Raw genomic sequence first — 112,145 nt, 5'->3', positions numbered from 1 at the left:
CCACCAGGCGTCGTTGCGGGCGAGGCGGATGTAGCTGCCCGGCACGTTCTCCCGCAGGACGAAGGGGCCCGTGCCGATGGCGGCCGTGCCGTTATTGTAGTCGGAGGTGCCGGCCCCGGCGCGGCCCGCGGCGATCACGCGGACGCGGCTCAGCGAGTTGAGCAGCAGGGGATCGGGGCCGTCGGTCTTCACCAGCAGGCGCCTCGGCCCCGGCGCCGACATGGACTTCACGCTCCGCGTATAGGTGCGGAAGGAGGCGGTGCTCGGAATGTCGGTGGCGCGGCGGATGGAGGCGATGGCGTCCTCCGCCGTGAAGGGCGCGCCGTCGGTGAAGCGGGCCTCCCGCAGCGTGAATTCCCAATGCGTGTCGTCGGTCAGCCGCCAGGATTCCGCGAGCCCGGGCGTGGAGTGGGAGGCCGCGTCGTTCGTCACCAGCGTGTCGAAGATATGGCTGGCGACGGCGTTGTTCGGCGCGTTGTTCTGGAGGTGCGGATCGAGCGTGGTGTTCGGCGCCGCCATGCCGATGCGCAGGAGGCCGGAGGTCCCGGCGCCCTGCGCGAGGGCGGCCGCGATCCATCCATTCGTGGCGCCTGCGGCAAGGCCGGCGCGGGTCAGCCAGCGGCGGGTGACGGGCAGCTTCGGCATGTCACGCTCCTCGGATTTGACCGAAGAATGCGCTATGCCCCGCAAAATGCAATATGGCCGATCAGCCGGTTCGCGATCGCCAGGCGAGCTTCGCCGTGCCGGCCAGGTGGTGGCGCATCCGCTCGGCGGCTTCCGGCCGGTCGCCGACCTCTAGCGCTTCCAGGATGCCGAGATGATCGGCCGCGGAGGTGCGCACGCGCTCCATCCCGCGCTGCCAGTCGTAGTTGGAGAAGCGGCGGAGCTGGTTCTGCTGCTCGATGGCCTGGACCAGGAACCGGTTGCCGGAGCCTTCCGCCAGGCCGCGATGAAATGCGGCATTGGTCTCGAAGAAATGCACCGGGTCCGTGTCCTTCCAGGCGCGCCCGAGGAAACGCTCATGCGCGCGGCGCATCCCCGCGACCCAGCCGGAGGGCAGGGAGAAACCCGGCTCCAGCAGGCCGGTCGGCTCCAGCATCAGGCGAAAGCGATAGGAGGCGGCGCGGTCCTCGGCGGAGGAATAGGCCGGGCCGAAGCGCCAGCCATGGCCGCGGTTGCGCATGACGGCGCCTACGTCGGACAGCTGCCGCAGCGTGGCCGCCACGACCGCGCGCCCCACGGCGTAGCGCGACTGCAGCAGGCGCTCCGAGACCTCCTCGGGCAGCGCGCCGCTGCGGCGGTCGCGCGCCAGGGCGACGAGGAGCTCGGCCACGGCATCGCTCTCCTCCGCCGCGCGGGGCACGAGGTGCTCGGGATCGAAGGCGACGTGGCGCAGCCGCACCGCACGCCCCTCGGTCTCCACCACGCCCAGCGATTCCAGCAGGGCCACCGCGCCCTCGACAGGCGTGCGGGAGACGCCGAGCTCCTTCGCCAAGGCCAGGCGCGACAGCTTCTCGCCCGGCACGGCGCCGCGGGCACGCAGGCCCAGCAGGATGTCGCGCGCGAGTTCCCGGTGCAGGGCGGAGGTCTCAGCGAGAAGGGGAGCCGTCATGCGTGTGTTGTGTCAGCATCGCGTGGCCGGGAACAATGTCTTTCCGACGAGGACTGCCGGGCGATCGGCTGGAGGCATGTGCTTCAGGTGTAGGGCGTGCCCGCCATCGCGGCCTCGATGCCCAGGCTTCCCTTGTCGATCAGGGCGAGGAAGGCGGTTTTCGCTTCCGCCGAACTCCGCTTCTGCCGGAAGATCCGGTGCGCCTGGAGGAAGGCTACGCTCCACGTCGCCAGGAGCAGGCCGGCGGCGAGGCGGGCGTCGGGATCGCCGGGCGGGCGCCCGGCGCCGTCGGTCAGCGCCACGGACACGACCTCGGCGAGCTCGTCACGTATCGCCCTGGCGCGTGCCTTGAGGACCTCGCTGCCCTCGATCGTCCTGATGAAGCTCTGGCTTCGGGCCGAGAATTCCACATAGGGGCTCCGTTCCGCGATGAGCCGATGGGCGAGCCGGCGCAGCGTCTCGACGGGAGACACGCCCGGATCGCGCTGCCGCAGGGCGTCGCGCAGCACCTCGCGCCCTTCCTCGTCGCGATCGAAGAACATGTCCTCCTTGCGGGGGAAGTGATTGAACACGGTCATCCGCCCGACGTCGGCGGCCTCGGCGATCTCATCCACCGTCACACGATCGAAGCCGCGCTCGAAGAAGAGCTGGGTGGCGGCGTTGGAGATGCCTTGGCGCGTGGCCAGGCGCTTGCGGGATCGGCGGTCAGGCGGCGTTGACATGCGGCTGCTGGTAGCACATCTATTTATGTACTTAGTATATTTGTAGCTCTGGTACATACCGAGGTCGATCGCATTGACCCCGGCAGCCTTCCCTTCCTTCGGACGCTTCGATGAACAAGCCCCTCGTCGTCATCTATGCGGCCATCTGCCTCGACGCGGTGGGCATCGGCCTCATCTTTCCCATTCTCCCCCGGTTGCTGGAGGAGGTGACGCACACCCCGAACATCGCGCCCTATATCGGGATCATGACCGCGCTCTACGCGGTCATGCAGTTCGTCTTTGCACCGGTCCTGGGCGCGCTGAGCGACCATCTCGGCCGGCGGCCGGTGCTGCTGATCTCGCTCGCCGGGGCGTCCATCAACTACCTGGTGATGGCCTTCGCGCCGCAGCTCTGGATGCTGCTGCTGGGCCGCGCCATTGCCGGCCTGACCAGCGCCAATGTTTCCGTCGCCACGGCCTATATCACCGACATCTCGCGCGAGGAGGAGCGCGCCCGCCGCTTCGGTCTGAACAGCGCCATGTTCGGCATCGGCTTCATCATCGGGCCGGTCCTGGGCGGGCTGCTCGGTGACCACTGGCTGCGACTGCCCTTCATCGCCGCCGCCGTGCTGAACGCCTGCAATCTGCTGCTGGCCTTCTTCGTCCTGCCGGAATCCCGCACGCCGTCCCGCCAGAAGATCGAGCTGGCCGCGCTCAATCCGCTTCGGCCGCTGCGCTGGGTCTTCTCGCGGAAGGGGCTTCTGCCGATCGTCTTCGTGTACTTCCTCCTGGCCGGGGCCGGGGAATCCTATGGCACCTGCTGGGCGCTGTGGGGCTTCGACACTTTCCAGTGGAACGGCCTCTGGATCGGTCTGTCATTGGGTATGCTTGGCATCTGCCAGACGATGGTGCAGGCCTTCCTGCCCGGCCCCGCGACGAGGCTGCTGGGCGAGCGCTGGGCCGTGGTCGCCGGGATCGGCTTCGCCTGCCTCGCGCTGTCTGTCATGGCCTTCGCCAGCGAGGGCTGGGTGGTCTTCGCCATCATGCCGATTTTCGCGCTCGGCGGGATGGGCACGCCGGCCTTCCAGGCCCTGGCCACGCGGCAGGCCGATCCCGCCCAGCAGGGCCAGCTCCAGGGCGTCCTGGCCTCGGCGATCAGCCTGGCCTCCATCGTGGGGCCGCTCGCCTTCTCGACACTCTATCTCGCCACCCAGCAGGACTGGCCCGGGGCCGTCTGGCTCTCGGTGGTCGTCGTCTACGCCATCGCGATCCCACTGGTTTTCTGGGGCACCCCAACTTCCTGCCTTGCGCGTGGCGTCCACGCCTGGGCGCGGGCCCCGCAGACAACCGAAAGGAGAAACCCATGAAGGCAGTTCAGCTCAGCGGATATGGCGGGCCGGAGGTCGTGCAGGTGGTCGAGGTCGAGGAGCCTCATGCCGGCTCCGGCCAGGTGCGGATCGCCGTCAGGGCCGCGGGGGTCAATCCCTCGGACTGGAAGCGGCGGGACGGGCAGTATCGCAACTTCGAGGAGGTCACCTTTCCCGCGGGTATCGGCGTCGAGGCCTCAGGCATCGTGGATGAGGTCGGCGCCGGCGTTTCCGGCGTTTCGGTCGGCAATGCGGTCTTCGGCTTCGGTGAAGGCACGATGGCCGAATTTGCGGTCCTCACGCATTGGGCCCGCAAGCCGGAGGACCTTTCCTTCGAGGTCGCCGGTGGCCTCCCCGTGATCGTCGACACGGCGACGCGCGCCCTCGACGAAGTGGGCGTGACAGCCGGCCAGACGCTGCTGGCAAGTGGCGCCGCGGGTGGGATCGGCTCCGCCGTCCTGCAGCTTGCGCGGCTGCGCGGAATTGTCGTGATCGGCACGGCGAGTGCACCGAAGCACGACTATCTGCGCAGCCTCGGCGCCATCCCGACAACCTACGGGCCCGGCTTGGCGGCGCGGGTGAGGGAGCTCGCGCCCGGGGGAGTGGACGCGGCCCTCGATCTTGCCGGCTCCGGTATCATCCCAGAGCTGATCGATATCGTCGGCGAGGCGTCGCGCGTGCTTTCCGTTGCCGATTTCTCGGCGGAGCAATACGGCGCGAAGTTCTCCCACGGGCCGCCGAAGGATCCGGAGCGGATCTTCGCGAATGTGGCGCTGCTTTGTGTCGAAGGCCTCTTCGGGCTGCGCGTAGAGCGGAGCTTTCCGTTGGTGCAGACGGTGGAGGCGCTGGAGGTCAGTGCCAGGGGCCGCGTCACCGGCAAGCTCGTCATCTCTGTCGCCTGACGGTGACGCGCCGAAGCGCTCCGCGGCAACTTTGCTCGCCTGCACCACGTTCTGAATCCTGACAGCGAAGATGGAGAACGAGATGGCCCGCACCCTGACCGCCCGATTCGACACGCGTCGCCAAGCGGAACTGGCGATTGAACACCTCGTGCAGAAGCATGGCGTGAAGCGCGAAGGTGTTTCCGCTCACCCCGTGGGGGCCAGGAACACGGTGGGCACCCGGATCGCCGGTTCGGACGCGCCGGACGCCCAGGTGGGAACGCGGGAGCGCGACGACGCTGCCCTGCATGGCGCCGTGGAGGTTTCCGTCGAGCTCTCGGCGGCGGGCGGCGATGCCCTTCGGAAAGCCCTGACGGAGGTGGGTGCGCGGGACCTCGCGGAAGCGTAATTCCCGCCTGCCAGCGGCGCCTTTAGCCCCCGAATGTTAAGATTTGCGGGCGGCGAAACCGGTGCGATCTGCACGACGTTGTGTGATCGGAAACGGCGCGCAGCAAGCGCGCTCGAACGAAAATCGGTCGAGGGCGAGAGATGGCCAGGGGCATCTACACCATTGAATTTTACGCACGTGATCCCGGCGACCTCGGGCTTCCGCCGGTCATGTGGACCGAGGCCCAGCTTGAAGGGATGAGGTGGGCCGAACGCTGGCTGGCGGATTACGCCGACAGGCCCCTGCCGCCGGATTGCGTCCGGCCGTGCCGAGCGCGTCTCGTCGATTCATCGGGCACCGTGATCGCCTGGGTTGAGACGCCCGTTCTGCGCGGCGTGTATGGCGGAGCGGTTCCCTATACCCATGGCTTCGAGCCTCGCGACAAGCACTGAGCACGCAGGCCGAGGCCGTCATTTCGGCGCGAAGGCAGCCTATCCCTCCAGCGCGGTCGTGTCCCGATTAAGGCGGCAATAGACGATGAAGTCCGGCGCGCTGAGGGCCTTCGAAAACAGCCATCCCTGCCCGTATTCGATGTCGCGCTGCAGCAGGTCGTCGAGCTGCCGCTGCGTCTCGACACCTTCCGCGATGATCTTGAGATCCAGCGCCTTCGCCATGGCGATGATGTGCGGCGTGACGGAGCTCGTCACCGAATCCAGGCCGAGCGTATCGACGAAGGACTTGTCGATCTTCAGCACATCCAACGGAAAGCCCTGCAGGTAGGAGAGGCTGGAATACCCCGTGCCGAAGTCGTCGATGGCGACGGTGTGGCCGAGGTCCCGCGCCTTCCGGATCGTCTCGCGGGCCGCCTGGACGTCCACGAAGCCGCGCTCGGTCGCCTCGAGCCAGATCTGGGTGATGGCGATGCCGCTTCCCTCGATGGCGCGGTGGAGGATCGGAAGGAACCGGGCCGAGAGGATGTCGTCCGCCGACAGGTTGATGGAGATGTGCAGCGAGCGATCGGCCACGAGCAGCGAGGCTACCTCGGCGACCACGGCATCGATCACCTGGTCGGTGATCGGCAGGATCAATCCGCTCTCCTCGGCCAGGGGAATGAAGAAGTCCGGCCGCACCAGCGATCCATCCGGCCGCTGCCAGCGGACCAGGGCCTCGGCGCCGATGCAGCGGCCGGTCGCGAGCTCGATGATCGGCTGGTAGTGGACGATGAACTCGCGATTCTGGACCGCCACCGTCAGCTCGCCCAGCGGGGAAAGCCGCCGCCGCGACAGCCAGATGACGATGCCGACCATGAAGGCCGAAATGAAGCCACCGAGCGGCAGGAAGATCAGCTGCTCCCGCTGCACGCGGTGGAGCAATTGGTCGCGGGAGACCACGGCGACCGCGGTCCAGCCGGCCTGACGCACGGTGGCGAAGAGATAGTCCTCGTTGAGGCCGTGGTGAGGGTCGGCGATCAGGCGCGCGACCAGGGTCGGGTTGGGGGCGTTGAGGACGCCCAGAACGGCACCGGTGTTCGTCGCCAGGGCGAGCCGGATGCCCGGATCGGCCATGATGTCCACGACCCTCTCGGGGTCGACGACGACGCTGTACGAGCCCAGCATCATCGCGAGTTTCTCGACCTCGGGATTCGCCATTGGCCTGATTCGGTTCCAGATCTGGACGCCGTCCTCGGTCGTGAAGTCGCTCGGGGGCGGGCGGAATCCGGAATGATCGACGCCCCAGGAGGTGCATCTCTGCACGCCGCCCTGGTGATATCCGATCTGCTCGATCGAATGGGTGCGGAAGGTCGCCGCGCGCATGCGGGCGATGTGCTCGTCCGAGCAGGGCGTCTCCGTAAATTCCGCCGCGGCGCTGAGCGCGCTTCGCACCTCGGCGATCGACACGCCGGCGCGGGTGATCACGCGCTGGGCATAGGCCTCCAGAAGAGCCTGTTCTTTCCGGACGGCCCGCGTCCAGGAGTAGTAGACGGTGGCGGCCATGGGGATGATCACCCCGATGACGGCCAGCATGACGGCCAGGACAATGACGCGCGTTCGGTTCAAGGTCGTCTCCCGCGGTGGGAAAGCCCTTCTCCGCCCGCTTATGCCAACAGATTCCAGACCCTTATCGTCCGCAACTCAAATTTTCCGGATTGCGGCTTTGTGAGCGATCATGCCGTTCGGGACCCTGCGGTTCGCAAGGCCGTCGACCGCTCACATCGAGCGGAACGCACCTGCGACACGACGAAGAACAGCACCGGCCCGCGCACCGGCGACCTTCGAGTGCAGTATCGCCTCGCGCCCCGGCAAAGGCGGCAGGCCGATCCCTTGTCCGACTTCGATCGTTCCGGCCGGAGCGGCCCGGCGGGCGAGGGGAGCGACCGCCAGCCCTGCCGCCGCTGCGGCCCCCGCCGCCGCCGCGCCGATGCCGACGAACGCCTCCCGCCAGCGCACCCCCGCCGCGTCGAGCGAGCGGATCGCCATGGCTCGAAGGCTGCAGGGTTCGGGTTGAATCGCCAGCGGCAGGGGCGAGCCCGCGGGCAGGGCGAAGTCGGGGGCGGAGAACCAGCCGAAATCCTCGGTCAGCAGCACCTCGCCGTCCCGGCGGCTTTCGTCGTAGCGCATGACGACGACGGCATCCAATTCTCCCGCGTCGTAGAGGTCCAGCAGCCCCCTGGTGCTGCCCGTCCGGAGATGAAGCGTCACGCCCGCATCGTGCTCTCCGATGCGCCGGAGGAGTTTCGGCAGATCGGGACCCATGAGGTGATGCGTCACCCCGACGGACAAGCGCGTGGGCGCCTCCTCGAAAGCCTCGGCCGCGCGGCGTTGGGCGGCGACGAGGTCACGGGCCAGCACCAGGAACTGCTCTCCCGCGGCGGAGAGCCGCACCTGCCGCGGCGTTCTCTCCAGCAGGCGCTGGCCCAGTCTTTCTTCCAGCCGCCGCAGACGCAGGGAGACGGCGGCCTGAGTCGTGTTCAGCACGCCCGCGGCGCGGGTGAAGGAGCGAAGGTCGGCGACGAGAACGAAAGCCTCGACGGCATCGGGATCCAGCGGGCGCATGGCGATGATAACAGACGATAATCACTGAGATATCCATGGCCATGGTTTCTGTCCGGTTCGCCTGGGATTTCACTAGCGCGGCAACATCGGATCTCCCGCCATGGCTTCCGCCGATCCCCTCCCATCCCGCTCGCCGGTTTCGGCCGCGCGGGCCGATCCCTATATCTGGACGGTGCTGGCCGTGGCCGTCGCGACGCAGACGGCGGGGTCGGTCGCGGCGCAGGGGATCTACATCCTCGTGCCCTTCTGGCGGGAGGCCTTCGGCGTTTCGCTCGCCTCGGCCTCGCTCGCCGTCACCGTCATGAACGGCGCGCAGATCGTGACGATGTTCGCGCTCGGCCGCGCCATCGATCGGCATGGCGAGCGAACCGTCGTGGGGCTGGCGATGCTGGGCATGGCGCTGGCCCTGGCGGGCGCCGCGGCCTTCGCGGAAGGCCTTCCGGCGCTTCTCCTCTGCATGGCGTTCCTGGGCGGCACCTACGCGGCGGTGCAGCCGGGCGGCACGCGGGCCATCCTGCGCTGGTTCCCGCCCCGGCACCGCGGCCTCGCCACCGGGTTCCGGCAGGCCGCGGTGCCCTTCGGCACGATGATCGCCGCCGGCCTGCTGCCCTTCCTGGCGGTGCATCACGGCTGGCATGCGGCGGCGTGGGCGGGCGCCGGTGTCTCGCTGTTGGGCGCCGGGTTGTTCTGGTGCTTCTATCGGGAGGGCGGCGAGGTTGCGGCGAAGGCGGATCAGCCTCTTTCGCCGCGCGCCCTTGTCCGTGTCGTGGGCCGGGAGCCCACCTTCTGGCCGGTCCTGCGGCTTGGTATCGCCATGTGCGCGTTCCAGTTCACCTTCACGGCGCATGTCATCGGCTTCGTGGCGGAAGGGCTTGGCCTGGGGATGGTCCTCGCGGCCTCGCTCTTCGCGGGGGCACAACTTGCCGGCATCCCGGGGCGGGTGCTGCTGCCCTGGGCCAGCGACCGCTTCCTGTCGGGACGCAGGGTCCAGTCATTCGGCGTCGTCTCGCTGCTGAGCGCCGGTGCGGCCGTCGCTCTCGCGGCATTGCCCATCGGCACGCCCTTGCCCGCCATTGCCGCCATCCTCGTCGTGCTAGGGTTCTTCGGGATCGGATGGTTTCCGCTCTACCTGCTCCAGATCGCGGAATGCGCCCCAAAGGGATCGATCGCCGCGACCGTGGCCTTCGCGACGACGCTCTGCATGGTGGTGATGGCGCTGGGTCCCTTGCTCTTCGGCCTCGTCGTGGATCACGTCGGCTACTCGGCCGCCTGGGCGATGCTCGTGCTGCCGGTCGTCGCGATGTCGTTGCCGTTGCTGCGCTCGCGGCCGCGCATCATCGCCTGAAGAGCGATACACCCTCCGATCAACCCGGCAGGAGGCAACCCAGGCATCCCGGATCGGGCGGGGCGCCGCCTCCCGGTTGGCGTTAGCTTCGGCCAGGATTCGGGGCTCGCTGGAGCCCGCCCAGGAGAAGCTGAACGATGATCTCCCGACGGTCACTGCCCGTCCTGCCGATCGGGCTGGGGCTGTTCGACGCACGCGCGGCCGTAGCCGGCACCGGGGCGATGGCGGCGATCGAGCAGCGACGCGGCGGGCGTCTGGGGGTCTTTGCGCTCGACACGGGCACCGGGCGCGTTTGCGCGCATCGCGCCGAGGAGCGGTTCCTGATGTGCAGCACCTTCAAGGGGCTGCTCGCGGCGCAAGTGCTGGCCCGGATCGAGGGCGGCCTGGAACGGCCGGATCGCCTCCTCCCCTATGGGGCGCGGGACCTCATCTTCACCTCGCCGGTCACCAAGGCCCATCTCGGCCGAGGCGGCCTCTCCGTCGAGGATCTGTGCCGGGCGATGGTGGAGGTCAGCGACAACACCGCCTCCGTCCTGCTGATGCGCGCCAGCGGTGGGCCTGCCGCGCTCACCCGGTTCCTGCGCGGCCTGGGTGACGAGACGACGCGGATGGACCGCTATGAGCCCCAGGCCAACGAGCCCAGCGGCGACTTCGACACGACCTCGCCTCGTGCCGTCGTCACCTCCATCCGCGCCATCCTGCTGGGATCGGCGCTCGGTGCCGCAGCGCAGGCGAAGCTCGAAGGCTGGATGGTGGCCTGCACCCCGGGCCGTCGCCGCCTGCGTGCGGCCCTGCCGCCGGATTGGGTGGCAGGCGACCGGCCCGGTACCAGCCTGAGCCGCCAGACGAACGACTACGCCATCATCCGCCCGCCCGAACGCGCGCCGCTCCTGGTCGCGGCCTATTACGACGCGCCGGGCGTGGGGCTGGATGCGCGCGAGGCGGCCTTGCGCGAGGTGGGCGCGGCCATCGTGGAGTGGGCGCGCTGAAACCCGTTTCTCACCTGGCGCGGCCGGCGGCATTGCCGGCGCCAGTCACCGCCACAAGAAATCCGGCCATCGATACGCTGCGCGGGATCGCGATCTCGCTCGTGATGCTGCTGCACTTCCACCTGAGCTATTCCCTGGTCGACAGCCCGCTTGCGCTTCTGCTGCCCGAGGACGCGATCCAGGCGGTGGCGCGCAATGGCAACTACGGCGTGACGATGTTCTTCGTCATCTCGGGCTACCTGATCACGGGCACCACGATGCGCCGCCATGGCGAGCCCGGGAAAGTCGATCTGCGGAGCTTCTACGCCTTCCGCTTCGCCCGCATCATGCCGGGGCTGGTCCTCGCCCTGCTGATCATCCTAGGGCTGGGGCTGGCTGGCCAGCCGGCCTTCATGAACATCGCGAAGCCCGGATGGCCCGAGGTCGGCTTTCCGCTCGCGCTGCTCTCCGTCCTGACCTTCTGGCACAACGTGCTCATGCAGCATGCGTGGTACTTCAACTACGCGATGAACATCTACTGGTCGCTCTCGGTGGAGGAGATGTTCTATCTCCTCTTTCCGGTGCTTTGCGTCGCCTTGCGGCGAGCCTGGGCCCTGGCGGCGATCTGCCTGGTGGCCATCGTGATCGGTCCCCTCTATCGCAGCCATCACGCGGAGGACGAGATCCGCTTCCTGTATGCCTACCCGGCCTGCTTCGACGCGATCGCCTTCGGCTGCTGCGCCGCCCTCCTGGCCGAGCGGTGGCGCGTCGGCGGAAAGCCGGCACTGCTGCTCCGCCTGCTGGCCGCGCTGCTCGTGACCGTCACCTATCTTCGCGGCATTCGCGGGAATGAGACCTTCGGCTTCACCCTGATCGCCTTCGGCACCGCGGCGCTGCTGGTGGTCATCCATGGCGAGGCTCCTCGGCGTCCGGCACATCGGAACCCATTCCTTGCTGCGATCCGCTGGATGGGACGGCACAGCTACGAGCTCTACCTGTTCCACATCATCGTGCTCGGCCTCATGCGAGGCGCATGGCCTCGCGGCACGCTGGCCTATGGCGACAAGGGCATGGCCATGGCTGCCTTCGTCGGGCTTTCCGCCCTTGCGGCCTGGACCGTCGCGCGCTTCTACACGGAGCCTCTGAACGCCCGATTGCGGCAGGCTTTCCGGAGACCGGAAAAGTCGCCCCTCCGATCGGAAGCCTGAACCGAGATGCCGCTCAACGACGGAAGGGGATGCCTGTTGCCGGGCCGAAGCCGCTCGGCTACGGCGCTGCGAAAGCGGCATGAACGGAGGGATAAAACATGAAGCGACGTCATCTCATGGCAGCGATTACTGCCATGGCCGCGGGGACCGCCCCGGCTATCGCTGCCGGGCCCCTGCAGCTCCGGGTATGGCGGGATCCGAATTGCGGATGCTGCACCGCGTGGCAGGAGCATATGCTGGGTGCCGGCTTCCAGGTGGAAGACAACCTTGTCACCTCACTGGCGCCTACGCGTCGGATACTCGGCATTCCGTCGGATCTGGCCTCATGCCACGCGGGGTTGGTCAACGGCTACGCCCTGGAGGGTCACGTGCCCGCAGAGGCTGTCCTGCATCTGCTGAGCACACGCCCGGCCGGCGTGCGCGGGCTCGCCGTCCCGGCCATGCCGATCGGCTCCCCGGGAATGGAGGTGCCTGGCACGCCCGACGACACCTATGACGTCATCGCCTTCGGCAATGGCGGCGGGCGCGGCGTCTTCATGCGCTTCAGGGGGAATCAGCGGGTCTGAGCTTGATGGGGCCACCACCTCTTCGTGGTGGCCTCCCGCCTGTCCGGCGGTACCTCACGGTGATCGGGGCTTCGGCGTAAAACGACGCCCTCACTCACAAGGCTATCCCAGGCTCTCCCGCGCCTGCGTCGCCAGGACGTCCGCACGCTCGTTCATCGGGTGCCCCGAATGGCCCTTCACCCAGCGCCACTCGACCTCGTGCGGCTTGGCGGCCGCCAGCAGCCGCTGCCAGAGCTCATGGTTCTTCACCGGCTCCTTGGCGGCGTTGCGCCAGCTGTTGCGCACCCAGCCCTTGATCCAGCGCTCCATGCCGTTGCGGACGTATTCGCTGTCCGTGTGCAGGGTTACGCGGCAGGGGCGCTTGAGCGCCTCCAGAGCCTCGCAGGCGGCCGTCAGCTCCATGCGGTTGTTGGTCGTCGCACGGTCGGCGCCGGTGAGTTCCTTCTCCATGGAGCCGAAGCGCAGGATCGCGGCCCAGCCGCCCGGTCCCGGATTGGGCTTGCAGCCGCCATCCGTGTAGATCTCGACGAAATCGCGGCTGTCAGGCACCGATCGACTCCGGGCCCGTCGCCTGCGCGAAGAAGCGCAGCTTGTAGAGATATTCCAAAGGATCTTTCCGCGTCACCATGGCGCCTTTCGGCGTGTTCACCCAGTCGTAGAGCCGTGTCAGCAGGAAGCGGAGCGCCGCGCCCCGGCACAGCGCCGGCAGCGCCGCCCGCTCCTCCGCGGAGAGGGGACGCCGGGCCGAATACTCCCGCAGGAGCGACCGCGCCTTCGTCACGTTGAAGCTGCGATCCGGCTCGAAGCACCAGGCGTTCAGGCAGACCGCGACGTCGTAGGCCAGCAGATCCGTGCAGGCGAAATAGAAGTCGATCAGGCCCGAGACGCGCGGCGCGCCCCCATCCTCCAGAAAGAAGACATTGTCGGGAAACAGGTCCGCATGGATCTGGCCGGAGGGCAGCGTGCCCGCCTTCGGCCAGCCGGCGAGAATGCCTGCCAGCTCCGCGTCGAGCTCCGCGATGAGGCCGGCCTGAACGCTTTCGCCATCCGCGCGGCAGCGCTCCAGCAGCGGCGCCCAGGAGGCGACGCCCAGCCCGTTTGGCCGAACCGCGGTGTAGTCCGTGCCCGCCAGGTGCAGCTCGGCCAGCGCGGCGCCGAGCGGGCCGCAATGCTCCGGCCGCACGCGCCGCGGCCAGACGCCGGGAAGGAAGGTGCAGATCGCCGCCGGGCGGCCCGCAAGCTCGCGCAGCGCCACCCCGTCGCGCCCCGCGACCGGCATGGGCGCGGAAAGCCCGCGCGCCACCAGGTGCTGCATCAGGCCGAGGAACCAGGGCAGCTCCGTCGGGTCCACGCGCTTCTCGTAGAGGGTGAGGATGTAGTCCCCCTCCGTCGTCTTCAGCGCGTAGTTGGAATTCTCCACGCCCTCGGCGATGCCGCGGAAGGCCCGCAGCTCGCCCAGGGGGTAGTCCGCGAGGAACGCGCACAGCGCCTCGTCCGAAACCTCGGTATAGACGGCCAAGGGATCAGGCCGATGCTGACGCGGCCAGGGCGGCGGGCAGCTTGAAGATGACCTTCTCCTCCGCCACCACGATCTCCTCGATCTCGAGGGTGTAGCGCTCGCGCAGCCGTGCCAGCACCTCCTCGACGAGGACCTCCGGCGCGCTGGCGCCGGCGGTGATGCCGATGCGGCTGACGCCTTCCACCGTCGCGAGGTCGAGGTCGCGGCCCCGCTGCACCATCACCGCCTTGGCCGTGCTGGCCCGGCCCGCAACCTCGACCAGCCGCACCGAGTTGGAGGAGTTCGGCGCGCCCACCACGATCATCATCTCGACCTTGGGCGCGATCTCCTTCACCGCGGCCTGGCGGTTGGTGGTCGCGTAGCAGATGTCCTCCTTCGCCGGGGCGGCGATCTGGGGGAAGCGGCTCTGCAGGATGTTCACGATCCCCGCCGTGTCGTCGACCGACAGCGTGGTCTGCGTGATGAAGGCGAGCGGCCGGTCGGAAGGCGGCTCGACCGTGCGCGCCTGCTCCTCGTCCTCGACCAGCGTGACGGCGCCGGGGGGCAGCTGGCCCATGGTGCCGATCACCTCCGGGTGGCGGGCATGGCCGATGAGGATCAGGTGCCGGTCGCGGCTGAAGTGGTGCTCCGCCTCGCGATGGACCTTGCTGACCAGCGGGCAGGTGGCATCGAGGAAGAACATCTCGCGCCGCTCGGCCTCGGCCGGGATCGATTTCGGCACGCCATGCGCCGAGAAGACCACGGGCTGGCCGTCATTCGGGATCTCGTCGAGCTCCTCGACGAAGACGGCGCCCTGCCGCTCCAGCGCCTCGACGACGAAGCGGTTGTGGACGATCTCGTGGCGCACATAGACCGGAGCGCCGTAGCGCTTCAGCGCCTCCTCGACGATCTTGATGGCCCGGTCCACGCCGGCGCAGAAGCCGCGCGGTCCAGCGAGAAACACATGAAGAAGGGGCTTTTCGGCCATGCGGTGCAAAATCCCAGCGCGAGGTATCGGGCCCCAGACTATCCCTTTGGGCCGATCGGTGCCAGACGGAGCGCAGATGGAGGGGTGAGCATGCGTCTGGCTTTTGTTCCGCCGCTGGTCCTGGCGGCGATGGCGGTAACCGGGTGCCAGCCGACCCGGATAGAGGACCTTCTGGTGTCCTGTCCCAGCCTGACCCTCCCGGCGGACCTTGCCGACCTCACGCGCTACCGCCCGGGCTCGCCGCCCGACCTGTCCTCCGTGGCGCTGGACGCCCGGGTGACGGGGGTGGACGCCAGCTGCCGCCGTGGCCGTAGGGACCAGAGCGTCGACGCGACGATTTCCATGCGTTTCCAGATTGATCGCGGACCCGCGGCGCCCTCGCGCGCGGTCCAGCTGCCCTGGTTCATCGCCCTGCTCGACGCGGACAATAACGTCATCAATCGCCAGAGCTTCGTGCTGCCGGCCCAGTTCGGCGTGAACACGACGCGGGCGGCGGTGGGCTCCCGACCCGTGGAGATCAGCTTCCCGGTCAACCAGCAGCGCCGGGCGCAGGACTACCGGATCATGGTGGGCTTCCAGCTGACCGAAGAAGAGCTGGCGCAGAACCGCCGCCGCGGGCCGCGCTGATCGGCCTAAGGGCTGGTTATATTTTGCCCTCGGACGCTGGGCGCCGCCTCCGGCGGCTTGGCTTCGCCGCTCGACTGATGAGCCAAGCTTGTAGGTAGAGCGGGCGGCGCCGGCCGCTGTGCGGCCGGATTCCCGCGCGGTGCCGTTTGTCGGCGAGTTCGAGGGGCAGCGCCCCTCAACCCCATCCAGGCCTGATCAGCCCCGCGCCGCCGCCGTCAACCGCTGCAGCTCGGCCAGGCTCACGGCGCCGGGGACCAGCGTCGTCCCGATGACAAGCGCCGGCGTGCCCTGGATGTCCAGCGCGCGCGCCAGATCCAGGTTGCGGGCGATACGCGCCGTGATCGCGGGGTCGTCCATCTCCCGGCGCAGCCGCGCCCAGTCGATCCGCGCGCGCTCCGCCTCGCGGCGTAGCACGGGCTCCGTCGGCTCCTCGCGCAGTCGCATCAGCGCCTCGTAGAGCGGTACGTAGAGGTTCTGCCGGTGCGCGGCGAGCAGCGCGCGGGAGGCCAGCACCGAGTTCGGGCCCAGGATCGGCAGGTCCTTCAGCACCACGCGGACGTCGCTCTCGCGCTGGAGCAGCTGGTTCATGGTCGGGTGCAGCTGCTTGCAATAGCCGCAGCGGGCGTCGAAGAACTCGACGAAGGTGACGGCGCCCTGCGGATTGCCCTTCACCGGATCCGCCGGATCGCGGAACAGCTGCTCGGCCCGCGCGGCGATGGCTCGGGTCTGGGCGGAGCTGCGATTGGCCTCTTCGGCCTCCTCCACGGCGGTCAGGGCATCGCGCAGGATGCTGGGATCCTCCCGCAATGCCTGGCGCAGCAGCTGCAGCACCTCGGCCCGCTGCTCGGGGGAAAGGGCCTGGGCCATGGCGGCCCCGGGCACCAGGGCGGCGCCCAGCGCCACCAGTCCACGTCGCTTCATCATCGGGCCAACATCCTCCTTCGCGCCGGCCGAGGCAAATTCCGGCCCGGCAAGGCGCTTCGGTTGCCCGGTGGAGCGAACGCGTCTAATCCCCCTCGATCGGCCGGAATGCCGCCATCGAGGGAATCGAGCGCCACCCGCATGAATACGCCCGCCAGGACCACGAAGCCCCGCCGCCTGACCTCCCCTCGGGCCCTTGCATTGGTCGTCGCCGGACTTTCCCTGGCCGGCTGCGAGACGGCCTCGAACATCACCTCCGGCATCCTCGGGAACAGCATCCAGGCGGGAACGCCGGGTTTCGTCTCGGGCTTCCTGGGCGGCGTCGCGGCCGAGGAGCCGGTGGCGGCCGCCACGGCCCGCGAGGTCCTCTCCGCCGGCGGCAACGCGGCCGATGCGGCTGTCGCGGCCGGCTTCGTCATGTCGGTGACCCTGCCGTCCCGCGCCGGTCTCGGCGGCGGCGGCGCCTGCCTCGTCTACAATCGCCTCCGCAACGAGACCGAGGCCGTCGTCTTCCTGCCCGGCGCGCGCGCCGGTGGCCTGGCCAATGCCGACCGCCCGGCCGCCGTGCCCCTCATGGCCCGCGGCCTCTTCGCGCTCCACACGCGCCTGCCCAATGGCCGGCCTTTCGAGGAGCTCATGGGCCCGGCCGAGCAGGCCGCGCGCTTCGGCACGCCCATGTCCCGGGCGCTGCACAACGACCTCGTGGCCGTGCAGGGGCCGCTCTTCGCCGATCCCGAGGCGCGCTCCATCTTCAGCCGCAACGGCACCCCGGTTGCCGTGGGCGACACCTTCCAGAACCCGCCGCTCGGCGGCACGCTGGCCGCGCTGCGCGTCTCCGGCGTGGGCGACCTGCACCAGGGCAACCTGGCGCGCCGCCTCGAAGAGGCGTCCGGCCTCGTCGGCGCGGGTGCGATCTCGTTGGCCGAAGTGCGCGCGGCCCTGCCGCAGCTCATGCGCCCCGTCGTGGTGAATGGCCGCGGCGGTGACCGCATCGCCTTCCTGCCGCCGCCGGCCGATGGCGGCCTGGCCGCCGCCGCCGCCTTCCAGGCGCTGCAGGCTGGCCAGTCGCCCGAGGCCGCGCAGGCACGGGCAATGGCCGTGGCCGCGGCCTCCCGCGCCCGTGGTGGCGATCCCACCGCCCTCCTGGCTGCGAACGACCTGCCCGGCGCCGGCCTGGGCGACCTGCCGGCCAGCGCGGGCCTCATGGTCTATGACCGCAACGGCAATGCCGTGACCTGCGCCTTCACCATGAACAACCTCTTCGGCACGGGCCGCATCATGCCGGGGATGGGCTTCCTCGGCGCCGCGGCGCCGAACACCGGCCGTGTCCAGCCCCCGCTGCTCTCCGCGGCGATCGGCTGGAGCCCCAACCTGCGCGCCTTCCGCATGGCCGTGGCCGGTTCCGGTCAGCAGGCCGCGGCGATGGCGGTGGCGGGCCCCGTGGCCGCCCAGATGCTGAGCAATGCCGGCCCCGACACGGCGATGCAGACCGTGCCCGAGCCCGGCCGCGCCCAGCTCGGCATGTGCCCGCGCTACCTGCCCGGCTACCAGGGCCTATGCACCACCGTGACCGATCCCCGTGGCGCCGGCGTCGCGCTGGGCGCGACCGACCGGTGAGCCTGAAGACGGGACGGGGCGCCGAGGCCCCGCCCTTCATCGTCATGGACGTGATCGCGGCCGCCAATGCGCGGGCCGCGAGCCTTCCGCCCTCGGCTCCCGGCATCCTGCGCATGGAGGTGGGGCAGCCCGCGACCGGCGCGCCGGCCGGCGCCGTCGCTGCCGTGGAGGCCGCGCTGCGGAGCGGCCATCCGCTCGGCTATACCGAGGCCTTCGGCCTGCCTTCGCTCCGCGCTCGCATCGCCCGCTACTACCTCGACCATTACGGCGTGGCCGTCTCTCCCGCGCGCATCGCCGTGACGGTGGGCGCCTCCGGGGCTTTTCCGCTCGCCTTCCTGGCCGCCTTCGACCGGGGGGACCGCGTGGCGATGGCCGCGCCCTTCTACCCGCCCTACGCCAATATCCTGACGGCCCTGGGCATGGAGCCGGTCCTGTTGGAATGCGGCCCGGAGACGCGGTTCCAGCCCAGCCTCGCGATGCTCGAGAAGCTCGACCCGCTTCCCGACGGGCTGGTGATCGCGAGCCCCTGCAATCCCGCCGGCACCATGCTGACGCCCGACGAGCTCGCGGCCATCGCGCGCTGGTGCCACGAGAAGGGCGTCCGGCTGGTCTCGGACGAGATCTATCACGGCCTCTCCTGGGGCACCGTCGCCGAGAGCACGGCCGCCGCCTCCAGCCCGAGCGCCATCGTCGTCAACAGTTTCAGCAAGTACTGGTGCATGACGGGCTGGCGCATCGGCTGGCTGGTCCTGCCGGAGGATCTGCTGCGCCCCGTCGAATGCCTGGCCCAGAACATGTTCATCTCCACGCCCTACCTGTCCCAGGTGGCGGCCGAGGCGGCGATGGATTGCGGGGAGGAGCTGGAGGCGAAGAAGGCCGGCTATGCCCGCAGCCGCGCGCTGCTGCTGGAAGGGCTGCCGAAGGCGGGGTTCGACCGCATCGCGGCGGCGGACGGCGCCTTCTACCTCTGGTGCGACGTGTCTCACCTGACGAATGACAGCGTGCAGTTCACGGGCCGGATGCTGGAAGGCGCCGGAATCGCGGCGACGCCGGGCGTCGATTTCGACCGGACGCGCGGCGGCCGGTACCTGCGCTTCAGCTATTGCGGGGCCGAGGCCGCCATGGCCGAGGCGCCGGGGCGCCTCGCGGAGTGGCTGAAGAGGTAGCCTGGAGCCCCGGTCGGGGCTCGACTGTCACGGCAAAAGGGGGCCGAAGCCCCCGCCGCGATCAGGAACGCTGCTGAAGCTGGTGCAGCTGGTTCCGCATGGCCGTCAGCAGGGCGGAGACCTGGTTGCCGCCGCGCTGGATCACCGCGCTGTACTCGCTGCGCTGGGTGAGCCGGAGCGACGTGCCCTCGGCCACCAGATCCACGATGCGGGGCTGGCCGCCCACTTCCGCCACGCGCCAATCGAGGTTCAGCGGGCCGCTGTTCGGCCGCTCGACGATCGTGGTCACGAGGGCGTCGTCCTCGGTCCGCTGCTGGCTGCGGCCCAGCGAGAAGCGCACGCCCTGGAACTCGCCGAAGCGGCTGGCGAGGTTGCGGATCAGCGTCTCCTCGAAGAGGCGCAGGTATTCCTGCTGCTCGGCCGCCGAGGCCACGCGCCACCAGCGGCCCAGGATGAAGCGGCCCGTCCCCTCGATGTCCACCGCCCGGCTCAGGATATTGGCAACATGCTCCCGGCGCTGGGCGACCGGCGCGCTGCTGTTCAGCGCGGCCACGAGTGCGTCACCCGTGCTCTTGATGAAGTTGGCGGCGCGGCTCGGATCCATCTGCGCCTGCGCCGCGCTGGGCACGACGAAGGGCAGGCTGGCCGTGAGGAGAAGGAATGCGCGGCGCGCGAGACGCGCCTCGGCGAAGGTCATGGTCGTTTCTTCCTAGCCTGTGGTCGTCAGGGCGATGCGGGCACAGGGTCCCGGCGAACACCGCGTCCGGCGCCGCCGGCCTCGACACCCCGTCCTTCGGCCCCGGTATTGGCGATCTCCGAGGCGCGGTTCTGACGATAGAGACTGCGCAGCGTCGAGTAGGGGTCCAGCGAGGTTTCGAGGATGCGGTCGAGCGTGTCGAGGGCCGACTCGCGTGCGTCGATGGCGGTGATGCCGGCATAGGCCCAGCGCAGCGCGTCCACCACATCGCCCTGGCCGAACCAGAACCAGGGGCTGGCCACGACATCGACGCCGTAGCCGAGCAGGTCGCGCGGATTGGAGGGGCCGAGGATCGGCAGGTAGAGGTAGGGTCCCTCGCCGACGCCCCAGACGGCCAGCGTCTGGCCGAAATCCTCGCTGTGGCCGGGGACGCCGAACTGCCAGTCGGCCACGTCGATCAGACCGCCGATGCCCAGGGTGGAGTTGATCAGGAAGCGCGCGGCGGTGCGGCCGGCGCGATCGACCTCGCCCTGCAGGACGTCGTTCATCAGGATGGTCGGGCCGCGCAGATTACCCAGCGCGTTGCGCACGCCCTGGCGCACCGGCCTCGGCAGCACGAAGCGGTAGGCCTGCGCGGCGGGGCGCAGCGCCACCGTGTCGATGGCGTTGTTCACCGAGAACATCGTGCGGTTCAGGGGCTCGAGCGGGTCGTTATTGGCGCGGAATTCCTCCAGCGCCTCGGGGTCGCTGGCGGGCGGACGGGTCGCGCAGCCAGCGAGGCCGACGAGAAGAATCGCTGAAGCCAAAAGGGGAGCGAGGCGCATGAGGGCTAACGGACCTTTCAGAGCGAACTTCCAACCTGATCGAGGCGAGGCCGTTGCAACTACATGCACATTTTCCGCTACGGCAGCAAGTTGTCAGGTGCTGCGAACCGTGCGGATGGACAGCTCTGGGACGCTTCGCCAAGGGGCGTGGCAACTCGGCCAGGGCCCCTTGAAAGGTCCCGGAACGATCCAAGGAGGCGGCTCTTGCATAATGGCAGGTGGAACGCCAAACCATCGCCCCATGGACGTCTCGCCGAACAACACCCTTCAACGCTGGCTGACCGGGCCGCGCGTCGGGACCCTCCCGTCGCCCTCGAGCCTGCCGGCGCCGAAGCTCTCCTTCGAGTTCTTCCCGCCGAAGAACGAGAAGCTGGAGGCCGATCTCTGGAGCTGCATCCGCCGGCTGGAGCCGCTGGCCCCGCGCTTCGTTTCCGTCACCTACGGCGCGGGCGGCTCCACGCGTTCCCGCACGCATGAGACGGTGGCGCGCCTGGCGAAGGAAACCTCGCTGACCCCGGCCGCGCACCTTACCTGCGTAGGCGCGACGCGTGAGGAGGTGGACGAGGTGGCCCGGGCCTATTGGGATGCCGGGGTGCGCCACATCGTGGCGCTGCGCGGCGATCCGCCGGCCGGTGCCGCGAAGTACGAGCCCCATCCGGGCGGCTATGCCCAGGCCGAGGATCTCGTCCGCGGGCTGAAGCGGATCGGCGACTTCGACATCAGCGTGGGCGCCTATCCGGAGATCCACCCGGCCGCGATCTCGGCCGATGCCGATCTCGACTTCCTCAAGCGCAAGATCGACGCCGGCGCCAACCGGGCGGTGACGCAGTACTTCTTCGACACGGGCGTCTACCTGCGCTTCCTGGATCGCTGCCACGCGGCGGGCATCACGGCCTCGATCGTCCCGGGCATCATGCCGGTGACGAACTTCGCCAGCCTGAAGCGCTTCTCGGCCATGTGCGGCGCCTCGGTGCCCGAATGGCTGGCCAAGCTCTTCGAGGGGCTGGACGAGGACGAGGGCACGCGGCGCCTGGTGGCCGCGACGGTGGCTGCCGAGCAGGTGCGCATCCTGCAGGCCAATGGCGTGGACGAGTTCCACTTCTACACGCTGAACCGCCCCGACCTGACCTATGCCATCGCGCATATCCTCGGCGCCCGGCCCCCGGCCGCCTGAGGTTTTTGGGGGCGCGGGGATGACCCGCGCCTGGCGAAGGCCGCCAGGGCCGCACCCGGCTTCAACCTTCTGCCGGCCCCTGAGGGCCGCGCGTCAGGCGGCGTAGGGCGGCTTCTTCAGGCCGGCGGGCGAGAGGGTGAAGATCTCGCAGCCCGTCTCGGTGATGCCGATCATGTGCTCGAACTGGGCGGAGAGGCTGCGATCCCGCGTCACGGCGGTCCAGCCGTCGTCGAGGATCTTCACCTCCGGCCGGCCGGCGTTCACCATCGGCTCGATGGTGAAGAACATGCCGGGCGCCAGCTTCGGGCCTTCGCCCGGGCGGCCGAAATGCAGCACGTTCGGCGGCTCGTGGAACTTCCGCCCGATGCCGTGGCCGCAGAAGTCGCGCACGATCGTGAAGCGGTGCTTCTCGGCATAGGTCTGGATGGCGTGGCCGATGTCGCCGAAGGTGTTGCCCGGCTTGGCGACGGCGATGCCGCGCATCATCGCCTCATAGGTCACGTCCATCAGCAGCCGTGCCTTGGTGTTGGCGGTGCCGGACACGTACATGCGGCTGGAATCGCCGTGCCAGCCGTCGAGCAGCGGGGTCACGTCGATGTTCAGGATGTCGCCGTCCAGCAGCACCCGTTCGCCCGGGATGCCGTGGCAGACGACGTGGTTGATCGAGATGCAGGAGGACTTGGTGTAGCCGCGATAGCCCAGCGTGGCCGGGACGGCGCCGTTCTCCAGCATGAAGTCGTGGCAGATCTGGTCGAGCTCGCCCGTCGTCACGCCCGGCCGCACATGGGGGGTGATCATGTCGAGACAGGCGGCCGCCAGCGCGCCGGCACGGCGGGCGCCCTCGAAATCCTCGGGGGCGTGGCGGGTGATTCGGCGCGATTCGCCGCCCTGGTTGTCCATCTCGAACTTGTCCGCGTGCTACTGTGTGTGTGCCGCGAAGATGCGCCCCGGGGGCGCCCGGTTCAACCCGGTTTCTCGCCGGTCTTGATCTCGATGGTGCCGAGCGCCGCCGCGAGGCTGGCATTGGCGCTGCCCCGGCGGGCCGGCTGCTGCTGGCTTTCATGCGGGGACCAGCCGGTCATCACCAGGAGGCGGAGCTCCATTTCCAGGTCGAGGCGGGAGAAGGCGAGGGGGAAGAACCCGCGCGGCGGGGTGCGGGAATCCCTTGCGCGCACCGCATTGCTCTCTCCCGCCGCGCGCAGGTCGGCGACGAGGCCCATGGGGCTGCGATAGATCATCGGCAGCCGTTCCTGATCCGCGACGGGGATGGTGAACCCCGCGCGCTGGAGCAGGCCGGCCAGGTCCCTCAGCTCGGGAAAGGGCGAAACGCGGGGCGAGACGCCGCCGCGCGTCTCGGCCTCGGCGGCGTTCAGCGCCTCGCGCAGGCCCTGCAAGGTGCCGAGGCCGGGCAGGGAGGCCAGGAACAGCCCGTCCGGCGCCAGGGCCTGGCGGATCTGGATCAGCGCACCGGGCAGGTCGTTCACCCAATGCAGGCTGAGGCTGGCCACGATCAGGTCGAAGCTGCCGGGCGCGAAGGGCAGCCATTCCTCGTCGCCCGCGACGGCCAGGCTGCCGTTGTCCAACCCCTGGGCGCGGCGCGCCATGGCGGGGGAGAGGTCCATCGAAACGACGAAGGGGATGCCGCGGGCCCTGAGCGCAGGCGCCACGGCGCCCCGCCCGCCGAGGTCCAGCGCGCGGGAGAAGCGGTGCGTCGTGTCCTCCAGCCGGTCCAGCAGGCAGACGGCGGCGGCGTCCAGCACCGGCGCGACCTGGCCGATGGTGGCGGCCGCGCGCTCCCGGCGGCGGGCGACGAGGGCACGGTCGAAGATGTCGAGCGGATTTTCCACGGCCTCCATCTGCGACCGGTGGCGCGGCCGCGCAAGCGGGACTAACGTTCGACGGATCAGGAGGAGCCACAAATGAACACGATGGATGTGAAGGCGGCCCGCACCGCCGCCGTGGCCGCGACGATCGAACGAATTCGCGAGATCGAGGCCAGCATGGGCGTCACCCGCCCCGCCCTGGATCGCATGCGCGAGGAGCTCCTCGCGCTCGCCGCGCAGGATCACCTCTTTCCCAGCGGCGAATTTCCGCCCCCGCCGAATGGCGAGAAGGGCAGCAACCGCTACCTCCTGCAGGAGGACGGCAACAACCGCTTCGCGCTCTACATGAACGCGCTGAACCCGGGCAATGCCACCAAGCCGCACGACCACACCACCTGGGCCGTCGTCGTCGCCGTCGACGGGCAGGAGCTGAACAAGGTCTACGAGCGCCTGGACGACGGCAAGGATCCCGAGCGCTGCGAGATGCGCGTGAAGGAGGAGATCATGGTGGAGCCGGGCCGCGGCATCAGCCTGATGCCCGACGACATCCACTCCATCCACACCACCGGCACCCGCCCGACGCGGCACCTGCACATGTACGGGCTGGCGCTGGAGAAGCTGGATGGCCGCCGTGCCTTCGACGACAAGACGGGCGAGGTCTCCTACTACAACAAGAACTTCATGAAGCCGACCGCGGGCGCGAAGGCCTGATGTCGCTCGTCACGGCGGCCGATCTCAAGGCCTGGATCTCGCGCGGCGGTGAGCTCGCGATCCTCGATGCGCGGGAGGAAGGGGAGTTCGGCCACGGCCACCTCTTCTGGGCCGTGCCCTGCCCCCTCTCGAAGAAGGAGCTGCGCGCCCGCGCGCTGCTGCCGCGCAAGGCCACCCGCGTGGTCTGCGTGGATGGCGGCGAGGGGCATGCGCAGAAGCTCGCGGCCTACCTCACCTCCCTCGGCCATTCGGACGTTCACGTGCTGAAGGGCGGCACGCCGGCCTGGAAGGAGGCGGGCTACACCGTCTTCACCGGCGTCCACGTCCCGTCCAAGGCCTTCGGCGAGTGGGTCGAGCACCATTACGGCACCGAGAGCCTGGACCCGCCCGAGCTCCAGGCGCTGGTCGATTCCGGCAAGCCCCTGGTCATCCTCGATAGCCGTCCGATGGACGAATACGTGAAGATGACCATCCCCGGCAGCGTGAACGTGCCGGGCGGCGAGCTGGCCTACCGCATCGGGGACATGGTGCCGGACGCCGAGACCACCATCGTCGTGAACTGCGCGGGCCGCACCCGCAGCATCATGGGCGCGGAGAGCCTGCGGCGCGCGGGCGTTCCCAACCGCATCGTGGCGCTGCGCAACGGCACCATGGGCTGGGAGCTGGCCGGCTTCACCTGCGAGCGCGGCCAGACCCGGACCTACCCCGCCGGCACGCCGAAGAGCGCTGATCTGGCGCTGCAGCGTGCCACCGCCTTCGGCGACGAGAACGGCGTGAAGGTGATCAGCCGCGCCGCTGCCGAGGAACTGCTGTCCGATGAGAGCCGCACGACCTATGCGCTCGACGTCCGGGCGGCCGACGAATACGCCGCGGGGCACATCCCGGGCTTCCGCCATGCGCCGGGCGGCCAGCTCGTGCAGGCGACCGACCAGTGGATCGCGGTGCGCGGCGCGCGGGTGATCCTGGCCGACGACGACACCGTCCGTTCCCGCATGACCGGCGCCTGGCTGCGCCAGCTCGGCGGCTGGGAGGTCTATGTCGTGCAGGAAGCGTCGAAGGGCGCCACCGTCTCCGGGCCCTGGAAGCCCCAGGTGCCGGAGGTGAAGCCGGCGACGACGGTGACGGCCCAGGCCCTGGCAGCCGAAAAGGGCGTCACGGTCGTGGATCTGGCGCGCTCGATCGACTTCCGGGCTGGACATATCCCGGGCGCGGTCTGGGCGGTGCGCGGCCGTATCCCCAAGATCGAGGGCGCGGTGGTGGTCACGGCGCCCGACGCGACGCTGGCCCATCTCGCCGCCGCCGAGATTCCGGGCGCGCGCGTGCTGGAGGGCGGCGTCGCCGCCTGGAAGGCCGCGGGCCTGCCGGTCGCGGCCGATCGCCAGACCCCGCCGGACGAGGCCTGCGTGGACTGGTACCTCCGCCCCTACGACCGGAACTCCGGCATCGAGGAAGCGATGAAGGAATACCTCTCCTGGGAGATCGACCTCGTCCACGAGGTCGAGCGCGACGGCGATTCGCGCTTCGGCGCCTGGTAGGGGAAACGCCGCAGGCGCGGCCGGTGACCGGAGCGCGGCTTCGCGTGAGGGTCTGAATCGGCCGCCCCGCCCACCGCCCGATGATCGGAACCCGGTGGCGCTCGAAGGTCCGGGCCGGCTGCGGGGCCTGCTTCGAAGAATGGGCGTCGGGATTCTCGACGCCCTTCTGCCGCCCACCTGCCTGACCTGCGAGACCCCGGTGGGCGAGCAGGGAGGGCTCTGCCCCACCTGCTTCTCGCGCCTGGCCTTCGTGACCGCGCCGATGTGCGAGGTCTGTGGGGTGCCTTTCCCGCATGCCGCCACCGGAGCGCGCCAGCCCGAGGGCTCCTGTTGCGGGGCCTGCCTGGCGGCGCCGCCGGCCTTTTCCGTCGCCCGCGCCGCGCTGCGCTACGACGAGGGCGCGAAGGCGCTGATCCTGCCCTTCAAGCATCACGACCGCACCGAGCTGGCCCGGCCGCTCGCCCGCCAGATGGCCCGGGCCGGGGCGGAGCTGCTGCGCGCAGCCGACCTGCTGGTCCCGGTGCCGCTGCACCGATGGCGGCTCTTCCGGCGGCGGCACAACCAGGCGGCGCTATTGGCCGCGCAGCTGTCGCGGATCTCGGGCAAGGCTTTCGATCCGATGCTGCTGCGCCGGATCCGCGCCACCGTCCCGCTGGGCGAGCTGGGCGCCCTTCAGCGCGAGGCGGCGCTCCTGGGCGCGTTCGCCCTGGCGCGGGGCGCCGGGCGGAAGCTGGCGGGGCGCCGCGTGCTGCTCATCGACGACGTGCTGACCAGCGGCGCGACAGCCGATGCCTGCGCGCAGGCGCTGCTCCGCGGCGGGGCGGCCGCCGTGGGCGTCCTGGCGGCCGCGCGGGTGCCCGATCCCAGGATCGAGCGGTCCGGCTGACCGGCGGGGGCGCGGAAGGTGGCTAGCCTATCCACTTGGCGCCGCGCGTGCGCCCCATGTAGGAAAAAAGCTTGTTGGACAGCAGCATGCTGTAGAGATAGCCGGGGCTGTACTGCCAGGGTTCCTTGTCGAAGAATTCCTGCATGCGCATGTGCCTGAACTCAGGTCCTTTATTGACCATTGGCAAGTTTTTTTCTTCCTCGAGCGCGACGAGGTAGCAGAACACGACGTGTTCCGAGCAAAAGAGTTCCAGGCTCTTTTTATTGTCGATGTCATCCAGGGCCTTCTTCAGCCTTCCCTTCTTGCTGCTGTCGATGAGAGACGGCAACAGGGAGGAGACCGCGCCACTCTTGCTGTAGACCACCTTGCCTCGGCCCAGTCCGAGGAGCACCGAATTTGCTTCGTCGGCGCCCAGGGCGACCTGGCGATAGTTGCAGCGGAAGACCGCGTAGGTATAGCCGGCGTTCGAGCCGGTCAGGTTGTGGTGCTGCAGCCCCTCACCATTCATCTCGGCGATCATGGTGCTCGAGGTGGCGAGGCCGGCATGCGTCCACAGCGCATGGTCGCCATTCGCGGTGAAGACCTGTCCGTAGGTGATGAGGAAGTTGAGCCCGGTGGCGTCGTTCATCTTGACGAGGATATCGCCCGGCTCGAGCGGCCCGGTGGGTGCCTTCGCCGGCTTGGGCGGAGACATGACGTCTGCCACGTTGGAGACGATTTTATAGGCTGGGGTCAGCCTAGCGATACGGGTGAGATCGAAACCCATGCAGCAGCCTCCGGTCGTGACCTCCGCCCGGAGATCAACTCTAGGTTGCCGATGTTATCGATGGTTTTGCTGCGTGAAAATGGACCAGAGAGAGACAAAATAACGTTTAGAACTACCTTTTGCATGTATTGGATGCGGATGGATGTAACGCCGAGTAGAGGGCTGGGGCATTGCCGCAGAAGTCCTACATCTTCAAGGGGAAGGCTTGGCTCGGCGGATGTTCCGGGGTGTTCCGGTCCTTGAGCGCGACGCGATGGCAGAAGACCGCGTGCCCGGAGCCGAAGAGCCTGAAACTGCCGGCCCCGATCCCGCCGGAGGACGGGTTTCAACCGCCCTTATTCTGGCCGCCGGCCGTCATCGGCCAAGCCTCGGGGGTGCTTTCCGGCATGGCAGCCCGGAGCTGCGTGTCGGCTCCGACGGCTTGAAAACCGGCCAATTCGCTACTTTTATTGGTGCATGGCAAAAGTCGAAATCTACACCCAGCCCTTCTGCCCCTACTGCGCACGCGCGATGGCGCTGTTCAGCCGCAAGGGCGTCGCCTTCGAGGAGATCGACGCGCCGCGGGGCAGCCAGGCCCGCAAGGACGCGTCGGAGCGCGCGGGCGGCCAGACGACCGTCCCGATGATCTTCATCGATGGCCAGTCCATCGGCGGTTCGGACGACCTCGTGGCCCTGGACCGCGCCGGCAAGTTGGACGCCCTCCTGGCGGCGTGAAAAACGCCCATCTTGTCAACGGCCTCTCGGCCTCCCCATGTGACCTGGTATGGGCCGATTGCCATCCTGGCCGATCCGGCCGAGGTTCCAGGGAATGATCCGCTTTTCTCTCCGTTGTGAAAACGACCACCAGTTCGAGAGCTGGTTCAAGGACAGCACGGCCTTCGACAAGATGCTCGAGGCCGGCCTTGTCGAATGCCCGACCTGTGGTGACTCCCATGTCTCCAAGGCGCTCATGGCGCCGGCCGTCGCGAAGGCGCCGGGGATGAAGGGCCGCGCCGAGGCCGTCCCCGCCAAAGCGCCGCCTCCGCCCCCGGCGGCCGATGGGCCGCGCCATGCCTCGGGCCCGATGCCCGCGCAGGTCATGGCGCTGCTCCAACGCATGCGTCACGAGATCGAGGCCAATTGCGACTATGTCGGCCGGGACTTCGCCAAGGAGGCTCGCCGCATTCATGACGGCGAGGTGGAAGTGCGCGGCATCTACGGCGAGGCCAGCGACGAGGAGGCCGACGAGCTGCGTGACGATGGCATCGACGTCGCGCGCCTGCCCTGGGTCCCGCGCTCGGACGGCTGATGGCAGAAGATCCCTACAAGGTCCTGGGCGTTAAGCGCGACGCCACGCCCGAGGCGATCAAGGCGGCCTATCGCAAGCTCGCGCGCCAGCACCACCCCGATCTCAATCCCGGCAAGCCCGAGGCGGAGGCCAAGTTCAAGGCCGCCGCCGCCGCTAACGACCTGCTCTCCGACCCCGAGCGGCGCGCCCGCTTCGACCGGGGTGAGATCGACGCCGAGGGGCAGGAGAGGGCGCCGCCCGGCTTCAACGCCGGGGGCGGTGGCGGCAGCTATCGCCGCTATGCCGAGGAGCCTTTCGGCGCGCGCTATGGCGCGGCGCCCGAGGGCGTGGACCCGGGCATGTTCGAGGACCTTTTCTCCGACATCTTCGAGGCCCGGCGGCGCGCCGAATCGGGCCCGCGCCGCGGCGCCGACCAGTCCTATCGCCTGAACGTCGATTTCCTGGACGCCGTGCGCGGGGCGACCCGGCAGCTCAGCCTGCCGGACGGCAAGGCGCTCAGCGTGAAGATTCCCCCGGGCGTCGTCTCGGGCCAGGTCCTGCGCCTGCGCGGCCAGGGCGATCCCGGCCGCAACGGCGGCCTGGCGGGCGATGCGCTCATCGAGCTGGAGGTGAAGGGGCATGACTTCCTCATCCGCGACGGCAACGACCTGCGCATGGACCTGCCCGTGACGCTGAAGGAGGCCGTGCTGGGCGGCCCCATCGTGGTGTCCACGCCCTTCGGCGCGCTCCGCGTGAACCTGCCCGCCGGCAGCGACAACGGCCGCACCATTCGCCTGCGCGGCAAGGGTATCGCCGAGCACGGCAAGCGGCCCGCGGGCGACCTCTTCCTCACCCTGCGCGTGACGGTCGGCAAGCCCGACGCGGCGCTGGAGGAATTCCTCCGCAACTGGTCCCCCGAGAACCCGGAGGACCCCCGAGCGGGCATGGAGTTCGGGGAATGATCACCCTCGAGATCCTCTGCGCCCGCTTCGAGGCGCTGCGGGCGGACGACCTGCAGCGCTGGATCGGCGCCGGCCATGTCCGCGCCGAGCGGCAGGGCGGCGACCTCGTCTTCCAGGAGATCGACGTCGAGCGCGTGCGGCTCATCCTCGAGCTGCGCGACGTGATGGAGGTCAACGAGGAGGCGCTGCCTGTGGTCCTCTCCCTGCTGGACCAGGTCTATACCCTGCGCCGCCGCCTGCGCGGCCTCGGCAAGCTCGAGGACTGAGCGGCCGTCGCTGCCGCCGGGCGTGATTGACCGCCCGCCGCGCGGAGCCGAAAACATCCGCCGATGCGCCATTTCCCAGCCTTCCTGGATCTCGCGGGCCGGCCGGCGCTGCTGCTCGGCCAGGGCGAGGCGCTCGCCGCCAAGGCCGCGCTGCTCCGGGCCGCTGGCGCGCAGCTGCGCGAGGCCCCGCGCTTCGAGGAGGCGCTGCTGGACGGCTGCGCGCTGGCCGTCGCGGCCGGCGCGCCGGAGGAGGACCTCCGCGCCCTGCAAGTGGCCTGCCTGCGCCGCGGCATCCCCGTGAACGTGGTGGACCGGCCCGAGCTGTGCAGCTTCATCACCCCCGCGATCGTGACGCGGGACGAGATCACCATCGGCATCTCCACCGGCGGCGCCGCGCCCGTGCTGGCGCGGCTGATCCGCCAGAAGGTGGAGGCCACGCTGCCGCCGCTCATCGGGCGGGTCGCGGCCCTGGGCCGCCGCTTCCAGCAGCTCGTCCGCGAGCGCCTGCCGAGCCTGCCGGCGCGGCGCGCCTTCATGGAGCGGGCGCTGACCGGGGAGCCCGCCCAGCTCGCCCTCGGCGGCCGTCAGGCCGAGGCGGAGGCCGCCTTCGCGCAGATGCTCGACGCGGCGGAGGCTACGCCGCGCGGTTTCGTCCAGCTCGTCGGCGCGGGGCCGGGGGCGGCGGACCTGCTGACCCTGCGCGCCCTGCGCGCGCTGGGCGAGGCGGATGTCATCATCCACGACCGCCTGGTGAGCGCCGAGGTGCTGGACCTCGCGCGCCGCGACGCGCGCCGCATCTTCGTCGGCAAGAAGCGCTCCGTGCATTGCGTGCCGCAGGAGGGGATCAACGCCCTGCTGGTGGAGCTGGCGCAGGAGGGGCTGCGCGTCGTGCGGCTGAAGGGCGGCGATCCCTTCGTCTTCGGCCGCGGCGGCGAGGAGGCCCAGGCGCTGGCCGCGGCCGGCATCGCCTTCGAGGTCGTGCCCGGCGTCACGGCGGCGCTCGGCTGCGCGGCGCAGGCCGGCATCCCGCTGACGCATCGCGACGCGGCCCAGATGCTCACCTTCGTCACCGGCCATACGCGTGAGGGCCGGCTGGATCTGGACTTCGCCGCCCTGGCGCGCTCCCGGCAGACGCTGGCCGTCTATATGGGCCTCACCACCCTGCCGGCGTTGCGCGACGGCCTGGCGCGCGAGGGCTACGACCTCGCCACGCCGGCCGCCCTGATCGAGAGCGGGGGTTCCCCGCACCAGCGCGAGCTGCGCGGCAGCCTGGCCGAGGTCGCGGCGAAGGCTCCGGGCTGGGCGGGAGACGGGCCGATCCTGCTGCTGCTGGGCGAGGCCGTCGCCCTCGGCGCGCTGCCCCTGAAGCGCGACGCCTGACCCGCGCCCCCTGACCCCTGCGCGTCCGCGCCCATCGCCCCTATAGTCCGTGTCGGAGGATCCCCATGAAGCGTCGCCTGTTCACCGCCGGATTGCTGTCGGCCCCCGCTTTGGCCCAGGCGCAGAGCCAGCCGCCGCTGCGCCTCATCGTGCCGGCGCCGCCGGGCGGCAGCACCGACATCCTGGCCCGCGTGCTGGGCGAGAAGGCGGGGGCGCTGCTGGGCCAGCCCATCGTGGTGGATAATCGCGGCGGCGCGGGCGGCATCATCGGCACCGAGGCAGCGGCCCGCGCGCCGGCCGATGGCAACACCATCATCCTCGGCCACAACCAGACCCACGCCTCCAACCAGTGGATGACGCGCAACCTGCCCTATCACGTGGTGGACAGCTTCACGCCCGTGGCGCGGCTGGCGACGGTGCATCACGCGACGGTGGTGCCCGCCAACTCCCACGCGCGGGACATGGCGGGGCTGATCGAGATGGGGCGCGCCGGGCGGCGTGTCTCCTACGCCTCGTCGCAGGCCGGCTCGGCGAGCCATGTCCTGGCCGAGACCTTCGTTCGCCGCTCCCAGATGGATGCGGTGCATGTGCCCTATCGCGGCGGCGGCCCCGCCACGACGGACACGGTGGCCGGGGTGGTGGACTTCTACGTCTCGACCTGGCCCGGCGTCGTGACGCTGGTGCGGGAAGGGCGCCTGCGCGCGCTGAGCATCGGCGCGCCGCGGCGCCTGCCGGACTTCCCCGACCTGCCGACGACGGAGGAGGCGGGCGTTCCCTTCATGGCGGTGGACGCCTGGTTCGGCCTCTTCGCGCCGCGCGGCGTGGAGCCGGGGCGCGTCTCGCGCCTGTCGCTCGCCTTCCTGGAGGCGCTGGCGCAGCCCGAGGTCGCGACGCGTGCGACCCAGGCGGGTCTCAACGCGGCGCCGATGTCCGTGGCGGAGTTCGCGGCCTTCCAGCTGGCCGAGGTGCGCCGCTGGCAGGAGATGGCGACGCTGACCGGGATCATGATGGAAAGCTGAGGCGGCGCCGCCCCGGCCTCAGGCCTTCTTTTCCCAGCCCTTCGGGGTCTGCTGCCAGTAGGCGAGGCTGTGGCCCGCCTCCTTGGCCGCCTTCCAGCGGCGGCGGGCGGCCGCCACGGCATTCTCGTCGCCGCCGTCGAAGAGGTCGAAGGCGCGGGCATAATCGCCGAGATGCGCGCTCTCCGCGCCGTCCGTCAGGAACAGATGCGTGGCGCCGTTCGCGGGCGGCCCGTCGAGGGCGGTCAGGAAGATGGGCTGGTCCGCCGCGTCGCGCGTGCCGTGCGGCAGCCAGTCGGGCTCCTCGCAGGTCCAGAGCGCGTCGTCGAGCGACTTCATCCGCTCCTCGCCCGCGCAGAAGACGAGCGCGCGCGCCGGCACGGCCAGCACGCGGCCGAGCAGCCGGGGCAGCGCCTGCTCCAGCGTGCTGCGGGTGAGGTGGTAGAAGCCGATCTCGGTCACGCCATTCTCCGCGCGCTCAGGTTCCGTCCGGCGCTCAGGGCACCGTCAGTACCACATTCCCCCTCACCCGGCCCGACTGCACCAGCTCATGCGCCTCGGCGCAGTCCGCGAGGGGAAGGGTGGCCGCCACGTCGTGCCGCAGGTCGCCCTCAGCCAGGAAACGCGCCAGCAGCGCCTCGCATTCCGCCCGCGCGGCGGCGGAGAGCTCGTAGACGATGAAGAAGCGGATCGCATGGCCGCCCAGCAGCATGGCGCCGAAATTCACCGGCACCTCGCGCTCGGTCGAGCCGTAGGCGACGCAGATGCCGTCGGGAGCCAGGATCTGCGGCAGCAGCGCGATATTGCCGGAAAGGTCCACCTCCACCACGCGGTCCACGCCGCGCCCGCCGGTGAGCTCCCGGACCCGCGCCGCCACATCCTCGCCCCGGTAGTCGATGGTGGCGTCGGCGCCGGCTTCCCGCGCATGCGCGGCCTTGGCCTCGGAGCTGACGGTCGCGATCACCTGCGCGGCGCCGAGCCGCTTCGCGAACTGGATGGCGTAGCGGCCCACGGCCCCGGCGCCGCCCGCTACCAGCACCGATTGCCCCGCCACGCCGCCATCCGTCGTGACGGCGCGCAGCGCGGTGAGGGCGGGGATGCCGAGGCAGGCCCCGGCCTCGAAGCTCAGCGAATCCGGCATGGCCACGGCCTGGGTGGCGGGCAGGGCGATGTATTCCGCCGCCGTGCCGAAGGGCCGCTTCCACTGCCCGTTCCAGATCCAGACCCGTTGGCCGAGGCGCGAGGCTTCCACGCCCGGGCCCAGCTTCTCGATCACGCCGGCGCCGTCGCTGTGCGGGATCACGCGCGGCGCGGCCATGGGCCGGGAGCCGCTGCGCGTCTTCCAGTCGGAGGGATTCACGCCCGAGGCATGGAGGCGCACCAGCACCTCGCCCCGTCCGGGCTCGGGCCGGGGCATCTCGCCATGGACCAGCACCTCGTGCGCGGGGCCGTTCCTCTCGTACCAGACCGCCTTCATGGCTTTCGTTCCTCCTGGTTGGGAGCCCCGGCCTCAGACCCGGTGGGGATCCTCGAAATGCCGCTCCACCAGCGCGTCGAGCAGGCGCGCGCCGAAGCCGGTGGGCGTGTGGCGCGCGGCGGGGAGATCGTCCGTCTCGGCCGTCTCCATGCCCGCGATGTCCAGATGCGCCCAGGGCAGGGTGCCCACGAATTCGCGCAGGAAGGCCGCCGCGTTGGAGGCGTCGGACACGAAGCGCGTCCCGCCCGGCACGCATTGCTTCAGGTCGGCGATGTCGCTGTTCAGCTCCTCGCGGTGGCGCTCGCCGATTGGCAGCGGCCAGAGCCGCTCGCCCACCGCCTCGCCGGCCGCGGCGACGGCGGTGCCCAGCGCCGCGTCGTTGTGGAACAGCCCCGCGCGGTGATGGCCGAGCGCGGTGATCACGCTGCCGGTCAGCGTTGCCAGGTCCAGCACCGCCTGGGGGCGGAAGCGCGTGGCGGCGAGGTGCAGGGCATCGGCCAGCACCAGGCGGCCCTCGGCGTCGGTGTCCACCACCTCCACGGTGCGGCCGCTCATCATCCGCAGCACGTCGCCGGGGCGGTAGCTGGTGGCGCTCGTCGCGTTCTCCGCGATGGCGAGGATCGCGACGGCGGGGCAGGGGGATTTCCGCCGCGCCAGGGCCAGCATGGCGCCCGCGCAGGCGGCCGCGCCCGCCATGTCGGCGCGCATCGCCTCCATGCCCGCCGCACCTTTGATCGAGATGCCGCCCGTGTCGAAGCACAGGCCCTTGCCGACGAAGGCCACCGGCGGCACGCGGAACTCGCCGCGCCAGCGCAGGATCACGATGCGCGGCGGCACGGCGCTGCCGCCGCCCACCGCGAGCAGGCCACCGGCGCCCAGCTTCTTCAGCGCGGCACGGCCGAGCTCCTCGACCTCGATGCCTTCCTTCTCCAGGCCGCGCAGGCGCTTGGCGAATTCGCGCGGGGTGAGGCGGTTGCCCGGCTCGGCCACCAGCTCGCGCGCGAATTGCGTCCCGGCCAGCGCCGCCTCCGCCCGGGCCCAGGCGGAGGCGAGGCCGGCCGGGTCGTTCACGAGGAGCTCGATCCGGCGGGGGCGGGGCGGGGGGCAGGACTTCAGGCGGTCGAAGCGCCAGGCCCGCAGCGCTGCGCCGACCCCGAGGCCGACGGCGCAGTGCGGCGGCAGGCCGCGCGCATCCAGCGCCAGGCGGGCCGGCGGCCCGGCCGCGGCGATGCAGGCGGCGCCGACGCCCTCCCATTCCGCGCGGCTGGAGGCGTGGTTCGCGCCCACCCAGCGTTCCTGCGGGGACAGCTCCAGCACCTCGCCGCGCCGGCCATGAAAGCCCGACGGGTGCGGGGGACCCTCCGCGATCGGGCGGAGCAGGCGCGCGCCCTTCGTCGGCTCGCGCCTCAGCCTGATCAAGGGATCACCCTTCGTAATGATCCGCGACCAGGCGATCGAGCATCCGCACGCCGTAGGCGGTGGCGCCCTTCGGGATGGTCGGCGCGTCCTTGCTGCTCCAGGCCGTGCCGGCGATGTCCAGATGCGCCCAGGGCCGGCCCTGCACGAAGCGCTGGATGAACTGCGCCGCCGTGATCGAGCCGCCCGCCCGCCCGCCGCCGACATTCTTCATATCGGCGATGTCGGACTTGATCTGCTTGTCGTAGGCCTCGCCCAGCGGCATGCGCCAGGCGAGCTCCCCGGTCGCGACGCCGGCGGCGAGCAGCCGCGAGGCCAGCTCCTCGTCGTTCGAGAAGAGGCCGGCATGCTCGTGGCCGAGGGCGACGATGATCGCGCCCGTGAGGGTCGCGAGGTCGACCATGAACCTCGGGTCGTACTTCTCGATCGCGTAGTGGATCACGTCGGCCAGGACGAGGCGGCCTTCGGCGTCGGTGTTGATCACCTCGATGGTCTGGCCGGAGGCCGAGGTCACCACGTCGCCGGGGCGCTGGGCATTGTCGCCCGGCATGTTCTCGACGAGGCCGATGAGGCCGACCGCATCCACCTTCGCCTTGCGCCCCGCCAGCGCGGCCATGAGGCCGGTGACGGTGCCGGCGCCGGCCATGTCCCACTTCATGTCCTCCATGCCGGCGGCCGGCTTGATGGAGATGCCGCCGGTGTCGAAGGTCACGCCCTTGCCGATGAAGCAGACGGGCTTGTCGGCCTTCTTCTTGCCGCCGGAGAGGCCGTTCCAGCGCATGGTCACCAGGCGCGGCTCGTTGGCGCTGCCCTGGGCCACGCCCAGCAGCGCGCCGAAGCCGAGCTTCTTCATCTCCTTGGGCCCCAGCACGTCGACCTCGAGGCCGAGCTTGGTCAGCTCCTTGCAGCGATCGGCGAATTCGACCGGGTTCAGGACGTTCGGCGGCTCGGAGACGAGGTCGCGCGTGAGGAAGACGCCCTGGGCCACGGCCTTCATCGGCGCATAGGCGGCCTTGGCGGCGCCGTGATCCGCGCTGGCGATGGTGACCTTCTCGAGCTTCGGCTTGTCCTCGGCCTTCTCGGTCGTGCGGTAGCGGTCGAAGCGATAGGCGCGCAGCGCGGCGCCCAGGCCGATGGCGGCGGCCTGGCTCGCCGTCAGCTCGTCGGCGGCGACGGTGCAGTGCGGCTCGCCCGAGACCTGCTTGTAGAGGCTGCCGCCGAGCTTCTCGGCGTCGAGGCCGGCGATGGGCCCCGTGCCCAGGACGAGCAGCTTGGTGACGCTGACGACCGGGGCCCAGAGCGTGACTGCCTGGTCCTTCTTGCCCTTGAAGCCCGCGGCCTCAAGCGCGCGGCTCAGCCCGCCCTCCATCTCGGTGTCGAGCTCGGCGGCCAGGCCCGAGGGAACGGCGCCCTCGGCGATGAGAAGCACGAGGGCACCCGCTTTCGGGAGGGCCGGCTTGGCGAAGGCGATGTCGAGCATGGGGGTTCCCGGCTTTCCTAGGTCATTGGGCCCCAAGCCCCTCCAAAAGGCCGGGCAACCTGGGCGGTCCCGGCCGCTGGCCGGCCCTGGGTGGGTCTGGACCCGCCGTGACAATAGGCGCCGCCTCGCCTTGCGTCATCCCATGAGGCGGAGATAGACCCGTGGAATGGATTCCACCGCCCTGCTCGAGCTCGCCGTGGGCCTCGCCCGCGATGCCGGCGGGGCGATCGAGGCCGTACGGCGCGCCGGCTTCGCCATCGAGCGCAAGGGCGATGCGAGCCCCGTGACGGCGGCTGACCGCCTTGCCGAGGGCATCATCACCGAGGGGCTGCTGAAGGCCCGGCCGGACTGGCTCGTGGTCGGCGAGGAGGCCTGCTCCGAGCACGGCATGCCCGCGCCCGAGGAGACCTTCTGGCTGGTCGATCCGCTGGACGGCACGCGTGAATTCGCCGCGGGCCGGGACGAATACGTCACCTGCATCGCGCTGATCCGGGCAGGGCGCCCGGTGCTGGGCGTGATCGGCGTGCCTTCGAACGGCGACGTCTATGCCGGCATCGTGGGCTCGGGAGAGAAGGGGCTGGCCTGGGTCGAGCGCGGCGGCGCGCGGCACCCGATTACCGCGCGGCTCCCGCCGACGGAAGGGCTGCAGCTGCTGGACAGCCGCTCGCATCGCGACGACGAGGCGACGCAGGCCTTCTGCCGGGACCTCATCATCGCGGGCACCACGCGGCTGGGCTCGGCGCTGAAATTCGCCTGGATGGCCGAGGGGCGGGCGGATGTGATGCCGCGCCTCAACTCCGGCATCATGGAATGGGACACGGCGGCGGGGCAGGCCCTGCTGGAGGCGGCCGGCGGCCGGGTGGTGGACGCGGCGGGTGCGCCCCTGACCTACGGCAAGCCCGGCTACCGCAATCCGGGCTTCGTGGCCTGGGGGGCGATGCCGCCGGCATGACCATGCTGCTGGACGATCCGCAGGATGCCGCCGCCCTGCTGCGGGCCGGCGAGCTGGTCGCCTTCGCCACCGAGACGGTCTACGGCCTCGGCGCCGATGCCCGGAACGGCGAGGCCGTGGCCGGGATCTTCGAGGCCAAGGGCCGGCCGCACTTCAATCCGCTGATCTGCCACTTCCCCGATGCCGAGTCGGCCTGGGCCGAGGTATGCCCGGACGAGCGCGCCCTCGCGCTGGCTGCGGCCTTCTGGCCCGGGCCGCTGACGCTGGTCCTGCCGCGCCGGCCCGAGTCGCGCGTGGCGCTGCTGACCGGCGCCGGGCTCGACACGCTGGCGGTCCGCGTTCCCGCCCATCCGGGCGCGCTCGCCGTGCTGCGGGCGGCGGGCACACCGGTGGCTGCGCCCTCGGCCAATCGCTCGGGCCGGGTGAGCCCGACCACCTCCGCCCATGTGATGGAGGAGCTCTCCGGCCGGATCGCTGCCGTCTTGGAGGGGGGCGACTGCGCGGTCGGCGTCGAATCGACCGTGCTGGACCTCTCGGCCGGCGAAGCGGTGCTGCTGCGCCCGGGGGGCGTGCCGGTCGAAGCCATCGAGGCTCTGATCGGGCCGGTGGGGCGGGGGCTGCCGATCGCGGAGGCGGCCGGACACGCCCTGCGCAGCCCGGGGATGATGCAGTCGCATTACGCGCCCTCGCTGCCGCTGCGGCTGGACGCGGCCGAGGTGGCGCCGGACGAGGCTTTGCTGGCCTTCGGGCCACCGCTGCCGGGTGCGGGAAAGGTCTACCAGCTCTCGGAAGGGCGGGACCTGCGCGAGGCGGCGTCGCGCCTGTTCTCGGGGCTCAGGGCGCTGGACGGCTCCGGTGCGCGCGGCATCGCCGCGATGCCCATCCCCGCCGAAGGCCTGGGTGCCGCGATCCGCGACCGGCTCGCCCGCGCGGCGGCGCCGAGGGACTGAGTGGCAGCCCCGTCGGGGGCGATCCGCAACTAGCGGTTGATGACCCGGTAATGTTCCTGCTGTTCGCCGGTGCAGTCCCGCTTGAGCGGGCGCAGCCGCTCCGAATTATGGGGGTGGCCGATGCGGTTCTGGAGCGCGATGGCTTCGTCGATCGACTGGTTGAAGCCCTCGCAGCCCTCAAGGCGATTGATCACCCGCGGCTCGCTGGCCGACTGATAATAGGTGTTTCCTGCATGCTGCACCTGCGTGCGCTGCCACCAGCTCGCCGCGGCGAAGATGCCGGTGGCGAAGATCACGAAGAGGACGAGGGTGACCAAAAATCGTCCTGGCGCCATGGCCGTGCCTCAATCCAAGGATGTTCACTCTTTTTTTAGCAATTCCGGGGTGGGGCGCAATCATTCAATTGCGCTGTCAGGAATTCTTGCCCGGGGGGCGACGGGAGGATGGAGTGATCCCCGCGCCCGGCTATAACCCCCCGATGCCTGACGACCTCCGCTCCCCCGGCCCGCTCGATGCCTTCCGCCGGATCCTGGGCCCCAACGGAATTCTCACCGCGGAATCCGACCTGGAGCCTTACCTCGCCGACTGGCGCGGCCTCTACCGCGGCCGGGCCATGGCGCTGCTGCGCCCCGCCAGCACGGAGGAGGTCTCCGCCTGCGTGCGCCTTTGCGCCGAGCAGGGCATCACGATCATCCCGCAGGGTGGCAACACCTCGATGGTCGGCGGCGCCACGCCCGAGGCCAAGCCCAACCAAGTCATCCTCAGCCTCGCCCGCATGAACCGCGTGCGCGAGATCGACACGGCCGACATGACCATGACGGTCGAGGCCGGGCTGATCCTTCAGAAGGCGCAGCAGGTCGCGGCCGACCACGGCACGCTCTTCCCGCTCAGCCTGGGCGCCGAGGGCTCGGCCATGATCGGCGGGCTGCTCTCCACCAATGCCGGCGGCAACACCACCGTCCGCTACGGCAATGCGCGGGAGCTGATGCTGGGCCTCGAGGTCGTGCTGCCGGATGGCGGCGTCATCAACGGGCTGCGCCGCCTGCGCAAGGACAATACCGGCTACGCGCTGCGCCACCTCTTCGTGGGCGCCGAGGGAACGCTCGGCATCATCACGGCGGCGGTGCTGCGCCTCTTCCCGGCGGCCAAGGAAACCGCGACCGCGCTTTGCGCCGTGCCTTCCGAGGATGCCGCGCTGGCCCTGTTCCGCCGCTTCCGCGCGGCCGACGAGGGCGCGGTGCGGGCCTTCGAATACATGTCCGGCATCGGCATGGGCCTGGTGATGGACAATATCGAGGGCGCGACCCTGCCCGTGGCCCCTGGCTTCGAGCATTTCGTGCTGGTTGACCTCTCCGCTTCGCGTGAGGGCGCGGGCCTGCGCAACCTGCTGGAGCAGGTGCTGGAAGCCGCGATGGAGGCCGGCGAGGTGCTGGATGCCGCTCTCGCCGAATCCGAGGCTCAGCGCGCCGCCATCTGGCGCCTGCGCGAGGAGCATCCCGAGGCGCAGAAGCGCGCCGGCGCCAGCGTGAAGAACGATGTCTCCGTGCCGGTCTCCTCGGTGCCGGAGCTGATCCGGCGCTCCTCGGCCGAGCTGGTGAAGCTCATTCCCGGCAGCCGGCCGGTGCCCTTCGGCCATATGGGCGACGGCAATATCCACATGAACCTGGAGCAGCCGCCGGAAATGCCGGCAGCCGATTTCCTGGCCCGCGCGCACGACATCATGGATTGCGTGAACGCGATCGTCCGCGAGCTCGGCGGCAGCTTCAGTGCCGAGCACGGCGTGGGCCGCCTCAAGACCGACATGATGGAAGCCTGGCGCGGTGGCGCCGAGCTCGCCGCCATGCAGGCGATCAAGGCCGCGCTCGACCCCAAGGGCATCATGAATCCCGGCAAGGTCCTGCCCTGATGGCCGGCCGCCGGCCCGCATGAAACGGATCGACATCTACATCATGCGGCAGCTCGGGCTGTCGCTGATCGCCGTGACGACCGGGCTGGCCGCGCTGGTCTGGCTGACCCAGTCGCTTCGTTTCATCGAGCTGGTGCTGGACCGCGGCCTGTCCATCTGGGTCTTCCTCGAGCTCACGGGCCTGCTGCTGCCGAGCTTCTTCGGCGTGATCCTGCCCATCACGGCCTTCGTCGTGACGCTCTTCACCTATGTCCGCCTCTCCTCGGACCGAGAACTCGTGGTGATGCGCGCGGCGGGGCTCTCGAACTGGCAGCTGGCGAAGCCGGCGCTGGGCGTGGCGGCCATGGCCATGTCGATCTGCTTCGTCCTCAATCTCTGGATCACGCCCGCCTCGCACGAGGCCTTCCGTGAGTGGCAGTTCGAGATCCGGAACCAGATGGCGGGCCTGCTGCTGCAGGAGGGCGTGTTCAGCTCCGTGGGCGACGACCTGACCGTCTATGCGCGCGACCGGGATTCCTCCGGTATGCTGAAGGGGATCATGGTGCATGACGCGCGGGAGCGCGGTGCGCCGGTGACCATCCTCGCCGAGACGGGGCGCATCACCTCCACGCCGCAGGGGCCGCGCGTCACCCTATTCAACGGCCAGCGGCAGCAGGTGGAGCGCGTGGTGCAGCCTGACGGCACGACGGTGATGCGCCTCTCGGTCCTCTCTTTCCAGGAGAACAGCGTGGACCTGGCGCGCGCCAATCGCGCCGAGGGGCAGCGCTTCCGCAACGCGCAGGAGCGCAGCCTGAGCGAGTTGTTCAATCCCGAGGAAGGCGTCTCGATCCGCGATCGCGGCCGCTTCCTGGCGGAGGCGCATCAGCGCCTGAGTGGCCCCATCACCGCGGTCAGCTTCTCGCTGCTGGCCCTGGCGGTCGCCCTGACGGGCCAGTTCCGGCGCTTCGGCGGCGGTTTCCATCTTTTCGCCGGCTGCATCCTCATGGTGGGGCTGCTGGCCCTGGGCCTCGGCATCGGGAATGTCGCGGCACGCCAGTCCGCGCTGCTGCCGCTCATCTGGGTGCAGGCCTTGCTGCCCGGGCTGATCTCGGCCTGGGCACTCTCGGGCCTGCCCGGGGCACCGGCCGCCATCAGGAGTTATGCGCGATGATCCTCGCGCGGACCCTCACCTTCTATGTCGGTCGCCGCTTCCTGACGGCGACGGCGGCCATGCTGGTGGCGCTGACCCTGCTGGTCTCGATGTTCGACTTCATCGAGCTGCTGCGCCGCGCCGCCACCCGGCCGGACGCGACCTTCGGCCTCGTCGCCTCCATCGCCGGGCTGCGCATGCCCTTCGTCGGCATGCAGATCATGCCCTTCGCCATCCTGCTGGGCGGGATCCTGGCCTTCTGGCGCCTCACCCGCTCCTCGGAGCTCATCGTGGCGCGCGCCGCCGGGGTGTCGGCCTGGGGCTTCCTTCTCGGCCCGATGGCCGTGGCGATGCTCTTCGGCGCCGTGGGGATCATGGCGGTCTCGCCCATCTCCTCCGCCATGCTGGCGCGGGCGGAGCGGCTGGATGCCTCCTTCCTGCGTGCCGGCGGCGGCGTCACGGCGCTGGCGGGGGGCAGGCTCTGGCTCCGCCAGGGCGATCGCGGGCTTGATCCCAATGGCGTGGCCATCCTCTCCGGGCGGCCGGCGCGCCTGCTGGGTACGGACCGGACGGCGGCCTTCGTCCTGACGGATGTGAGCGTCTGGCGCCTGACGGCCAACGATCAGAGCCTCGGCCGCATCGAGGCCCCGGAGGCCCGGCTGGCGCCCGGTCGCTGGGTCCTGCGGGACGCGGTGGTCTTCGGGGCGGATCGCACGCCGCGGCCCGCCGCCACCATCGAATTGCCGACCGACCTCACGCCCGACCGCATCGAGGACAGCTTCGCCTCGCCCGACACGCTCTCCTTCTGGGCGCTGCCGGGCTTCATCGCGGTGCTGGAGCATGCGGGATTCTCGGCGCTGCGGCACCGGCTGCAGTTCCAGTCCATGCTCAGCACGCCCGCTCTGGCCATGACCATGGCCCTGCTCGCGGCCGGATTCTCCATGCGCAACACGCGGCGCGGCGGCGTGGCGCAGAGCATCGCCGCCGGCGTGGCCGCGGGCTTCGGCCTCTTTGTGCTGGACCGCATCACGGGCGAGTTCGGCGAGGCCGGGACGCTGCCCGTCTGGCTGGCGGCCTGGGTGCCGACCATCGCCGGTTTGCTTCTGGCTCTGGCTTTGTTGCTCCATCTGGAGGATGGGTAGGCCTATGCCGCGTCTGCCTCCCGCCCGCTGCCCCAGCCTGACCCGTAGCGCGCGCCGCCGCCTCCGGCGCCGTGACGCGTTGCGTCTCGGGCTCCGCCCCTCCCGCCGGGCCTGGAGGGATGCGACCTTCGTGGCCGGGCTGCTGGCGGCCCTGGCCATGCCGACCGGCTCGCGGGCGCAGCAGGGCACGTCCCCGCTCTTCGCCGATCCGCAGCCCATGGGCGACACGCTGCGCGACCTGGTCCAGCCTTCGCCCCCCACGGGTGGGGCCGCACCCGCGACGGCGCCCGCTCCTTCGACGGCGCCCGCGCCCGCGCCCGCGCCCGGCGCCGCCACCGGAACCGCCGCCGCTCCCCCCGTTGTGGGCCGGGCAGCCGGTGACGACGGGCCGGTCACCTTCACGGCGGACGAGGTCGAATACGACCGCGATCGCGCCCGCGTGGTCGCCCGGGGCCATGTCGAGGCCTGGCAGAACGGTCGCTTCCTGCGGGCGGACAGCTTCACCTACGACCGCAACACCCGCGTCGCGGTGGTGCAGGGCAATGTCCAGATCATCGAGGCCGACGGCCAGGTCTTCTACGCCGACGAGGCCGAGCTCGGCGAAGGCTTCCGCGACGGCGTGCTGACCGAGGTCCGCGCGCGTCTCGCGCAGAACGCCCGTATGGCCGGCAACGGTGCGCGGCGGACGGACGGCACGATCAACGACCTCAGTCGCGTCGTCTATTCGTCCTGCAACCTCTGCGCCGAGGATCCCACGCGCGCGCCGCTCTGGACCATGAGCGCGCGCATGGCGACGCAGGACCGCAACACGCAGCGCATTTCCTATCGTGATGCCACGATCCGGATCGGCGGCGTCCCGGTGCTGTACACGCCGTTCTTCTCGCATCCCGACCCGCAGACGCCGCGCGCCTCGGGCTTCCTGTTCCCGACGCTCGGCTATACCCGGCTGCTCGGCGCTTTTGCGCAGACCCCGTATTTCTGGGCGATCGACGACCAGTCGGACCTGCTGATCACGCCGACCTTCGCGCAGAAGGTGTACCCCAATCTCGCGGGTGAGTACCGCCGGCTCTTCAACAGCGGCGAACTGCAGATCCAGGGCTCGATCGGTTATTTCGACAATGACGCCGCCCAGCGCCTGGGCGCCGGCGCCAATGAGCAGATCGACAGGCACCTCTCGGGCCATATCTTCTCGCGCGGGCGCTTCAATATCGACGAGAACTGGCGTGTCGGCTTCGACCTGAACCGCGCTTCCAGCGATTCCTACCTTCGCACCTTCCGCCTCGAATACCGGCGTGTCCTCACCAGCCAGGCCTATGCCGAGGGCTTCTGGGGCACCGAGAGCTACGCCCGCATCGACGCCCGCGCCTATCAGGGCTTGCGCAGCACCGACGACACGTCGCGCACGCCCTATGTCGCGCCGAACGCCATCTTCGAGCATGCGCCGCGCAAGCAGATTGCCGGCGGCTGGCTCACCACCGATGTCGGGCTGCTGGGCCTGACCCGCGAGATCGGCACCTTCAGCCAGCGGCTCTCGACCCGCGCGACCTGGGATCGTCCTTTCCAGGACGGCCAGGGCGGCATCTGGACGGTGCGGACCCAGGCCGACGTCCTTGGCTATTACGCCGGCGGCCAGGACATCTCGCCCACCAACCTGCCCGCGGCCAACGGCACCCACGTCAACGCCAATTTCCGTGCGGCGCTGGACTGGCGCATGCCCTTCATGCGTTCGGCGGGCGATTGGGGGACCCAGCTGATCGAGCCGCGGGTGCAGTTCGTGACTGGGCCGAACATGGGCCACCAGCTGCGCTTCCCGAACGAGGACAGCCTCGATTTCGAGTTCACCGACGCGAATATGTTCAACCTCAACCGCTTCAACGGCCGCGATCGGCTCGAGGGCGGCACGCGGGTGGACGCGGCGATGCGCGCCAGCTGGAACTTCGCGAATGGCGGCCGGGTCGAGGGCCTCGTGGGACGCTCCTACCGCATCGCCGGGACCAACAACCTGCCCCCTGGCCAGGGGCTGGACCAGCGCGCCTCCGACTGGGTGGGGCGGGCGACCTTCTCGCCGGTCTCCTGGGTCGAGATCCTGGGTCGCGCGCGGCTGGACAGCGAATCCGGCCAGCACCGCGCCAGCGAGGCCGTTGCCAGCCTTCAGCTTGGCCGGGTCGGCCCGCTCGACAACACCTATCTCAGCGCCGGCTACCTCTATCAGCGCCCGCAGCCCCTGCTCTTTGCGGGCGACCAGGGCCGCAACGAGGTCTCCTTCGGCGGCGGCGCCCAATATCGCACCGCCTCCGGCGCGGTGTACCGGGCCAGCGCCACCATGCGCTACGACCTGAAGCTGGAGCGGCCGGTCCTGGTCCAGGCCACGCTGGGCTACGAGGACGAATGCTTCATCCTGGAGGGGCGCCTGATGCGGCGCTACGCGCAGGACCTCGTCACGCATCAGGACTTCGTCGGCAACACCGTCTTCCTGGTTCGCGTGGGCTTCAAGACGGTCGGCGACTACTTCTTCCGGGCCATCTGATCGGGATGCAAGGCGCCCCGGCCCGTGGCCTCTCCCCATCCGCCGGTTGCCCCACGGGGATTCTGCCTTATGAGACATAGAATCATGCCCCGCACCACGCTCCTCGCCACCGTCCTGGCGCCGCTCCTGTGCCTCGCCGCCCTTCCGCAGGTGGCCCAGGCCCAGGCCCAGCGACGGCCCGCCGCCGCCGCCCCCTCGCCGGCGCAGCCAGGAAGCAACCGCATCCTCGCCGTGGTGAACGGGGACGTCGTCACCCAGGCGGAGATCTCCTCCCGCGCGCGGCTCTTCGCCCTGAACACCGGCGTGGCCCTTTCGCCCGAGGTGATCGACCGGCTCCGGCCCCAGGTCCTGCGCCTCGTGATCGACGAGAAGCTGCGCAACCAGGAGGTGACGCGGCGCCGGATTCCCGTCAGCGACAACGACATCGCCGAGACCATCGCCGATATCGAGCGGCGCAACGGCCTGCCCGCCGGCGCCCTCCGGGCCCAGCTGCGCGGCGCGAACATCCAGCCGCGCGTGCTCTTCGACCAGATCCGTGCCCAGATCGGCTGGGGCCGGATGCTGCGCCAGATGCTCGGCCCCCTGGCCGAGATCAGCGACCAGGACATCCAGGGCGCCATCGCCAACCATCGCGCACGCCAGGGCCAGACGGAGTTCCTCATCGGGGAGATCTTCATCCCTGTCGACGATCCCTCGACCGAGGCCGAGGTGAACCGCTTCACCGAGGAGGTGGTGGGCCAGCTGCGCCGTGGCTCGCCCTTCCAGGTCGTGGCCACGCAGTTCAGCCAGGCCCAGACGGCGGTCCAGGGCGGCGATCTGGGCTGGGTGACGACCGCGCAGCTCGACCCCGAGGTGGCGGCGATCGCCGACCGCATGCCCGTGGGCGCGATCAGCAACGCCATCCGCGTGGCCGGCGGCTTCCAGATCGTCACGCTGCGCGGCAAGCGCGAGAACGGGCGCATCCAGAACGCGACCATGCTCTCGGTCCGCCAGCTCTTCCTGCCCTTCGCCAGCCGCCTCGACCCGCAGGCGCCGACCGAGCAGCACCGCGCCATCCTCGAGCGCGCGCAGCGCCTGTCGCAGACGCTCCGCGGCTGCGAGCAGATGGACGCCCAGCCCCGCAGCGGCGACCGCCCGGCCGACCCCGGCCCGATCCGGCTCGAGACCCTGAGCCCGCCGCCGCTGCGCCAGATGCTGGCCTCGCTTCCCATCGGTCGCCCCAGTCAGCCGGTCATCTCGCCGGACGGGATCCTGCTGCTCATGGTCTGCTCGCGCGAGCAGGCGCAGCAGGAGGAGTTCACCGCCGATGCGGCCCGCCAGCAGATCCTGCGCGACCGCGTCGAGGTCCTGGCCCGCCAGCTCCAGCGCGAGCTGCGCCGGCGCGCCGTGATCGAGACGCGGAGCTGAGCCGGGCACGTGTCTGAGCTGACGCCGCTCGGCGAGGTCGTCGGGCGCTACGGGCTCGACGCGCGCAAGGCCCTGGGCCAGCATTTTCTCCTGGATGAGACGGTCTGCGCGCGCATCGCGCGCCTGCCCGGCGATCTCGAGGGGCGGCATGTCCTGGAGGTCGGTCCGGGGCCGGGCGGCCTGACCCGCGCATTGCTGGCCGCGCCCATCGCCCATCTCACCGCCGTCGAACTGGATGCGCGTGCCCTGGTGGCGCTGGCCGAGGTGGAGGCCGCCTTTCCGGGGCGCCTCACGGTCCTGCAACAGGATGCGATGACCTTCGACGGCACGACGCTGCCGACGCCGCGGCAGGTGGTTGCGAACCTGCCCTATAATGTCGGCACGCCGCTGCTGATCGGCTGGCTGCGCCAGGCCGGCGCCTGGGAGCGGATGACGCTCATGTTCCAGGAGGAGGTGGCGCTGCGGATCGTGGCGCCGCCGCGCACCGAGCATTACGGCCGCCTGGCGGTGCTGGCGCAGTGGGTGGCGCATTGCGCCATCGGGCTCCGCCTCCCGCCCGGCGCCTTCCGCCCGCCGCCCAAGGTGCATTCGGCCGTGGTGGTCGTGACCCCGCATGCCGAGCAGCCCGCGCCGGAGCTGTTCCGGGCCATGGAGCGCGTGACGGCCGCCGCCTTCGGGCAGCGTCGCAAGATGCTGCGCGGCTCCCTGAAGGCGCTGGGCTCCGCCGAGGCCCTGCTCGCCGCCTGCGGCATCGCGGGTGAGCGGCGGGCCGAGGAGCTCAGCGTGTCGGAGTTCGACGCCCTGGCGCGGGTGGTGGCGGAACGGCCCGCCTGAAATCGGGTGCCCCATGCTGGACGCCCCGGCGGCCTCGCCGCAGGATGGCGGAACGAAGCAAGGGGAAGAAACATCCATGAAGCGTCTGCAGATCGGCGACGTCGCCATCACGAGCATCATCGAGCGCGACGGTCCCTGGCGCCGGCCCGAGGACTTCTTCCTGAACTACGACAGCGCGGCCAAGGCCGCCGACATCGCGCAGCTGGAGCCCGAGGTCTTCGAGAAGTCCTCCGGCCGGATGGTCATCACCTACCAGACCTTCGTGGTGCGCACGCCCAAGCACGTCATCCTCGTCGACACCTGCACGGGCGAGGACAAGGGCTACGGCCCGCCGATGGATTTCCCGAAGCAGCCCTGGCTGGACAACCTGGCCGCGCAGGGCCTGACGGTCGAGGACGTGGACTACGTCTTCTGCACGCACCTGCACATCGACCATTGCGGCTGGAACACCAAGCTCGTGAACGGCGAATGGGTGCCGACCTTCCCGAAGGCCAAGTACATCTTCCACAAGGGCGAATATGCCGCCTGGGAGAAGCTGGCGAAGGAGGGCATCGACAAGCCCGGCGGCGCCGGCGGCGTCTGGAAGATGAATTGCGAGCCCATCGTGAAGGCCGGCCAGGCTCTTCTGGTGGATGAGAGCTTCACGCTGGACGACTGCATCAGCCTGATCCTGACGCCCGGCCATTCCCCCGGCCATGTCTGCGTCGACATCCGCAGCGGCGGCCAGCGCGCGATCGTGGCCGGCGACATGATGCATCACCAGCTGCAATGCATCGACCCGACCATGTCCACCATCTTCTGCTGGGACCCGAAGCAGGCCGGCGACAGCCGGAAGACGGTCTTCGAGGAGGTCGCGGACACCGACACGCTGATCCTGCCCATCCACTTCCCGAGCCCGACGGCAGGGCGCCTGAAGCGGGCGGAGCGGGGCTACGCCTGGGCGTTCAAGCGGGACTGACCTTGGCGGTCAGAGCGTCGGCAGGCGGATGAAGCCGGGCTCGTCCGGCGGCTCGGCAAAGGCCTCCTCGACGCTCGTGACCTGCGCGGCGGGAGGGCCGCGGCGGCAGGCGGTGAGCACCGCCTGAAGCGCGTCCCGCTCGCCGGAGAGCAGGGCCTCGACCGTGCCGTCCCGGCGATTGCGAACCCAGCCCGAGAGGCCGTTCCGCCTGGCCTCGTGCACCAGCCACTGGCGGTAGCCGACGCCATGGACCCGCCCGGCGATGCGGACGAGGGCGGCCATCAGGCGAGCGCGGCGAGGCGCGCGGCGACGGCGAGGTCGGCCGCCACCTTGTGCCGGCGGTCCTCCGCCTCCCAGTCGAGTCCCCAGCGCTCCTCCTGGTAGAGCTCGTCGAGGATCGAGAGGCGGTGCGCCTGCTCGCTGGTCAGGGCGCCGCGCTGCACGGCCATGCCCAGCACCAGGCTGCCCAGGGCCGGCACCAGCACGCCCAGTGCCGAGAGTCCGACGGGCGAGAGCTGGGCCACCGCATGGTGCACGGAAGCCATGGCGCCCTCGTCCTGCGGGATCGGCATGATGCCGATGGTCGTGGCGAGCTCCACGTCCAGCTCCCGCGCGGCCCAATCGAGCCAGGGGTCCCAGGCCTCGGCCTGCCGGGCAGCGAGGGCCTCGTCGACGGCGCGATAGCAGAGCAGCTCGGTCTCCGCGTATTTCGCGATGGCGGCGATGGTGGCCTCCGGCGCGGGGGCGATGCGCTCGGCGGCGGTGCCCGTCAGGCGGGTGAGGGGGAGCTCGTCCCAGGTCATCTCCCCGCCCTTCTTGCCGCCGGCCGCCTGCCATTCCTCCGCCAGCGCCTCGCCCAGCGCCCGCGTTCCGGCGTGGAGCTTGCCGCCGCCGGGGAGGCGCATGGGCCGCCCGTCGAGAAGAACGGTGAAGCCGCCTTCCTGCTCCACGCAGGCGGCCTGGTCCCAAAATCGCTTCATCAGTGCCTCAACCTACCGTCCCAGGATTCCACGCAGGAGATTGTTCAGATCCGGCTGGCGCCGCTCCGCCGGGGCGTGCGCGGGCGCCGGGGCCTCGCGTGCCGCGGGAACCGGGCCCGGCCTGCCGCCGCGCGCCGCGGCCAGGGCCGAGGCGCAATCGGGCAGGGAGGGGCCGCCGCTCTGCTGCGGCAGGAAGCCGCCGATGCCGGGGATCGCCCGCTCCAGCCGGTCGCCCAGCTCGCCCGCGAGCGCGCCTTGCGCCACGCCGGTCATCTCCAGACGCGGCGCGGCCAGCGTGCCGGTCAGCGGGACGGGCGCGCGCAGCCGCACGCCCGCGACCCGCAGGTCCGTCGTGAAGCGCATCGAAAGGGTCTCGTCGCGCAGGTTCAGCGTGCCCTCGCCGCCGAGGCGGCCCGGCGCGCCCTCGAGGTAGAGCGGGCGCATGGCGGCGATGCCGCGATCGGCCTCGGCGCGGATCGCGAGGCAGGAGAGCGTCATCTCGCCGTTCAGGCCCGGGATCTGCGCCAGCGTCTGGGCGGGGCGGCCCGAAAGCCGCCCCTCCGTCACGGCGAGGCCGAGATGGCCGGTCGCCGTGGCCGCGAGGGCCCGTGTCGTCGCGCCCTGGCCGCGCAGGTCCATCGCGAGGTCGGTGCGGCCGGAGAGCGGGCTTTGGATGCCCAGTGCGCGGAGCAGCGCGACGGGGTCGAGGCCCTGGCCGCCGCCGGCGCCCTGCAGGGCCGGTGGCGTGGCATTGGCGTCGGCCGCGAGGCGCAGGTTCAGCGTGCCGCCCGGCAGGGTGGCCGAGAAGGGATCGAGCCGAGCGGCGCCCGCCTGGTTCACGAGGTGCCCGCGCACCTGCCGCGCGGTGAGCGCGCCGTTGCGCAGCTCCGCCAGGTCGAAGGTCAGGTCGGCGTCGAAGAGCCGCAGCGGCGCGACGTCGACCGCGATGTCCGGGATGAGGCGGCCGGAGGCTGGCGGCGGCGGCGGGGCGGCCGCGGGAGCGGCGGGTGCCGGGCCAGCAGGTGCCGTGGCCGGCCCTGGGCGGAAGGCCGCGACATCCAGCCGGGTCGAGGTCAGGCGGCCCTTCACGCTGGGTCGCGGGGCCCATTGCAGCTCCAGCGCGCCGCCGAGGTCCCCACCCGAGGAAGCAAGGGCGAACTGGCCGATCCGCGCGCCCTGGGCGAAGCGGTCGCCGATGGGCGCCACGGTCGCGCGCAGCGTGACGTCGCGCAGCGGCGGCAGCGGCTGCTGCGCCAGCGCGGCCAGGGCCGCGAGGTCGGGCGCCGTGCCCTCCAGGGTCAGCTCGCCGGGCCAGGAACCCTGCAGGGTGAAATTGGCGCCGGCCGCGCCGAGGCGCAGCGTGACGGGGCCGGGCGTGCCCGCCTGGAGCGCCGCCGGCAGGAATTCGCCCTGCAGCGTGACGGGCTGGCCGCGATAGGTCCCCGCCGCCGCGACCTGCGAGGGCCCCTGCAGCGAGGCCTGGGTGACGGTGGCGCTGGTGACGACGAGGCCAGCGATGATCTCGCCGCCGCCGATGCGGCCCTCGATCCCGGCGAGGCTCGGCACGCCGCCCGTCAGCGCCGCCTGGGCGCGCAGGTCGATCCCGGTCAGCGCCGGCAGCGGACGGCCGGCGAGGGCGCTCAGCGCCTCCAGGCGGGGCACATCGGCGGAAAGGGCGGCCTGCCAGTCGTTGCCCGTCTTCCGGCCCTCGGCCGAGACGCGCGCGCCCGGTAGCACGGCCGAGAGGCGGAAGGGCCAGGGATCGGCGGCGGCGAAGCGCATGGGCGGGCCGATGCGGCCCTCCAGCAGGGTCTCCGCGCCCCGGGCGACGATGGTCGCGGTGAGGTCGAGCGGCGAATCCGCGCCCGTCCCGGTGAGGCGGGCCTGCGGGACGCGGATCTCCTCGCCCTCATAGGTGACGACCCAGTCCTTCAGCGTGGCGCTGCGGATGTCGAGCACCAGCGGGCGCGAGGGCGCGGCGGCGGGCGCGGGGGTGGCGGGGGCCGGCGCGGGCGCGCGGCCCATCTGCCAGTTCTGCTTCTCCAGCAGCAGGCGGCCGCCTTCCAGCGTCAGGCTCGCGACCTCGATCCGCCCGCCGATCAGCGCGATCAGCCCCAGGCGCAGCTCGGCATGGGCGATGCGCAGCATCTCGGGCGAGCTGCCGCCGGGGATATTGGCGAGCGAGAGACCATTGACCGAGACGGTCGGCGTCAGCGCGGGCGAGAGGCGCAGCGGGCCCTCGATGCGGAACTCGCGGCCCGTCGCGTCCTGCACGGCCTGGGCCAGGCGCGGGCGGAAGCTGTCGGCATCGAAGAACAGCAGGAAGCCGCCGATCGCGAGCACCGGGATGGCGACGATCACCGCCGCCACGATGAGGAGGATCTTCTTCATTTCTGGCGCCGCGGCTTGTAGGGCGCCGGGTTGTCGAAGCCGAAGAAGCCCATGGTCGCCTCGAAATGGGCGGGCGGCGCGGCGCTGACCTCCAGCGTGCCGCCCTCGGGATGCGGCAGTTTCAGCGAGCGGGCGTGCAGGTGGAGGCTGCCGGACAGGCCCTCCAGATGCGCGGCCTCGCCGCCGTACTTGCCGTCGCCCAGGATGGGGCAACGCAGCCCCTCGGCGCAATGGACACGAAGCTGGTGGGTGCGCCCCGTATGCGGCTTCATCTCCAGGAAGGCGGCGCGGCGCTTGGCGGCGTCGAGCGTGTTGTAGTCGGTGACCGAGCGCAGGCCGGTCTCGCCCGGCGCGGCCGGGACAGTGCGCTCGCCGCGCGGGCCGTTCTCGCGGGCCAGCGGCATGGAGATGCGGCCGCCGGCATGCTCGGGCTGGCCGACCACGATGGCCCAGTAGGTCTTCTCCATGTCGCGGCCGCGGAAGGCCTTGGCGAGATGGGCCGCGGCAGCCGCGGTGCGGGCGACGACCAGGACGCCCGAGGTGTCGCGGTCCAGCCGGTGCACGAGGCGCGGCTTCTCGCCGCCATCGGCCAGGGCATCCAGCATGCCGTCGACATGCTTGGTGATGCCGGGGCCGCCCTGCACGGCCAGGCCGGGGGGCTTGTCGATGACGATCACGCTGTCGTCGCGATAGAGCACGCGGGACTGGATCTCGGCCGCCACCGTCTCGGAAATGGGCTTCGGCTCGGCCTTGGGCGCAGGCTTGCTGGGCATCGGCGGCACACGCAGCTCGGCCCCGGCGCCGAGGCGGGTATTGGCGTCGGCCCGCTTGCCGTCCACGCGGATCTGGCCCGTCCGCAGCATCTTCTGGAGCGCGCCCTGGGTGAGGGCCGGGTAGCGCCGCCGGAGCCAGCGGTCGAGGCGGGTATCCGCCTCGGCGGGCGGGACGGTGAGGAGTACGACGGACATGGTCAGACCTTAGCAGATTTGCGGCGCCGCGCGGCCATCGCCGGCGCGGCTGGAATTCGGGATTTGAAGGCCGGGCCCCGAAGATCCGGCCGGAATAGAGGGCCTAGATATCCGATTGGGCGGTGTGCAGCCCACGGTAGATGCCGCCGGCCTCGATGAGCTCGCGATGCGAGCCCTGCTCGGCGATGCCGCTCTCCGTCACCACCAGGATGCGGTCGGCCCCGCGGATGGTGGCCAGCCGATGGGCGATGACCAGCGTCGTGCGGCCCTCGGCAAGCTCGGCCAGGGATTGCTGGATCAGCCCCTCGGTCACGGTGTCGAGCGCGGAGGTCGCCTCGTCGAGGATCAGGATGGGCGGGTTTCGCAGGAAGATGCGCGCGATGGCCAGGCGCTGCTTCTGCCCGCCCGAGAGCTTCACGCCGCGCTCACCGATCGGGGTGTCGAGGCCGAGCGGCAGGTCCGCCAGCAGCTCGTCGAGCCGGGCGCGGTGCGCGGCCTCGCGGATCTCCGCCTCGGTCGCGCCCAGGCGGCCATAGGCGATGTTCTCCCGCAGCGTGCCGGCGAAGAGGAAGACGTCCTGCTGCACGATGCCGATCTGGCCGCGCAGGGATTCCAGCGTCATGTCGCGCAGGTCGATGCCGTCGATGGTGATGCGGCCCGCCTCCACCTCGTAGAAGCGCGGCAGCAGCGAGCAGATCGTCGTCTTTCCCGCGCCCGAGGGGCCGACGAGCGCCACGGTCTTCCCGGCCTCCACATGCAGGTCGAGGCTGCGCAGGATCGGCCGGTCGGGCGTGTAGCCGAAGCTCACCTTCTCGAAGCGGAGCTCGCCGCGCAGGGGCGGGGCCGGGCGCGCGCCGGGCCGGTCGGCGATGTCCGGCTCGGTCGCCATCAGGTTCAGGTAGGAGCGGAAGCCCGCGATGCCGCGCGGATAGGTCTCGATGACCGAGCTGATCTTGTCGAGCGGGCGGTAGAAGACGCCGACCAGCAGCAGGAAGGCCACGAAGTCGCCGACGGAGAGGCTGCCGCGCACGATCATCACCGCGCCGGCCAGCATCACCACCAGCTGCACGAGCCGCATGCCGAGGTAGCTCAGCGTCTGGCTGGCCGCCATGATGCGGTAGGCCTCGAGCTTCGTGGTCCGGTACTGCTGGTTGTCGCTCTCGAAGAGCGCGCGCTCATGCGCCTCGTTGGCGAAGGCCTTCACGACGCGGATGCCGCCGACGGCTTCCTCGATGCGCGCGTTGAAGGCGCCGACGCGGCCGAACTGCGCCTGCCAGTTCTGCGTCATCCGCCCGCCGTAGCGCGCGACCAGGATGGCCATGATCGGCACGATGGCGGCGGTGATGAGGGCGAGGCCCGGGCTCACCAGCACCATGAGCGTGAAGGCGCCGAGGAAGGTGAGGACGGCGATCAGCAGGTCTTCCGGCCCGTGATGCGCCACCTCGCCGATATCCTCGAGGTTCTTGGTCACGCGGCCCACCAGGTGGCCGGTCTTCTGGCTGTCGTAGAAGCGGAAGGAGAGTTTCATCAGGTGGTCGAAGGCGCGGCGGCGCAGTTCGGTCTCGATGGCGATGCCCAGCACGTGGCCCCAATAGGTCACGATGGCCATCAGCGCGGCATTGGCGACATAGACCATCAGCAGCGCCATGACGGCCAGGACGATGAGCTGCATGTCCTGCTGGGGCAGCAGGTGGTCCAGGAAGCCGCGCACGGCCATGGGGAAGCCGAGCTCGAGCATGCCCGAGAGCGCGGCGCAGCCGAAATCCAGCAGGAGAAGCCGCTTGTGCGGCCGGTAGAAGGTGAGGAACTGCCTCAGCATGGGTGCGTCACCGTCCGGTGCCCCAGGAAATTGATCCGGGGGATGGCCCAGGGGCTGGCCCCGGGGTGGTCCGCGGTCATGCCGGATTCGCGCCGCGCCGCCTACAGACAGTTGCGCATGCCAGGGGCCTGCGCGGGCGCGAAGACGGCCCGCCCACCGCAATTTCGCCACGTGGCGTCTGGAAAATTGCCGGGGAATATGATCTGAGAAAGCCGGCCATGACCCTGTTCCGCGTCGTCCTCGTCGCCTTCGCGTTGCTGGCCAGCCCGGCCGGTGCGCAATCCCATGTGAAGACCGTCGACACCCCGCCCCCCGACGGGACCTGCAGCGCGGCGGAGCTGGCGCTGATCGACGCCGCCTTCGTGGAGGCGCATGGCGCGATCCGCTATTCGCTCAAGCGCCTCGCCGCCGATCCCCGCCATCCGGAGCTGCGCCGCTGGTTCGGCACGACGCCGACCAAGCTGGTGATGAGCAACCTGGAGCGCATCGCCGCCCGCGCCGCGCAGGGACGGCCGGAAGACACGGCCTGCAATCATTCCAGCCACTGCCAGAACCGCCCCGCGGCCTATGCGCGCCCCAGCGATGGTGCCCTGGGCTTTTGCGAGACCTTCTTCCGCGCCGCCGATCGCGGGCAAGACAGCCGCTTCGGCATCGTGGTGCACGAGGTCAGCCACATCTCCATCCGCACGCGGGACGTGGCCTACCAGCCGCAGCGGTCGATCATCCTGGCGAAGCAGGATCCGGCGACGGCGGCGATGAACGCCGACAGCTACGAATACCTGATCGAAGCCATCTATCGCTGAGGCTGTAGGGCAGGGGCGACGCGTTCGTCCTTGCTTTTTCTTTTGCAATGCAGCATATCTGCCCCATCCAAGCGGGCTCGCATGCTCGCCAGGGTCCGGCCGCGTGAGCGGCGCCATGCCTGTCCATTGTCCTTCTAGGATCATGGGTCGGGCGACACAGGCAGCCGAACTGCCGGACCTTTCGATGCGCTCTCCCGGAACAACCCAGCCACGCGGGGTGTCCACCCTACTCTCCCACGGCCGCGACGACGCGCGCCGTGCAGCTGGACTCATCATGACCACTTTCGCCGAGCTGAACCTCAACCCGCTCCTCCTGACTGCGCTGGAGCAGGCCGGCCACACCACGCCGACGCCGATCCAGGCGCAGGCCATTCCCCCGGCCCTCACGGGCCGTGACATCCTGGGCATCGCGCAGACCGGCACCGGCAAGACCGCCGCCTTCGCCCTGCCGATCCTCCACCGCCTCGCCGAGGGCGGCGGGCGCCCGCCGCGCGGCGGCTGCCGCGTGCTGGTGCTCTCGCCGACGCGCGAGCTCGCCTCGCAGATCGCCGAGTCCTTCAAGAGCTACGGCCGCCACATGGGCTTCTCCGTCGCCACCGTCTTCGGCGGCGTCGGCCATGTGCCGCAGCAGCGTGCCCTGGCGCGCGGCGTCGACGTCCTCGTGGCGACGCCGGGCCGCCTGGTCGACCACATGCAGACGCGCCATGCGCGCCTCGACATGACGGAGGTGCTCGTCCTCGACGAGGCCGACCAGATGCTCGACCAGGGCTTCTTCCCCGTCATCAACAAGATCGTCGCCCAGGTGCCGAAGGAGCGCCGGACGATGTTCTTCAGCGCCACCATGCCGCCGGCGATCGCCAAGCTGGCCGATGCCATGCTGACCGAGCCGGTGCGGGTGGAAGTCACGCCCGTGGCCACGACGGCCGAGCGCGTGAACCAGCGCGTGATCATCCTGGACGGCGCGGCCAAGCGCGGCGCCCTGGCCGGCATCCTGCGCGGCGAGGGCGTGGGCCGCGTGCTGGTCTTCGCCCGCACCAAGCATGGTGCGGACAAGATCGTGAAGAACCTGGAGATGGACGGCCTCAACGCCAACGCCATCCACGGCAACAAGGGTCAGTCTCAGCGCGAGCGCGCTTTGGCCGAGTTCAAGTCGGGCAAGGCGCCCATCCTGGTGGCGACCGACATCGCCGCCCGCGGCATCGATGTGCCGGAGGTGACGCATGTCATCCAGCACGAGCTGCCGGAAGTGCCCGAGACCTATGTGCACCGCATCGGCCGTACGGCCCGCGCGGGCGCCTCGGGCCAGGCCATCGCGCTGGTCGCGCCGGACGAGGTGGGGCTGCTGCGCGCCATCGAGCGGACGACGCGCCAGAAGATCGACACCGAGGACCAGCGCTCCAACCCGACCATCCCGCTGAACGAGCGCGCCACGCCGACGCGCCCGCAGCGCGGCCGGGGCGGTGCGCCCCAGCAGCAGCAGCATCGCCAGCCGAAGCGCGATCACGGCGGCCACCAGGGTGCGCGTTCGGAGCATGGCGACCGGCAGGAGCAGCGCGGTGCGGCCCGCCCGGCGCAGGAGCAGCGCAACTGGGTGAAGCCGGCGAGCGAAGGGCGGAAGCGCCCGAGCTCGGGCGGCGGGAACCAGTCGCGCGGGTTCATGGCCCGCGGCCGCTGATCCCTCTGATCAGTCCGAAATGAGGAGCGGCGGCCGTGCGAACGGCCGCCGCTTCGCGTTTGAGGGAGCCGTCAGGCCTCGGTGGGCTGGGCGACCGCCGCCTGATCCCCGAAGACCTCGCCCCAGGCGGCCATCAGGGCCGCGTCGGCCTCTTCCATGGTCGCGAGGATGCCGAGGTCGTGCAGGCTGGTGACGCCGTGCTCGGCGATGCCGCAGGGCACGATGCCGCCGAAATGCGACAGGTCCGGCTCCACGTTCAGCGCGATGCCGTGCCAGCTCACCCAGCGCGTCACCCGCACGCCGATGGCGCCGATCTTGAACTCCCGCGAGCCCTCGCCCGGCTTCGTCACCCAGATGCCGACCCGGCCCTCGCGCCGCTCGCCCCGCACGTTGAAGCGGTCCAGCGCGCGGATCATCCATTCCTCGAGGCCGTGGACATAGGCGCGGATGTCGCGTGCCGGCACGGGCCCGTGCGGCTTCTGGAGGTCCAGCATCACATAGGCCGTGCGCTGTCCGGGCCCGTGATAGGTCCATTGCCCGCCGCGCCCCGCCGCGAAATGCGGGAAGCGGTGGTCGATCAGCTCCTCGGGCCTGGCGCTGGTGCCGGCGGTGTAGGTGGGCGGATGCTCGACCAGCCAGACGGCCTCCGCGGCCGTGCCGGCACGGATTCCGGCGACCCTCGCCTCCATGGCGGCGAGGGCCTCCGGGTAGGGCGTGAGGCCTTCCGACATCTTCCAGCGGATTTCCGCGTCGGGGTGAGTTGTGGCTTTCGAAATCATGCGCTACACGGCCCCCGTCTGCGGTCGTGGTGGAATGGTAGACACGCCAGCTTGAGGTGCTGGTGGGGGAAACCCCTTGGAAGTTCGAATCTTCTCGACCGCACCATTCCCAATCTTCAAATCCTTAGTCCTTGTCCCGGAGCCTCGGCCCCGCCTCGTGGGCTGGCGCCTTCGCGCCCGACGCCGCCTTGAAGGCGACGGCCCTCCTTGTCCAGCGGGGGAGGGGCCCTTGCTCCGGCGAAAATGGGTCGTGCGGCGCGGGGCGGCAAGCCGTCAGCGCGGGGCGGCGGCGTGCGACTCGGGCGTGTCGAAGATGTCGATGACGGCGCGGTTCCGATTCTGCCGGAAGAACTGGATTCGCGCGCCGGGCATGGCCTCGATCCGCACGCCCTGGCCGTCCTCCTCGACATGGATCCCCCGCACGTTGCGCGGCATCTCGGCCTGGGCGAGGTCCGGCAGGCAGTCGGCGCCCGGGAAGCGGACGGAGGCGCCTCCCTCGACCAGGCGGAAGCTGTAGCGAATCGGCACGCCCCAGTTGAGGGCGATACGCCCGAATCCGGCATGGTCGCTGGGCTCGACGGCGAGGCGCTGGGCCCCGCAATGCGGCCCGGCGGCGCTGCGGACGACCGGGGCCGGGAGGGGCGCTGCGGTGGCCGCCGGCGGCGACGAGGGCGCCTCGACGGGGGGAGCGGGAGGCGGCACAGGCGCCGCCTCCTGCGGCTCCTCGGCGACCGGCTCGGCCAACGGGCGGACCACGCGGGGGTCCTTGGCCGGCACCATGCAGAAATCCGCCTGGCTCGGCAGGGCGGGCTCGGGCGGGAGGGGCGGCGGTTCGCCCGCCGGCGACAGCAGCGCGTTCCCGCTGCCGGCAAGCGGTGACGGGACAGGGACCGCCGATTCGGTGACTGGCGCCGCCGCAGGCACTCCGGTTCCGATCAGGTCGCGCGGCCAGAAGGCGAGGCAGAGAAGCACGCCGCAGACCAGGCCCGCGCCGAAGCTCGCGACCAGCGCCGGGACGCCGAAGCTTCGGCGGGCGGGCGCCGGCGGCGGGGCAGGTGCCGGCGGCGGCGCGGGAAGGCGGACGGTGTCGCCCTGCGAATCGTGGAAGATGTCCCAGACCGGCGGGGGCGTGGCGGCGGCGCGGATCGCGGCGGCCATCGTCAGGGCGTCCGGATACCGGTCCTTCGGATTCTTCGCGAGCGCCTTGGCGACCACCTCGTCGAGCGCCTGAGGCAGCTCCGGCACGAGCTCGGAGGGCGGCGCCGGCCGGGAGGTCAGGATGCTGTTGAAGATCGCCGGCATCTGGCCGGAGAAGGGCCGCTTGCCCGTCAGCATCTGGTAGAGCACCACGCCGGCCGACCAGAGGTCGGAGCGCAGGTCCACCTCCTCGCCGCGCACCTGCTCCGGCGACATCGCGGTCGGCGTGCCGATGATCTGGCCCGCGACGGTCTGCGCCTCGCCGATGCGCGCGATGCCGAAATCCGCGAGGCGGACCGCGCCCAGCCCGTCCTCGGCGCCCAGCGCCAGCAGGACGTTCGCGGGCTTCACGTCCCGGTGCACGATGCCGCGCCCATGGGCGTAGTGCAGCGCGTCCAGCAGCGCGCAGACGACGCGCACCGTCTCCGCCAGGCTCGGCCGGTCGCCCTGGTCGAGGACGTCCTTCAGCGTCTCGCCGATGATGAGCTCCATCGCGATCCAGGCGAAGTCCGGCGTCTCGCCGAAGTCGTGGACCGTGACGATGCCCGGATGGGACAGCCGGGCGACGGAGCGCGCCTCCATCTGGAAGCGCCGCCGCTCCTCCTCCGCCTCCGAGCCGCCGCCCTGGGTGATGGGCAGCGTCTTCAGCGCGACCAGGCGGTTGAGGCGATGGTCGTAGACCTCGAAGACCTCGCCGAAGGCGCCGCGGCCGATCAGGTCCCGCACCTCGTAGCGGTCGGCGATCACCCTCGGCGCGGACTTGTCGGTGCTCATGCGGGCATCCGGCTTCCGGGGCGCCCGTCTTCCGACCCATCCTTGCGCGGCAGACCATTCATCCAGGGGCGGCTTTCAGCGGGGGCGAGAGCAGGAAAAGGAGGATGACGCATTTGCCGGCGCAATTTCCTTAAAATCAATCCTCGCCATGCGGCACCGCGGCGTGCGTCCCCGGCGTTTCCGGGCCAGGATGGGGCATGAACGGCCGACGACACCGCTCCATCTCCCGATCTCCCGCCACCCTTGCGAGGGCCGGATGATGCCTGGCCCGAAGCAGATCAGCCTCGGCCTGTCGATGCGCTATCTCGGCTATCACGCGGCCGCCTGGCGGCATCCGTCGGCCGATCCCGACGCCGCGTCGAAATTCAGCCATTACCGCTACATCGCGCAGACCGCCGAGAAGGCGAAGCTCGACATGGTCTTCCTGGCCGACGGCGTGGGCCTGCGCACGCAGGACCGGCCGCCCGGCGCGCTGCGGCGCTCGCACCAGACCTTCGAGCTGGAGCCGCTGACGCTGCTCTCCGCGTTGTCCTCGGTCACCTCGCATATCGGCCTCGTGGCCACGGCCTCGACGACGTACAACGAGCCCTATCACGTCGCCCGCAAATGGGCCTCGCTGGACCATCTGAGCGGCGGGCGCGCAGGCTGGAACGTCGTGACCTCCTGGTCCGAGATCGAGGCGCGCAACTTCAACCGCGAGAAGCACATGGACTACGAGCTGCGCTACGAGCGCGCGGCCGAGTTCGTGGAGGTGGTGAAGGGCCTCTGGGACAGCTGGGAGGAGGATGCGCCCGTCTTCGACAAGGCGAGCGGCATCATGTTCGACCAGTCGAAGATGCACACGCTCCATCACAAGGGGAAGCACTTCCAGGTCGAGGGGCCGCTGACCATCAAGCGCACGCCGCAGGGCCGCCCGGTGCTGGTCCAGGCCGGCGCCTCCGAACAGGGGCTCGAGATCGCGGCGGCCAGCGCGGATGTGGTCTACTGCTCCTTCTTCGACCTGGAGCCGGCGCGCGCCTATTACGCGAACCTCAAGGGCCGCCTCGCGAAATACGGGCGGGAGCCGGACAGCCTGAAGGTGATGCCGGGCCTCACGCTCTTCATCGGCCGCACGCGGCAGGAGGCGCAGGACAAGTTCGATGCGATGAACGCCCTCGTCGATCCCGAGCTCGGCCTCTCCTACCTCTACCAGCAGATGGGCGACCTCTCGGCCTATCCAGTGGACGGGCCCGTGCCAGAGCCGCCGGACCCGCGGATCCGCAGTATGGCGGCCAAGGCGCTGGCGCTGGCGCGGCGCGACAACCTCACCATCCGCCAGCTCTACACCAAGGTGGCGGCCGGCTTCGGCGGGCGCGTCTTCGTGGGCACGCCCAAGGACATCGTCGACAGCATGGAGGAATGGGTGGAGGCGGGCGCGGCCGACGGCTTCAATCTCTGCCCGCCGGTGCTGCCGCTCGGCCTCGACGAATTCGTGGAGATGGTCCTGCCGGAGATGCGGGCCCGCGGCCTGTTCCGCGACGAGTATGCTGGCCCCACCCTGCGCGAGAATCTCGGCCTTGTGCCGCCGCGCCACCGCCACGCGCCATGAGCCCCAAAGCGAGACAGCGATGAACGAGACCGTGAGCTACCCCGCCGAACTGGTCGACCGGGTCGACGGGGTGACCGTTTCCTTCCCGGATTTCCCAGGCGTCCAGGCCTGGGGCGCCGATGAGAAGGAGGCGCTGCGCAATGGCGCGGAGGCGCTGCAGACCGCCGTCTGGAACGCGCTGAACGACGGCATGATCCTGCCCGAGCCGAGCGAGCCGCGGGAGCGGCCGGTCGTTTCGGTGATGTTTTGAAACCATGCCGGGATTGCCAGTGTTTCCGCCGCCTTCCGGCAAAGGCCGGTTGCTTCCCCCGCGTTCAACGCGCATTTTCAATGGCCTGGAGGATCACTACTGATGGATGAAGATTTCCGCCGCGCCGCGCTCGACTACCACCGCCTGCCGCGGCCCGGGAAGCTCACCATCGAGCCCACCAAGCGGATGGTCTCGCAGCGCGACCTGGCGCTCGCCTATTCGCCCGGCGTGGCCGCGGCCTGCGAGGAGATCGCCGCCGACCCCGACAAGGCCTGGGACTACACGACCCGCGGCAACATGGTCGCCGTCATCACCAACGGCACGGCGGTGCTCGGCCTCGGCAATATCGGCCCGCTCGCCTCCAAGCCGGTGATGGAAGGCAAGGCGGTGCTCTTCAAGCGCTTCGCCGGCATCGATTCCATCGACATCGAGGTGGACGCGCTGGACCCCGACCGCTTCGTCGAGGTCGTGGCCGCGCTGGAGCCCAGCTTCGGCGCCATCAACCTCGAGGACATCAAAGCCCCCGAGTGCTTCGAGATCGAGCGCCGCCTGCGCGAGCGGATGCAGATCCCGGTCTTCCATGACGACCAGCACGGCACCGCCATCATCGTCGCCGCCGCGATCCGCAACGGCCTGCTCGTCCAGGGCAAGCGGCTGGAGGATGTGAGGCTGGTCAACACGGGCGGTGGCGCGGCGGCGCTGGCCTGCCTCGACCTGCTCGTCGCCATGGGCCTGAAGCGCGAGAACGTGACGATCTGCGACGTCGAGGGCGTGGTCTATGTCGGCCGCCCCGGCCTCGATGCCACCAAGGCGCGCTACGCCCAGGAGACCAATGCCCGCGCGCTGCCCGAGGTGCTGGACGGCGCCGACATCTTCCTCGGCCTCTCCGCCCCGCGCGTGCTGAAGGGCGAATGGCTGTCCAAGCTCGGCCCCAAGCCGCTGGTGCTGGCGCTGGCCAATCCCGAGCCCGAGATCCTGCCCGAGGCCGTGCGCGCCGCGCGGCCGGACGCGATCGTGGCCACGGGCCGGACGGACTACCCGAACCAGGTCAATAACGTCCTCTGCTTCCCCTTCATCTTCCGGGGCGCGCTGGATGCCGGCGCCACCACCATCAACGAGGCGATGAAGGTCGCGGCCGTCGAGGCGATCGCCGCCCTGGCGCGCGTCGAGGCGAGCGAGGTCGTGGCCGCGGCCTATGGCGGCGTGGCCCCCGTCTTCGGGCCGGAATACATCATCCCCAAGCCCTTCGACCCGCGCCTGATCCTCGAGATCGCGCCGGCCGTGGCGAAGGCGGCCATGGACAGCGGCGTGTCCCGCCGCCCGATCGCCGATTTCGACGCCTACCGGACCGAGCTTTCGCGCCTGGTCTATCGCTCGGGCAGCCTCATGCGCCCGATCCAGGAACTGGCGAAGACCGTCCAGGGCCGCGTCGTCTTCGCCGAGGGCGAGGACGAGCGCACGCTCCGCGCGGTGCAGACCGTGCTGGACGAGGGCACCGCGCTACCCATCCTCATCGGCCGCGCCGCGGTGGTCGAGGCGAAGGTGCGCGCGCTCGGCCTGCGCATGACGCTCGGCAGCTCCGTCACCGTCCTGCATCCGGAGGAGCAGCCGGAGCTCTTCGCGCCGCTGATCGAGACCTATCTGTGCCGGGTCGGACGGCGCGGCGTGCCGCCGACGGGCGCCGAGCGGCGCGCCCGCAGCCGCCCCGCCATCGCCGCGGCCATGCTGCTGGAGGCCGGGCATGCCGATGCCGCCATCATCGGCGGCCTGGGCGACTGGATGCGGGAGTGGGAGCACGCGCTGGACTGCATCGGCAAGCGGCCGGAGGTCAGCCGCGCCTATGCGCTCTCGGCCGTCATCACACAGGGCGGCACGCTTTTCTTCGCGGACACGCATCTGCTGCTGGAGCCGACGGCCGCGCAACTCGCCGAGATGACCATGCTCGCTGCCGAGGAGGTGCGCCGCTTCGGCCTGCCGCCCAAGGTGGCGCTGCTAAGCCACTCCTCCTTCGGATCTTCCGGTGCGCCCGGTGCGCGCAAGATGCGCGAGGCGCTGAAGCTGATCCGCGCCGCCGACCCGGAGCTCGAGGTGGATGGCGAGATGCATGGCGACGCCGCGATCGTCGAGGCCATCCGCGCCAAGGCGGTGCGGGACCCGAAGCTGGAAGGCATGGCCAACCTGCTGATCTTCCCCAATCTCGATTCGGCGAACATCGCCTTCAACCTCGTGAAGGCGGTCTCGGACGGGCTGCAGGTCGGGCCCATGCTGCTGGGCATGAACAAGCCCATCCACGTGCTGGTGCCGAGCGTGACGGCGCGCGGCATCGCGAATCTGGCGGCGGTGGCGGGAAGCCAGGTTCGTCCGGGATAGCAGCATCAAGCTTTGACCGGCCGAGGGCTGAATTCTGCCCTCGGCCGGATCGATCGCCTGGGAGACGCCTAGCGCATCAGGCCGGCCTGGCGCAGCGCGGCCTCGATGGTCTGCCGGACGCCGCTGACAGGCTCCGGAGCCGCGGCTGCCGCCGCCCGCCTCGGCGCCTCGCGAACGGTGGCGGCCGCCGGTGCGATGCCCCAGAACTGGGCGATATGCCGGGTCGACGAAATTCCCACGTCCAGCATATAGGGCCCCGCCGTCTCGTCGGCCTCGGCGGAATCCAGCGGCGTGCCGTGGCCCATGCCCGGGATGTCGTGGCGCTCGATTACCGCGCGCCCCTGGCGGTCGCACCACACCGCATGCGGGATGCCGCCTTCCGCCCCGGCCCGGGTCGCCCGGGGGCCGACGCCGTGCAGGCCGAGCCACTGCGCCACGATCGCATCCGCATTGGAGGGGCTGACCGTCTTGTCCGCGCTGCCCTGCCAGACCGAGACGGTCGGCCAGGGTCCCGCATGGTCGGAGGCGCCGCGCACCAGGGCCTCCAGCCGCCCCGCATCGGGGAGGCCGTGGCCGCGCATGCGGTCGAAGGCCTCGGGCACGCTTTCGGCCACGCCATAGGGCAGGCCGGCGATGATCGCCCCGCCGGCGAAGACCTCCGGATAGGCAGCGAGCATCACCGAGGCCATGGCGCCGCCGGCGGAAAGCCCGGTGACGAAGACACGGCTCCGGTCCAGCCCATGGTCGAGGACCATGCGCTCGACCATCTGGCGGATGGAGAGCGCCTCGCCCGCGTCGCGGCGCGTATCCGCAGGCTGGAACCAGTTGAAGCAGAGGTTCGCGTTGTTCGCCCGCTGCTGCTCGGGGAAGAGCACCGCGAAGCCCTGCGCCTCGGCCAGGCGGGACCAGCCGGAGCAGGCGTCGTAGCCGGCCGCGTTCTGCGTGCACCCGTGCAGCACGACCACGAGCGGCGCCCGTGGCGGCAGGATGGCCGGGACATGGAAGAAGGCGCGGAGCCGGCCGGGGTTGGAGCCGAATTCGGTGATTTCGGCGAGATCCCCTGAGGGCATCTCGGCCGTCTCCCCCGCACGACGGAAGGCCGTCAGGCGGGCGATGGTATCGGACAGGGTCCGCATGAAAGGTTCCTTGCGCACCGGAGGAATGGTCGCCGGCACTTTCCTAACGCTTCAGGACGGAAGGCGTTGTGCGGTGCAACATAGTCCTTTCCGGTCCGGATATGAAACGTTTTACGGCGCGGGCGAGAAGATCCCCATCGGATCGCCCGTCAGCGCAACCTGCCCGTGATGCTCCAGCAGGATGGCAGGGTCGCACCACACCTCGCCGCCCAGGGCGCGCCAGCGGGCGCAGAAGAGGTAGTCCTCGCTGAGGTAGCGCCCTTCGCCGGGGGCGGCGGCAGGGTCGATCCCGGCCTCGAAGAAGGCCTGGGCGGGGCCGGCCTCGGTCTGGTACCGGCCTTCCGGGTGTGCGGCGGCCAGCTTCTCCAGCACCTCCCGATGCAGGAGCAGGAAGCCGGTGCCGACGGCCTCGGCCTGGACGGCCCCCGTCTCGGCGTCGCGGCGGATCCTCGCATCCTCGCCGCTCGGGAAGGTCGCGACCCATTCGGCGCGGTCCGTGCGCTTGCTGCGATAGACCCCGCCGATCAGGGGGCGCCCATGCCCCAGCAGCCGCAGCACGGCGTCCGCCCCGAAGCCGATGTCGCTGTCGAGGAAGAGCAGGTGCGAGGCGGAGGAGCGCAGGAAGATCGACGCCAGGGCGTTCCGGCCGCGCGGGATCAGGCTTTCGTTGGTCAGCGTCGCCACCGCCATGGGCAGGCCCAGCCTCTGGCAGGCCTGCTGCGTGTCCAGCAGGCCGCGAAGCGCCGCCGCCGTCACCATGCCACCGTAGCAGGGCACGCCGACCATGAGGCCGGTGCTCTCGATATCGGAGCGGAAGACCGGCGCCGAGGGGGCGATCCAGGGCGGGGCGGGGCGGTGTTCGAGCTGCAGCGGCATGCCGCAGCCTGCCACGCGCCGCCGCCTCGCTCTACCCCGCGCGGGCCGTGCGCGCGACGTGCGTCGGGCCCGGGCCGATCATGGCGAAGGGCGCCCAGAGCGCGGGATGGCCGAGCCCCGCCGCGGTCATGAGGTCGAGCTGCGCTTTGCGCAGCGCCTCGGCCGGGGCGTCCCCGTTGCGGACGTTCTGCAGCGTAAAGAAGGCCACGCGCGCCGCCGCCACGTCGTTCACGTACCAATGCGTCACCAGCAGCGAGCGCGCGCCGCTGAAGAAGAAGGCGCGCGCCAGGGTCGAGAGGCTCTCGCCCGCCGCCGCGCCACCGCCCGAATTGCAGGCCGAGAGCACCACCAGATCGGCGTCCAGGTCGAGGTCGAGAATGGTGCCTGCCGTGAGCAGCGCCTGGGTCGCGTCGGGGCCGTTCGGCGCCGGTGAGGCGATGATGGCGGGCTCGGTGAGGCAGCTCAGCTCGCCGGGCAGGACGCCATGGGTGGCGAAGTGCAGCACGCGGTAGTCGCGCAGCCGCGCGCTGCGGACGGATGCGGCAGTGAAGGCGTCGCCGGTGCGGCGCTCGGCGGCCGTCGCGCCCATGACCTGCTGGGCGGCCTGGAGCTCGATGGAGGCGGCCGGCAGGCGCGCGAGGCTGGAGAGGCCCTGGCCGCAGCTCGGCGCCGCGGGGAAGGAGCGGGCGGCGAAGCTCGCCGGCACCGGGCGGGGGTCGCCGAAGCCGAACCAGGGCCGTGTCGCGACGGAATTGCCCGCGCGGCGCAGCGTGACGAGGCTGGAGGCCGCCGGCACATGCGTCACCGCCATCTTCTGGATGAGGAAGGCCACGTTCTCGTGCCCTTGCGGCGCCGGCGGCGCGGCGGTCACCAGCAGGCCGTAGGGCAGCGAGAGCATCGGGCCCTCGGGCAGCGCGACCATGGACTTCGCGCGGGTCACGGGCTCCGCGACGCTGGCGAAGAGCGCCTGGTGCAGGGCATAGGCTGCGCCCGCCTCGAAGGGCCGGCGCGATGTGCCGGATTCGGTGCTTTCCCGCACGCGGGCGACCAGGGCCGCAACTTCGGAGGTATCGGCGCCGACGCGGCCCACGCTCACGGTCCCGTCGAGCAGCACGAAGGTCCAGCCGCGGCGGTCGGGCGGAAGGGTGGTGGCCACCATCGCCTCGCCCGGCGCCAGGGCCGCCAGAACCTCCTCCGCGGAGGCGACGGACTGCACGAGCTGCCCGTAGCCCGGCGCAGCGGATTGCGCGGCGGCATCGGCCTCGGCCGCCGCGCCCTCGGCCTCGTTGATGGCGGCGGTCAGCGCGGTCACGTCGCGGCCCTCGACGGCGGCGGCATCGCGCTCGCGATAGCGGGCGGCCAGCGTCCGGTCCGCCTCGTCGCGGCGGCGCAGCGCCTCGGCCACGGCGGGGTCGCGCGCGCCGGCGGCGAGGCGCGCGGCGGCGGTGGCGATCTGCGTGGTCGTCACGCCGCCCTGGCCGAGCTGCGCGGCCTCGAAGGCCTCGGCGACGCCCTGGGGCGTGCCGAGCGCGATGAAGGCATCCAGGCAGGGCGCGATGCGCAGCGCCGAGGTGCCCTCGCGAAGATTGCGCAGCACGGCCGACGCCTCGCGACAGGAGGCGACGGCGCTGGCGGGTGAGAGGTTGGCGGCGCGCAGCAGCAGCGTCTCGGCGAGCGGGCGGGAGCGCGGGACGCCGCGCGCGAAGCGGTTGGCGGAGCGGCCGAAGTCGCTGGCGGCCGCGCCGGAGCGGCCCGCGCCGGCGGCGACGGCGCCTTCCGTGCGGGCGAGCCGGGCGGCGATCACATCGGCGCCGATGGCGGTGCCGCTGGCCGCGCGCGCCATCCGGGCGGCGTCGGTCGCGGCGGTCTCGGCCTCGGCGTAGCGGCCGGCGGCGCGGAGCACGGCGGCGGTGTTGCGGCGCGTCTCGACGAGGCCGATCAGCGCGCGGTTCGCCAGCGGATCGATCGAGGGCTGCGGGCTGCCCGCCCCGGCGCGCAGCTCCGGCGGCACCCAGCGCGCATAGGCCGCGCCACCCTGGGCGAGCAGGGCCAGCGCCTGGTCGTTATGGCCGCGATTGGCTTCGTGCAGGCCGCGGTAATGGGCGACATAGGCACCGGCCAGCGGTTCCGCGGCGCGGGGCGCCAGGACGGCGGCGCGTGTGAACAGCGCCTCCGCCTCCGGGAAGCGGCCCTGGTTGGAGAGCTGGAGCGCCAGCAGCACCATGGGCAAATAGAGGTCCGGCGCGCGGGCACCGAGCGCGCGCTCCTGCAGCGAAAGGGCGGCGCGATAGGCGGTCTCGGCGGCGACGAAGCGCTCGGCCTGGTTGGCGTCGCGGCCCACCGCCATCAGCGCCTCGTAGCGGCTGACATCGCCGGTGGCGAAGGCCTCGCGGGCGAGGCGCGCGGCCATCTGGTCGATAGCGCCGGAGGGCAGCGGGGCGGCCTGCGCCGTGATGCGACCGGAGAGGATGCCGATGGCGCGCTCGGCAGAGGGCTGGGCGGGAAGGATGCCCTCGGCCAGCCAGATGCCGCTGCCCGACTGGGCGGCCATCGCGAAGGCGGGCCATCCGCCGGCCCGGCGTCGGCAATCCATCACCGCCGCCGGCTGGCCGCCGAGGGCGGTCGTGGCGCGCGGCGCAGAGCATTCGAGCCGGCTCGAGAGGCCGGCGCGTGCCTGCTCGGCAGCTTCCAGGGGCGTGGATCCGGTGACGGGGCGAATGCGCGCGCTGGGCGAGGACCATTCGCCGCACCAGACGTCTCCGCCGTCGCCGGCCCGCGACAGGCGACATTCCTCGCCCGACGCCGTGGCGCCCAGGGCGAGCATCCCCGCCCCCCCGGCGGAGGAGGCGACATAGGCGGAGGGTGGCGGCGCCTCGCAAGCGCCGAGGGCGAGCAGCAGGAGAAGACCCGGCTTCAGCGAGGGGGGCTGCTTCATGTTCAGAAATCCTCGCCGCGGACATTCGGGGGCGCGAGCTCGCCCTCCTCCGAATTGTCGCGATACAGGCGGACGGAAAGTGTCGGCGTGGGCGCGCGCAGCTGCTGCAAGGCGGTCGCCGCGTTTTCCAGTGTGGCCGCCTGCTCGAGCGGATTGGACGAAACAGCGAGGAAGGGAGCGGAGTCGAACGTGATGAGATATGGGAACGACGGCTCGATGTCCGGCGGGAACGATACTTCGCCCCCCGGTGTCGGTGGCACGGGCGTTGGCGACACCGGCAGCTCCGGCTCCGGCGGAATGACGATCGGCGCGCAGCCAACGACGCCGATCGGGCAATTGTTGAACAGGTAGCGGTTGGGCTGCGGCAGCGGCTCGCCGATCAGCGTCCCGTCCGTCGAGCCGCGTCGTCCGAGGGCCGCGGCCGGCCCGCCGCCGATACCACCGATGCTGCCGGTGAGGTTGGTCCCGCTGCCGCCGAAGACGTTGAGGGCGCTGGTGTCCAGCGCGCCGCTGCTGGCCCCGCCGGCACCGAGATAGAGCGAGACGGGCGTGTTCACGGCGTTCAGCCCGTTGAAGGTGATATTCGGCGCGGTGATGCCCAGCTGGCTGCCGATGGCCGTGCCGCCGAGCGAAGCCGAGCTGGCGGCCTGGACGATGATCTGCCCTGCCGCCTGCAGCAGGCCGTTGAGGCCGAAGCTGTCCGCCTGGAGGCCCAGATCCCCGACGCGCGCGATCGCCGAATTGCCGTTCACCTGCAGATGCCCGGTCGCGCGCAGCGAGGTCGAGGAGCCGCTGACGGTGCCGTCGATCACGAAGGAGCCGGCCTGGTTGATGTCCAGCAGGCCGGAGGCGAAGACGAGGTTGCCCGCCGCCACGCCCAGCTGCGCGGAATTGTTGCTCAGCCGCAGGTCGCCACCGACATTGGATGCGCCGAGGCCGGCGATGGCATTGGCGCCCAGCAGCGTCGCATTGCCCGCGGTATTGAGCCGCAGCGTGCCGCCGGTGACCCGCCCATTGGCGCCCTGGGTAAGGGTGCCCCCGGTCGTGAGGTTCATCGTGCTGCCGGAGAGGGTTCCGGCCAGTATCTGGCTGCCGTCGGTGCGCAGCGTGAGCGTGCCGCCGGCCGAGAGGTCGCCGATCTGGGCGAGGTCGTTGCCGGCATTGCCGAGGGCGATGTTGCCGCCGGCCTGGCCGGTGAGGAGGGGGGCGGAAAGGGTGGTCCCCGGCGCCTGGGTAATATCGCCGAGACTGCGCAGATCGAGCGAGCCGGGCAGCTGCGGGTCGGTGGGCAGGGTGAAGGAAAAGGGGATGGTCAGGTTGGTGGCGGTCGTGGTCGTCACGCCGTCGAAGGTCGTGGCGCCGACGCGCAGGCTGGTGAACCTGATCCCAGCCAGGATGTTGTCGGACAGCACGAAGCCCGGATCTTCGACCGAACCCCCCAGCTGCATGGCCTGGGGCGAGTAGGGCGCGACCTCGAGAAGCTGGGTCTGTAACTGGACTCCGCGCAAGCCGGAAAGACCGCCCACCAGGAAGGTGGCGCGCTGCTCGGCAATGACGTCCTGGTAGATCGCCACGTTGCCGGCGGTGCGGATCGAAAAGGTTCCGGCGCGGTACTCGGGGAACTCGTTGAAAATCGAGCCACTGACACTGAGGTTACTGATGCCGTTGTCGAGAACGAAGTTCCCGCCGACGTCCAAGGACGACAGATTTTCCACCTGGTTCGACTGGCCGGCGGAGGCGCCGTCCAGATAGGCGTTCCCGGTCGCGGACACAACGAGGTCAGAGGTGGCGATGGACCCGCCCGTCTGCACGATCTCGGCGCCGCTCAAGGAGAGAAAGGTCGCATCCGTGCCGCGGATGCTGCCGCCGATGGCGAGAGTGCCGCCGGCCGAAAGGGAGGCTCTGCTGAGGCTGTCGGTGTTGATGGGGCTGAAGTTGAAGGTGCTTCCCGCCCCCAGTCTCAGATCGCCATCCGCGCGGAGACCGAAGGAGTAGCCGACGAAATTGATTCTGCCGGGGCCGGCGATGGTCAGGTCGGTGGCGGTGGTGAGCCAGAAGCTGCCCTGCCCCAGGCCCGGCACGAAGTTCGTCACGACATCGATCGTTCCCAGCCGCGAGATGGCGTTCTGATTATAGAGATCGACGCGGAAACCCGTGAACTGCATGTCGAGCTGGCTGGCCGTGATCGCGGTGTCCTCCAGCTGAACGATGCTGCCGTTGGGCACGTTGCGGATGAGCGACAGCGTGCCGCCGACAGTCAGATTGCCCAGGGTGAGGTCGACGGTGCTCTGGTCGCCGGCGGTCGAGTTGAGGGTCAGGTTGCCGCTCACATTGCCGCTGAGCGCATCCACCGCCGCGCCGAAGCCCACCGAGCCCTCGAATTGCGGCGTCATGCTGAAGGTGGCGCTTCCCCCGGTTTGCAGCACCAGGCTGCTCGCCTGGAGAGAGCCGCCCGTCTGGCTGATGCCGCCGAGCCCGGCGGCGAGCTCGATCGTCGTCGCGGAGCCGCCGCCATAGCCTCCTATGGTTCCCTGCAGCAGGATGCCGCCGGCCGCGGTCGGGTTGGGCGCGGCGGCCGAGAAGTCGTAGCCGGCCTGGGCACGGATGGTCGGCGAACCGATGCCGCCATTGCCTTCGAGGGTGATGTTGCCGGAGGCGCGCAGGAGCGTCGCGGCGCCCTCGACATTGCCGAATCCCCCGCCGCCGCCGACGAAGCCGGCGATGGTGAGATCGCCGCCGACGACGTCGATGCTCGTGAAGGAATTGACGGTCCCCCCGACACCGCCCGTGACGCGCAGCGAGCCGATGTTCCGGAAGCGATTCGCCCCGGACGAATCCATGCCCACGAGCACGTCGATCTGGTTGTCGTTCAGCAGCTCCGTGTTCGTGCCGCTGAGCGTTACGTTCAACTCGCCGCCGACGAAGCGGCCGAGGTTGTTGGAGGTCGCGATGTTCCCCTGGGTGGTGATCCTGCGGTCGCCGTCGACCTGCACCGTCGCGCCCAGAAGGATCGAGGGATCCGTGGTGTAGGAGGCGCCGGTCAGGCCGATATTGCCCCCGATCGCCCTGACGTCCGAGTTGATGGTCAGCGTGCCGAGCGAGGAGGTGGTGGTGAGGGAGATGCCGCCATTCTGGGTCAGCAGCGCGCCGGAAATGGTGATGTTCTGGCCCGTCATCGTCAGGTCGCCACTGGCGATGGTGATGGGCGCATTGACGACGATGTTGGTGCCGGCCGTCAGGGTCAGGCCGCCGATGGTGGTACGGTTGATCGCGGCATTGACGGTGATCGTCTGCGTCGCCTGCAGCTCGATCGTGGCATTGTTGAAGACGGGGTCGTTGACGATGCCCGCGGCGATGACGGAGATCGGCGGCGGGCTGGCGGAGCCAAGGATGGCCCCCGTGAAGTCGGTGACCGAGGTGTTGATACCGCCGGTGCCGTCGGCGACGATGGTGATCGTTGTCGGGTCGATCAGGAAGGTGCCGCCCCGGCCATTCGGGCCGGCGCCGACATCCACGGCGCCCATGATCGCGAGCCCCTGCTGGCCAGAGACCTCGATGAAGCCGCCATTTCCGCCCTCGCCCGCGCCGCGCGCGGAGAGGGCGCCCGCATGCACCGTGTATTCGGACGAATTGACGACGACCGTCCCGCCATTGCCGCGCTCGGTCGCGTCGGCCCGCACCACGGCGCCCTGCGCGATGCCCGTGCGCTGGGAGAGCCGCGAGGTATTGCGGGGCGCCGTGCCGCCGATGGCGATGGTGCCGCCCCCCGCCCGGCCGGAGGCGTTCACCCGCGCCGTCGAATCCACGAGGTTACGGTCACCGAGGATCTGGATGTCGCCGCCCGTGGTGCCGGCGGCGCGGCCCTGCGCGCTGACGGTGCCCTCGATGCGCACGGCGCCGCCATTGCCGGCCACGACCACGCGCCCGGTGCGGCCCGTGGCGGCATCGGTATTCGCGGCGATGCGGCCGCTCGCGCGCACCAGGTCCTGCACGATGCCGTCCACGGCCGAGGCGGTCAGCACCACCGTGCCGCCGGTCGCCGTCACGGTGCCGGTATTGGTGACCAGCGCCTCGCCATTCGTGGGGGCCTGCCGCACGGGCGAAGTGATCTCGAGCGAGAGCAGCCCGTCGCCATGCAGGTCCACGACCGAGGTCTCGGCGCCGGCCAGCACCACGCGGCCCGCGCGCGCGCGGATGACGCCGCGATTGGCCACCTGCGGCGCCACCAGCGCGGCGAGCCCGGCTTCGCGCACGGTGATGGTGCCGTTGGTCTCGATCCGCGCGTCGGGGCGGCCCGGTTGGTCGAAGTTCATGCGCCCGCCGCGCATGAAGGCCTCGTTGGTGATGTTGGCGGTGGAGACCACGAGGCCCGCCGCATTCACGGTCGAGCCCTGGTGGAAGACGACGCCCGACTGGTTGACGATCGCGATCTGGCCATTGGCCGTGATCTGCCCGGCGATCTGCGAGGGGTTGGGCGTGATCACGCGGTTGAGCGTGACGGAGGTGGAGGAAGGCTGCTGGAACTGGACCGCCTGGTTGCGGCCGACGTCGAAGCTCTGCCAGTTGATCGCCGCGCGGTCGGTGGACTGCTGGATGACCGTGCGGCCCGCATCGCCGCCGATCGTGGCCGAGCCGGCGACGACCTGCCCGCCCTGCGGCCGCGCATTGGGCGCGGGCTGCGCCTCGGCCAGCGATGGCAGCATGAGCGCCGTGCCGGCCAGCAGCGCCGTGCGCAGGCCCCGGCGGGCGAGGTGCAGATCGGGGAGGGAGGTCGTGGGCATGATGATCCTGTCCTCGCTCAGAAACGCGCCAGCACGCGCCAGAAGAGCCCGTCTTCCCGCAGCGGGTGGACGTTCGGGCCCTGCGGCTGGCGGGTGACGCGGCGCACGCCTTCCAGCTGCGCCTCGAAACGCTCATTCACCTGCATGCGCACGCCGAGGCCGAAGGAATGCAGCCGCCGGTCGGGATCGGCGGCCTGGTTCTCGAAGGTCCAGCCGGCATCGGTGAAGAGGTAGTAGGTCGGCGCCAGCCGCAGTCCGAAGCCCCAGGCATCGAACTCGTGCGTGGTCGAGAGCTGCAGCTCGCCCGAGACGGCGATGGCGCTGTCGCCCGTCACCTCGCCGGCATAGAAGCCGCGGCCGAGCCTGTTGCCGCCGAGGAAGAACTTCTCCGCGAGGGGCAGGATGTCGTTGGACCACTGGCCGGCGACCGTGCCCTGCAGGGCGACCGTCGCGCCCGACCAGGGCGCGAAAAGCGCCTGGGTGCGCGTGGCCTCGCCGTTCAGCTTGGTGAAGTCCCCGCGCGCATGCAGCCGCGAGGCGTCGCGGCCGAGCGCCCCGCCGACTCCTTGCGAGAGGCGCAGGCTCACGAAATTCGTGGCGGGCCGCGTGTCGCCTGCGAGGAGGTCGAAGGTCGTCCAGTCGGCGCCCGCGCGCAGCATGCGCAGGCTGTCGCGCGAAAGGCGGGCGCGCTGGCCGCCGCTGCCATCCACCCAGATCTCGCTGTCGATCGTGTCGAAGGCGCCGACGAGGTTCAGCGTCTGCGAGCGGCGGCGGATGAGCGGATAGGTCAGCGAGGCGCCGGCCACGGTGGAATTGCCCTCGTAGCCGAGGCTGCGCAGCACGCCAGAGGGGTTGCTCGTGCCATGGCCCGCATAGAGCCGCACCTGCAGGCCGGAGCCGCCGATATAGCCGCGCCAGCTCGCCTGGCCGAAGATCTGCGTCGTGGCGCGGGCGTAGAAGAGCGCGAGCTCCGTCTGCTCGCCGAGCGAGGTGAAGGAGTTGAACTGCACCGCGGCCAGGCCCTGCTCGGGCCCCGAGAAGCGCGGGCCGCGGTTGTCTGCCGTGATGTAGCCGCTCACCGCCCGGCGCGAGACCTGCGCCACCAGCGAGAGCGCGCCCGGCGCCGTGCCGGCCGGCCGCAGCACCGTGCGGACGGTGAGGCCCGGAATGTCCTGCGCCAGCAGCAGCTGCCGCTCCATGGTCGCGATGTCGAGCGGCTGGACGTTCACCAGCCGGTTCAGGAAGCGCAGGACCTGCGTGCCCGCCGGGCCGACATCGCCGTCCAGCCGGACCTCGCTGATGAAGCCCTCAGCGACCTGGAAGCGCAGCGTGCCGTCGGGGGTGACGGTGGCGTCGGCGGTGACGAAGGCGAAGCCGCGCTCGCGGTAAAGGGTGACGACGGCCGCGCGCGCATTCTCGATATTCGCGATTGGGACGGCGGGGCCAGTGAGGCTACCCGCCACCGCGGCCAGTTCGGCCGGGGAGAAGGCCGTGGCGCCGGTCCAGACGACATCGCGGATCGCCACCGCGCCGGTGACGCCCTCGGCCGGCCGGGCCGGGCCGGGCGCTGCCAGCCCGGGGCCGACGCGGGGAAGATTGGGCGGGGCGAGCTGCGGGATGGGGGTGCCGCCGGGTGGAACGATGCCGGGCGGAGGAACCTGTGCCAGGGCACCGGTAGCCGAGATGAGGAAAAGGGCAGCCACCAAGACTCCGCGACGACGCGGAGCTTCCCCCCAAGATGCCCACATCCAGCCTGCTCCCCCGTGGCGCACTACCGCGCTGCGCGGCCACGCATTAATATTCCGAAGAATGCAGTATAATCTTTGCGCTTCGCAAGGCGAATTCTTGCCTGCCATCCGGTATTAATGAGGCGGTGGACTACAGTCACGCGCTTTCGGCCGGCTGGCGCGAAGTCCCTTGATGTCGACGAACAACCGGGCCGAGGATGCTTGGCATGACAGATTTCCGCACCGCCCCCGTCATGGGAAGCGCGGGGGCCAGGACGGCCGATGCCTGCATCCACGTCATCGGCGTCACGGCTGCGCTCGCGGCCTGCGTGGCGCTGGCGGCGGTGATGCGGGGGGGCTTCGGGGTCGTCCCGGTCGCGCTCTATGCGCTGGGGCTGGTGGCCATGATCGGCTGCTCGGCCGCCTACAACCTGGCCGCCGAGGGGCGCGGCAAGCGCCTGCTGCGCCGGCTGGACCATGCGGCGATCTTCCTGATGATCGCGGGGACCTATTCGCCCGTCGCCCTGCTGGGCATCGGCGGCGCCTGGGGATGGGGCCTCGCGGCCGTCGTCTGGGTCGGGGCGCTGGCGGGCGCGACGCTGAAGCTCTGCCGGCCGGAGGGGTTCGAGCGCCTGGCCATCGCGGCCTATCTGCTGCTGGGCTGGGCGGGGCTCGTGGCCATCGTGCCGCTGGTGGCGGCGCTGCCGGGAATGGACCTCGCGCTATTGGGCGCGGGCGGGCTGCTCTACAGCCTGGGCGTCGTCGCCCATGTGTCCAAGCGGCTGCCGTACCAGAACGCGATCTGGCACGGCTTCGTGCTCGCCGCGGCAGCCTGCCACTTCGTGGTGGTGCTGCGGCTGGCGGCGGGATGGGCCGTGGTCTAGGCGGCGATCCGCCGGAGGGAAGGGCGCCTCAGCGGCGGGCCAGGCCCTTCTTGATCTCGCGCTCGATGGCCGAGCGCTCGCCGGTGCCGACGCGCCGCACGATCTCCATCACGATCGCCGCGGAGAGGCGGTGCCGCTTCGCGATTTCGGCAATCTCCTCCTCGGCGAGCATCACGGGTGCCGGGGCCTTGGGCGCGGCCTTCGCATGATTGTCGGACATGTTCGATCCTGTTCGTCTGTCTCGGCCGGGGGCGGAGGGAGCGAGGCTGTGCCGCTCTGCTTCGCCGCCGGGCGTCACGGTGGGTGGGCGATACGCCAAACGGAATGGCCGGTCCGGGTTTCGGGCATCGCCGAGGTTTGCCGGTCTGGTCGTCGAGGCGGCGAAGAGGCCGCGCGTATCGCCGTTCGCGGGCTCATATAGTCCATGAAACGCCGCGCTGACAGGCCTCTGCTGCGCCGGCCTGCGCTGCCGCCCAAGCGGGCCTCTCTGCGGGGCCGGATCCGGGCCTGGCTTGCGGCGAGGCTTCCTCCGCGGCCAAATCGCCAAAGGAAGCCGGCGCATGCGATGCCGGCCCAAGGCCAACGAGCCGGGGGAACGAAAATGACACCATCCAGGATCCGCCGGCGCCGTGCGCTGGCCCTGCCGGCCTTGCTGGCGGCGCCCGCGCTCGCCCGGGCGCAGGCCGCCTGGCCGGACCGGCCCGTCCGCATCCTGATGGGCTTCCCGCCCGGCGGCCCCACGGATTTCGTGGGCCGCCTGACCGCGACCGGCCTCCAGGAGGAGCTGGGCCAGACCATGGTCTTCGAGAACCGGCCGGGCGCGAACTCCGTCCTGGCGGCCGAGGCCGTGTCGCGCGCCGCGCCGGACGGGCAGACGCTGCTCTTCGCCTCCAATTCGCTGGTGATGAATGCGAGCGTCTATGCCCGGCTGCCCTACGACCCGGTGACGAGCTTCGCGCCCATCGGCATGGTCGCGACCTCCCCCAACGTGCTCTGGTGTGGTGCGTCCCAGTCCTGGCGGAACCTCGGCGAGATGGTCGCGGCCGCGAAGGCCCAGCCCGGCGCGCTGGGCTATGCCAGCACGGGCAATGGCGGGAACGGGCATTTCGGCGGCGAGACGCTGCGCCAGGCGCTGGGCATCGACATCACCCACGTGCCCTATCGCGGCACGGCGCCGGCGCTGCTCGACGTCATGGCCGGCCGGGTGCCGCTGATGCTGCAGACGCTGGTCGGCGCCATCGGCCCCTATCGGGAGAACCAGCTCCGCCCGTTGGTCGTCTTCGGCCCGCAGAGGGCGCCGGAACTGCCCGAGGTCCCGACGCTGCAGGAGCTGGGGCACGAGGTCGCCGACTCGGGCGTGTGGTTCGGCGTGCTGGCGCCGGCCGGCACGCCCGCGCCGATCGTCCTGCGCGCCACCCAGGCGCTCTCCGCCTTTCTCGACAAGCCCGGGACGCGGGCGCAACTGGCCACCCAGGCCTCTGTTCCGGCCTATGCCGGGCCGGAGGACTTCGCCGCCCGCCTCCGCGCCGATGTCGGCGCCTGGGCAGAGGTTGCGCGACGCGCCGGAATGAGGCCGGAATAGCCCGTTATGTCAGTTTCATCACTCGAAGGATTTTCCATGGATCTGCCGCTGGACGGCGTCACCGTCATCGAAGTGGGCCAGGCCCTCGCCGGCCCGCTGGCCGGCGCGGTGCTGGCCGACATGGGCGCCGATGTCATCAAGGTCGAGAAGCCGGATGGCGGCGACGACGCCCGCCTCTGGGGCCCTCCCTACGGGCCGGACGGCGTCACCTCGCTCTATTTCCACGGCCAGAACCGCAGCAAGCGTTCCATCACGCTCGACCTGAAGAAGCCCGAGGATATCGAGGCGCTGCACAAGCTCTGCGAGACGGCGGATATCCTGATCCAGAACCTGCGTCCCGGCGTGGTGGACGAGATCGGCATCGGGCCGGAGGCCATGCTCGCGCGCCATCCGCGCCTCATCTACTGCTCGATCTGGGCCTTCGGCTTCGAGGGGCCGCTCAAGATGAAGCCCGGCTTCGACCCGCTGCTCCAGGCCTATGGCGGCATGATGAGCGTCACCGGCCAGGCCGACGGCCCGCCGACCTTCTGCGGTGCCTCCGTCAACGACAAGGCGACGGGCCTCTTCGTGACGATCGGCGCGCTGGCGGCGCTCCGCTGGCGGGAGAGGACGGGCAAGGGCTGCCTCATCGATTCGTCCCTCTTCGAGACGGCGGCCTTCTGGGTCGAGGGGCAGATCAACAACTACCTCTCCACCGGCGACGTCGCGAAGCGCCATGGCACGGGCGCGGCGGTGATCGTCCCCTACCAGACCTTCGAGACGGCGGACCGGCCGCTCTGCCTCGCCGCCGGCAATGACCGCTTCTTCGCCCGCTCGGCCAAGGTGCTGGGCCATCCGGAATGGGCGGAGGATCCGCGCTTCGCCAAGGCGGGCGACCGTGTGCGGAACAAGGCCGCGCTCATCCCCCTCATCGCCGCGGCCTTCCTGACCAAGCCGCGCGACCATTGGCTGGCCGCGCTGGATGCCGTCGGCGTGCCGAGCGGCCCGGTGAACGACATCGCCGAGGTCACGGAAAGCGAGCAGATGGCGGCGGTGGGCCTGCTGCGCGAGCTGCCGGAGGGCGGCCCGAAGATCGTGAACCTGCCGCTTTCCTTCAACCGGCGGCGGCCCTTCCCGCGGCGGCCCGCGCCGCGCGTGGGCCAGCACAACCGGGAGATCCTCGGCCGGGACTGATCGGCCGGTTTCTTCACCGACGGCCGGGCCCAGCAGGCTCGGCCGTCCCTGGTTCCGGAGGGAGCGCGCCCCCTCCGGCCTTCGCGGCCCGACCAGGTCGGGCCGCGTGATCCGGCGCCGTCCTAGTTCAGGATGAGCTCGAATTCGCCCGAGCCATCGCCGAAGACGCCGGCCCGGATGACGAGCCCCTGGCCGCCGGCGGGAACCGCCAGCCGCGAGGCGAGGCCTTCGCCGCCGTCATCGTCCTGGTCGATCATCTGGCCATGGGCATCGAGGAGCTCCAGCACCGTGTCCGTACCGCGCCGCAGGTTGCGGGTCAGGATCGTGCGGGGCTGGTCGCTGGGCGGCAGGACGAAATAGGCGCTCTGGCCACGCTCCAGCCGGATCCGCCGGGCCTCGCCGGCCGGCAGCGGCGGCTGGGCGCGGGCGTCGTCGGGGCTGGTCGCGAAGTTCGGCGCGGCCGCCGGCTCCGCCTGCTGCAGCGTCAGGTCGAAGGAGCCGGGGCGCGGGCCGAGCAGGGTCACCTGCAGGAAGACCTGCCGGCGGGGCGCCGGGATGTCGAGCTGCGACGACAGGTCCTCCTCCCCGCCATCATCATCGGACATGACCACCTGGCCGTTGCCGTCGACGAGGGAGATCACCGTATCCGCCCCGTTGGACAGGTTGCGGGTGAGGGCGCGCAGATCCATGTCACCGCCGGGCAGGGCGAAATAGGCCGCCTGGCGGCGCCGCAGCTCGATCCGGACGGTCTGGCCGATCTCCAGCGGCGGGCGGCCCGCGGCGTCGATCAGCGTGGTGGCATAGGATGGCGGGGGCGAAGGCGCCTCGGCCTGCAGCAGCACCTCGAACTCGCCGCCGGTTCCGCTGAAGACGCTGGCGCGGAGGAAGAGCGGGCCCTGGCCGCGCGCGAAATCCAGGCGGGAGGCCAGGGGCTCGTCGCCGCCGTCATCATCCTCGGCGAGGACGCGGCCCTGGGCGTTCACCAGGGCGAGGACGGTGTCCGTGCCGCGGCGGAGGTTCCGCGTGAGGGCGACGAAGTCGCGCGTGTCCTCGGGCAGGGCGAAGAAGGCCTGCTCGCGGCGCAGGAGGCGCACCCGGCGGGGGGCGTCCACCGCCAGGGCCGGCATCGTCCGCGCGGCATCCAGGGTGGTCGCGAAATCGGGGCGGCCGCGCGGGGTGTCGCGCGTCAGCAGGATCTCGAACTCGCCGCCGCCGCCGAAGGTCCCGACGCGGACCGCCGTGCCCCGATCGGCCGAGGTGACCTCCATCCGGGAGGACAGGGGCTCGTCGCCGCCGTCATCATCCGAGCCGATGCGCTGCCCGCGGTCGCCCAGCAGGTACAGGACGGTGTCGGTGCCGTTCGAGAGGTTGCGCGTGATGATCGTGTAGTCGCTGCCGGCGGCGGGGGAGATGCGGAAGGTCCGGGTCTCGCGCCCGTTGAGGCGGACACGGATCGCCTGGCCGGGCTCCAACGCCTGCGGGCCCGAGGTGCCGGGCTGGCCCCCCAGCGGATTGGCCTGCTTGACGCCGGGTGCCGCGGCGGGCGGCGTCGGCGGCGAGGACGGGCTGTCCTTCGCCAGGGCGGGGAGGGGCATGATCAGGAGGGCGGAGAGAGCGGCCCATCGGAAGGTGAGGGCGGGACGCCTCAAGGACATTCTGGTCATTCGAATCTGCCTCCAGGAAATTTTCGCCGCGAACCGGCTTCGGCGCGGGCGGGGCGAGCTTGATGATCGGGGGGTGGGTTGCGGACCTCTTCTGCGGTCAAAGCTGCGAGCAACCATTCTATCGCACTCTTTCGACCGGGGAGGGAAGGCGGCGAGGCCTTTCCCGCCCGGCCCGACCCGGGCGTCTTCCTCCGAGCCCGCGAGGGAACGTTGTTTCGACGGTAAATTGCTCTGAATGAAAGCTAATTTCGGGTTCTATCAATCGCGGGCCACTCAAACGGCATCCAGGCGCAAACCTTGAGGAAACCTTGGCTTCGGACTCGCGTTCCGAGGAAAGCGATACAGCGGCGAAACAAGAGCACGCGTCACTGAAGGGAAGAACCCCTTGGCGAAGGCGTCCCTCCTGTCGAGGTCCGAGGCCGGAAACGGCCGTCGCGGAGAATGAAATTCCCACGGAGCCGGCCTTCGGAGGTCCTGCTTCAGGGCAGGTTAAGCGAGGGCGTGCCGTGGTGCGGGTGCAGGACGATATGAGAAGCAGGGACGTGGCTCAGGATCGCAGCGACTTTTCCCATGACAGCGACGACGGCGAATCCCGCGGGAAGAGCTGGCGCCACGGGAAGACCGGCTGCCTGGCCTGCCAGGATCTCAAGCCCCGCTATCTCCAGGCGATGGCAACCTTGGGCGCCGATGCGCAGCATTTTCTGGTGCTGGGGGAGCTTCCGCGAGGGATCGGCTACGGCATCATCGCCGAGCTGATGCGCCGGGGCCTGGCCGAAATGGGCATTTCCGAGAAGTTCCGCGGCAAGGCCGGCTGGCGTATCACCGCGCTGGGGCTGGAGTGCCTGGCTTTCCGGTCGACCGAGATGAAGGCGACAGGCCGCAAGGCCTCCGATCGGCTGCGGGCCGACACGCCGATCGCGCTGCGGCCGCTGACGGGGCTCTGGTCGTCCTGACCGCCGGGTCAGCGCTTCACGCATCCGCATGGACGATCCGGTTTCGGCCCTGTCCCTTGGCGATATAGAGCGCGCGGTCGGCCGCGGAGATCAGCGCATCCAGGAGGGTCGGGCCGGGCCCGGGCCTCGGCTGATGCGTGATCCCGATGCTGACCGTGATGTGCAAGGGGGCTCCGGCCTCGATCGGGATCGGCAGGCCTTCGACGTTGGCGCGAACCCTCTCGGCCACGCGGAGGGCATCCTCCCGCGGGGTGTTCGGCAGAATCACGGAGAATTCCTCGCCGCCGACCCGCCCGAACAGGTCGGCCTCACGCAGCGATGACCTTACGCAGGCGGAAAAGGCCGAGAGCACCCTGTCGCCCGCCGCATGGCCGTAGGTATCGTTGATCTGCTTGAAGCGGTCGATGTCGAGCATCAGGACCGCGTAGGGGCCTGAGCGCATCGGCTGCGATATCAGCGCGCTGCCCCGCTGCATGAAGGCGGCGCGTGACAGGGCGCCCGTCATCATGTCGTAGGTGGCGAGCTGCTCTAGCCGCGCGAGCAGCTCATTCCGGGCCAGGTTGATGCTCGCGACCGTCAAGGGTGCGAGCGCCAAAAGCATGATGCCGAGGCGCCCGGAGATCATATAGCCGTCGTGGTGAGTCACCTGGGACGCGAAGAAGCCCAGCGAAATGGCGATGAGGTGCCAGATGCTCACCATCATCGTCAGCACGACGGAGGGGAATATCGGGTAGCTCAAGGCGCACCAGAGAAGTGCGGGCGCGTGGAAGGTCGACGCCCCCGGCCCACCGACGAGGGCGCCCACGACGACGGAGGCCAGGAGGGTCAGGGCCGGAGCCGCGCAGCGAAGGAGGGTAACCCGGTCTTCCGGGAGGCGCATCTGCTGCAACATCGGCCACAGCGAAGGCGCGGTCAGCACAACGGGCAGCACGATGATGCTGTTGGTGAGCTCCGTGGTGACCCAGAAGGCCATGCCGGAGAGGAAGTCGCTGTCGAAGAACAGGGGGGCGGCCCCGGCCCCGACGACCCCCGCCGCCATCGAGGCCACGACCAGAATGCCGAAGAGATAAAGAACGGAAGACGGCCGCCGCAGCCGGCGATCCTCCTCGCTGACCATTCGAAACAGCACGGAGCCCGTCGCCACCTCGGCCATGTTTGCCGCGGTGAGCCATAGGGTCGGCAGCGGCTCGCCCCCGGTCATGAAGTCGGCGGCCAGGTACCCGGCTGCTGCCGCTATCCATCCGGCCGGGGACTGGAGATGGGGAAATCGGACGAAAATACCAAGAAGCAACGCGTTCGCCGGCCAAAAGGCGGCAAGGAAGCCCAGCGGTCGCGTGCCGATGCCGAAAAGGCAGGCGGCCAATACCACGGTGAAAACGATGGCCGCGCCAGCCAACGTCCCTTGCGGCGCCCCTAGGCGCTCCTCCCTCATATCGGTTGTCCTTGCGCAGGCCTTCCTGGTGGAGAAGGTATTCCGAAATTTGGGGCAACCTAAACAATAGATATGTAGAGAATATCCAAGCTGCCGGCGTCCGCTCCGGAACTTCTTCGCGAGGTGGCGGAGTAATGTCGGTGCTGAAGATTCGGCTTCCCTGACGGCCGGAATTGCCCCCGTCTTTCGCCGGGGCAGCTTGGCGAGGTCTGTCGCCATCATTGGAGAGAGAGGGGGCTCGGACCGGCCGCAGGCTTTGTCGGGCGTGCCGTGGCGAAAACCGGCTTGAAGCGGGCTGGATTTGGAAAACCGGCGGCGCTGGAAATGTCGCGGTGGCCGGGAAAGGCTTGGATGGCGACCCGTACGGGATTCGAACCCGTGCTGCCAACGTGAAAGGCTGGTGTCCTAGGCCTCTAGACGAACGGGTCATCGCGTCCAAGTCGGGGGACGCGCGCCGCTCCATACACAGTCCGCTCGCGAGCGCCTAGCCCCCCAACGGAAAAGCGTGGCGCAGGCGGGCGGTTATCTCCGAAAAACCCCTCAGCCGAGGCCGTCCATCGCGTCCAGGACATGCAGGGAGTAGGTCATCGCCGCGCCGGCGTTCAGGGCGATGGCGACGCCCAGGGCCTCGGCGATCTCTTCCTTCGTCAGCCCGGCGGCCTGAGCCTTGCGCGCATGCGCGTCGATGCAGCCCTGGCATCGCGTCGTCACCGCCACGGCGAGCGCGATCAGCTCCCGGGTCTTGGCGTCCAGGTGCTTCGTCGTCGAGGCGCCGCGGCTGAGGGCCGAGAAGCCCTTCACCGCCTCCGGGTGCAGCACCGCGAATTCCTTGCCCCGCTCGCGCAGCGCGCCGTTGTAGCTGTCCCAGTCCTCGATGCGGGTGTCGGCGGTCATGGCATTCTCCCGACGCGTCCCCGGCTCGATCGAGGGGATCGCGGTCCAAATGAAAAGGGCCCCGATGGGAAACCATCGGGGCCCGATCCACAAGGGAGCCTTCCGCGCGGCCGATCCACGTTCCGGATCGGAGGGATCCGGAACGATCGGACGCGGCGGCTTACTCCGCCGTCGCTTCCGGCTCCTTCTCCGCCTCGCCGTCGCCTTCCGGCTTGGGCAGGGCGGCGACTGGCGCCTCGGCGATGTCGAAGGTCAGCGCACCTTCGGTCAGGTTCACCTTCACCGAGCCACCCTTCACCAGCCGCCCGAAGAGGAGTTCCTCGGCCAGCGGCTTCTTGATGAACTCCTGGATCACGCGGGCCAATGGCCGCGCGCCATAGAGCGGATCGTAGCCGCGCTCGGCCAGCCACTCCTTGGCCGCGCTCGAGAGCTCGATCGTGACGTTGCGGTCGGCCAGCTGGGCCTCGAGCTGCATCACGAACTTCTCGACCACCTGGGCGACGATCTCCGCCGAGAGGCCCGCGAAGGGGATCACGGCGTCGAGGCGGTTGCGGAATTCCGGCGTGAACATCCGCTTCACCGCCTCCTCGTCCTCGCCCTGGCGCACCGGATTGCCGAAGCCGATCGCCGACTTCTGCATGTCCGCCGCGCCCGCATTGGTCGTCATGATGAGGATCACGTTGCGGAAATCGACCGTCTTTCCGTTGTGGTCGGTCAGCTTCCCGTGGTCCATCACCTGCAGCAGGATCGCATAGAGGTCCGGATGGGCTTTCTCGATCTCGTCCAGCAGCAGCACGCAATGCGGGTGCTGGTCGATGCCGTCGGTCAGCAGGCCGCCCTGGTCGAAGCCCACATAGCCCGGGGGCGCGCCGATCAGCCGGCTGACGCTGTGCCGCTCCATGTATTCGGACATGTCGAAGCGCAGGAGCTCGATGCCGAGCGTCTTGCTGAGCTGCTTCGCCACCTCTGTCTTGCCGACGCCGGTCGGGCCGGAGAACAGGTAGTTGCCGATCGGCTTCTCCGGGTCGCGCAGCCCCGCGCGGGACAGCTTGATGGCCGAGGAAAGGGCCTCGATCGCCTTGTCCTGTCCGAAGACCATCGCCTTGAGGTCGCGCTCCAGCGTGCGGAGCGTCTCCTTGTCGTCGGCCGAGACGGATTTGGGTGGGATGCGCGCGATCTTCGCGACGGTCTCCTCCACATCCTTCAGGGTCACGGTCTTCCGGCGCTTGCCTTCGGGCAGCAGCATCCGCGAGGCGCCGACCTCGTCGATCACATCGATCGCCTTGTCCGGCAGCTTGCGGTCATGGATGTACTTGGCCGAGAGCTCCACCGCGGCGCGGATGGCCTCCGGCGTGTAGCGAACCTTGTGGTGCTTCTCGTAATTGGTCTTCAGGCCCGTCAGGATCTTCACCGTGTCCTCGACGGAGGGCTCGTTCACGTCGATCTTCTGGAAGCGCCGGACGAGGGCCCGGTCCTTCTCGAAGTGGTTGCGGTATTCCTTGTAGGTCGTGGACCCGATGCAGCGCAGCGTGCCCTGGGCCAGGGCGGGCTTCAGGAGGTTCGACGCGTCCATCGCGCCGCCCGAGGTCGCGCCGGCGCCGATCACGGTGTGGATCTCGTCGATGAAGAGCACGGCGCCCGGCTGGGCCTCCAGCTCGTTCACGACGGCCTTCAGCCGCTCCTCGAAGTCGCCGCGGTAGCGGGTGCCGGCCAGCAGGCTGCCCATGTCGAGCGAGTAGATGGTGCTCTTGGCGAGCACCTCCGGGACGTCGCCCTCCACGATGCGCTTGGCCAGGCCCTCGGCGATGGCCGTCTTGCCCACGCCGGGATCGCCCACGTAGAGCGGGTTGTTCTTGGTGCGGCGGCACAGGATCTGGATCGTGCGCTCGATCTCGCTGTCGCGGCCGATCAGCGGGTCGATCTTGCCGGCCAGGGCCCGCTTGTTGAGGTTCACGCAATAGGTGCTGAGCGCATCCTGGTTGCGGTTGCCCCCGCGCGGCTTCTCCTCGCGGTCCTCCTTGCCGTTGCCCTCCTCGGGCGTCGGGGCCTGGCCCTGGACGGGGCGCGGCTGGGAGCGGCCGGGAGCCTTGGCGATGCCATGGCTGATGAAGTTCACGGCGTCGAGGCGCGTCATGTCCTGCAGCTGCAGGAAATAGACGGCGTGCGACTCGCGCTCCGAGAAGAGGGCCACGAGCACATTGGCGCCCGAAACCTCGTCACGGCCGCTGCTCTGCACGTGGATCGCCGCGCGCTGCACGACGCGCTGGAAGCCGGCGGTCGGCTTCGGATCCCCCGTGCGGTCGCTGACGAGGCCGGCGAGGTCCTTGTCGAGGAACTCGGTCAGCTCGCGTTTCAGCTTGTCGACGTCGACGCCACAGGCGCGGAGCACCGTCGTTGCGTCCACATCGTCGCTGAGGGCGAGGAGGAGATGTTCGAGGGTCGCGTATTCGTGCCGGCGGTCGTTGGCGAGGCCAAGCGCACGATGGAGCGTCTGCTCGAGATTGCGGGATAGCATGGTTCTACGCTCCCCTTAGCGGTTGCCGGCTGCCGAGGTTGGCAGGCGGCGGGTTATGACGATGTGGTGGCTCTCCCCCAGCCCTCACATCTGACACCAACGCATAAGACAATTGCGTGGCGTGAAGCGCACGTTTTTTTGGCGTCACTCTTTTTCAATCGTGCACTGCAGGGGGTGCTGGTTCTGGCGGGCCAGATCCATCACCTGGGTCACCTTGGTCTCGGCGACCTCGTAGGTATAGACGCCGCAGACGCCCACGCCGCGCCGATGGACATGCATCATGATGCGCGTCGCCTCGTCGCGGTTCTTCTGGAAGAAGCGCTCCAGAACGTGCACGACGAACTCCATCGGCGTGTAGTCGTCGTTGAGCATCAAGACCTTGTACATGGCCGGCTTCTTGGTCTTCGGCCGGGGCTTGACGACGACGCCCGTCGTCGGGCCGCCGTCGCCGTCGCGCTTGTCCGGATCGGACATCCTGATCCTCATCTCTCGCTTCCGGTCATCGGTCACAAACAGGTTTCCATGGAACAGGATATCGGGAGCGGGCTGCCCACGGAAAGGGGTGACCAGCTTTGCATCGATCAAAGGCCAAAAGGAAAGGGCCCGGACGCCTGTTCGGCGCCCGGGCCCTCGCCCATGGGACAGGTCATGCCGGCGTCGCAACGTTGCTGTTGCGGCCGGCTGGCCGATGTCAGGCCGCCAGCGGCTTGGAGATCTTCTCGACCGCGAGCGTCACGCGGGCCGAGATCGGCTCGAAGGCGGACTCGGCCAGCTTCATCGACGCTTCCTGCAGCTTGGTGGCGTCGGCCAGGGCGCGCTCGAAGGCGGTCCGGGTGAAGGAGGCCTGGAAATCGGCGGCTTCCTTGAGGCTCTTCAGCGCGGAGAGGGTCTTCGCCGCCTCGATCGCCTGCTCGGAATAGGCCTGGAACATCGTCGCCGTCTGGCGCGAGAGGTCCTGGATGCCGGTCACGTAGACCTGGGCGGCCTTGTTGAACGCCTCGATGTTGCCGCGGCCGAACTCGACCGCCTCCTCGGAGGCCTTCATCACGTCGCCGGCGGTCTTGTGCGCCGTCTCGAGGGTCTTCTCGACCGACACGCGGGCCTGGGCCACGCCCGCCTCCGCGATCTGCTTCGCCTGCGCGGCGCCGGTCTGGGCGGCGTCGGCCATCGTCTTCTTCAGGTCAGCGGCATTGGCCATGGTAATTTCTCCTTGCATCGCCACCCCGGTGCGAGGAGGCAGTTTGCTGCGGTGCAGCATCACAAGGCCTATCTAGGGGTTGGCCGGGGGCGGTGCAAGTGAAATTTGTGCGGTGCACCATTTTCCGGCCAGCGGGCTTTCCGGCTTTTTCCTGGCGCGGAATGCCATGGTTTTGCGTGAAAACGGATGGACAAAAGGCGCCTCGACTGTTTCTTTAGATTTCAGCGCGGGCCGAACCTTGGGGGAGGCGACGTCCGCCGCCGCTTTGGGGAAGCCGCATGTTCAGATCCGCCGTGCTCCGCGCCGTCACCGGCGCTTTCCTGGCCGTTGGCCTATTCACGACCGGAGCGAGCGCGCAGATCACCGCCAGCCCACGCTATTCCGGCTTCGTCATCGATGCGAGGTCGGGCAACGTCCTGATCGCGGAGGGCGCGGACGAGCTGCGGCACCCGGCTTCGCTCACCAAGATGATGACACTCTATATGCTGTTCGAGGCCATGCAGGCCGGCCGCATCACCCTCTCCACGCCGATCACGGTGAGCTTCGAGGCGGCCTCGCGCCCGCCCTCCAAGCTGGGCGTGCCGGCGGGCGGCAGCATTTCAGCCGAGAGCGCCATCCTCGCCCTCGTCACCCGCTCGGCCAACGACATCGCGACCGCGATCGGCGAGACCCTGGGCGGCGACGAGCAGACCTTCGCCCGGATGATGACGCAGCGGGCGCGCTCGCTCGGCATGTCGAGCACGACCTTCCGCAACGCCTCGGGCCTGCCGGATCCGGAGCAGGTGACCACCGCGCGGGACATGACCCTGCTCGGCCGGCGCCTCATCCAGGATTTTCCGGACCGCTACCACTATTTCTCCCTGACGCATTTCCAGCATGGCAGCCGCCTGATCCGTAACCATAACGGCATGCTCCGGGACTATCCGGGCGCCGACGGGATCAAGACCGGCTACATCAATGCCTCCGGCTTCAACATCGTCACCTCCGCCCAGCGCGATGGCGTGCGGCTGGTGGGTGCCGTCTTCGGCGGCAATTCCTGGGCGCAGCGCAACGACCGCATGGCCGAGCTGCTGGACGCCGGCTTCGCCCGCATGGGCGTGCGGCCGGTGGCGCCGCTCGTCGCGGCCCTGCCACCGCGCATCGCCGTCCGCCAGGACACGACGGTCAGCCCGGCCCAGCGCCGCGCCGTGGCCTCCCGCCAGGTCGCCGTGCGCGAACCGGCGGTCCGTCAGCGCGGCGGCCACGCCCGCGCGACGGCCACCGCGTCCCGTCCGGCCGCCGCCCGCCAGGTCGCGGCGCGCCAAGCGCCCGCCCGCCAGGCGGCTTCACGTCAGACCGCCGCGACCCGCCAGGCCACTGTCCGTCCGACGGCCGTCCGTCAGCCCGTCGTGCGCCAGCAGCAGGCGACGCGCACGCGCCGCGCGGCCGCCGCCGCCGCCCCTCAGGCCCGCCAGGTCCAGCAGGCGGCCGGCCGCGCCACGACGCGCGCCGCGCAGTCGACGACGCTCAGCCCCTCCCGCGTGGCGGCGACCGGGCCGCGCCAGCAGGTCGCGCGGAACCGGGACTGATCATCCCGGGCCGGCTCTCGCGGCGGCCCGCCCCCCTCGCTCTTGCCGCGGCGGGGCCGGGCATGGCACCACGGGGGCGAATGGATAAAGGGAACACCCGTTGCTGAAGCCGCTCAAGAAGGCCGTCATGCCGGTCGCGGGTCTGGGGACCCGTTTCCTCCCCGCCACCAAGGCGATCGCCAAGGAGATGCTGCCGGTCGTGGACCGGCCGCTCATTCAATATGCGGTGGACGAGGCGCGGGCCGCGGGCATCGAGCAGTTCTGCTTCGTGACCGGCCGCGGCAAGACCGCCATCGTCGAGCATTTCGACGTCCATTTCGAGCTGGAGCGCCTGCTCGAGGAGCGCGGCAAGGAGAAGGAGCTCGCCGAGCTTCGCTCCCAGGCGCTGCAGCCCGGCAACCTCGTCACCACGCGCCAGCAGGTGCCGATGGGCCTCGGCCACGCCATCTGGTGCGCCCGAAGCTTCATCGGCGACGATCCCTTCGCCATCCTGCTGCCCGACGACCTGATGATGTGCGACGTCTCCTGCACGAAGCAGCTCGCCGACGCCTATCGCGAGACCGGCGGCAACGTCGTGGCCATCGAGGAAGTGCCGCGGGAGCGCGTGAACCGCTACGGCGTGCTCGATGTCGAGAAGGACATGGGGCACCTTGTCTCCGTGAAGGGCCTCGTGGAGAAGCCGCCCATCGACAAGGCGCCTTCCAACCTCACCATCATCGGCCGCTACGTCCTGATGCCCGAGGTGATCGGTCACCTGGCGAAGATGGAGAAGGGTGCGGGCGGCGAAGTCCAGCTGACGGACGGCATGGCCAAGCTCATCGGCCACCAGCCCTTCCATGGCGTCCGCTACGAGGGCCGGCGCTTCGACTGCGGCGACAAGGTCGGTTTTCTCGAGGCGCAGATCGCCTTTGCCCTGAACCGCCCCGATCTCGCCCCACAAGTGCGCGAATTCCTGGCGAATTATCGCTGAAGGCGGCTGCGTCCCTCCGGGGCTGGTGCCGCGTGGCATGGGTCGGAGGGACGAAATTCTTGCTGCGCCTTGAGCGAATGGATCAGATGCTCAACCCGCATGCTGTTCCGGCCATGCGGTTCCCGGGGGTTCTTCGATGAGAATTGCGATGATCGGGGCCGGCTATGTCGGCCTCGTCTCCGGTGCCTGCTTCGCCGAGTTCGGCGTGGACGTGGCGCTGGTGGATACGGATGCCAGCAAGATCGCGGCCCTCAAGGCCGGCCGCATCCCCATCTACGAGCCGGGGCTGGACAACCTCGTGGCGGACAACGCCCGGGAAGGGCGACTCACCTTCACGACCGACCTGGAAGAGGCGGTCGGCGGGGCGGAGGCGGTCTTCCTCGCGGTCGGCACGCCGACGCGCCGCGGCGACGGCCATGCAGACCTGACCTATGTCTTCGCAGCGGCCGAGCAGGTGGCCCGCGCGGCCAAGGGGCCGTTGGTGCTGGTCACCAAGTCCACCGTGCCGGTCGGCACGGGCCGGGAGGTGAAGCGCCGCGTGACGGCCGCGCGCCCGGACCTCGACATCGCCGTCGCCTCCAATCCCGAATTCCTGCGCGAGGGGGCGGCCATCGGCGACTTCATGCGCCCCGACCGGATCGTGCTGGGCGTCGAGGACGGCGCCTCGGGCGAGCGCGCGCTGGCGGTGCTGAAGCGCCTCTACCGGCCGCTCTACCTGATCGAGACGCCCATCGTCGCGACGGGGCTGGAGACGGCCGAGATCATCAAATACGCGGCCAATGCCTTCCTCGCGATGAAGATCAGCTTCATCAACGAGGTGGCGGATCTCTGCGAGAAAGCCGGCGCGGACGTGCACCAGGTCTCGCGCGGCATCGGCCTCGATGGCCGCATCGGCCGGAAGTTCCTGCATGCCGGTGCCGGCTATGGCGGCTCCTGCTTCCCGAAGGACACGCTGGCCTTCGCGCGCACCGGCCAGGCGCTGGGAGCGCCGCTGCGCCTCGTCGAGACCACCATCGCCGTGAACGACAGCCGCAAGATCGCCATGGCGGACCGCGTGATCGCCGCCTGCGGCGGCTCGGTGGAGGGCAAGACGATCGGCCTGCTCGGCCTGACCTTCAAGCCCGAGACCGACGACATGCGCGACGCGCCGTCGCTCGAGATCGTGCCCCGCCTCGTCGCCGCGGGCGCCAAGATCCGCGCCTATGACCCCGAGGGAATGGACGTCGCGCGGCCGTTGCTGCCGGCCGCGGTGCATTACGCCGCCAATGCCATCGACGCGGCGGCGGGCGCGGATGTCCTGGTCCTGCTGACGGAGTGGAACGAGTTCCGCAACATCGCGCCGGCGAAGCTGGCGGGGGCGATGGCGGGCCGCATCCTTCTCGACCTCCGCAACGTTTACGACCCGCCCGCCATGCGCGAGGCTGGCTTCACCTATCACTCGATCGGACGACCCTGATGGCCGCCTTCTCCCACGTCTTCGACAAGACCTCGCTCCGCGAATACGACATCCGCGGCATCGTCGGGAAAACCCTGCATCCGGCGGATGCCTTCGCGATCGGCCGCGTCTTCGGCACCATCGTGTCGCGCGCCGGCGGCGGCCGCGTGGCCGTGGGCCGGGACGGCCGCCTCTCCTCGCCCGAGCTCGAGAAGAGCCTGGTCGACGGGCTCGTCGCCTCCGGCATGGAGGTGATCCGCGTGGGCTGCGGGCCGACGCCGATGCTCTATTTCGCGAGCTACGACCAGAAGGCCGACGGCGCCGTGATGCTGACCGGCAGCCACAACCCGCCCGACTACAACGGCTTCAAGATGATGATCGGCAAGCGGCCGTTCTTCGGGAAGGACATCCAGACGCTGGGCGCCATGGCGGCGAGCGGCGATGTCGTCGCGGAGACCAAGGGCTCCTCGCGCGAGGTCGATGTCAGCGAGAGCTACATCGAGCGCATGGTGAAGGATTATGCCGGCGGCCCGAAGAAGCTGAACGTCGTCTGGGATCCGGGCAACGGCTCGGGCGGCGCGGTCACGGAGCGGCTGGTGAAGCGCCTGCCGGGCACGCACCACCTGATCAATGCCGAGATTGACGGGACCTTCCCGAACCACCACCCCGACCCGACGGTGCTGAAGAATCTCGAGCAGATCATCGCCAAGGTGAAGGAGACGAAGGCCGATCTCGGCATCGCCTTCGACGGCGATGCGGACCGCATCGGCGTGGTGGATGGCGAGGGGCACATGCTCTTCGGCGACCAGCTGCTGGTCGTGCTGGCGCGCGACGTGCTGAAGAGCCATCCGGGTGCCACCATCATCGCCGACGTGAAGGCGAGCCAGGTGCTCTTCGACGAGGTGGCCAAGGCCGGCGGCGAGCCGCTGATGTGGAAGACCGGCCACAGCCTCATCAAGCAGAAGATGGCCGAGACCGGCAGCCCGCTCGCCGGCGAGATGTCGGGCCACACCTTCTTCGCCGACAAGTGGTACGGCTTCGACGATGCGCTCTATTCGGCGGTCCGGCTGCTCGACATCCTCGCGCGCAGCGACGAAAGCCTGGCCGACATGCGCAAGGCCCTGCCGCAGGTGATCAACACGCCGGAGCTCCGCTTCGATTGCGAAGAGGCGCGGAAGTTCGAGGTGATCGAGGAGGTGAAGGCCCGCCTTGCCGCCGACGGCGCGAAGGTCCAGGCGGTGGACGGCGTGCGCGTTCTCACCGAGGACGGCTGGTGGCTGCTGCGCGCCTCCAACACCCAGGCCGTGCTGGTGGCGCGTGCCGAGGCGAAGACCGAGGAAGGCCTGGAGCGGCTGAAGGCGCTGCTGGTGCACCAGCTGGAGGCCTCCGGCCTCGCGGCGCCGGATTTCTCCGGGCAGAACGCCGGGCACTGAACGCGGCACATTGACGGCGCGTCATCTGCGCGGCCAACTGTCCTGAACGAGAGCCGCCGGCAAGCGGCTCCGACAGGAGGCCGTCCATCGATGTTTACCCGCCGTTCCCTGGCTGCCGCGGCAGCCGGTGTCGTCGCTGCGCCGGCTCTCGGCCGCGCGCAGGGATGGACGCCCAGCGGACCCGTCCGCGTCATCGTCCCCTTCCCGGCGGGCGGCACCACCGACGTGCTGGCCCGCCTGCTGTCGCAGCGCCTGACGGAAACGCTGGGCGCCTCGGTCGTCGTGGAGAACCGCGGCGGCGCGGGCGGCTCCATCGGCGCGGATGTGGTGGCCAAGGCGGCGCCGGACGGGCAGACGCTGCTCTTCCACAACCTCACCTTCAGCACGACGACGGCGGCGCTGGAATTCGCCAACCGCGCGCCGCATTCCATCGAGCGCGACTTCGCGCCCATCACGCTGGGCGCCAACGTGCCCATGATGCTGCTGGTGGCCGGCGACGTGCCGGCGAACAACATCGCGGAATTCGTCGCCTGGGCGAAGACGCGGCCGACGCCGCCTTTCTACGGCTCGACCGGCCCGGGCAGCACGGTGAACCTGATCGCCGAGGTGCTGAAGCGCGACGCGGGCTTCAACATGGAGCACGTGCCCTTCCGCGGCGCGGCGCCGCTGGTGCAGGACCTGCTGGCCGGGCGCATCCAGTTCGGCGGCGACCAGCTCTCTTCCTCGCTGCAGCACATGCGCGGCGGTGCGCTCAAGCCCATCGCGACCCTTGCGGAGACGCGGGCGACGGCCATGCCCAACGTGGCCACGGTACGCGAGCAGGGCTTCCCCAATGCTGAGCTGCTGGGCTGGAACGGCTTCTTCGCGCCCGCCCGCACGCCCGAGCCGGTGCTGGTGAAGCTCCAGGCCGAGATCGCGGCCGCCACGCGGCACCCGCCGGTCGCGGCGCGGATCGCGGAGCTCGGCGCGGAGCCCGGCGGCAACAGCCGCGCCGAGTTCACGCAGCAGGTGCACGGCCAGATCGCGACGGTGCGACCGCTGGTGCAGTCGCTGAACATGCGGGTGGAGTGAGGTCGAGGCGCCGCCCTTAGGGTGGGGCCCGTATTTGCCGCCGCGGTGATTTCCCCGCGGCGGATGCCGATCTAGGCTCGTCCAAACCCCATCGGGAGCGACGACCATTCCAATCATCACCGTTGACGACTACCCCATCGCCTATGCCGAGGCCGGCAGCGGCGAGTCGCTGCTGCTGATCCATGGCACGCTGGGTGACCAGCGTAGCTTCGGCCCGCAGATGGAGGCCTTCGCGGCGAAGTATCACGTCATGTCGCTCAGCATGCGGCATGCCTGGCCGGGCGACTGGAGCGAGGGCGGCGACTTCACCATCGACCGTCATGTCGAGGACGTTGCGGGCTTCATCCGCGCGCTGAAGGCCGGGCCGGTGCGTCTCCTCGGCCATTCGCGCGGCGGTCATATTGCCTTCCGCGTGGCCGAGCGGCATCCGGAGCTGGTCAAGGCGCTGGTCCTGGCCGAGCCGGGCGGGGAGCTCGACGAAAGCCTCGGCGGCGCGCCGGTGGGCGGCAAGCAGGCGGCCGGCTTCTCCGCGGCGGCGCAGAAGATCGAGGCCGGCGACATCGACGGCGGGCTGACCGTCGTGGCCGAGCAGACCGGCGGCCCGGGCGCCTGGGAGCGGCGGCCCGAGGAGCGCAAGACCGTCAACCGCGACAATGCCCGCACGCTGCTCGGCCAGATGAACGAGCAGCGGAAGCCCTATTCCCGCGCAGCGGCCGAGGCGGTGCGCGCACCGACGCTGCTGATCCGCGGCGAGATCAGCGAGCCGCAATTCGGCCGGATCGTCGAGGCGCTGGCGAAGCACATGCCCGACACGCAGCGCGCCGTCGTGCCGCAGGCGACGCATGGGCTGAACCACGACAATCCGGAAGCCTTCAACCGCGAGGTGCTGGCCTTCCTGGCCGCGCATTGAGCCGCCTGGTCGCCGCCCCGCGCGGGGCGGCGGTCACCACTTGGACTTGAGGTGTGCCCAGCCGTCATCCGCGAGGAGGATGGTGACGGCCTCGATCAGCAGGTTCTCGTCCGGCGGTTTGTCGTCGGGCCATTTTCCGCAGAGCAGCATGATGGCCGCCATAGCGGAGACGCAACTGTCCCGCGCCGATTCGACGAACTGGCGCGAATGCATCTCCTTCGGCCGGTTCTTCTGGAGGCTTTTTCGGACCGAATTGATACGGTCCACGATTGCCGTCAGCCCGCCGGTGAATGGCGCCAGGGCGATGATGACGACGTTGTTCTCCTTCTTGTTGATGACGTATTCCAGGCCCGCCGCGCATTTCCCGCAGCTGCACGTGTAGATCCCCTTGCGCCGGCCGCTCGCGAAGTCTTTGAGGTCGTGCAGGGCGAAGATGCCGTCGGCCTTTTTGTAGACGGCCGCAGCACTCAGCCAGGGCCCGATCGCCGAGCCAATGGTTGCGAAGCTTGTCACGGCCAGCGAGACGCCGGAGGCCACGCCGGCCGTTGCAACGGCCGAGGTGATGCCCATTTGCAGCCCGCTCTGGACGCCGGCCATACCCGCCATCTTGGCGATCTTGATGAGCTTGTCCCTGACCTCGTTGAACGGGCCGAAGGTCGTGCTGTTGGAATAGGGGCGGAGGAAGCCGAAGAGCGTCTCGATGGAATCGGGCGGGGGAAGCGGCATCGGATTTCCACGACGTTCGAGTATTGGCGCGGATTGTTATTATTGAGACTGATTTATATCAAGTAAATATATTCGCCATATAGTCATGAAAATTCATGAAATACCTTGAGTGCCTTCTCTTCCCGAAACCGCCCGATGGTCGGGCGGCACAGGCCCTGTTGGCCTGCGCCGCCCGCGCTTTCACGCCGCCTTGGTGATGTTCCAGTAGACCGGGATCGCCGCTTCCAGGATGCCGGAGAGCCGCGCGCTGTGGCCGCGCACCAGGCTCATCATGCCGATGGGGATATAGGGCACCACCTCCAGCGCGCGCAGCTGCGAGGCCATGGCCAGGCGGCGGCGCTCCTCAAGCGTGCCGGCCGCGGCGAAGGCGTCGCGCAGGCGCTCCAGCTCCGGATCGTCGGGCCAGCCGGGCAGGGCGGTCCGTGCCGCGGCCGCGCGCATGCCGTTGTGGCTGACCGGGTCCATGATATCCACCGCCGCCGGCGCCGAGACGAAGAGGTTCCAGCCGCCCTGGTTCGACGGGTTCTTGGAGAGGCGGCGCGTCACCAGCGTCGCCCAGTCCATGGCCTGGAGGTCGACGTTCATGCCCACGCGCCGCAGCCGGTCGGCCGAGACGCGCGCGAAGGTGCTGCTGATCGTGCTGTCCTGCGCATCCAGGATGACGACGGGCGTCCCGTCATAGCCCGATTGCTGCACAGCCGTGCGCGCGAGGTCGAGGTTCGGCGTGACCCAGCCCTCGCTCGTGTGGAAGGGCGAGGAGCAGGGGAAGAAGCTCCGGCAATCCTGCCAGCGCGCGGGATCGGTCATATAGGCCGGCATCATCTCGGCCGGATCCACCAGCAGGCGCATCGCCTGGCGCAGTTTCACATTGTCGAAGGGCGCGACGACGTGGTTCATCCGGAAGCTCGGCTGCACGCCCGCATTGTCCTGCGCGGCGAGGCGCAGGTTGCGGTTGCGCTGGACCACGGGGAAGAGGTCCGGCGGAAGCTCCTCGAAGATGTCGAGCTCGCCGGTCTGCAGCGCGTTCAGGGCCGTCGCCGCGTCGGGCAGCGACACCCATTCGATGACGTCGACCTTGCCGATCTTGGCACCGGCCAGGCCGTCCGAGGGCTCGGCGCGCGGCACGTAGTCGGTGTTGCGGCGATAGGTGGTGCGGTCGCCGAGGCGCCAATCCTCGCGCGCCAGCTTGTAGGGGCCGGAGCCCGTGGCATCGGTGATGGGCGTGGTGATGGGCGTGGAGGCGATGCGGGCCGGCATGATGAAGGCGGGCAGGCCCGAGGGCTTCGCCAGCGCGTCCAGCACCAGCGGCCAGGGGCGCTGCAGCACGAGGCGGAAGCTCTTCGCATCCACGGCCTCCAGGCGGTTGCCCTCGGCCAGCATTTGCCCGCCATGCCCGTCACGGATGGACCAGCGCCGCAGCGAGGCGATGACGTCCTCGCTGGTGACGGGCGCGCCGTCGTGGAAGCGGAGATTGTCGCGAAGGGTGAAGTTCCAGGTCAGGCCGTCGGGGCTGGTGCTGTGGCTCGCGACCATCTGCGGTTGCGGGCGCATCTTCGAATCCAGCGCGAAGAGCGTGTCGTAAACCATGTAGCCATGGTTGCGGGCCATGTATTCGGGGCTGACGAAGGGATCGAGGGCCCGCAGATCGCCGAAGAGCTTGATCCGCAGCACGCGCGGATCGCCCCGGTTCTGGGCGAAGGCCGGGGCGGCGAGCGGAAGGGCGGCGAGAGCCGCGAGACCGCGGCGGCTGATGGACATTGAAACCTCTCCTGGACCGGCGTCATCCGCGCCGCTTCAGGAAGCGTCGGCCACCGTGCCGCGCTTGTCCAGGAGGCCCCTCGCAGCGGCCTCGCCGGAGAGCCAGGCGCCGGCGACCGTGCCGGCGAAGCGCGAGTGGCAGGCCTCGCCGGCGAAGCGCAGCCGGCCGCCGGCGAGCGGCCGCGCCAGCCATGCGCGGGATTCGTGATGGCCCGGCCGCGCATGGGTGTAGCTGCCGCGGAAGAGCGGGTCGGCGCCCCAATCGGCGATGACGGCCGGGCCCAGCAGGCGCGCGCCCTCCCCGCCGAACATCGCGGCGAAATCGGCCCGGGCCGCGGCTTCCGTCGCGGCCAGGCCCTGCCGTGAGAGCTCCCAGGCCTGCGCGCCGCCGACGAAGCCGAAGACCTGATCACGCCCGAAGGGCCAGAAGATCCAGCTCATGGAAGCGCGCGTGCCCCGCTCCACCAGGCGCCGCGCGGAATGGAAGGGCGCCATGCCCAGCCGGTCCCCGCCCGTGGTCCGGAAGCCGTATTTCGTCAGCAGGCCGAGCGGCAGGCCGTGGATGGCGTCGAGGGTCTCGGCGGGCAGCTCAGGCGTGAAGCGCAGGCCGCCCGCTGCCAGCACGCCGGTGGAGACGGTGACGATGGCGGCGCCCGCGCGCAGCGTGCCCCATTCGCCTTCCACGACCACGCCCGGCCCGTCCCAGCGCAGATGCGTGACCGCGTGGTCCAGCCGGATCGGCAGGCCTTCCGCCAGCCGCGCCACCAGCGCGCCGACGCCTTCCTCCGGCAGCAGGTTCGGCCCTTCGAGATCCACGGCGACATAGTCGCGCAGCGAGATGAGCGAGAGCTCCGCCGCATTGATCTGCGCGCCCAGCCAATGCGCGATGGTCGCATCCCAGGGGCCGCCCTGCGGCACCACCTCGGACACCGCGCGGTCGGGCTCGGGCGGGGCTTCGACGATGGCCGTCTCGAAGACATCGAGGGCGCGCTCATAGGCGGCGAGCTCGGCGCGATTCGCGAAGCGGTCGCCCAGATGCAAGTGCCGGCCGCGCACCGTGTCGTGATCGATATGCGCGCCGATGAAAGCGGTCAGCGGATTTTCCTGCGCCTGATGCAGCCAGGTGGCGCCGCGGTCGAAGGGCGTGCCCAGCGTGCCCGAGGTATGCGCCCGGCCGCCCACGCGGCTCCCCGCCTCCAGCACCGCGCAGCTTTTCCCTGCGGCGACGAGGGCGCGCGCCGCCGCGATGCCGGCGCAGCCCGCGCCGATGACCACCACGTCTGGATCATTCCGCCGCATCACCGCATCATGCCTTTCCAATACCCGCGCCTTTGCAAGGAACGTCCATGCTTCAATCCCCTCCCGCCGAACCCGGCATGCGCGAGGACGAGGTCGACACCCCCGCCCTGATCCTCGACCTCGACGCCTTCGAGCACAATCTCGACACCATGGCCGGCTTCCTGGCGGGGACGAATGTGAAGCTTCGCGCGCATGCGAAGACCCACAAGTCGCCGGTCATCGCGCGGCTGCAGATGGACCGCGGCGCCATCGGCCAATGCGTGCAGAAGGTGGGCGAGGCCGAGATCCTCGCCTGGGGCGGCGTGCCCGACGTGATGGTGACCAACCAGGTGGTGGGCGCGCGCAAGCTGGCGCGTCTCGCGGCGCTGGCGAAGATCTCCCGGGTCTCCATCTGCGTGGACGATCCCGCGCAGGTCGCGGCCATCGAGCAGGCGGCCGAGGCGGCCGGCGTGCGCATCCCCGTGCTGGTCGAGATCGACGTGGGCGGCAAGCGCTGCGGCGTGCAGGCGGGCCCGCCGGCGGTGGCCCTGGCGGAGGTGATCGCCGCCTCGAAGCACCTGCGCTTCTACGGCATCCAGGCCTATCACGGCAGCGCCCAGCACATCCGCGACCCGCAGGTCCGCGCGACGGCCATCGCCAGCGCGGTCGAGGCCTCGCGCCGCACGGTGGAGCAGCTGCGCCAGCGCGGGCTCGAATGCCCCGTGGTGGGCGGCGCCGGCTCCGGCAGCTTCCAGCACGAGCTGGCGAGCGGCGTGTACACCGAGCTCCAGGCCGGCTCCTACGCCTTCATGGATGCCGACTATGCCCGCAACACCGAGGCGCCGCCCTTCCAGCACGCGCTCTTCGTGCTGGCGACGGTGATGAGCGCCTCCTCGCCGCAGGTCGCGGTGGTGGATGCCGGCCACAAGGCGATGCCGACCGATAGCGGCTTCCCCGTCGTCTCCGGCCGGCCCGGTGTCTCCTATGTCAGCGCCTCGGACGAGCACGGGAAGCTGACGGTGGAGGATCCCGCGCTGCGCCCGCGCCTGGGCGAGAAGCTGCGGCTGATCCCCGGCCATTGCGACCCGACGGTCGACCGCTACGACTGGTATGTCGGCGTGCGGAAGGGCCGGGTGGAAAGCCTCTGGCCGGTCGCCGCGCGCGGCGCGATGGCCTGAGGCCACATGCCCCTGGCCCGCGCACGGGCCAGGGGCGCTTTTCAGCGCAGTGCGGCGCAGGCCCGCCGGATGCGCTGGCCTGCCTCCTCCAGCAGCGCGTCCGGATTGGCGAAGCTCGCGCGGATATAGGGCGACAAGCCGAAATCCTGTCCGGCGACCACCACCACATCCACCGTGTCCAGCAGATAGGCGGCGAAGTCGCGATCGGTCTCGATCCGCGCGCCCTGCGGCGTCCGCTTGCCGATCACGCCGGCGCAATCGATGAAGAGATAGAAGCTCCCCTCCGGCACCGGGCAGGCCAGGCCCTCGCAGGCATTGAGCGCGGCGGCGAAGGCGTCCCGCCGCCTGGCCAGGATGGACGCGCGCTCGGCCAGGAGCTCCTGCGGGCCGGTCAGCGCGGCGAGCGCGGCGGCCTGGCTGACCGAGGAGGCGCCGCCCGTCGTCTGCGACTGGATACGCGACAGGGCGGCGATGAGCGGCGCCGGCCCGCCCGCATAACCCACGCGCCAGCCCATCATCGCGTAGGACTTGGCGACGCCGCCGGTCGTCAGCACGCGGTCCCGCAGGCGCGGCTCCACCTCGGCCAAGGTCGGCACGGCGCGGCCGTCGAAGACCATGTCCTCGTAGAGGCTGTCCGCGACGACGCCGATGTCGGGATGCTCCAGCAGCACCTCGGCGATCGCGGCGAGCTCGTCGCGGCCATAGACGGCGCCGGTCGGATTGACGGGGCTGTTGAGGATGAGCCAGCGCGTCCGGCTGCCGATCGCGGCACGGAGATCCGCGGGGCGCAGCTTGAAGCCGTTGTTCTGCGGGCAGGCCAGCGGCACCGGAACCCCTTCGGCGAGGCGCACCTGGTCCAGATAGGGCGCCCAGCAGGGGACGGGCACGATGACCTCGTCGCCCGGCGCCAGCGTCGCGAAGAAGGCGTTGAAGATCGCCTGCGTGGAGCCCGTGCTGACGATGACCTCGTCGCGGCCGTAGTCGAGTCCGTTGCGTCGCAGGAACTTCTCGCGCACGGCGTCCTTCAGCTCGGGCGTGCCGTCCACATTGGTGTAGCGGGTGGCCCCCTCCTGCGCGGCGCGATGGGCGGCCTCGATCACATGGGGCGGCGTCGGGAAGTCGAGATCGCCCGACGAGAGCTCGATGACGTCGCGCCCGGCAGCGCGGAGCTCACGCGCCCGGCGGCGCAGCACGGCGGCGGGCGAGGTGCCGATTCCGGCCAGGCGCGGCGCGAGGGTTTCGATCCCCATGGCGTCAGCCCTCCTGCACGTATTGCGCGAGGCCGTGGCCGAAGGACCAGTTCTCCCGCGCGACCTCGACGAGGTTGATGAAGACGTCCTCGGGCCGCAGGCCGGGGCTTTCGGACAGGCGCTCCGCGATCCGCCGGAACAGCGCCTTCTTCTGCGCGACGCTGCGCGTGTTGCTGACGGTGAGCTGGATCAGGACCAGGTCGTCGCTGCGCGCGATGTCGAGGAAGCCGGAGCCATAGCTGAAATTGTCGCCGTCATGCTCGGACACGGTCATGAACCGGTCGTCCTCGGGCACTTCGAAGGTCTCGCGCATGGCCAGGTAGAGGCTGTCCATGATCGCCTGGCGATAGGCGGGGGATTTTCCCCGCCGCAGGGAAATCCGGGTCAACGGCATCGGTGTTTCTCTCAACGGTGAGCCGTGAAACTGGGCCGCGGTTGATCATTTCGAAACCATATGAAAGTCTATTTTAGAGATGAGAGATTGAAATGATGGGGCGATGAAGGAACTCGATCCCGGCGCGGTCCAGGCCTTCGTCCTGGTGGCCGAGCTGAAGAGCTTTACCCGCGCGGCCGAGGCGCTGGGCACCACGCAATCCGCGGTGAGCCTGAAGATCCGCCGCCTGGAGCAGGAGCTGGGCCGCCGCCTGCTGGAGCGCACGCCGCGTCTCGTCCGGCTCTCTCCGGATGGCGCCCTGTTCCTGGAGCCGGCGCGCTCCCTGGTGGCGGCCCATCAGGCGGCGCTGGGCGCCTTCGGGCTGGAGCGGCGGCGCCTCGTCGTCGGCATCAGCCATCACGTCATCGGCGCCGAGCTTCCCCTGCTGCTGCGCCGCATGAGCGGCGCCGATCCCGGGCTGGTGATCGAGATGCATGTCGCCGCCTCGCGCGAGGTGATCGAGGGGCTGGATGGCGGCGCCCTCGATGCGGCCATCGTCCTGCGGCACGATGCCGGGCGCCGGGGCGGCGATGTCGTGCTGCGCGAGGCCTTCGGCTGGATGGGCGCGCCCGACTTCGAGCACCGCCCTGGCGAGCCGCTGCGCCTCGCGACCCAGGCGGAGCCCTGCGGCGTGCGGCGCATGGCCGTCTCCGCGCTCGACGAGGCCGGGATCGCCTGGACGGAGGTTTTCGTGGGCGGCGGCGTCGCCACCATCGGTGCCGCCGTCTCGGCGGGCGTCGCGGTGGCGGCGCTGGGGCGGCGCGTGGCGCCGGCGGATGCCGTCGACCTCGGGCCGAGGCTCGGCCTGCCGGCGCTGCCCTCGCTCGACGTCGTGATCCATTCGAGCCTGACGGATCCGCGGGCCCGCGCCTCGCTCCGCGCCCTTGCCGCCGCGATCCGCGCGACGGCGCGCTGAGACATCAATCGCGCTGAGACATCAATTCAGCAGCAGGTCCCGCGCCTCGTTGATGCGGCTGGCGAGCCAGTCGCTGCCGCCGAGGTCGGGATGGGCGGCCTGCATCAGCTTGCGATGCGCGGCGCGGATCTCCTCCGCGCTGGCGCCCTCCCGGAGGCCGAGCACGGCCAGCGCCTCGGCGCGGGTCATGGGACCGCCGGAGGGCGCGGGGGCTTCCTCCTCGCGCCAGTCGGGATGCACCCGGTCCAGCCAGGCCTCCAGCAGCGGCACGCTCTCGGGGTCCTGCGCGTGGCAATCCCGCAGCAGGGCCAGCAGCTCCGGCCGGTCCAGCGAGGCCAGGCTGCGCCCGGAAAAATCGCCGCGCCGCACGGTGCCCGACAGCGCACCGGTCGCGAGGTCGAGGCGCATCTCCAGCGTCGCGGTGTCGACGCCGCTCGAATCCCCGGGCCGGCTGAAGGTCCGCCGCGTGCGCCAGCTGCGCCAGGCCTGCTGCAGCGCCGGCGCGAACATGACGAGCGCCCAGATCGCGCTGGCGCCGCGGCCGGTCAGCAGCATCAGCGCGAAGATCCCCGCGCCCAGCGTGCCGAGGCTCCAGACCACCGCCGTCCTGACCGTCGCCGGCCGCGCATTCGCGAAGGCATGCAGCAGCCCGATGGCCGAGAGCAGCACCAGGCCGCCAATCGCCAGCGCGACCATCCTCAGGCCTTCGGAGCGGGGAGCTGGCCCGCGATGCGCGAGGCGGCGCCGCCCGGCAGCCGCGCCAGGGCCGAGCGCCCGCCCGCCGCGAAAACGGCGACCGCGCGCAGCAGCTCCCGCAGCGCCTCGGCACTGCTCGCGTCGAAGGGCGCCCAGGCGCCGCCCGACAGCTTGGCGACCTGCCGGAAGCCCGCCTCCGCGGTCCGGTCGCGGCCTTCCTGGAAGCAGAAGGCCGGCGTCCCATGCATGCCGAGCTGCCCGGCGAGGTGGCTGATCGGATCGACCGCCTCCTCGAAGGCGTCGCCCACCAGCACGATGGCGTGGACGCGCTCGCGCTTCGTCTCGGCCAGCGCATGCTCCAGCACGCGCAGGATCTGCGTCTGGCCGCCCAGCACGGTGACGCCGGACATGCGCCGCGCCAGCTCGGCCGTGTCGGTCAGGAAGGGCGTCGCCGCGAATTCCATGTAGCCGCGCCAATAGGCGAGCTGCACCGCAAGGCCGCCGAGGTCGCGCGTCGCGGAGAACATCTCGGACTGCAGGTGGCAGGCGCGGTCCCAGGCGGGCTGGCGCGAGGCGGTGGCGTCCACCGCGAAGATCAGCCGCCCCCCGCCGCGCCCCGCGTGAACGGCGGGAAGCGAGTTCACCTTCCGGAGGAAGGCGGCGACGGCGGCATTGCCGGGCTTGGCCGGGAGCTGTGTCATCCTTCTCCACACATGGTCCATGCGGGGCCCCGACGCCAGGGGCGGATGACAACGAGGTAAGCTTCGGGGTGGTGTTTCTCGCTGCGGCGAGGGTAAATTCGCTCGCATGCGCAAGATGATCCTCGCGGCTTTCCTTTCCGTCCTGGTGCTGCCGGCGCTGGCGCAGCCCTCCGCGGAGCCTCCCGCCGTTGCCCAGCTCCGCCGCCTGCTCGGCCCGGGCGCGACGCTCGCCTACGGCACGGCGACGGCGACTGACGTGCAGGGCAGCGCGGCCCTGACGGCGGTGGTCCTGACCAGGGGCGCCGAGACCATCCGCATTGCGGAAGCCCGGCTCGACGGGCTGCGGGATGACGGCATCGCCCGGCTCTCGCTGCGCGAAATCCAGATCGGCGGCGGGCAGGTCACCGCCACGCTCGATCGCCTGGACCTCGAGGGGCTGACCGTCCGGCAGGATCGCGGCGGCCGGCCGCCGCGGCCGAGCGACGTCAGCGCCGATCTCCTGCGGCTCGAGAACTGGCGCAGCGCGGGCCGCTCGCCCGTGAATATCGGCGCGATCAGCGTCGAGAATTTCGGCGGCGGGCGCGCCGGCTCCGCGAACCTCACCGCCCTCGAGGTCGGCCTCAGCGGCGGCATGCTGGATCGCCTCACCATCGCGCGGATCGCCTTCGGCGGACTCGACGCGGCGGAGGTACTCTCGGCGATCATGGAGCAGCGCCAGCCGGCGGCGCGCTCGGGCAGCTCCAGCCTGGACATCGAGAGCGTGACGCTCAGCCAGGGCGGCAATGTCATCGGGCGGCTGGGTTCGCTCACGGCGCGCGGCGAGGCGACGCCGGGCCGTTCGCCCACGGGCTCGCTCGCGCTGCGCGGCCTCGAGGTGAATGCGGCGCCGCCCTATGCCGAATGGATGCGGCGCCTCAACTACACGAGCCTGCGCGCCGAGGCCCGGATGGAGGCCACGCACGACATCTCGACGGGCGTGCTCGACATCCCGGTCCTCAGCGTCGAGCTGCGCGATGCGGGCGAGCTCGGCCTCGCGCTGCGCGCCGACAATATCCCCGAGCACATGGACCCGCAGCGGGCGGCGGAGATCCGCCTGATCTCCGCGCGGCTCCGCTACGCCGACTTCTCGCTGTTCCGCCGCTGGGTCCGCACGACGGCCGAGCGCGAGGGCGTGCCGGAGGAGAGCTTCCGCCAGCGGCTCGTGGAGCAGGCGGGGGCGATCCTGAACGGGCCCAGGCTGGCCGCGGCCCGCGAGGCCGCGCAGCGCTTCCTGCGCGGCGAGGCCACGGCGCTGGAGCTGGCGGCCAACCCGGGCGCGCCGGTCGCGCTGATGCGGCTGCAGCAGAAGCCGCCGGCGAACCTGGCCGGCTGGCAGGACCTGCTGGGGCTGACGCTTACCGCGCGCTGACGGCGGGGTGCCTACTGAAGGCTGAGCCCCGCGAACCGGACCAGCGCGGCGTGGCGCTGCAGCTCGCTCTCGAGCAGGGCTGACAGCCGTCCGGGTTCGCCGCCGATGATGTCGAGGCCCTGCGCCTCCAGCCGCTGGCGGCCTTCCGGGTCCTGCAGGATCTCGTTCACCAGCGCGTTCAGCGCCTGGGCGATGGGCGCGGGCGTGCGCCGGGGCAGCATCAGGCAGAACCAGCTGCCGAATTCCAGCCCCGGCATGCCGAGCTCGGCCGTCGTCGGGACCTCCGGCAGCACCACGGAGCGGCGGTCGCTCAGCACGGCGATGGGCCGTACCTGACCCGCGCGGATCTGCGGCTGCGCGCCGGTCACGAGGTTGAACATCACCTGGATGCGGCCGGCGAAGAGGTCCGTGAAGCCCTGGCCGATGCCGTTATAGGGCACGTGCACCATCTCGGTTCCCGTGGCCTGGCGGTACAGCTCGCCGGCCAGGTGCATGGAACTGCCATTGCCCGAGGAGCCGAAGGAGACCTGGCCCGGATGGGTCTTCAGGTAATCGGTCAGCTCGGCGAGGCTGTGCACCGGCAGCGCGTTGTTCACGACCAGCACGTTGGGCACGTTGCCGAGCAGGATCACCGGCTCGAAATCGCGGCGGGGATCATAGGGCAGGTCGCGGTAGAGGGCGGGGTTGGTCGCCATCGTGCCCGCCCAGGTGAAGAGGATGGTGTGCCCGTCAGGGGCGGCGCGCGCCGCGGCGGTGGCGCCCACATTGCCGTTCGCGCCGGGCCGGTTGTCCACCAGCGTGCGCTGCGGCAGGCGCTTGTCCATCTCCTGCGCCAGGATGCGGGCCAGCGTATCGGCGGTGCCGGCGCCGCCCGCGGCGGGGAGGATGAAGCGCAGCGGCCGGTCCGGCCAGCCGGGCGGGAGGTCGATGGCCAGCGCCACCGTCGGCACGGCGGCCAGGCTCGGAAGGAGAAGGCGACGCGGAAACAGCATGAGGAGAATCCCCGGCGCATGGACAGTCCACCGGGATGTCACCATGATTTCCGCCGTGCAGCATAGACCAGATCGGCTGAGGGTCCCCGGATGAACCAGACCACCCGCATCGCCCCGGCCGAACCCGATCTGGCAGGTCTCGCCGTGCTGGAGGCGCAGGTCGCGCGGGATCTGGAGATGCTGAACCTGCCGCCGAAGAACTGGGTGCCGCCGCTCGTGCGCGACGACACCGCGGTGCTCGATGCGGTGGTGGTGGGTGCGGGCATGAACGGCATCGCGGCCGCCGGCGCGCTGATCTTCCGGGGCATGCCGAACATCGCCGTGCTCGACGCCGCGGGCCCGGGCCAGGAAGGGCCCTGGTGCACGACGGCCCGCATGGACACGCTGCGCTCGCCCAAGACCCTGCCGGGCCCCTGCTTCGGCATCCCCTCGCTCACCTTCCGCGCCTGGTACGTCGCGAATTTCGGGCAGGAGAGCTGGGAGGGGCTGTACAAGATCTTCAACCGCACATGGCAGGACTATCTCGGCTGGCTGCAGCGCGTGCTGAAGCTGCCGCTGACGCATTTCGCGAAGGTGACCAGGATCAGCCCCGCCGACGGATTGCTGCGCCTCACCGTCGAGCAGCCGGACGGCACGCGCATGCTGCTCGCGCGCCACGTCGTGCTGGCGACGGGCCGTGCGGGCGCGGGCGGGCTGGACCTGCCGCGCTTCGTCGATCGCGCCCTCTTCCCCGATCTCGCGGCGCTGGCGCCGCAGCCCATCGACTTCGAGGCGCTGCGCGGCCGGAGCATCGGCATCATCGGCGGCGGCGCCTCCGCCTGGGACAATGCGGCGACGGCGCTGGAGCGCGGCGCCGCGCGGGTCGACCTCTATGTCCGCCGCGCCGTGCTGCCGCAGGTGAACAAGGGCCGCGGCAGCACGGGGCCGCATTTCCACCTGGGCTTCGAGGCGATCCCGCCCGAGGAGAAGTGGAAGCTCAACGTCTATCTGCAGGACCAGCAGGGACCGGTGCCGCACGAGACTGTGCATCGCGCGCTGCGTCAGTCGGAATTCCACGTCCATCTGGCGACGCCGACGCGTTCCGCCCGGCGTGACGGCGATGAGGTCGTCATCGCGGTCGGCGGTGCGCAGCCGCGCGAGGTGCGGCACGACTATCTCATCGTCGCGACGGGCTTCTCGGTGAATCCGGCGCAGATCCCCGAGCTCGCCGAGGTTGCGCCGCATGTCTCGCGCTGGGTCGACGTCATCGGCGATGTGCCGCCCGAGTTGCGGCGGCCGGAGATCGAAAATTTTCCCAGTCTCGGCCCGGGCTTCGAGCTGCGGCCGCGCGATGCATCCGCGCCGCCGGAATTGTCGCGCATCCATCTCGTGAATTACGGCGCGCATCTCAGCCAGGGCGGCATCGCCAGCGATATCCCCGGCACCATGGTCGCGGGCGATCGCGTGGCCGAGGCGGTGATCCGCGCCGTCTTCCTGGAGGAGTTCCCCAGGATCCGGCAGGCGCTGGTCGATTACGACGAACCGGAACTCATCGGCACGCCCTTCTACGTGCCGCCGCCCGGGAAGGAGACTGAACCGAATGCGTGACGTGATCGACGAGCTGATGGGCATCGAGCCCGGCTCGAGGCTGGACGAGCTGCGCGCCCTGCGCCCGGAGGTGCGCCGCTCGACCCAGGCCAGCGAGGTCGCCATCTTCGAGGGCGAGAGCGGCCTGACGAAGACCGAGCGCCACGCCGTCGCGCAGTACGTCGCGGAGCTCAATGCGGAGGAGGCGCTGGCCGCGCATCACGCGCGCGCGGCCGGCGAGACGCCGCGCCTTCCCGTGCTGCTCGCGCACGCGACCATGCTGACCGAGGAGCCCGACCAGGCGACGCCGGCCGCGATCCAGGCGCTGATGGCCGCCGGCCTCGCGCCGCGCGACGTGGTGATGCTCTCGCAGCTTATCGCGCATGTGAATTACGAGGCCCGGCTGCTCGCCGGCCTTCGCCTGCTGGAGGAAGCGTGATGGCCGCCGATTCAGACCTGCGCGCGACGGGCGCGCTTCGGCCATCGGAGGCGGTGTGATGTCCAGCACCCATGATTTCGGCTTCACCATCGACACGCTCGGCTGGGAGGCCTGGGCCCCGGTGCTGGAGCTCGAGAAGGCCACGCCCGACGAGATCCAGGTGCTGGAGGAAAGTCACCCGCAGGCCAAGACCTCGCCCTACTACCTGCTGCTGGTGCAGGAGGCGGAGGTGCTGCGGCAGCGCTCGAAGCTGTTCAACACCATCATGTACGGGCCGCGCGGCGCCTCGCGCGCCGATCGCGAGCTGGCGGCGACCGCCGAATCCCGCGTGAACGGCTGTCCCTACTGCGCCAGCGTCCATGCGCAGCGCTTCGTGCAGATGAAGGGCGACCGGGACCTCATGCTCCGCCTGCTGGCGGAGGGCGTGGAGACGGAGATGCCGGCGCGGCAGCGCGCCATCGTCGACTATTCCGTGAAGCTCGGCGCCACGCCCTCGGCCGCCACGCGGTCGGACATCGAGCGCCTGCGCGGCCACGGGCTGACCGACGCCGAGATCCTGGACATCACGCTCTCCGTCGCGATGTTCGCCAATGCCAACCGCCTGATGCAGACCCTTGGGGAGGCCACACGGCCATGAACGACGCCATCACTGACGAAACCCTCGTCCAGACCGCGCATCGCGTCCTGCCCGCCGGCAACTTCGGCAATTTCGCGAGCGACATCGCGCTCGCCCGCGGCGAGGGCGGCCATGTCTGGGACACCGAGGGCCGCGAGTACATCGACTTCCTGCTCGGCTCCGGCCCGATGTTCATTGGCCATGCCCATCCCGAGGTGACGGCGGCCGTGCTGGAGCAGGTGCCGCTCGGCACCACCTTCTTCACCAACAACCCGCATGGCATCCGCCTCGCCGCGCGGATCGTGGACGCGGTGCCCTGCGCCGAACAGGTGCGCTTCCTCGCCTCGGGCACCGAGGCCGACATGTATGCGATGCGCGTCGCCCGCGCCTTCCGCGGCCGCGACAAGATCGTGAAGTTCGAGGGCGGCTACCACGGCATGAGCGACTACAGCCTCATGAGCCTGGCGCCGAAGCGGCCCGGCAACTTCCCGCTCGCCATCCCCGACAGCCCGGGCATCACCGCCCGTGTGCGGGACGACGTGCTGGTCGCGCCCTACAACGATGCCGACCACGTGGTGAAGCTGATCGAGGCGCAGCACGACGAGATCGGCGGCGTCATCGTCGAGCCCTTCCAGCGGCTGATCCCGCCCGTGCCCGGCTTTCTCGAGGCGCTGCGCGAGGTGACGGCGCGCTTCGGCATCCCGCTGATCTTCGACGAGGTCGTGACCGGCTTCCGCTTTGCCTATGGCGGCGCGCAGAGCTACTACGGCGTGACGCCGGATCTCTGCACGCTGGGCAAGATCGTGGGCGGCGGTTTCCCTCTCTCCGCGCTCGTGGGCCGCGCCGACATCATGGCGCATTTCGACAAGGCCAAGGTCGGCGAGGAAGGCTTCCTCATGCAGCTGGGCACCCTGTCGGGCAATCCGGTGGCCTCGGTCGCGGGCCTCGCGACGCTCGACGTGCTGAGCCAACCCGGCGTCTACGAGAAGGTCTTCGCCCTCGGCCGCTCGCTGATGGAGGGGCTGACCAAGGTGCTGAACGAGAAGGGCCTGCCCGGCCAGGTGGTGGGCGAGCCGCCGCTCTTCGACATCGTCTTCGCCGAGGGCCGGATGCGCGACTACCGCGACACGCTGCGGGCGGATGCGAAGCTCGCCGCGCATTTCAACCGGCATCTGCGCGAGGCCGGCATCCTGAAGGGCGACAGCAAGTACTACGTCTCGCTGGCGCATACGCCCGAGGATATCGCGCGGACGGTGGAAGCCTTTGCCGGGGCGGCCAAGGCGCTCTGATCCGACGGAAGGGGAGGGGCTTGAGGGCCCCTCCTTCAATCAGACCGGGCGGACGCCCATCGCGACGGTCCGCTCGTCCATGCGCGCGGTGTAGGTCAGGCCGCGGCGCGTGGCCCAGCTATGGTTGAGCTGCATCAGCGGCATGATCGGCACCTCGCGCGCCACCCAGCGCACCACGTCGCGCAGCGCGCCTTCGCGAGCCTCGTCGTCGATGATCGAGACGGCCGCATTGGTCATGCGGTCCAGATCGGCGGAGGAGAAGCGGCTGGCATTGGCCGCGCCCGTGCGGTTCTGGCGATTGAAGGTCATCATGACATTGGCGAGCATGAAGGCCGCCTCGCCGGTCACGCTGCCCCAGCTCGTCAGGCGCATGGCGAATTCCTGGCGCGACGCGCGCGCCGCCATCGAGGACCAGGGCAGCGCCTCGATCTGCGTCTGCACGCCGATGCGCGTCCAGAACTGCGCGACGGCCTGCGCGATGCGGCTGTCGTTCGGGAAGCGGTCGTTCGGCGTGTGCAGCGTGAGGCGGAAGCCGTCCGGATGGCCGGCCTCGGCCAGCAGCCGGCGCGCCTGCTCGATATCGGCGGTCGGGACGGTAACGTCCGGCGTATAGCCGAAGGCGCCGGGCGGCAGCCACTGGTTGGTGGCCGTGGCCTGGCCCTCCATCACGCGCTCGACGATGTTCTGGCGGTTGATGGCGATGCTGAGCGCGCGCCGTACGCGCGCATCCTTGAAGGGATTCTGCGGCAGCGGCTGGCCGTTATTGTCGGTGACGAAGGGGACAGGGCCGTCACGCGAGAAGTCGGGCATCAGATAGACGCAGCGCAGGCCGACCGTCTCATGCACCGACGTGCGCGCCTCGCGCTTCAGGCGCTCCAGATCGCTGCTCGCGACCTGATCGATCATGTCGATGTTGCCGGACAGCAGCGCCGCGGTGCGCGAGGCGTCATTGGCGATGAAGCGGTAGGACACACGCGCCCAGGGCTCGCGCTCGCCCCAGTAATCGTCGTTGCGGACGAGCTCGGTGCGGTTGTTCGGCTGGTAGCTGGCGAGCTTGTAGGGGCCGGTGCCGATCGCCGCCTTGCCGCTGTTGTAATCCTCGGTCGTCGCACCTTCGCCCACATGCTTGGAAACGATGAAGACGGAGGCGAGGTCGATCGGCAGGATCGGATTGGGCACGTGGGTGTGGAAGCGGATCGTCAGCGGGTCGATGATCTCGATGCGCTTGAGGCTGCGGAGGTAGCCGGCGTAGCTGCTCGGGCTGTTGGGCACATTGGGCGCGCGGCCGTACGTGAAGGCGACGTCCTCGGCGGTGAAGGGCCGGCCGTCATGCCACTTCACGTTCTCGCGCAGCTTGAATTCCCACAGCGTGGGCTCGATCACGCGCCAGGAGGTGGCGAGGCCGGGGACGAATTTCACATCGGCCGTGCGATGCACGATCCCCTCGAAGATGTGCACGGCGAGCGCGGCATTGGGCGTGGCGTTGAAGAAGTGCGGGTCGATCGAGGTGATGGAGCCGCCGGTGGCGATGGTCAGGGTGCGATCGGTCGGCGACTGCGCGAAGGCGGGCGCTGCCAGCGCGGTCGATGCGGCGGCGCCGAGGGCGCGTCGGGTCAGGGTAATGGGAATGGTTGCTTCCTCCGGGCAGGCATTTGGCGGCGACGCTCAGGGAGCGTCAGGCCGATCCATGCCTGGCGACTTCTTCGCCTTGGGGCAGGATCAACCGCGCCGCGAGCTTCGCGCGCGCCCGGAGGCGACGCAACCGAAACGCGACAAA

The 112,145-nt window shown here is 70.4% G+C and carries 99 protein-coding genes and 2 tRNA genes (1 of these 101 running past the window's edge); 53 read left to right on the top strand and 48 right to left on the bottom strand.

The window, feature by feature from the left end:
* The 3 genes from KHU32_RS02365 to KHU32_RS02355 form a co-directional block, all read right to left on the bottom strand.
* Positions 1–645, bottom strand: the start of a protein-coding gene (locus KHU32_RS02365) for an ABC transporter substrate-binding protein (protein ID WP_213668430.1). It extends 954 nt beyond the left edge of the window; only the first 645 of its 1,599 coding nucleotides appear in the window; its start codon is at positions 643–645; its stop codon lies beyond the left edge, outside the window.
* Between the two features lie 61 nt (positions 646–706).
* Positions 707–1,612: a GntR family transcriptional regulator gene (locus KHU32_RS02360; RefSeq protein WP_213668429.1), complete on the bottom strand. Its 906-nt coding sequence runs from the start codon at positions 1,610–1,612 to the stop codon at positions 707–709.
* Positions 1,613–1,695: 83 nt separating this feature from the next.
* Positions 1,696–2,334: a TetR/AcrR family transcriptional regulator gene (locus KHU32_RS02355; protein ID WP_213668428.1), complete on the bottom strand. Its 639-nt coding sequence runs from the start codon at positions 2,332–2,334 to the stop codon at positions 1,696–1,698.
* A gap of 110 nt (positions 2,335–2,444) precedes the next feature.
* On the opposite strand from KHU32_RS02355, the gene KHU32_RS02350 reads away from it, so the two are divergent.
* From KHU32_RS02350 to KHU32_RS02335, 4 genes are all read left to right on the top strand, one after another.
* On the top strand, positions 2,445–3,680 hold the full coding sequence (locus tag KHU32_RS02350) for a TCR/Tet family MFS transporter (protein ID WP_213668427.1): 1,236 nt from the start codon (positions 2,445–2,447) through the stop codon (positions 3,678–3,680).
* Entirely contained in the window at positions 3,677–4,582 is a 906-nt protein-coding gene (locus tag KHU32_RS02345; protein ID WP_213668426.1) for an NADP-dependent oxidoreductase, read from the top strand. The genes KHU32_RS02350 and KHU32_RS02345 overlap by 4 nt, the downstream gene beginning before the upstream one ends.
* 82 nt (positions 4,583–4,664) lie before the next feature.
* Complete coding sequence (locus KHU32_RS02340) at positions 4,665–4,970, top strand: hypothetical protein (protein ID WP_213668425.1); 306 nt, start codon at positions 4,665–4,667, stop codon at positions 4,968–4,970.
* 140 nt (positions 4,971–5,110) lie between these two features.
* Positions 5,111–5,401 (top strand): hypothetical protein, encoded by a 291-nt coding sequence (locus KHU32_RS02335; protein WP_213668424.1) that lies wholly within the window; start codon positions 5,111–5,113, stop codon positions 5,399–5,401.
* A 39-nt stretch (positions 5,402–5,440) separates the two neighbouring features.
* Here KHU32_RS02335 and KHU32_RS02330 read toward each other — a convergent pair whose 3' ends face one another.
* Complete coding sequence (locus tag KHU32_RS02330; RefSeq protein WP_213668423.1) at positions 5,441–7,006, bottom strand: EAL domain-containing protein; 1,566 nt, start codon at positions 7,004–7,006, stop codon at positions 5,441–5,443.
* A gap of 150 nt (positions 7,007–7,156) precedes the next feature.
* Positions 7,157–8,002 (bottom strand): LysR family transcriptional regulator, encoded by an 846-nt coding sequence (locus tag KHU32_RS02325; protein ID WP_213668422.1) that lies wholly within the window; start codon positions 8,000–8,002, stop codon positions 7,157–7,159.
* Between the two features lie 100 nt (positions 8,003–8,102).
* Here KHU32_RS02325 and KHU32_RS02320 point away from each other — a divergent pair, with 100 nt between their 5' ends.
* From KHU32_RS02320 to KHU32_RS02305, 4 genes are all read left to right on the top strand, one after another.
* Entirely contained in the window at positions 8,103–9,347 is a 1,245-nt protein-coding gene (locus tag KHU32_RS02320) for an MFS transporter (RefSeq protein WP_213668421.1), read from the top strand.
* A gap of 137 nt (positions 9,348–9,484) precedes the next feature.
* Complete coding sequence (gene bla / locus KHU32_RS02315) at positions 9,485–10,336, top strand: class A beta-lactamase (RefSeq protein ID WP_213668420.1); 852 nt, start codon at positions 9,485–9,487, stop codon at positions 10,334–10,336.
* A 32-nt stretch (positions 10,337–10,368) separates the two neighbouring features.
* The gene (locus KHU32_RS02310; protein ID WP_213668419.1) at positions 10,369–11,523 is read left to right on the top strand and encodes an acyltransferase family protein; all 1,155 of its coding nucleotides are present in this window, start codon (positions 10,369–10,371) and stop codon (positions 11,521–11,523) included.
* 98 nt (positions 11,524–11,621) lie between these two features.
* The gene (locus KHU32_RS02305) at positions 11,622–12,089 is read left to right on the top strand and encodes a DUF411 domain-containing protein (protein WP_213668418.1); all 468 of its coding nucleotides are present in this window, start codon (positions 11,622–11,624) and stop codon (positions 12,087–12,089) included.
* A gap of 102 nt (positions 12,090–12,191) precedes the next feature.
* Here KHU32_RS02305 and rnhA read toward each other — a convergent pair whose 3' ends face one another.
* From rnhA to ispH, 3 genes are read right to left on the bottom strand one after another with little or no spacing between them, the layout of a single operon-like run.
* On the bottom strand, positions 12,192–12,638 hold the full coding sequence (gene rnhA / locus KHU32_RS02300) for a ribonuclease HI (protein ID WP_213668417.1): 447 nt from the start codon (positions 12,636–12,638) through the stop codon (positions 12,192–12,194).
* Positions 12,631–13,608 (bottom strand): homoserine kinase, encoded by a 978-nt coding sequence (locus KHU32_RS02295; RefSeq protein ID WP_213668416.1) that lies wholly within the window; start codon positions 13,606–13,608, stop codon positions 12,631–12,633. Before KHU32_RS02295 ends, rnhA begins: the two co-directional genes overlap by 8 nt.
* Before the next feature lie 4 nt (positions 13,609–13,612).
* Positions 13,613–14,575, bottom strand: coding sequence for a 4-hydroxy-3-methylbut-2-enyl diphosphate reductase (gene ispH, locus KHU32_RS02290; RefSeq protein ID WP_213668415.1), 963 nt, complete (start codon positions 14,573–14,575; stop codon positions 13,613–13,615).
* Between the two features lie 174 nt (positions 14,576–14,749).
* On the opposite strand from ispH, the gene KHU32_RS02285 reads away from it, so the two are divergent.
* Positions 14,750–15,202: a hypothetical protein gene (locus KHU32_RS02285; RefSeq protein WP_213668414.1), complete on the top strand. Its 453-nt coding sequence runs from the start codon at positions 14,750–14,752 to the stop codon at positions 15,200–15,202.
* 195 nt (positions 15,203–15,397) lie between these two features.
* Here KHU32_RS02285 and KHU32_RS02280 read toward each other — a convergent pair whose 3' ends face one another.
* Positions 15,398–16,126 carry a DsbA family protein gene (locus KHU32_RS02280; RefSeq protein WP_213668413.1) on the bottom strand — a complete coding sequence of 243 codons (729 nt, stop codon included), beginning with the start codon at positions 16,124–16,126 and terminating at the stop codon, positions 15,398–15,400.
* Positions 16,127–16,264: 138 nt separating this feature from the next.
* On the opposite strand from KHU32_RS02280, the gene KHU32_RS02275 reads away from it, so the two are divergent.
* The gene (locus tag KHU32_RS02275; RefSeq protein WP_213668412.1) at positions 16,265–17,740 is read left to right on the top strand and encodes a gamma-glutamyltransferase; all 1,476 of its coding nucleotides are present in this window, start codon (positions 16,265–16,267) and stop codon (positions 17,738–17,740) included.
* Complete coding sequence (locus tag KHU32_RS02270) at positions 17,737–18,906, top strand: pyridoxal phosphate-dependent aminotransferase (protein ID WP_213668411.1); 1,170 nt, start codon at positions 17,737–17,739, stop codon at positions 18,904–18,906. The genes KHU32_RS02275 and KHU32_RS02270 overlap by 4 nt, the downstream gene beginning before the upstream one ends.
* A 61-nt stretch (positions 18,907–18,967) precedes the next feature.
* On the opposite strand, the gene KHU32_RS02265 is transcribed toward KHU32_RS02270, so the two are convergent.
* Both KHU32_RS02265 and KHU32_RS02260 read right to left on the bottom strand, forming a co-directional pair.
* Positions 18,968–19,603 carry an MlaC/ttg2D family ABC transporter substrate-binding protein gene (locus tag KHU32_RS02265; protein ID WP_213668410.1) on the bottom strand — a complete coding sequence of 212 codons (636 nt, stop codon included), beginning with the start codon at positions 19,601–19,603 and terminating at the stop codon, positions 18,968–18,970.
* A gap of 26 nt (positions 19,604–19,629) precedes the next feature.
* Positions 19,630–20,427 (bottom strand): MlaA family lipoprotein, encoded by a 798-nt coding sequence (locus KHU32_RS02260; RefSeq protein ID WP_213668409.1) that lies wholly within the window; start codon positions 20,425–20,427, stop codon positions 19,630–19,632.
* Between the two features lie 241 nt (positions 20,428–20,668).
* Here KHU32_RS02260 and metF point away from each other — a divergent pair, with 241 nt between their 5' ends.
* Positions 20,669–21,601 carry a methylenetetrahydrofolate reductase [NAD(P)H] gene (metF, locus tag KHU32_RS02255; protein WP_213668408.1) on the top strand — a complete coding sequence of 311 codons (933 nt, stop codon included), beginning with the start codon at positions 20,669–20,671 and terminating at the stop codon, positions 21,599–21,601.
* Between the two features lie 93 nt (positions 21,602–21,694).
* Here metF and map read toward each other — a convergent pair whose 3' ends face one another.
* Both map and KHU32_RS02245 read right to left on the bottom strand, forming a co-directional pair.
* Positions 21,695–22,501 carry a type I methionyl aminopeptidase gene (gene map / locus KHU32_RS02250; RefSeq protein WP_213668407.1) on the bottom strand — a complete coding sequence of 269 codons (807 nt, stop codon included), beginning with the start codon at positions 22,499–22,501 and terminating at the stop codon, positions 21,695–21,697.
* Between the two features lie 62 nt (positions 22,502–22,563).
* Positions 22,564–23,457: a methyltransferase domain-containing protein gene (locus tag KHU32_RS02245; RefSeq protein ID WP_213668406.1), complete on the bottom strand. Its 894-nt coding sequence runs from the start codon at positions 23,455–23,457 to the stop codon at positions 22,564–22,566.
* A gap of 63 nt (positions 23,458–23,520) precedes the next feature.
* On the opposite strand from KHU32_RS02245, the gene KHU32_RS02240 reads away from it, so the two are divergent.
* The 3 genes from KHU32_RS02240 to KHU32_RS02230 all read left to right on the top strand — a co-directional run bounded on the left by KHU32_RS02240 (position 23,521) and on the right by KHU32_RS02230 (position 26,556).
* Positions 23,521–24,135 carry a cysteine dioxygenase family protein gene (locus KHU32_RS02240; RefSeq protein ID WP_213668405.1) on the top strand — a complete coding sequence of 205 codons (615 nt, stop codon included), beginning with the start codon at positions 23,521–23,523 and terminating at the stop codon, positions 24,133–24,135.
* Positions 24,135–25,670, top strand: a complete 1,536-nt coding sequence (locus KHU32_RS02235) for a rhodanese-like domain-containing protein (RefSeq protein WP_249680503.1) — start codon at positions 24,135–24,137, stop codon at positions 25,668–25,670. The genes KHU32_RS02240 and KHU32_RS02235 overlap by 1 nt, the downstream gene beginning before the upstream one ends.
* 94 nt (positions 25,671–25,764) lie before the next feature.
* Positions 25,765–26,556 (top strand): ComF family protein, encoded by a 792-nt coding sequence (locus tag KHU32_RS02230; protein WP_347265496.1) that lies wholly within the window; start codon positions 25,765–25,767, stop codon positions 26,554–26,556.
* Between the two features lie 22 nt (positions 26,557–26,578).
* Here KHU32_RS02230 and KHU32_RS02225 read toward each other — a convergent pair whose 3' ends face one another.
* Positions 26,579–27,322 carry a hypothetical protein gene (locus tag KHU32_RS02225; RefSeq protein ID WP_213668404.1) on the bottom strand — a complete coding sequence of 248 codons (744 nt, stop codon included), beginning with the start codon at positions 27,320–27,322 and terminating at the stop codon, positions 26,579–26,581.
* Between the two features lie 456 nt (positions 27,323–27,778).
* Between KHU32_RS02225 and grxC the strand changes: the two genes are divergently transcribed.
* The 6 genes from grxC to KHU32_RS02195 all read left to right on the top strand — a co-directional run bounded on the left by grxC (position 27,779) and on the right by KHU32_RS02195 (position 32,216).
* Positions 27,779–28,036 carry a glutaredoxin 3 gene (gene grxC, locus KHU32_RS02220; protein ID WP_213668403.1) on the top strand — a complete coding sequence of 86 codons (258 nt, stop codon included), beginning with the start codon at positions 27,779–27,781 and terminating at the stop codon, positions 28,034–28,036.
* A gap of 94 nt (positions 28,037–28,130) precedes the next feature.
* Positions 28,131–28,610 carry a DUF1178 family protein gene (locus KHU32_RS02215; RefSeq protein WP_213668402.1) on the top strand — a complete coding sequence of 160 codons (480 nt, stop codon included), beginning with the start codon at positions 28,131–28,133 and terminating at the stop codon, positions 28,608–28,610.
* Complete coding sequence (locus KHU32_RS02210; RefSeq protein WP_213669633.1) at positions 28,607–29,551, top strand: DnaJ C-terminal domain-containing protein; 945 nt, start codon at positions 28,607–28,609, stop codon at positions 29,549–29,551. Before KHU32_RS02215 ends, KHU32_RS02210 begins: the two co-directional genes overlap by 4 nt.
* Entirely contained in the window at positions 29,548–29,817 is a 270-nt protein-coding gene (locus KHU32_RS02205) for a chaperone modulator CbpM (RefSeq protein WP_213668401.1), read from the top strand. The genes KHU32_RS02210 and KHU32_RS02205 overlap by 4 nt, the downstream gene beginning before the upstream one ends.
* 63 nt (positions 29,818–29,880) lie before the next feature.
* The gene (gene cysG / locus KHU32_RS02200) at positions 29,881–31,197 is read left to right on the top strand and encodes a siroheme synthase CysG (RefSeq protein ID WP_213668400.1); all 1,317 of its coding nucleotides are present in this window, start codon (positions 29,881–29,883) and stop codon (positions 31,195–31,197) included.
* A gap of 65 nt (positions 31,198–31,262) precedes the next feature.
* Positions 31,263–32,216 (top strand): Bug family tripartite tricarboxylate transporter substrate binding protein, encoded by a 954-nt coding sequence (locus KHU32_RS02195; protein WP_213668399.1) that lies wholly within the window; start codon positions 31,263–31,265, stop codon positions 32,214–32,216.
* Between the two features lie 18 nt (positions 32,217–32,234).
* Here KHU32_RS02195 and KHU32_RS02190 read toward each other — a convergent pair whose 3' ends face one another.
* The 4 genes from KHU32_RS02190 to KHU32_RS02175 are packed head-to-tail and all read right to left on the bottom strand — an operon-like array spanning position 32,235 to position 36,586.
* Complete coding sequence (locus KHU32_RS02190; RefSeq protein ID WP_213668398.1) at positions 32,235–32,675, bottom strand: DNA polymerase III subunit chi; 441 nt, start codon at positions 32,673–32,675, stop codon at positions 32,235–32,237.
* A gap of 34 nt (positions 32,676–32,709) precedes the next feature.
* The gene (locus KHU32_RS02185) at positions 32,710–33,690 is read right to left on the bottom strand and encodes an NADPH:quinone reductase (protein ID WP_213668397.1); all 981 of its coding nucleotides are present in this window, start codon (positions 33,688–33,690) and stop codon (positions 32,710–32,712) included.
* Positions 33,691–33,723: 33 nt separating this feature from the next.
* Positions 33,724–35,109 carry a leucyl aminopeptidase family protein gene (locus KHU32_RS02180; protein ID WP_213668396.1) on the bottom strand — a complete coding sequence of 462 codons (1,386 nt, stop codon included), beginning with the start codon at positions 35,107–35,109 and terminating at the stop codon, positions 33,724–33,726.
* Between the two features lie 4 nt (positions 35,110–35,113).
* Positions 35,114–36,586 carry a leucyl aminopeptidase gene (locus KHU32_RS02175; RefSeq protein ID WP_213668395.1) on the bottom strand — a complete coding sequence of 491 codons (1,473 nt, stop codon included), beginning with the start codon at positions 36,584–36,586 and terminating at the stop codon, positions 35,114–35,116.
* 166 nt (positions 36,587–36,752) lie between these two features.
* On the opposite strand from KHU32_RS02175, the gene KHU32_RS02170 reads away from it, so the two are divergent.
* The gene (locus KHU32_RS02170; protein ID WP_213668394.1) at positions 36,753–37,538 is read left to right on the top strand and encodes a 3'(2'),5'-bisphosphate nucleotidase CysQ family protein; all 786 of its coding nucleotides are present in this window, start codon (positions 36,753–36,755) and stop codon (positions 37,536–37,538) included.
* On the top strand, positions 37,535–38,488 hold the full coding sequence (locus tag KHU32_RS02165) for an L-threonylcarbamoyladenylate synthase (RefSeq protein WP_213668393.1): 954 nt from the start codon (positions 37,535–37,537) through the stop codon (positions 38,486–38,488). Before KHU32_RS02170 ends, KHU32_RS02165 begins: the two co-directional genes overlap by 4 nt.
* Positions 38,489–38,517: 29 nt before the next feature.
* Here KHU32_RS02165 and KHU32_RS02160 read toward each other — a convergent pair whose 3' ends face one another.
* Complete coding sequence (locus KHU32_RS02160) at positions 38,518–38,805, bottom strand: hypothetical protein (protein ID WP_213668392.1); 288 nt, start codon at positions 38,803–38,805, stop codon at positions 38,518–38,520.
* Positions 38,806–38,966: 161 nt separating this feature from the next.
* Here KHU32_RS02160 and KHU32_RS02155 point away from each other — a divergent pair, with 161 nt between their 5' ends.
* From KHU32_RS02155 to KHU32_RS02125, 7 genes are all read left to right on the top strand, one after another.
* Complete coding sequence (locus tag KHU32_RS02155) at positions 38,967–40,394, top strand: FAD-binding oxidoreductase (protein WP_213668391.1); 1,428 nt, start codon at positions 38,967–38,969, stop codon at positions 40,392–40,394.
* A 19-nt stretch (positions 40,395–40,413) separates the two neighbouring features.
* Positions 40,414–41,544, top strand: a complete 1,131-nt coding sequence (gene lptF, locus KHU32_RS02150) for an LPS export ABC transporter permease LptF (RefSeq protein WP_213668390.1) — start codon at positions 40,414–40,416, stop codon at positions 41,542–41,544.
* Positions 41,541–42,665 carry an LPS export ABC transporter permease LptG gene (lptG, locus tag KHU32_RS02145; protein WP_213668389.1) on the top strand — a complete coding sequence of 375 codons (1,125 nt, stop codon included), beginning with the start codon at positions 41,541–41,543 and terminating at the stop codon, positions 42,663–42,665. The genes lptF and lptG overlap by 4 nt, the downstream gene beginning before the upstream one ends.
* Positions 42,666–42,669: 4 nt before the next feature.
* Positions 42,670–45,192, top strand: a complete 2,523-nt coding sequence (locus tag KHU32_RS02140; RefSeq protein WP_249680502.1) for an LPS-assembly protein LptD — start codon at positions 42,670–42,672, stop codon at positions 45,190–45,192.
* A gap of 84 nt (positions 45,193–45,276) precedes the next feature.
* The gene (locus KHU32_RS02135; RefSeq protein ID WP_249680497.1) at positions 45,277–46,599 is read left to right on the top strand and encodes a peptidylprolyl isomerase; all 1,323 of its coding nucleotides are present in this window, start codon (positions 45,277–45,279) and stop codon (positions 46,597–46,599) included.
* A 9-nt stretch (positions 46,600–46,608) separates the two neighbouring features.
* Entirely contained in the window at positions 46,609–47,433 is an 825-nt protein-coding gene (gene rsmA, locus KHU32_RS02130; protein ID WP_213668387.1) for a 16S rRNA (adenine(1518)-N(6)/adenine(1519)-N(6))-dimethyltransferase RsmA, read from the top strand.
* 76 nt (positions 47,434–47,509) lie between these two features.
* A complete protein-coding gene (locus KHU32_RS02125) occupies positions 47,510–48,391 on the top strand; it encodes an MBL fold metallo-hydrolase (protein WP_213668386.1) in 882 nt (293 codons plus the stop codon).
* Positions 48,392–48,400: 9 nt separating this feature from the next.
* On the opposite strand, the gene KHU32_RS02120 is transcribed toward KHU32_RS02125, so the two are convergent.
* From KHU32_RS02120 to KHU32_RS02100, 5 genes are all read right to left on the bottom strand, one after another.
* Positions 48,401–48,676, bottom strand: coding sequence for an acylphosphatase (locus KHU32_RS02120; protein WP_213669631.1), 276 nt, complete (start codon positions 48,674–48,676; stop codon positions 48,401–48,403).
* Entirely contained in the window at positions 48,673–49,371 is a 699-nt protein-coding gene (locus tag KHU32_RS02115; protein ID WP_213668385.1) for an ATP12 family chaperone protein, read from the bottom strand. Before KHU32_RS02115 ends, KHU32_RS02120 begins: the two co-directional genes overlap by 4 nt.
* 12 nt (positions 49,372–49,383) lie before the next feature.
* Positions 49,384–51,762, bottom strand: a complete 2,379-nt coding sequence (locus tag KHU32_RS02110; protein WP_213668384.1) for an AsmA family protein — start codon at positions 51,760–51,762, stop codon at positions 49,384–49,386.
* The gene (locus KHU32_RS02105) at positions 51,759–52,730 is read right to left on the bottom strand and encodes an RluA family pseudouridine synthase (protein WP_213668383.1); all 972 of its coding nucleotides are present in this window, start codon (positions 52,728–52,730) and stop codon (positions 51,759–51,761) included. The genes KHU32_RS02110 and KHU32_RS02105 overlap by 4 nt, the downstream gene beginning before the upstream one ends.
* Before the next feature lie 103 nt (positions 52,731–52,833).
* Positions 52,834–54,549, bottom strand: coding sequence for an ABC transporter ATP-binding protein (locus tag KHU32_RS02100; RefSeq protein ID WP_213668382.1), 1,716 nt, complete (start codon positions 54,547–54,549; stop codon positions 52,834–52,836).
* Positions 54,550–54,767: 218 nt separating this feature from the next.
* Here KHU32_RS02100 and KHU32_RS02095 point away from each other — a divergent pair, with 218 nt between their 5' ends.
* Entirely contained in the window at positions 54,768–55,352 is a 585-nt protein-coding gene (locus KHU32_RS02095) for a M35 family metallo-endopeptidase (protein ID WP_213668381.1), read from the top strand.
* Positions 55,353–55,626: 274 nt separating this feature from the next.
* Positions 55,627–57,027 carry a DEAD/DEAH box helicase gene (locus tag KHU32_RS02090; protein ID WP_213668380.1) on the top strand — a complete coding sequence of 467 codons (1,401 nt, stop codon included), beginning with the start codon at positions 55,627–55,629 and terminating at the stop codon, positions 57,025–57,027.
* A 71-nt stretch (positions 57,028–57,098) separates the two neighbouring features.
* Here the strand turns inward: KHU32_RS02090 and lipB are convergent, their stop codons facing one another.
* Positions 57,099–57,806 carry a lipoyl(octanoyl) transferase LipB gene (gene lipB / locus KHU32_RS02085; protein WP_213668379.1) on the bottom strand — a complete coding sequence of 236 codons (708 nt, stop codon included), beginning with the start codon at positions 57,804–57,806 and terminating at the stop codon, positions 57,099–57,101.
* A gap of 20 nt (positions 57,807–57,826) precedes the next feature.
* On the opposite strand from lipB, the gene KHU32_RS02080 reads away from it, so the two are divergent.
* Positions 57,827–57,912: transfer RNA gene (locus KHU32_RS02080), tRNA-Leu, on the top strand.
* A gap of 167 nt (positions 57,913–58,079) precedes the next feature.
* On the opposite strand, the gene KHU32_RS23250 is transcribed toward KHU32_RS02080, so the two are convergent.
* On the bottom strand, positions 58,080–59,777 hold the full coding sequence (locus KHU32_RS23250; RefSeq protein WP_213668378.1) for a serine/threonine-protein kinase: 1,698 nt from the start codon (positions 59,775–59,777) through the stop codon (positions 58,080–58,082).
* Between the two features lie 256 nt (positions 59,778–60,033).
* Here KHU32_RS23250 and KHU32_RS02070 point away from each other — a divergent pair, with 256 nt between their 5' ends.
* The 3 genes from KHU32_RS02070 to KHU32_RS02060 all read left to right on the top strand — a co-directional run bounded on the left by KHU32_RS02070 (position 60,034) and on the right by KHU32_RS02060 (position 63,985).
* On the top strand, positions 60,034–61,365 hold the full coding sequence (locus KHU32_RS02070) for an LLM class flavin-dependent oxidoreductase (RefSeq protein ID WP_249680495.1): 1,332 nt from the start codon (positions 60,034–60,036) through the stop codon (positions 61,363–61,365).
* A 19-nt stretch (positions 61,366–61,384) separates the two neighbouring features.
* Positions 61,385–61,615 (top strand): type II toxin-antitoxin system HicB family antitoxin, encoded by a 231-nt coding sequence (locus tag KHU32_RS02065; protein WP_213668377.1) that lies wholly within the window; start codon positions 61,385–61,387, stop codon positions 61,613–61,615.
* 102 nt (positions 61,616–61,717) lie between these two features.
* Positions 61,718–63,985 carry an NADP-dependent malic enzyme gene (locus tag KHU32_RS02060; RefSeq protein WP_213668376.1) on the top strand — a complete coding sequence of 756 codons (2,268 nt, stop codon included), beginning with the start codon at positions 61,718–61,720 and terminating at the stop codon, positions 63,983–63,985.
* A 68-nt stretch (positions 63,986–64,053) separates the two neighbouring features.
* Here the strand turns inward: KHU32_RS02060 and KHU32_RS02055 are convergent, their stop codons facing one another.
* The 5 genes from KHU32_RS02055 to KHU32_RS02035 form a co-directional block, all read right to left on the bottom strand.
* Positions 64,054–65,121, bottom strand: coding sequence for an extracellular catalytic domain type 1 short-chain-length polyhydroxyalkanoate depolymerase (locus KHU32_RS02055; protein WP_213668375.1), 1,068 nt, complete (start codon positions 65,119–65,121; stop codon positions 64,054–64,056).
* A 111-nt stretch (positions 65,122–65,232) separates the two neighbouring features.
* Positions 65,233–65,997: a hypothetical protein gene (locus tag KHU32_RS02050; RefSeq protein ID WP_213668374.1), complete on the bottom strand. Its 765-nt coding sequence runs from the start codon at positions 65,995–65,997 to the stop codon at positions 65,233–65,235.
* Positions 65,998–66,028: 31 nt separating this feature from the next.
* A complete protein-coding gene (locus KHU32_RS02045) occupies positions 66,029–68,932 on the bottom strand; it encodes a CHAT domain-containing protein (RefSeq protein WP_213668373.1) in 2,904 nt (967 codons plus the stop codon).
* A 2-nt stretch (positions 68,933–68,934) separates the two neighbouring features.
* A complete protein-coding gene (locus tag KHU32_RS02040) occupies positions 68,935–73,713 on the bottom strand; it encodes a beta strand repeat-containing protein (RefSeq protein ID WP_213668372.1) in 4,779 nt (1,592 codons plus the stop codon).
* Between the two features lie 17 nt (positions 73,714–73,730).
* Positions 73,731–75,416 (bottom strand): ShlB/FhaC/HecB family hemolysin secretion/activation protein, encoded by a 1,686-nt coding sequence (locus KHU32_RS02035; protein ID WP_213668371.1) that lies wholly within the window; start codon positions 75,414–75,416, stop codon positions 73,731–73,733.
* Positions 75,417–75,667: 251 nt separating this feature from the next.
* On the opposite strand from KHU32_RS02035, the gene trhA reads away from it, so the two are divergent.
* On the top strand, positions 75,668–76,324 hold the full coding sequence (gene trhA, locus KHU32_RS02030; protein WP_213668370.1) for a PAQR family membrane homeostasis protein TrhA: 657 nt from the start codon (positions 75,668–75,670) through the stop codon (positions 76,322–76,324).
* A gap of 28 nt (positions 76,325–76,352) precedes the next feature.
* On the opposite strand, the gene KHU32_RS02025 is transcribed toward trhA, so the two are convergent.
* Positions 76,353–76,544, bottom strand: a complete 192-nt coding sequence (locus KHU32_RS02025) for a hypothetical protein (protein ID WP_213668369.1) — start codon at positions 76,542–76,544, stop codon at positions 76,353–76,355.
* A gap of 381 nt (positions 76,545–76,925) precedes the next feature.
* Between KHU32_RS02025 and KHU32_RS02020 the strand changes: the two genes are divergently transcribed.
* Both KHU32_RS02020 and KHU32_RS02015 read left to right on the top strand, forming a co-directional pair.
* The gene (locus KHU32_RS02020) at positions 76,926–77,906 is read left to right on the top strand and encodes a Bug family tripartite tricarboxylate transporter substrate binding protein (RefSeq protein WP_213668368.1); all 981 of its coding nucleotides are present in this window, start codon (positions 76,926–76,928) and stop codon (positions 77,904–77,906) included.
* Between the two features lie 36 nt (positions 77,907–77,942).
* The gene (locus tag KHU32_RS02015; protein ID WP_213668367.1) at positions 77,943–79,079 is read left to right on the top strand and encodes a CaiB/BaiF CoA transferase family protein; all 1,137 of its coding nucleotides are present in this window, start codon (positions 77,943–77,945) and stop codon (positions 79,077–79,079) included.
* A 122-nt stretch (positions 79,080–79,201) separates the two neighbouring features.
* On the opposite strand, the gene KHU32_RS02010 is transcribed toward KHU32_RS02015, so the two are convergent.
* Positions 79,202–80,728 (bottom strand): hypothetical protein, encoded by a 1,527-nt coding sequence (locus KHU32_RS02010; RefSeq protein WP_213668366.1) that lies wholly within the window; start codon positions 80,726–80,728, stop codon positions 79,202–79,204.
* A 521-nt stretch (positions 80,729–81,249) separates the two neighbouring features.
* On the opposite strand from KHU32_RS02010, the gene KHU32_RS02005 reads away from it, so the two are divergent.
* Entirely contained in the window at positions 81,250–81,696 is a 447-nt protein-coding gene (locus tag KHU32_RS02005) for a hypothetical protein (RefSeq protein WP_213668365.1), read from the top strand.
* 16 nt (positions 81,697–81,712) lie between these two features.
* On the opposite strand, the gene KHU32_RS02000 is transcribed toward KHU32_RS02005, so the two are convergent.
* From KHU32_RS02000 to KHU32_RS01975, 6 genes are all read right to left on the bottom strand, one after another.
* A complete protein-coding gene (locus KHU32_RS02000; RefSeq protein WP_213668364.1) occupies positions 81,713–83,128 on the bottom strand; it encodes a GGDEF domain-containing protein in 1,416 nt (471 codons plus the stop codon).
* Between the two features lie 352 nt (positions 83,129–83,480).
* A tRNA-Glu gene (locus KHU32_RS01995) sits at positions 83,481–83,556 on the bottom strand.
* 112 nt (positions 83,557–83,668) lie between these two features.
* Positions 83,669–84,004 carry a carboxymuconolactone decarboxylase family protein gene (locus tag KHU32_RS01990; RefSeq protein WP_408887834.1) on the bottom strand — a complete coding sequence of 112 codons (336 nt, stop codon included), beginning with the start codon at positions 84,002–84,004 and terminating at the stop codon, positions 83,669–83,671.
* 178 nt (positions 84,005–84,182) lie between these two features.
* On the bottom strand, positions 84,183–86,537 hold the full coding sequence (gene clpA / locus KHU32_RS01985; protein WP_213668362.1) for an ATP-dependent Clp protease ATP-binding subunit ClpA: 2,355 nt from the start codon (positions 86,535–86,537) through the stop codon (positions 84,183–84,185).
* Between the two features lie 144 nt (positions 86,538–86,681).
* Positions 86,682–87,011: an ATP-dependent Clp protease adapter ClpS gene (clpS, locus tag KHU32_RS01980; protein WP_213668361.1), complete on the bottom strand. Its 330-nt coding sequence runs from the start codon at positions 87,009–87,011 to the stop codon at positions 86,682–86,684.
* Positions 87,012–87,228: 217 nt separating this feature from the next.
* Positions 87,229–87,735 carry a phasin family protein gene (locus KHU32_RS01975; RefSeq protein WP_249680490.1) on the bottom strand — a complete coding sequence of 169 codons (507 nt, stop codon included), beginning with the start codon at positions 87,733–87,735 and terminating at the stop codon, positions 87,229–87,231.
* A 278-nt stretch (positions 87,736–88,013) separates the two neighbouring features.
* Here KHU32_RS01975 and KHU32_RS01970 point away from each other — a divergent pair, with 278 nt between their 5' ends.
* The 6 genes from KHU32_RS01970 to KHU32_RS01945 all read left to right on the top strand — a co-directional run bounded on the left by KHU32_RS01970 (position 88,014) and on the right by KHU32_RS01945 (position 95,122).
* Positions 88,014–89,303 carry a D-alanyl-D-alanine carboxypeptidase family protein gene (locus tag KHU32_RS01970; protein WP_213668359.1) on the top strand — a complete coding sequence of 430 codons (1,290 nt, stop codon included), beginning with the start codon at positions 88,014–88,016 and terminating at the stop codon, positions 89,301–89,303.
* Positions 89,304–89,403: 100 nt separating this feature from the next.
* On the top strand, positions 89,404–90,273 hold the full coding sequence (gene galU / locus KHU32_RS01965) for a UTP--glucose-1-phosphate uridylyltransferase GalU (RefSeq protein WP_213668358.1): 870 nt from the start codon (positions 89,404–89,406) through the stop codon (positions 90,271–90,273).
* A 136-nt stretch (positions 90,274–90,409) separates the two neighbouring features.
* Positions 90,410–91,729, top strand: a complete 1,320-nt coding sequence (locus KHU32_RS01960; protein ID WP_213668357.1) for a UDP-glucose dehydrogenase family protein — start codon at positions 90,410–90,412, stop codon at positions 91,727–91,729.
* A complete protein-coding gene (gene pgmG, locus KHU32_RS01955) occupies positions 91,729–93,141 on the top strand; it encodes a phosphoglucomutase/phosphomannomutase PgmG (protein WP_213668356.1) in 1,413 nt (470 codons plus the stop codon). Before KHU32_RS01960 ends, pgmG begins: the two co-directional genes overlap by 1 nt.
* Before the next feature lie 90 nt (positions 93,142–93,231).
* Positions 93,232–94,212 carry a Bug family tripartite tricarboxylate transporter substrate binding protein gene (locus tag KHU32_RS01950; protein ID WP_213668355.1) on the top strand — a complete coding sequence of 327 codons (981 nt, stop codon included), beginning with the start codon at positions 93,232–93,234 and terminating at the stop codon, positions 94,210–94,212.
* Between the two features lie 106 nt (positions 94,213–94,318).
* Complete coding sequence (locus tag KHU32_RS01945; protein ID WP_213669629.1) at positions 94,319–95,122, top strand: alpha/beta fold hydrolase; 804 nt, start codon at positions 94,319–94,321, stop codon at positions 95,120–95,122.
* 33 nt (positions 95,123–95,155) lie between these two features.
* Here the strand turns inward: KHU32_RS01945 and KHU32_RS01940 are convergent, their stop codons facing one another.
* The 3 genes from KHU32_RS01940 to KHU32_RS01930 form a co-directional block, all read right to left on the bottom strand.
* Positions 95,156–95,848, bottom strand: a complete 693-nt coding sequence (locus tag KHU32_RS01940) for a hypothetical protein (RefSeq protein ID WP_213668354.1) — start codon at positions 95,846–95,848, stop codon at positions 95,156–95,158.
* Positions 95,849–96,028: 180 nt separating this feature from the next.
* Entirely contained in the window at positions 96,029–97,606 is a 1,578-nt protein-coding gene (locus KHU32_RS01935) for an ABC transporter substrate-binding protein (protein ID WP_213668353.1), read from the bottom strand.
* A gap of 36 nt (positions 97,607–97,642) precedes the next feature.
* Positions 97,643–98,905, bottom strand: coding sequence for a flavin monoamine oxidase family protein (locus KHU32_RS01930; protein WP_213668352.1), 1,263 nt, complete (start codon positions 98,903–98,905; stop codon positions 97,643–97,645).
* A 47-nt stretch (positions 98,906–98,952) separates the two neighbouring features.
* Here KHU32_RS01930 and KHU32_RS01925 point away from each other — a divergent pair, with 47 nt between their 5' ends.
* The gene (locus KHU32_RS01925) at positions 98,953–100,062 is read left to right on the top strand and encodes a DSD1 family PLP-dependent enzyme (RefSeq protein WP_213668351.1); all 1,110 of its coding nucleotides are present in this window, start codon (positions 98,953–98,955) and stop codon (positions 100,060–100,062) included.
* Between the two features lie 41 nt (positions 100,063–100,103).
* Here the strand turns inward: KHU32_RS01925 and KHU32_RS01920 are convergent, their stop codons facing one another.
* Together KHU32_RS01920 and KHU32_RS01915 are read right to left on the bottom strand one after the other, a co-directional pair.
* Positions 100,104–101,312 carry a pyridoxal phosphate-dependent aminotransferase gene (locus tag KHU32_RS01920; RefSeq protein ID WP_249680487.1) on the bottom strand — a complete coding sequence of 403 codons (1,209 nt, stop codon included), beginning with the start codon at positions 101,310–101,312 and terminating at the stop codon, positions 100,104–100,106.
* A gap of 4 nt (positions 101,313–101,316) precedes the next feature.
* Positions 101,317–101,700, bottom strand: coding sequence for a tautomerase family protein (locus tag KHU32_RS01915; RefSeq protein ID WP_347265495.1), 384 nt, complete (start codon positions 101,698–101,700; stop codon positions 101,317–101,319).
* A 109-nt stretch (positions 101,701–101,809) separates the two neighbouring features.
* Here KHU32_RS01915 and KHU32_RS01910 point away from each other — a divergent pair, with 109 nt between their 5' ends.
* Positions 101,810–102,661 carry a LysR family transcriptional regulator gene (locus tag KHU32_RS01910; RefSeq protein WP_213668349.1) on the top strand — a complete coding sequence of 284 codons (852 nt, stop codon included), beginning with the start codon at positions 101,810–101,812 and terminating at the stop codon, positions 102,659–102,661.
* Positions 102,662–102,682: 21 nt separating this feature from the next.
* Here the strand turns inward: KHU32_RS01910 and KHU32_RS01905 are convergent, their stop codons facing one another.
* A complete protein-coding gene (locus tag KHU32_RS01905) occupies positions 102,683–103,357 on the bottom strand; it encodes a J domain-containing protein (RefSeq protein WP_213668348.1) in 675 nt (224 codons plus the stop codon).
* A gap of 2 nt (positions 103,358–103,359) precedes the next feature.
* Positions 103,360–104,058, bottom strand: a complete 699-nt coding sequence (locus KHU32_RS01900; protein ID WP_213668347.1) for a VWA domain-containing protein — start codon at positions 104,056–104,058, stop codon at positions 103,360–103,362.
* 106 nt (positions 104,059–104,164) lie between these two features.
* Between KHU32_RS01900 and KHU32_RS01895 the strand changes: the two genes are divergently transcribed.
* On the top strand, positions 104,165–105,466 hold the full coding sequence (locus tag KHU32_RS01895) for a hypothetical protein (protein WP_213668346.1): 1,302 nt from the start codon (positions 104,165–104,167) through the stop codon (positions 105,464–105,466).
* 11 nt (positions 105,467–105,477) lie between these two features.
* On the opposite strand, the gene KHU32_RS01890 is transcribed toward KHU32_RS01895, so the two are convergent.
* Complete coding sequence (locus KHU32_RS01890; RefSeq protein ID WP_213668345.1) at positions 105,478–106,458, bottom strand: Bug family tripartite tricarboxylate transporter substrate binding protein; 981 nt, start codon at positions 106,456–106,458, stop codon at positions 105,478–105,480.
* Between the two features lie 90 nt (positions 106,459–106,548).
* Here KHU32_RS01890 and KHU32_RS01885 point away from each other — a divergent pair, with 90 nt between their 5' ends.
* From KHU32_RS01885 to KHU32_RS01870, 4 genes are read left to right on the top strand one after another with little or no spacing between them, the layout of a single operon-like run.
* The gene (locus KHU32_RS01885) at positions 106,549–108,045 is read left to right on the top strand and encodes an NAD(P)-binding domain-containing protein (RefSeq protein WP_213668344.1); all 1,497 of its coding nucleotides are present in this window, start codon (positions 106,549–106,551) and stop codon (positions 108,043–108,045) included.
* Complete coding sequence (locus tag KHU32_RS01880) at positions 108,038–108,463, top strand: carboxymuconolactone decarboxylase family protein (RefSeq protein WP_213668343.1); 426 nt, start codon at positions 108,038–108,040, stop codon at positions 108,461–108,463. The genes KHU32_RS01885 and KHU32_RS01880 overlap by 8 nt, the downstream gene beginning before the upstream one ends.
* A 58-nt stretch (positions 108,464–108,521) precedes the next feature.
* Positions 108,522–109,100, top strand: coding sequence for a peroxidase-related enzyme (locus KHU32_RS01875; protein WP_213668342.1), 579 nt, complete (start codon positions 108,522–108,524; stop codon positions 109,098–109,100).
* Positions 109,097–110,368, top strand: a complete 1,272-nt coding sequence (locus KHU32_RS01870; RefSeq protein WP_213668341.1) for an aspartate aminotransferase family protein — start codon at positions 109,097–109,099, stop codon at positions 110,366–110,368. The genes KHU32_RS01875 and KHU32_RS01870 overlap by 4 nt, the downstream gene beginning before the upstream one ends.
* A gap of 39 nt (positions 110,369–110,407) precedes the next feature.
* On the opposite strand, the gene KHU32_RS01865 is transcribed toward KHU32_RS01870, so the two are convergent.
* Positions 110,408–111,826, bottom strand: a complete 1,419-nt coding sequence (locus tag KHU32_RS01865) for an ABC transporter substrate-binding protein (RefSeq protein WP_347265494.1) — start codon at positions 111,824–111,826, stop codon at positions 110,408–110,410.
* Positions 111,827–112,145: the final 319 nt, after the last annotated feature.

It is taken from the genome of Roseococcus pinisoli (assembly GCF_018413645.1).
GTDB lineage: Bacteria > Pseudomonadota > Alphaproteobacteria > Acetobacterales > Acetobacteraceae > Roseococcus > Roseococcus pinisoli.
This window is presented reverse-complemented; position numbering and strand designations above follow the sequence as displayed.

Excerpts from the sequence above, each read along its gene's own strand:
- KHU32_RS02360 (WP_213668429.1), bottom strand. The coding sequence starts at position 1,612 with ATGACGGCTCCCCTTCTCGCTGAGACCTCCGCCCTGCACCGGGAACTC.
- KHU32_RS02355 (WP_213668428.1), bottom strand. The coding sequence starts at position 2,334 with ATGTCAACGCCGCCTGACCGCCGATCCCGCAAGCGCCTGGCCACGCGC.
- KHU32_RS02350 (WP_213668427.1), top strand. The coding sequence starts at position 2,445 with ATGAACAAGCCCCTCGTCGTCATCTATGCGGCCATCTGCCTCGACGCG.
- KHU32_RS02345 (WP_213668426.1), top strand. The coding sequence starts at position 3,677 with ATGAAGGCAGTTCAGCTCAGCGGATATGGCGGGCCGGAGGTCGTGCAG.
- KHU32_RS02340 (WP_213668425.1), top strand. The coding sequence starts at position 4,665 with ATGGCCCGCACCCTGACCGCCCGATTCGACACGCGTCGCCAAGCGGAA.
- KHU32_RS02335 (WP_213668424.1), top strand. The coding sequence starts at position 5,111 with ATGGCCAGGGGCATCTACACCATTGAATTTTACGCACGTGATCCCGGC.
- KHU32_RS02325 (WP_213668422.1), bottom strand. The coding sequence starts at position 8,002 with ATGCGCCCGCTGGATCCCGATGCCGTCGAGGCTTTCGTTCTCGTCGCC.
- KHU32_RS02320 (WP_213668421.1), top strand. The coding sequence starts at position 8,103 with ATGGCTTCCGCCGATCCCCTCCCATCCCGCTCGCCGGTTTCGGCCGCG.
- bla (WP_213668420.1), top strand. The coding sequence starts at position 9,485 with ATGATCTCCCGACGGTCACTGCCCGTCCTGCCGATCGGGCTGGGGCTG.
- KHU32_RS02305 (WP_213668418.1), top strand. The coding sequence starts at position 11,622 with ATGAAGCGACGTCATCTCATGGCAGCGATTACTGCCATGGCCGCGGGG.
- ispH (WP_213668415.1), bottom strand. The coding sequence starts at position 14,575 with ATGGCCGAAAAGCCCCTTCTTCATGTGTTTCTCGCTGGACCGCGCGGC.
- KHU32_RS02280 (WP_213668413.1), bottom strand. The coding sequence starts at position 16,126 with ATGATGAAGCGACGTGGACTGGTGGCGCTGGGCGCCGCCCTGGTGCCC.
- KHU32_RS02275 (WP_213668412.1), top strand. The coding sequence starts at position 16,265 with ATGAATACGCCCGCCAGGACCACGAAGCCCCGCCGCCTGACCTCCCCT.
- KHU32_RS02265 (WP_213668410.1), bottom strand. The coding sequence starts at position 19,603 with ATGACCTTCGCCGAGGCGCGTCTCGCGCGCCGCGCATTCCTTCTCCTC.
- KHU32_RS02260 (WP_213668409.1), bottom strand. The coding sequence starts at position 20,427 with ATGCGCCTCGCTCCCCTTTTGGCTTCAGCGATTCTTCTCGTCGGCCTC.
- metF (WP_213668408.1), top strand. The coding sequence starts at position 20,669 with ATGGACGTCTCGCCGAACAACACCCTTCAACGCTGGCTGACCGGGCCG.
- map (WP_213668407.1), bottom strand. The coding sequence starts at position 22,501 with ATGGACAACCAGGGCGGCGAATCGCGCCGAATCACCCGCCACGCCCCC.
- KHU32_RS02245 (WP_213668406.1), bottom strand. The coding sequence starts at position 23,457 with ATGGAGGCCGTGGAAAATCCGCTCGACATCTTCGACCGTGCCCTCGTC.
- KHU32_RS02240 (WP_213668405.1), top strand. The coding sequence starts at position 23,521 with ATGAACACGATGGATGTGAAGGCGGCCCGCACCGCCGCCGTGGCCGCG.
- KHU32_RS02235 (WP_249680503.1), top strand. The coding sequence starts at position 24,135 with ATGTCGCTCGTCACGGCGGCCGATCTCAAGGCCTGGATCTCGCGCGGC.
- KHU32_RS02225 (WP_213668404.1), bottom strand. The coding sequence starts at position 27,322 with ATGGGTTTCGATCTCACCCGTATCGCTAGGCTGACCCCAGCCTATAAA.
- grxC (WP_213668403.1), top strand. The coding sequence starts at position 27,779 with ATGGCAAAAGTCGAAATCTACACCCAGCCCTTCTGCCCCTACTGCGCA.
- KHU32_RS02215 (WP_213668402.1), top strand. The coding sequence starts at position 28,131 with ATGATCCGCTTTTCTCTCCGTTGTGAAAACGACCACCAGTTCGAGAGC.
- KHU32_RS02205 (WP_213668401.1), top strand. The coding sequence starts at position 29,548 with ATGATCACCCTCGAGATCCTCTGCGCCCGCTTCGAGGCGCTGCGGGCG.
- cysG (WP_213668400.1), top strand. The coding sequence starts at position 29,881 with ATGCGCCATTTCCCAGCCTTCCTGGATCTCGCGGGCCGGCCGGCGCTG.
- KHU32_RS02195 (WP_213668399.1), top strand. The coding sequence starts at position 31,263 with ATGAAGCGTCGCCTGTTCACCGCCGGATTGCTGTCGGCCCCCGCTTTG.
- KHU32_RS02185 (WP_213668397.1), bottom strand. The coding sequence starts at position 33,690 with ATGAAGGCGGTCTGGTACGAGAGGAACGGCCCCGCGCACGAGGTGCTG.
- KHU32_RS02175 (WP_213668395.1), bottom strand. The coding sequence starts at position 36,586 with ATGCTCGACATCGCCTTCGCCAAGCCGGCCCTCCCGAAAGCGGGTGCC.
- KHU32_RS02170 (WP_213668394.1), top strand. The coding sequence starts at position 36,753 with ATGGATTCCACCGCCCTGCTCGAGCTCGCCGTGGGCCTCGCCCGCGAT.
- KHU32_RS02165 (WP_213668393.1), top strand. The coding sequence starts at position 37,535 with ATGACCATGCTGCTGGACGATCCGCAGGATGCCGCCGCCCTGCTGCGG.
- KHU32_RS02155 (WP_213668391.1), top strand. The coding sequence starts at position 38,967 with ATGCCTGACGACCTCCGCTCCCCCGGCCCGCTCGATGCCTTCCGCCGG.
- lptF (WP_213668390.1), top strand. The coding sequence starts at position 40,414 with ATGAAACGGATCGACATCTACATCATGCGGCAGCTCGGGCTGTCGCTG.
- lptG (WP_213668389.1), top strand. The coding sequence starts at position 41,541 with ATGATCCTCGCGCGGACCCTCACCTTCTATGTCGGTCGCCGCTTCCTG.
- KHU32_RS02140 (WP_249680502.1), top strand. The coding sequence starts at position 42,670 with ATGCCGCGTCTGCCTCCCGCCCGCTGCCCCAGCCTGACCCGTAGCGCG.
- KHU32_RS02135 (WP_249680497.1), top strand. The coding sequence starts at position 45,277 with ATGCCCCGCACCACGCTCCTCGCCACCGTCCTGGCGCCGCTCCTGTGC.
- KHU32_RS02125 (WP_213668386.1), top strand. The coding sequence starts at position 47,510 with ATGAAGCGTCTGCAGATCGGCGACGTCGCCATCACGAGCATCATCGAG.
- KHU32_RS02115 (WP_213668385.1), bottom strand. The coding sequence starts at position 49,371 with ATGAAGCGATTTTGGGACCAGGCCGCCTGCGTGGAGCAGGAAGGCGGC.
- KHU32_RS02110 (WP_213668384.1), bottom strand. The coding sequence starts at position 51,762 with ATGAAGAAGATCCTCCTCATCGTGGCGGCGGTGATCGTCGCCATCCCG.
- KHU32_RS02105 (WP_213668383.1), bottom strand. The coding sequence starts at position 52,730 with ATGTCCGTCGTACTCCTCACCGTCCCGCCCGCCGAGGCGGATACCCGC.
- KHU32_RS02100 (WP_213668382.1), bottom strand. The coding sequence starts at position 54,549 with ATGCTGAGGCAGTTCCTCACCTTCTACCGGCCGCACAAGCGGCTTCTC.
- KHU32_RS02095 (WP_213668381.1), top strand. The coding sequence starts at position 54,768 with ATGACCCTGTTCCGCGTCGTCCTCGTCGCCTTCGCGTTGCTGGCCAGC.
- KHU32_RS02090 (WP_213668380.1), top strand. The coding sequence starts at position 55,627 with ATGACCACTTTCGCCGAGCTGAACCTCAACCCGCTCCTCCTGACTGCG.
- lipB (WP_213668379.1), bottom strand. The coding sequence starts at position 57,806 with ATGATTTCGAAAGCCACAACTCACCCCGACGCGGAAATCCGCTGGAAG.
- KHU32_RS23250 (WP_213668378.1), bottom strand. The coding sequence starts at position 59,777 with ATGAGCACCGACAAGTCCGCGCCGAGGGTGATCGCCGACCGCTACGAG.
- KHU32_RS02070 (WP_249680495.1), top strand. The coding sequence starts at position 60,034 with ATGATGCCTGGCCCGAAGCAGATCAGCCTCGGCCTGTCGATGCGCTAT.
- KHU32_RS02065 (WP_213668377.1), top strand. The coding sequence starts at position 61,385 with ATGAACGAGACCGTGAGCTACCCCGCCGAACTGGTCGACCGGGTCGAC.
- KHU32_RS02060 (WP_213668376.1), top strand. The coding sequence starts at position 61,718 with ATGGATGAAGATTTCCGCCGCGCCGCGCTCGACTACCACCGCCTGCCG.
- KHU32_RS02055 (WP_213668375.1), bottom strand. The coding sequence starts at position 65,121 with ATGCGGACCCTGTCCGATACCATCGCCCGCCTGACGGCCTTCCGTCGT.
- KHU32_RS02050 (WP_213668374.1), bottom strand. The coding sequence starts at position 65,997 with ATGCCGCTGCAGCTCGAACACCGCCCCGCCCCGCCCTGGATCGCCCCC.
- KHU32_RS02045 (WP_213668373.1), bottom strand. The coding sequence starts at position 68,932 with ATGAAGCAGCCCCCCTCGCTGAAGCCGGGTCTTCTCCTGCTGCTCGCC.
- KHU32_RS02040 (WP_213668372.1), bottom strand. The coding sequence starts at position 73,713 with ATGCCCACGACCTCCCTCCCCGATCTGCACCTCGCCCGCCGGGGCCTG.
- trhA (WP_213668370.1), top strand. The coding sequence starts at position 75,668 with ATGACAGATTTCCGCACCGCCCCCGTCATGGGAAGCGCGGGGGCCAGG.
- KHU32_RS02025 (WP_213668369.1), bottom strand. The coding sequence starts at position 76,544 with ATGTCCGACAATCATGCGAAGGCCGCGCCCAAGGCCCCGGCACCCGTG.
- KHU32_RS02020 (WP_213668368.1), top strand. The coding sequence starts at position 76,926 with ATGACACCATCCAGGATCCGCCGGCGCCGTGCGCTGGCCCTGCCGGCC.
- KHU32_RS02015 (WP_213668367.1), top strand. The coding sequence starts at position 77,943 with ATGGATCTGCCGCTGGACGGCGTCACCGTCATCGAAGTGGGCCAGGCC.
- KHU32_RS02000 (WP_213668364.1), bottom strand. The coding sequence starts at position 83,128 with ATGAGGGAGGAGCGCCTAGGGGCGCCGCAAGGGACGTTGGCTGGCGCG.
- clpA (WP_213668362.1), bottom strand. The coding sequence starts at position 86,537 with ATGCTATCCCGCAATCTCGAGCAGACGCTCCATCGTGCGCTTGGCCTC.
- clpS (WP_213668361.1), bottom strand. The coding sequence starts at position 87,011 with ATGTCCGATCCGGACAAGCGCGACGGCGACGGCGGCCCGACGACGGGC.
- KHU32_RS01975 (WP_249680490.1), bottom strand. The coding sequence starts at position 87,735 with ATGGCCAATGCCGCTGACCTGAAGAAGACGATGGCCGACGCCGCCCAG.
- KHU32_RS01970 (WP_213668359.1), top strand. The coding sequence starts at position 88,014 with ATGTTCAGATCCGCCGTGCTCCGCGCCGTCACCGGCGCTTTCCTGGCC.
- KHU32_RS01960 (WP_213668357.1), top strand. The coding sequence starts at position 90,410 with ATGAGAATTGCGATGATCGGGGCCGGCTATGTCGGCCTCGTCTCCGGT.
- pgmG (WP_213668356.1), top strand. The coding sequence starts at position 91,729 with ATGGCCGCCTTCTCCCACGTCTTCGACAAGACCTCGCTCCGCGAATAC.
- KHU32_RS01950 (WP_213668355.1), top strand. The coding sequence starts at position 93,232 with ATGTTTACCCGCCGTTCCCTGGCTGCCGCGGCAGCCGGTGTCGTCGCT.
- KHU32_RS01940 (WP_213668354.1), bottom strand. The coding sequence starts at position 95,848 with ATGCCGCTTCCCCCGCCCGATTCCATCGAGACGCTCTTCGGCTTCCTC.
- KHU32_RS01935 (WP_213668353.1), bottom strand. The coding sequence starts at position 97,606 with ATGTCCATCAGCCGCCGCGGTCTCGCGGCTCTCGCCGCCCTTCCGCTC.
- KHU32_RS01930 (WP_213668352.1), bottom strand. The coding sequence starts at position 98,905 with ATGCGGCGGAATGATCCAGACGTGGTGGTCATCGGCGCGGGCTGCGCC.
- KHU32_RS01925 (WP_213668351.1), top strand. The coding sequence starts at position 98,953 with ATGCTTCAATCCCCTCCCGCCGAACCCGGCATGCGCGAGGACGAGGTC.
- KHU32_RS01920 (WP_249680487.1), bottom strand. The coding sequence starts at position 101,312 with ATGGGGATCGAAACCCTCGCGCCGCGCCTGGCCGGAATCGGCACCTCG.
- KHU32_RS01910 (WP_213668349.1), top strand. The coding sequence starts at position 101,810 with ATGAAGGAACTCGATCCCGGCGCGGTCCAGGCCTTCGTCCTGGTGGCC.
- KHU32_RS01905 (WP_213668348.1), bottom strand. The coding sequence starts at position 103,357 with ATGGTCGCGCTGGCGATTGGCGGCCTGGTGCTGCTCTCGGCCATCGGG.
- KHU32_RS01900 (WP_213668347.1), bottom strand. The coding sequence starts at position 104,058 with ATGACACAGCTCCCGGCCAAGCCCGGCAATGCCGCCGTCGCCGCCTTC.
- KHU32_RS01895 (WP_213668346.1), top strand. The coding sequence starts at position 104,165 with ATGCGCAAGATGATCCTCGCGGCTTTCCTTTCCGTCCTGGTGCTGCCG.
- KHU32_RS01890 (WP_213668345.1), bottom strand. The coding sequence starts at position 106,458 with ATGCTGTTTCCGCGTCGCCTTCTCCTTCCGAGCCTGGCCGCCGTGCCG.
- KHU32_RS01885 (WP_213668344.1), top strand. The coding sequence starts at position 106,549 with ATGAACCAGACCACCCGCATCGCCCCGGCCGAACCCGATCTGGCAGGT.
- KHU32_RS01880 (WP_213668343.1), top strand. The coding sequence starts at position 108,038 with ATGCGTGACGTGATCGACGAGCTGATGGGCATCGAGCCCGGCTCGAGG.
- KHU32_RS01875 (WP_213668342.1), top strand. The coding sequence starts at position 108,522 with ATGTCCAGCACCCATGATTTCGGCTTCACCATCGACACGCTCGGCTGG.
- KHU32_RS01870 (WP_213668341.1), top strand. The coding sequence starts at position 109,097 with ATGAACGACGCCATCACTGACGAAACCCTCGTCCAGACCGCGCATCGC.